The sequence below is a fragment of the Aureimonas mangrovi genome (assembly GCF_014058705.1).
Classification (GTDB): Bacteria; Pseudomonadota; Alphaproteobacteria; order Rhizobiales; family Rhizobiaceae; genus Aureimonas; species Aureimonas mangrovi.
Genome location: NZ_CP059692.1, coordinates 57,672 through 169,989 on the forward strand (window position 1 = coordinate 57,672; position 112,318 = coordinate 169,989).

Here is a 112,318-nt window from a genome sequence, read left to right on the forward strand (position 1 = left end):
ATCGCGACCTTCTCCGGCTCGGTCTTCGTGGAACAGGGCGAAACGAGCATGCGCGCCGAGCGCCTCGTCGTGCACTACACGCAAGGGGCCGACGAGGGTGAGGACGAGGCGGCGCCCGCGCGCTCGAACATGCCGGGCGGCTCCAACGAGATCGAGCGCCTGGAGGCCAGCGGGCAGGTCGAGATCACTTCGGCCGATCAGGTGGCGACCGCCGAACAAGCCGATTTCGACATGGCCACGCAGATCGTTGTGATGAGCGGGGACGTCGTCCTCAGCCAGGGGCCGAACGTCGCCACCGGGTGCCGCCTGACGATCCAGATGGACACCGGCGTCGCGCGCCTGCAGAGCACGGACTGCCAGGGCGCATCCGGCGGCAGCGGCGCGGGGAACCAGAGCGGGCGCGTGCGCATGCTTCTGACGCCCGGCTCCGAAGAGCAGCAGTAAGCGAAGGCCGCAAGGATGTCGCAGACCGAGACGGGCGCGCGCACGAGCGCCCTGCCCCCTTCGCCGATGCCCCCCGCCTCGCGGGAGGGTACGCTCGTCGCCGCGGGGCTGACGAAGACCTATCGCGGCCGGCGCGTGGTGGACGGAGTGGGCGTCGCGGTGCGGCGCGGAGAAGCGGTCGGCCTGCTCGGCCCGAACGGCGCCGGCAAGACCACCTGCTTCTACATGATCACCGGCCTCGTGGCGGTGGATGCGGGGCGCATCGAGCTCGACGGGCACGACATCACACGAATGCCGATGTATCGGCGTGCGCGGCTCGGCATCGGCTATCTGCCGCAGGAGGCCTCGATCTTCCGCGGCCTGACCGTCGAGCAGAACATCCGCGCAGTCCTCGAGATCGTCGAGCCGGACGGCAGGGCGCGCGAGACGCAGCTCGACGAGCTTCTCGAGGAGTTCCGCATCGCGCATCTGCGCAAGCAGCCCGCCACGGCCCTGTCGGGCGGCGAACGCCGGCGCTGCGAGATCGCGCGGGCGCTCGCCTCGCGACCCACTTTCATGCTTCTCGACGAGCCCTTCGCCGGCGTCGACCCGATCGCCGTCTCCGACATCCAGGAACTTGTGCGCCATCTCAAGCGGCGCGGCATCGGCGTGCTCATCACCGACCACAACGTGCGCGAGACGCTGGGCCTGATCGACCGCGCCTACATCATGCACGCCGGCGCCGTCCTCACCCACGGCGCCCCGCACGAGATCGTCGCCAATTCCGATGTCAGGCGCATCTATCTCGGCGAGCAGTTCAGCTACTGACATCGGCCGCCTTACGGGACGCTCGCCGATATTGACAGGCCACTTCCGGACCCGCTTCATTAGGCCATGAAGCTGCCCCGTCTGCGGTAGCGGCGATGGGGAGGGCGACAGAGCGATGACGCTCTCGATCCGGATCGAGGCCCGCCAGCAGCAATCGCTGGTGATGACGCCGCAGCTCCTGCAGTCGATCCGGCTCCTGCAGCTCGGCCATCAGGATCTGCGCGCCCATCTGGAGCGCGAGGCGGACCGCAACCCCTTCATCGAGCTGCACGAACCGCACAGCGGCGGCAAGGGACGCGTGCGCGCTGCCATGCCGGCGTCGCCGAGCGCCAAACCCTCGCTACCGACTTCCACCGGCGCCGCTTCATCCGACGGCACCGAACGCCTTGCCGAGACACGCGCCGAAACGCGCTCGCTGGAGGCGCACGCCAGCGCCGAAATCGCAGAAATCTTCGCCTGCAGGACGGACCGTGCCGTCGCGTTCGCCCTCGTCGGCGCGCTCGACGAGGCCGGCTATTTTCGCGAAGACGTCGATGCGTTCTCTCTTGCGCATGGTCACGAAGCCGAGACCGTCGGCCGCGTCCTGGCGCGGCTGCGCGCGCAGGCAGAGCCGGCGGGCCTTTTTGCGGCCGACCTTGCCCAGTGCCTTGCCCTGCAGCTCGATCGACGCGGCAGGCTCGACCCGGTCGCCGAGACGGTTCTTGCCCATCTTGATCTCGTCGCGCGCGGCGATCTGGCGACCCTGCGCCGGCTGACGGGCGAGGACGAGGCGGGGATCGCGGAGCTCATCGGCGAAATCCGGCGGCTGGAACCTAAGCCCGGCCGCCTTTTCGACACGGCAGATCGCGTCAGCGTCGTGCCGGACGTCGTCGTCACCGGCGCGCCCGCGAAGGGGTGGCGGGTGGAGCTGAACGCGGCGATCCTGCCGCGCGTCCTCGTCGACGAACGCTACGCGGCGCGCGTCGCGGCCGGCCCGCTCTCGCGCGAGGAGCGCGACTTCCTGTCGGACTGCCGCGCGTCGGCGCAATGGCTGACGCGCGCGCTCGACCAGCGCTCGCGCACCATCACGAAGGTCGCGGCGGAGATCGTGCAGCGCCAGTCGGGCTTCTTCGCGCACGGGCCGCAGGGGTTGAAGCCGATGACGCTGGCGAGCGTCGCCGAAGCGACGGGCCTGCATGAATCGACCGTCAGCCGCGTGACGACGGACAAGTTCATGCAGACGCCGCGCGGCACCTTCGAAATGAAGTTCTTCTTCACCACGGCCATCGCCTCCTCGGCCGGCGGGGAGGCTCATTCGGCCGGCGGTGTGAAACACCGCATCCGCCGCCTCGTGGATGCCGAGACGCCGGACGCGGTCCTGTCCGACGATGACATCGCCGCGCGCCTGCAGGGCGAGGGCATCGAGATCGCCCGACGCACTGTCGCGAAATATCGCGAAGCGCTGGGCATCGCCTCCTCGGTGCAGCGGCGCCGGGCGCTGGCCATGCGGCGTATCGCATCCTGACGGCGCGGCCGGCGGTTCGCGATTCTTTTGCGCGGAAAGCTCCGGCGGCCATGTCGAGGGCGTCTTGCCCTCCTAGATTCATGACGTCCCTACGGCATCGTCCGGCGGGATCGCATGCGGAAAAGGGCCCGGCGCCAGCCGGCGGCGCCCGTTTCCGACAGACAGGCCGCCCTCCACGGGCTTTCCTGCGGCGGGCGAGGACAGGGAAGGAACAGGACGCATGTCACTGCGAGTATCAGGCCGCCACATGGATGTCGGCGAAGCGTTCCGCACACGCATCGAAGACAAACTCAGCGATCAGGTGGGCAAGTATTTCGACGGCAACTTCTCCGGAACGGTCGTCGTCTCGAAGGATGCGTCACGCTACACGACCGACTGCACGCTGCATCTGGACAGCGGCGTCATCTTCCAGGCGGCCGGCATGGCGCACGACCCGGAAGCCTCCTTCGCCGAGGCGTCCGAGCGCATCGATAAGCGCTTGCGCCGCTACAAGCGCCGCCTCAAGGACCATAAGGCCAACGGGGCGGCGGTGCGCGAGGTCGCCTACACGGTGATGGAGGCGATCCCCGACGAGGCCGAGGACGTGCCGGAGGATTACGCCCCTGCCATCGTCGCCGAAACGTCCATCGTCGTCGGCACATTCTCCGTCGCGGGCGCGGTCATGGAGCTCGATCGGCGCGACAGCCCGATCGTCGTCTTCAAGAACGCCGGCTCGGGCGCCATCAACATCGTCTATCGCAGAAGTGACGGCAATTTCGGCTGGGTGGACCCTTCCACCTTGCGCGACGAGGCGTGAGCGTTTAACCCGCACGCCCGCCGGGCCTTCGCATCGAACGCGAGATCGCGCCGCCCGGCAGCCCTGCCGGGCGGGCGATCGATACACGCGTCAGTGCAAGGCGAAACCGCAGCATGGAACTGGAAGACCTGATCCGTCAGGACGCGATCCTGCCGCAACTGAAGGCCAGCTCGAAGAAGCAGGTTCTGCAGGAGCTTGCGCAGAAGGCGGCCGAACTGACGGCGCTCGACGAGCGCGAGATCTTCGATACCGTCATGGAGCGCGAGCGCCTCGGCTCCACCGGGGTCGGCAACGGCATCGCGATCCCCCACGGCAAGCTCGCGGCCCTCGACAAGATCACCGGCGTCTTCGGCAGGCTCGCGCGCCCCGTCGGCTTCGACGCGCTGGACGATGAGCCGGTGGACCTCGTCTTCCTCCTGATCGCCCCTGCGGGCTCGGGCGCCGACCATCTGAAGGCCCTGTCGAAGATCGCGCGCCTCCTGCGCAATCCCGAGATGGTCGCCTCGCTGCGTGCCTCGCAGGACGCAGCCGAAATCTACAGCCTCATCAAGTCCCCTCCGCCCGCTCCGGCATGAGAAAGCCGGGGCTCTCGCCCCGGCTCGTCATCACCTGGTCGTGTCCGGCAAAACCCGGCCGCCGAAGCGCGACGGATGCCTCTCAGTGGATGCTGAGCGTCATCAGCTCGTTCTCGCTGGCGCTCGCCAGGATCGAGGATCGGTCGTCGGAGACCGCGAGCGGGGTGCCGTCGGCCGAGAACAGGGCCCACAGCTTGATGCCGGGGCGGATCGACTGGGCGGCTGGGAACTTCGCGCGGATATCGTCGGAGGACATGCGGCGCAGATAGGCCAGATGCCCCTCGCCGAGCGCGGCGAAGTCCGTCTTGGAAAGGTCGTTGTGTGCGTCGAACATCTCTAGGCTCCTTATCGAGCATCGGCGAGCTTCGCGGGTTCAGTCCGAAACCGCGATCTCGATCTTCTTCACCACTCGCTCGGGCCTCGGTCTTGCCAGATCGATCATGAGAAGACCGGTCTTCAGTTCGGCACCGAGGATGCGCATTCCGTCCGCGAAGAGAAAGCTCTTCTGGAACTGACGTGCGGCGATCCCGCGATGCAGGAATTCCCGGTCCTTCGCCTCGCTCTGCGCACCGCGGATGGTCAGCTGGTTCTCCTCGGTCGTGATCTCGAGGTCTTCCGGCCTGAATCCCGCAACGGCCAGCGTGATCCGGATGATCTGCTCCTCCTGCCCGCCATCGGCGTCCCGCATGCGGACACGCTCGATATTGTAGGGAGGATAGCCATCGGCGCCTTTCCCGATCCTTTCGAGCGTGCGTTCCACGCTGTCGAAGCCCAAGAGTAGCGGGCTGGAGAAGGGCGACAACCGGCTCATCGGCGACAAGTCCTTGTTACAAGCGACTTTCAGAAAAGCGACCCGTCTATCGGCATCGCCCTTCCTTGTCGGCTTGATATGGCCCCGTCACGGTTCGCCTTCAATGGCATGCGCCGTCCCCTTCACGAGGGCGTGCGAAGCATCATCCGAGCGTCGCGGCTCCGGGCGTGAATGCCATCGCCACGCCGTTGATGCAGTGCCGCTTGCCGGTCGGCTGCGGTCCATCGTCGAAGATATGGCCGAGATGGCCGCCGCAATTGGCGCAGTGCACCTCCGTGCGCGGATAGACGAGCACGTAGTCCGTCTGGGTGCCGATGCGGCTCTGGTCGATCGCCTCGTAGAAGCTCGGCCAGCCGGTGCGCGAATCGTACTTCGCCTGCGAGGAATAGAGCGGGTTGTCGCATCCGGCGCAGTGGAAGATGCCGGCGCGCTTTTCCTCGTTGAGGGCACTCGTGTAGGGGCGCTCGGTCGATTCCTGCCGCAGGACGGCAAAGGCGTCGGGCGACAGCCTTGCGCGCCACTCATCCTCGCTCATCGAAACGGGGAAGCTGCCCGTCGCCGCCTGCGCCACGGCCGCAGGGCCGAAGCCGAAGCGCCAGCCGATCAGACCGATGGCGGCGAGCGCCACACCGCCCAGAAGAAACTCGCGTCTGCGCATCTCGTCATCCTCCGCTTTCGGCCGACGGCCAGCCTCCAATGTCGATCTCGCACACCGTGCGCGCAAGGCCGCGACGTGCGTCATAAAGGTGTCTGAGCGAAGGATCGCCCCGGCACCGCGCCGTCAGTTCGCGGGCATCCGGGCGGCATCGATCACACGCACGGCGCCGTTGGACTGCATGACGTCGGCTTGCGTGACCGTCGCGACGTTGCCTTGGGTGTCGGTGACGGTCAGGTCGTCGCCGTCCATCGCGAGCGTGAGGGCCTCTCCCGCCCTCGACGGTGATGACTTCGTGGCTGCCGCCGTCGTCCGCGATCATCTGCATGGGGGCCGCTGACGTCGCCTCGGCCGGCACCACGTGATCATCATCGTTTCCTCACCAACGGAAGGCCCGCATCACGGGCGTCCGGGAGGAAATACGGATCGCGATGTCCCAGGATGCGAAATCACCGATTCACGGCCGCGTGATGATGCGCGGGCGAGCTCCGTCAGTCCTCGACGCGGCCGCGCATGCGCTTGATGCCCGAGCGGCCCTTCTTCTCCTTCAGGCGCCGCTCCACCGCTCCGCGCGAGGGCCGCGTCTTCTTTCGCGGCGGCGGGGGCGGCACGAGGGCTCGGCGCACGAGGACCGCGAGGCGCTCGCGCGCATCCTCGCGGTTGCGTTCCTGCGTACGGAAGCGCGAGGCCTCGATCAGCACCTCGCCCTCCTTCGTGGCGCGCGCACCGGCAAGCTTCAGGAGCCGATCGATCGCCTCGGGTGACAACACCGCCGAGCGCGCGGCGAAGAAGCGCAGCTGGACCGCCGTCGAGACCTTGTTGACGTTCTGCCCGCCGGGTCCGGAGGCGCGCACGAAGCTCTCTTCGAGTTCGCCCTCGGGGATCGTGACGCGCGAGGAGACGATCACGCCGTCGAAGGGCTTCGTCGTCACCATCGCCTTTCCTTTCCCGCCAGCCTGCACAGGCCGAGGGATAAAGGGAGGCAGCCGTGCGCGCAACGAAAAGCCCCGCGCCGGGCTGCCGGCGCGGGGCTCTCCAGGAATGCTCGCGATGCCGATGCTACTCGGCGGCGAGCGCGAGCGTCGGCGCGGCCTTCAGGACGTCGCCGTCCACATGCGCCTCGAACTTCTCGAAATTGGCCTGGAACATCGAGACGAGCTTGCGCGCCTGCGCGTCGTAGGCCTCGCCGTCCGCCCAGGTCGAGCGCGGATCGAGGATCGACGGATCGACGCCCTCCACCGCCACCGGCACCTGGAAGCCGAAATGCGGATCGGTGCGGAACTCGGCGTCCTTGAGCGAACCGTCGAGCGCGGCGGCGAGGAGCGCGCGCGTCGCCTTGATCGGCATGCGCTGGCCGACGCCGTAGGCGCCGCCCGTCCAGCCCGTCGAGACCAGCCAGCAATCGACACCGTGGCGCGCGATGAGCTCTTTCAGGAGGTTGCCGTACTCGGAGGGATGGCGCGGCATGAACGGCGCGCCGAAGCAGGTCGAGAAGGTCGCCTCCGGCTCCGTCACGCCCTTTTCCGTGCCCGCGACCTTGGCCGTGTAACCGGAGAGGAAGTGGTACATCGCCTCGGCCGGCGTCAGCTTGGCGATCGGCGGCATCACGCCGAAGGCGTCGGCCGTCAGCATCACGATGTTCTGCGGCTGGCCGGCGCGGCCGGTTTCCGAGGCGTTCGGGATGAAGTGCAGCGGATAGGCGGCGCGGGTGTTCTCGGTCAGCGAGCCGTCGTCGAAATCGGGCACGCGGTCGGCGTCGAGGACGACGTTCTCGAGCACCGTGCCGAAGCGCCGCGTTGTCGCGAAGATTTCCGGCTCGGCTTCGGCCGAGAGGCGGATCGTCTTGGCGTAGCAGCCGCCCTCGAAGTTGAAGATGCCGTCCTCGCCCCAGCCGTGCTCGTCGTCGCCGATCAGCGTGCGCTTCGGATCGGCCGAGAGCGTCGTCTTGCCGGTGCCCGACAGGCCGAAGAACAGCGCGACGTCGCCCGCATCGCCCTCGTTGGCCGAGCAATGCATCGGCATGACGCCGGCTTCCGGCAGACGGTAGTTGAGGACGGTGAAGACGCTCTTCTTCATCTCGCCGGCATAGGAGGTACCGCCGATGAGGATGGTGTTGCCGGTGAAGTCGCAGGCGATCACGGTCTCGGAGCGCGCGCCGTGGCGCTCGGGATCGGCCCGGAAGGACGGTAGGTCGATGATCGTCAGTTCCGGCTCGAAGGTCTCGAGCTCCTCGCGCGTCGGGCGGATGAGGAGGTTGCGGATGAACAGCGAGTGCCAGGCATACTCGGTGACGACGCGCACGCAGATGCGGTTCTGCGGATCGGCGCCGCCGTAGAGATCCTGCACGAAGAGATCGCGGCCGCGTGCCTGGGCACGGAAGTCCTCGAGAAGGCGCGCATAGGCGTCCGGTTCGATCGCCTTGTTGTTGTCCCACCAGATGCGCGGGTCGGTGTTCTCGTCACGCAGGACGAACTTGTCCTTCGGCGAGCGGCCGGTGTGCTGGCCGGTCGTCGCCACGAAGGCGCCGTGAGCCGTCAGACGCCCCTCGCCCCGCCGCACGGCCGTCTCGACGAGATCGGCGCTGCCCAGGTTCCAGCGAACGGAGGAAAGGCCGGAGAGGCCCGTCGTCTCGATGCCGCGAGAAGGATTGCGGCTGCCCATTTCTTCCATGTCGACGACACTCCGTGACTCAAAGTCGTTTTTGACGCGAGGGCCGCGCAGATACGGTGAACCAGCGGGCGCGGCAAGCCAAAATCGAGCAATTTACTTCGCGCGTCCAGTATTCAATCGTTTAAATCTGAAACGCCCGACTTTTAATCGTTTTGCACTGCGTTGCGCTCTTGCCGAGGCATCGCGCCATGCCCACGCGAAGCTTCGGCACCTTTCGCGCGCCCGAGCGTTTGCAGGATCGAAGCGGGCGCACGAGCCCGCCACCGCAATCGCATGGAAGGACGCGACATGACCGACAATTCGCCCGAGGCTTTCTGGGAGCTCGTCGACGGATACGACACGTGCATGGTGACGACGCGCGACGGCAATTCCCTCCGCGCCCGGCCCATGGCGCCCAAGGTCTCGAAGGACCGGCGCGAAATCCTCTTCGTGACGGATCGCTCGTCGCACAAGGTCGATGAGATCGAGGCGAACCCGAGCGTTGCCTGCGCCTTTGCCAAGCACGGCGAATATCTTTCGGTGACGGGGACCGCGAGAGTCTCGACCGACCGAGCGCTTATCGACACGGCCTGGGACGCGGAGGTCGAGGCCTGGATGCCGGACGGCAAGGATGGGCCGAACGTCGCGATCCTCGCCGTCACGCCCGAGGCGGCCGAGATCTGGGACGTGAAGACCAACAAGATCGCGCGGGCCTACGAACTCGCCAAGGCGTATCTCGGCGACAAGGACCGCCCCGACGTCGGCGATCACGCCAAGGTCCGTCTCTGATCGCGCCGCCCGTCGATTCGTTCGGCGGGCTCGCTGGAGCCGTTTTCGCCGCCGGGGGGTGGGCTCCCGGCGGCATTTTTACGTGCAATTTCGGGGGCCTTCGCCCGAAAACTTTGCATTCGTGTGTAAAATGCCACATTTGAGAGGAGAATGCCGGCGCGAAAGATCGGCGGAGCCCTCGGGTTCGCGTCGACGAAGAGCGCCGAGGGGCGGTATCCAACCGCCCGCGGCCAAGCGGAGCACGGAAAACGAATGGCAACGATCGCCTTGGTGGACGACGACCGGAATATCCTGACGTCGGTTTCGATCGCGCTGGAAAACGAGGGATACCGCGTCGAGACCTACACGGATGGCGCGTCGGCCCTCGAAGGCCTGTCCGCCCGGCCTCCGCATCTGGCGATCTTCGACATCAAGATGCCGCGCATGGACGGGATGGAGCTCCTGCGTCGGCTGCGCCAGAAGTCGGACCTGCCGGTGATCTTCCTCACCTCGAAGGACGAGGAGATCGACGAGCTGTTCGGCCTCAAGATGGGCGCCGACGACTACATCCGCAAACCCTTCTCGCAGCGCCTGCTCGTGGAGCGCGTTCGCGCCATCCTTCGACGCGGCGCGGCACGCGAAGCCGGCGTGAAGACGGGGCCTGCCCCGGAATCCTCGCTGGAGCGCGGCCAGCTCGTGATGGATCAGGAGCGCCACACCTGCACCTGGACCGGCATGCCGGTGACGCTGACCGTCACCGAGTTCCTGATCCTGCATGCGCTTGCCCAGCGGCCCGGCGTCGTGAAGAGCCGCGACGCGCTGATGGACGCGGCCTATGACGAACAGGTCTATGTCGACGACCGCACGATCGACAGCCACATCAAGCGGCTTCGCAAGAAGTTCAAGGCGATCGACGACGACTTCGATATGATCGAGACGCTCTACGGGGTAGGATATCGCTTCCGCGAGGTCTGACGCCCCGTATCCGTCCGGCCGGCCTCGGCCGGCATGACGCAGACGAAAGCGCCGATTTGGTTTCGACAACGCACACGCACACCGGCGAGGGGAACCGTCCGAAGCGGACCTTCACCGCGCGCGTGCGAAGGCGCTGGCGGCGCGTGCCGATGCTGCGCCGCCTGGTGCTGCGCGGCCGCTGGCTCCTCGGCCACTCGATCTTCTCTTCGCTGACACGGCGCATTGTCTTCCTTAACCTCGTCGCGCTGATCGTTCTCGTCTCCGGCATCCTCTATCTCAACCAGTTCCGCGCCGGACTGATCGACGCGCGCGTCGAAAGCCTTCTCACGCAGGGCGAGATCATCGCCAGCGCCATCGCCTCCTCGGCGACGGTCGAGACGAACTCGATCTCGCTCGACCCCGAGCGCCTCCTGGAACTCCAGGCCGGGTCGACGCTGCAACCGGGCGCCGAACTCAACGACAATCTCGACTTCCCGATCAACCCGGAACAGGTCGCGCCCCTCTTGCGCCGCCTGATCTCCCCGACACGCACGCGCGCACGGATCTACGACCGCGACGCCAACCTGATCCTCGATTCGCGCCATCTCTACTCACGCGGCCAGATCCTTCGCTACAATCTGCCGCCGCTGGAGGAGGAGCCGCAGAACGTCTTCGAGTGGATGGGAGACGAGGTGGGCAAGCTCTTCCGGAACAACTCGCTGCCGGTCTATCGCGAGACGCCAGGCGGCTCGGGCACGACCTATCCCGAAGTGATGAGCGCGCTGACGGGGGGCCCCTCCACCGTCGTGCGCGCCACCGAAAACGGCGAACTCATCGTCTCGGTCGCCGTGCCGATCCAGCGCTTCCGGGCCGTGCTCGGCGTCCTGATGCTGTCGACGCAGGGCGGCGACATCGACAAGATCGTGCAGGCCGAGCGCATGGCGATCGTGCGCGTCTTCGCGGTCGCCGCTCTCGTCGTCATCGTGCTGTCGACGCTTCTGGCCTCAACCATCGCCAACCCGCTGCGGCGCCTGTCGGCGGCCGCCATCCGCGTGCGACGCTCGGTCAACGCGCGCGAGGAAATCCCGGACTTCGGCGACCGGACCGACGAGGTCGGCAATCTCGCCTCGGCCCTTCGCGGCATGACCAACGCGCTTTACGCGCGCATGGACGCGATCGAGAGCTTCGCGGCCGATGTCAGCCACGAGCTCAAGAACCCGCTGACCTCCCTGCGGTCGGCCGTGGAGACGCTGCCGCTCGCGCGCAACGACGATTCGCGCGAGCGGCTGCTCGCCATCATCCAGCACGACGTGAAGCGGCTGGACCGCCTCATCACCGACATCTCGGACGCCTCGCGCCTCGATGCGGAGCTTTCGCGCGAGGTCACGCATCGTGTCGATCTGGCAGCGCTCGTCTCCTCCGTGATCGACGGCGCGCGCGCCCATGAGCGCGAAGGGCAGACGATCCGCTTCGACTTCGCCACCATTCCGGCGCCCGCCGGCGGGCCGAAGGGCTTTCGCGTGGCCGGACACGACCTGCGCCTCAGCCAGGTCTTCACCAACCTCATCGAGAACGCGCGCTCCTTCGTGCCGCAGGACAACGGGATCATCACCGTGCGCATGCGCCGGCTCGCCAAACGCGTCGCCGTCACCATCGAGGACAACGGCCCGGGCATCCAGGCCGAGAAGATCGAGCGCATCTTCGAGCGCTTCTACACCGACCGTCCGGCCGGGGAGGCCTTCGGCCAGAATTCCGGCCTCGGCCTGTCGATCTCGCGCCAGATCATCGAGGCGCACGGTGGCACGGTCTTCGCCGAGAACGTCTTCGATCCGAAGCAGCCCACGAGAATCCTCGGCGCGCGCTTCACGGTGCATCTGCCGGCTGAGGACTGAGCTTGACCGAGACGGTGCACGCCTCGCTGATCGCCATCGACAGAAAAGGCGTCTTCATCCTCGGCGCATCGGGGAGCGGCAAGTCGTCGCTCGCGCTCTCGCTCCTGCGCGCGGCCCGCCGCGAGGGGATGGAAGCCGCGCTCGTCGCCGACGACCGAGTGGTGGTCGAGAGGCGGGACGGCTTGCTGAGCGGACGCGCGCCGGAGGTCCTTTCCGGCCTCGTCGAAATCCGCGGGATCGGCATCCTGCGCCTGCCCGTCGCGCCGCAGGCGTCCCTCACGCTTGTCGTCGAACTCGTGCCTGTGCCGGAGCGCATGCCCGATTGCGCGGAGATTGCGATTTCAGGTGTGCGCCTGCGCCGCATCCTTCTGCCCGAGCGCCAGGCGCCGTTCGGTGCCGATCTCGTGCTGACGCTGCTTCTGGCCGACGGCCCGGCAGTGCAAAATGACCGAGACGTGAGAAGGCGTCCATAAGATCGCGGCATTCTTGCCGCTTTCTGGAATAATTCCGCATCGCACGCTGGCGGGCCTTGTGGCGCTCAACACAGCAGCGCAGTATCGCGCCGTTTTCACCATTTTCCGGATTGCGGATGGAGTTTGTGCCTTCATGATCGGCCTCGTGCTCGTTACCCACGGTCAACTCGCACGCGAGTTCAAGGCGGCCGTGGAGCATGTCGTCGGACCGCAGGAGGCTTTCGAGACTGTCTCGATCGGGCCCGAAGACGACATGGAGCAGCGCCGCGAGGACATCGTCGCCTCGGTGCGGCGGGCCGATCGCGGCCGCGGCGTCATCATCCTGACGGACATGTTCGGCGGCACGCCCTCCAACCTCGCTATCTCGGTGATGGAAGCGCAGTCGGTGGACGTGCTGGCCGGCGTGAACCTTCCGATGCTCATCAAGCTCGCCAGCGTGCGCGCGGAGCGCCCGATGGAGCAGGCGCTGGTCGAGGCGCAGGAGGCCGGGCGCAAGTACATCACCGTGGCCAGCCGCGTTCTTTCCGGACAATAGAGCGATGAACGATCACGTTCCCTCTTCCGACTGCGCGCGCGACGCCGGCACGGGGGCGGAACCCGGACCGCGCACCCTGACCATCGTCAACCGTCGCGGCCTACACGCTCGGGCCTCCGCCAAGTTCGTCCAGACCGCCGAGGCCTTCGACGCCGAACTGACGATCGGGCGCGACGGGCTGTGCGTCGGCGGTCAGTCGATCATGGGACTGATGATGCTGGCGGCCGCGCAGGGAACCACGATCGAGGTCAGCGCCGCCGGCCCGCAGGCAAAGGAAGCGCTCGACGCGATCGAGGCTCTGGTCCGCGGCGGCTTCGGCGAGGAGTGCTAAGGCGCCCGCGAGTCCGGCTCCGTCGCCAAGGCGGATATAAAGGAATGTTTATATCCGCTTGTCGCATAGCCCCGGCGTTGGTAGACAACGGCTGAATGCCTTTTCTCCCACGATAGCGGATCGCAATTCATGGCCGACGCCACGGACTACATCGTCAAGGACATCGCGCTTGCGGACTGGGGCCGCAAGGAAATCGAAATCGCAGAGACCGAGATGCCGGGCCTGATGGCCTGCCGCGAGGAGTTCGGTACCGAAAAGCCGCTCCAGGGCGCGCGCATCACCGGCTCGCTGCACATGACCATCCAGACGGCGGTGCTCATCGAGACGCTGCAGGCGCTGGGCGCCGAGGTCCGCTGGGCCTCGTGCAACATCTTCTCCACGCAGGACCACGCCGCGGCCGCGATCGCCGCGACGGGCACCCCGGTCTTCGCCGTGAAGGGCGAGAGCCTCGAGGAATACTGGACCTATACCGACCGCATCTTCCAATGGGCCGACGGCCAGCCCTCCAACATGATCCTCGACGATGGCGGCGACGCCACGATGTACATCCTGATCGGCGCGCGGGCGGAAGCAGGCGAGGATGTCCTGTCGAACCCCGAGAGCGAGGAAGAGGAAATCCTCTTCGCGCAGATCAAGAAGCGCATGGGTGAGACGCCGGGATTCTTCGCCCGGCAGCGCGACGCCATCCGGGGCGTGACCGAGGAGACGACGACCGGCGTCAACCGGCTTTATCAGTTGCAGAAGAAGGGCCTCCTGCCTTTCCCCGCGATCAACGTGAACGATTCGGTCACCAAGTCGAAGTTCGACAACAAGTATGGCTGCAAGGAATCGCTCGTCGACGGCATCCGCCGCGGCACCGACGTGATGATGGCGGGCAAGGTCGCGGTCGTGTGCGGCTACGGCGATGTCGGCAAGGGCTCGGCCGCCTCGCTCGCGGGCGCCGGCGCACGCGTCAAGGTGACGGAGGTCGATCCGATCTGCGCCCTGCAGGCGGCGATGGACGGCTTCGAGGTCGTCACGCTCGAGGATGCGGCCCCCACCGCCGACATCGTCATCACCACGACAGGCAACAAGGACGTCGTCACGCTCGACACGATGCGGTCGCTGAAGGACATGGCGATCGTCGGCAATATCGGCCATTTCGACAACGAGATTCAGGTCGCCAGCCTGAAGAACCTCAAATGGACGAACATCAAGCCGCAGGTGGACATGGTCACCTTCGCTGACGGCAAGCGGATGATCCTCCTGTCGGAAGGGCGCCTTCTCAATCTCGGCAACGCCACGGGCCACCCCTCCTTCGTGATGAGCGCCTCCTTCACCAACCAGACGCTGGCGCAGATCGAGCTCTTCACCAAGGGCGAGAAGTACGCCAACGAGGTCTACGTCCTGCCCAAGCACCTCGACGAGAAGGTCGCGCGGCTGCATCTGGCCAAGCTCGGCGCCAAGCTCTCGGTCCTGTCCGACGAGCAGGCCGCCTATATCGGCGTCACGCCGCAGGGGCCGTTCAAGAGCGACCAGTACCGCTACTGATCCGGCGGCCTCTCCCGCGATCGCAAGAGCCTCGGCCGACAATCCGTCGGCCGAGGCTTTTCTTTTTCGCAACACTGTTGCCTTCGGCGCTTTGCCTTATCCGGCCAGACGTTTAGTCTGCGCGCGTCGCGGCCGGAAACGAGGCCGGTCGTGACGTAGGGGCAGTTTTGCAAACATCAGAGCGCCGTGCATCCGTTCGGACGCACAAAGGTCGCTCTAACACTTTGGAGTCTACGCATCTGGCCTTTCGGAAACCCAACTCGGTTTTCGGGCCGATGCTGTAATCGCGGCGGCGGAGAGACGGGGGAATGGGCAAAGACCGGCACCGGGGGGCGTCCGGACGGATTTCGGCGTCGTGCGCTGATCATGGCGCGGCGGCGGGGGCGATGGTCCTCGCCTGCCTCGTGGCAACGCCCGCGCGCGCCCAGCTCATGGACCGCGCGATGGCGCCCGAGACCATCTGGACCCTCGCGCTTCTTGCTCTTCTCCTCGGGGCGGCGATGATCGCGGCCGTCTGGCTCATCCGCGCCCGCACCGCAGCCGACGCGCAGAACGAGCAGTTGCGCGCCGAACTGGCCGACGCGCGAAACGAAGCCGAAACGCGCTCGGCGATCCTGTCGGCAGAGGGCCACCGCGTCGTCGTCTATCGCGGACAGGCCGAGCCGGAGGTCGCGGGCACCTTGCCGCCCGAACTCGGCGCCCCGTCGGACCAGGGGCGGTTCCTGCGCTTTTCGGCCTGGATGCCGGCCGTGGACGCGGCCCGCGTCACGGCCGACATCGAACGCCTGCGCCGCTCCGCCGAGCCGTTCCGCCGCGAGATCGAGATCGAGCCTGGGCGCCCGATGGAGGTCTCCGGGCGCACCGCAGGCGCGCTCGCGCTGGTGCGTTTCTCGCCGCTCGGCGGGCTGCGCGAGGAGATCGCGCATCTGCGCATCGAGAACGAACGCGCCGTCGCGACCATCGAGACGCTCCAGACCCTTTTCGACGCAGCACCCATGCCCCTCTGGCTGCGCGGTACGGATGGCGGGCTCGTCTGGGCGAACGCCGCCTACGCGCGGGCGGTCGAGGCGAGCGACGTCGAGGACGCGATCGAGCGACGGCTGGAGCTCTTTGCCGAGCAGGACCGCGCCGGTATCGACGCCATGCTGCGCGCGCAGGGGATTTTCGAGGGCCAGCTCAATGCCGTGGTCGAGGCCGACAGGCGCAATTTCGCCGTCGTCGATGCGCGCGGCACCTTCGGCTCGGCAGGCCTTGCGGTGGACGTCTCGGCCGTCGAGGCCGTGCGCCTCGAACTGCGCGAGACGATCCGCTCGCATTCGGAGACGCTGGATCATCTGACAACCGCCGTCGCGCGCTTCGACGAGAAGACCCTTCTCGTCTATCACAACGCTGCCTTCGCGCGCCTCTTCGGCCTGCCGGACGTCTATCTGGAGACGGGACCGGACCACATCGCCATCATGGACCGGCTTCGTTCGGGCGGCGTCCTGCCGGACGACCGGCCCCTGCGCGACGTGAAGGCCGAGATCCTCGCCGCCTATCGCGCACCGCAGGCGACGGACGCGATCTGGCATCTGGCAGACGGACGCACCCTGCGGGTCCTCGCAAACCCCGTGCCGCAGGGCGGCGCGACCTGGGTCTTCGAGGATCTGACCGAGAAGTTCGAGCTGGAGAGCCGCCTCAATGCGCTGGTTCGCCTCCAGGGCGAGACGCTGGACAGCCTCAACGAGGCCGTCGCCGTTTTCGGGCAGGACGGACGCCTGCGCCTCTCGAACCCGATCTTCTGCGAGATGTGGGGGCTTTCGGCCGAGTTCGTCGCCGCCAAGCCGCACATCCGCGCCTTCGCCGACACGGTGTCGGTGCAGACGCGCCCGAACGCGGCGGGCACGAGCTGGGCGAGCTTCGCCAGCGCCGTCACCGCCTTCGACGAGGGCCCGCGCGACGTGGAAGGCGGCGAGATCGAGCTGTCGGACGGGCGGGTGCAGACCTTCGCCGTGGTGCCGCTGCCGAACGGCCAGACGATGCTGACCTTCACCGATATCTCCGACGCCAAGGCCGCCGAGCGCATGCTGCGCGAGCGCAACGAGGCGCTGGAAGCGGCGGACCGCGTGAAGTCCGACTTCGTCCAGCACGTGAACTACGAGCTGCGCTCGCCGCTGACGAACATCATCGGCTTCTCCGCACTCCTTCGCGCCGACGAGACCGGCCCGCTCAACGCGCGCCAGGCCGAATATCTCGACTACATCTCCACCTCGACCAACACGCTCCTGACCATCGTCAACGACATTCTCGACCTTGCGACGATTGACGCGGGCATCATGGATCTCGATCTTTCCGAGGTCGACATCGCCAAGGTCGCCGGGCACGCGGCGCAAGCCGTTCAGGAGCGCATGCGCGACAGCGAGGTGCGCCTTCTCGTCGACGTGTCGAACGCGGGCACGAGCTTCATGGCCGACGAGCACCGCGTCACCCAGGTGCTGTTCAACCTTCTCTCGAACGCGGCGAACTTCGCGCCGTCGGGCTCGACCGTCTCCCTGCGCGCCACACGCCTCGGCAACGAGATCGCCTTCACCGTCACCGACGAGGGACCGGGCATCGCGCCGCAGGATGTCGCGAAGGCCTTCCAGCGCTTCGAGAGCAATCCCGCCGGGGGGCGCCAGTCGGGCGCCGGGCTGGGGCTGTCGATCGTCAAGAGCTTCGTCGAACTGCATGAGGGCAGCGTGGAGATCGTCACGCCGCCCAAGGGAGGCACGGTCGTCACCTGCCGCTTCCCCCTCGCACGCCAGGAAATCGATAGGGCTGCCGAATGAGCACCACCCGGCCGGCCGACGTCTTCACCGACGTCTTCGCGCTCGACCTGCCCGACGACGAGGCGAGCCGCGTCTTCGCCGAAGATCTGGCGATCATCCTGCGCGTCGGCGATACGGTGGCGCTCTCCGGCGACCTCGGCGCCGGCAAGACGACGCTTGCGCGTTCGGTCCTGCGCTATCTGGCCGACGACGATGCGCTGGAAGTGCCCTCGCCCACCTACACGCTGGTGCAGACCTACGAAACGCGCCCCAAAGCGACGCATTTCGACCTGTACCGGATCGGCTCGCAGGACGAGCTGGAGGAGCTCGGCTTCGAGGAGGCCGCCGAGACCGGGATCGTCCTCGTCGAGTGGCCCGAGCGCGTGGCGCTGGTGGCCGCCGAGGCGAACATCCATCTGCATCTCGATCTTGCACCCGGAGGCGGGCGCCGTCTCGTCGTGCGCGCCACCGCCGAGAGCATGCGGCGCCTGTCGCGCTCGCTTTCGGCCCGTCGCTTCCTCGAGGCCGCGGGCGCGGGCGCGGCCACCGCGCGTCGCAGGCCGTTTCCGGGCGATGCTTCGGCGCGCCGCTACGAGCACATCCAACGCGACGGGGAGCCGAGCCTCGTGCTGATGGACGCCCCGCGCATGCCAGCCGGGCCGCCCGTTCGCGGCAGTCTCAGCTATGCCGAGATCGCGCACACGGCGCTCGACATCCTGCCCTTCGTGGCCATCGCCGAGACGCTGCACGCCGCCGGCTTCTCCGTCCCGCAGGTCCATGCGAGCGACATCACGCACGGCTTCGTGCTTCTGGAGGATCTTGGCGCCGAAGGCATCGTGGACGCCGAGGGCCGCCCGATCGCCGAGCGCTACGAGGCGGTGGCCGAGTGTCTCGCGGACCTGCACGCCGCCGACATCGCGGCGGAGCTGACCACCACAGCCGGCGAGCATCACAAGGTGCCCTTCTTCGACTTCGAGGCGATGGCGATCGAGGTCGATCTCCTGCCCTCCTGGTTCCTGCCGCGCGCCCGCGGGCGTCGCACGCACCCGCAGGAGGCCGGCGCCTTCGCCGCCGAATGGCGCAAGCTCTTCGAGGCGATCGCGGGGGGTGAGACGCGGCTTCTGCTGCGTGACATCCACTCGCCCAACATCCTGTGGCAGGAGAACCGCAAGGGCTGCCGGCGCATCGGCATCCTCGACTTCCAGGACGCGATGATCGGCCCGACGGCCTACGACCTCGCCTCGCTCGCGCAGGACGCGCGGGTCGACATCCCGGCCGCACTCGAGGCGGATATCGTCGCCGCCTATCACCGCTCGCGCGCGGACGACCCCGATTTCGACGCCGAGGCGTTCTCGCGCGACTATGCGGTCATGGCGGCCCAGCGCGCGAGCAAGATCCTCGGCATCTTCGTGCGGCTGCACGAGCGCGACGGCAAGCCGCAATATCTGCGACACATCCCGCGGATACAGGGCTATCTGAAGCGCACGCTGGAGCATCCCGCGCTCGCCGGCCTGAAGGCCCTCTACGAGGGCTGGGGCGTCTTCGACCCCCTGCCCTGACGCGGCAAGTGAAGAAAGAACGGACACTCCTGACATGACGGGCCCCAAGATCACGGGCGGGGGCTTTTCGCCCCATACGGCGATGGTGCTGGCCGCAGGCCTCGGCAAGCGCATGCGGCCGATCACCTCGACCATCCCCAAGCCGCTGGTCGAAGTCGGCGGACGCGCGCTGATCGACTACGGGCTCGATGCGCTGGAGCGTGCCGGCGTCACCCGCACCGTCGTCAATGTCCACTACATGGCAGACCTGATGCGCGCGCATCTGCGCCGCCGCAAGGGTCGTCTGGAGATCGTCGTCTCCGACGAGAGCGACGCTCTCCTGGAATCGGGCGGGGGTGTGGTGAAGGCGCTGCCCGAGCTTGGAACGGACCCCTTCTTCCTGCTGAACTCCGATACGTTCTGGATCGAAGGTTATCGCGACAACCTTCCGCTGATGGCCGAAATCTGGAATCCGGAACGGATGGACGCGCTGCTATTGATCGCGGACATGAAACGCGCGACCGGCTACGAGGGGCGCGGCGACTTCTCGATGGACGTCACCGGGCGCTTGGCGCGCGTCGCCGAGCGGGACATGAGCCCTTTCATCTATGCAGGCGCGGCGATCCTCTCGCCCAAGCTCTTCGAGGGACTGGCGGAGGAGCGCTTCTCTCTGAACCGCGTCTTTGACCGCGCCATCGAGGCCGATCGCCTCTACGGGGTGCGGCTCGACGGGCTGTGGCTCACTGTCGGCACGCCCGCCGCCATCGCCGAGGCGGAGAGCGTCGTGCAGGCGAGCGCCGCCTGAAGTACCGTCCGACGACCGCGGTCTTCGGACGGCCCGAGGCGGGTTCAGAGTTTCCGGGTGACCTCGAAGCTTCGGCGGACGGTGGCGCGCCGCCCGCCCGACCTGTAGATTCGCGGGGTATGGCGCCGCGAATCCTCACCATCCCGCCTGGCCTTCCGTTTCTGCCGACGCTCGCGCGCGGCATCCTGTCGGGCCGCGTCGTGCCGGGCTTTGCGCTCGGTGACGATCCTTTGGCGCTCGCAGACGTGACGGTCTTCGTGCCGACGCGCCGCGCCGCGCTCTCGCTCACCGCGGCCTTCGCGCATGCCATCGGCGGCGAGGCCGCGATCCTGCCGCGCATCCGCCCCCTGAGCGAGCGCGACGAGGCCGATGCCTTCACCGGCGCGCCGGACGGGGCGGCGGCGCTCACCCGCACCGTCGATCCACTGCGGCGGCGGCTGGAGCTCGCACGGCTCGTGCGGTTCTGGAAGTCTCGGGTCGAGGCGGGCGCGGCCTCGGCGCTGGCCGGTCGCGAGATCGTGCTGCCGGCCTCGGCGGCCGACGCGCTCTGGCTCGCGGGCGACCTCGGCACGCTGCTCGACGAGGCGGGCGACGAGGAGATCGACCTGTCGGCCCTCGCGAAGCTCGACGTCGAGGACAGGCTCGCCGAATGGTGGCAGTTGACCCTCGCCTTCCTGGCCATCCTCACGCAGGAATGGCCGCGCCATCTGGAGGAAACCGGGTTCACGGAAGCGGCAGCCGCCCGCAATCTGTGGGCGCGCGAGGCCGCCGGGCGCTACCGCCGGGAGGGCTCGCGGGGGCCGGTGGTCATCGCCGGATCGACAGCCGCCGCGCCAGCGACGCTGGAACTGATGCGAGCCGTCGCCGATCTCGAGAACGGCGCGCTCGTCCTGCCGGGCCTCGACACCGACCTCGATGCGCCAAGCTTCGCGGCGATCGACCGCGCGGCTTCGGCCGCCGCCGCCGGCCATCCGCAATACGGCCTGCGCCGCGTTCTCGCCGGCCTCGGAGCGACCCGCGAGGATGTGGAGGCCTTCGCCCCGGAGATACCGGCGCTCGCTGCGCGCCAACGCTTCCTGTCGAACGCCCTGCGCCCGGCCGAAACCACAGACCTCTGGGCAAGCGGCGCGGAGCATCCCGCGCAGGCTCTCGACGGCTTGGCATTGGTGGAGGCGGCCGACGAGGGGGAAGAGGCGCGGGCGATCGCGGTCGCCATGCGCGATGCCCTGTCGGACCCGCAGGCGCGGGTCGCGTTGACGACACCCGATCGCAAGCTCGCCCGGCGCGTCGTCGTCGAGCTTTCGCGCTTCGGCATCGCAGCCAACGATTCCGCCGGCCGCCCGCTCCACGCGACGGCGCCTGGCACGCTGGCGCGTCTGGCGCTTGAGGCCGCGCTCTCACCCGGCGATCCCGTCACGCTCGTCTCGCTTCTGAAGCATCCGCTGACGCGGCTCGGCCTCGGCGCGGCCGAGGCGCGGCGCGCGGCCCGCACGGTGGAGATGATCGGCCTGCGCGGCGGCAGCGGGCGTGCGGGCGCCGAGACACTCGCCGTGCTCTATGCGGAGCGTCGGGCAGCGCTCGCCAAGGGCGGACGGGTCGCGCGGCCGGTGCATCTTCTCGGCGAGAAAGATCGCGATCTCGGCGAACGGGCCGCCGCCGCGCTGGCCGAGGCGCTGTCGCCTCTCACCGCTCTACGCCGCGCCCCCGCGCAGGAGATCGCTCCGCTGGCGCTCGCGCTGACGCAGGCGCTCGAGGCCCTGGCGCGCGACGAGACCGGCTCCTTCGCGCCGCTGTATGCCGAAGAAGCCGGAGCCGCCCTCTCCGCGCTCCTTTCGGAGCTGATCGCCGCGCCCGAAGTCGGATTTGCGGTCGAGCCGGCCGAGTGGCCGGACGTCTTCGCCGCGCTCGGCGCCGGGGCCGCGGCAAGGCCGCGCGCGGGCCTTTCGCAACGCGCCTTCGTCTGGGGCGCGCTGGAAGCGCGGCTTCAGAATGTCGACGTGATGATCGTCGGCGGGCTGAACGAGGGCACATGGCCGCAAGGGGCACGGTCGGATGCGTTCCTATCGCGGCTGATGCGCGCCGAGATCCTGCTCGATCCGCCCGAGCGCCGCATCGGCCTTGCCGCTCACGACATCTGGATGGCGCTCGGCAGCCCGCGCGTGGTGATGACGCGGGCCAAGCGCGCGGAAGGCGCGCCGTCGATCCCCTCGCGCTGGCTCCAGCGCATCCTGGCGCTGGCCGGCGAGGACGGTGCGCAGCGCCTGCGGGACGCCGGAGTGCCCTTCCTCGAGGCCGCGCGCTCACTCGATGACGCAGCCGCCGAGCCGCGCGCCAGCCGGCCCGAGCCGCGCCCGCCGCTGGAGCGCCGGCCGCGCCAGTTCTCGGTCACCGAGGTCGAGCGCCTGGTGCGCGACCCCTATGCGGTCCACGCGAAACGCATCCTCCATCTGGAGCCGATGGACCCGCTCATCCGCGCGCCGGGCGTCACCGAGCGCGGCACGCTCTTCCACGACATCCTCGCCGCCTTTACCCGCGAGGTGCCGGACCCGCAGGTGCCGGACGCACATGAGCGCCTGATCGCGATCGCGCGCGAGGCCTTCGCCCGCGAGGCGCTGCCGCCCGAGATCGCCGCCGTCTGGTGGCCGCGCATGGAAGGGCTCGCGACACGCTTCCTCGAATGGGAGCACGCCCGCTCACCGCGCGTCCGGCGCCGCCACGCCGAGAGCAGGGGCCGCCTCGACGTCTCCGATATCGCCGTGACGCTGACCGGCTACGCCGACCGCATCGACGAGATGGGCGATGGGCGGCTGGAGATCTTCGACTACAAGACCGGCACGCAGCCGAGCGCCAAACAGGCTCGCACGCTGCTGGCCCCGCAGCTTCCGCTGGAAGCGGCGATGGCGAGGGAGGGCGGCTTCAAGGGCATTGCAGCCGCGCCGGTCGGGGAACTCTCCTATGTGCGCCTGCGCGAGAACGAGGTGCGCGAGGACCGCCTTTCGCAGAGCGCGACACCGACGCGCGAGGCCGTCAGCGCCGAAGGGCTCGCCGACGAGGCGCTGGCCCGCTTCCGGGCGCTGGCCGCCGCCAGTCTCGATCCGGGGCGCGGGTACCGTTCGCGCGCCCGCCCGGCCCTTTCGGGCGATTTCTCCGGCCCCTACGACCATCTCGCCCGCGCCCGCGAATGGTCGATCGGCGACGACGAGGACGGCGCTTCGGGAGAGGACGCATGAGCGGGCTCCTCATCTCGGCCGGCACCAAGGCCGCGCAGGCGCTCGCCTCCGATCCCTCGCGCTCGGTCTTCGTCGCGGCCAATGCCGGCTCCGGCAAGACGTTCGTGCTCGCGCGCCGGGTCGTGCGGCTGCTCATCGCGGGCACCGCGCCGAGCCGCATCCTGTGCCTCACCTACACCAAGGCCGCCGCCGCCGAGATGCAGGGCCGCATCTTCGCGCTTCTGGCCGAATGGACGCGTCTGTCGGACGAGGCCCTGGCCGGGCGCCTCGCCGAACTCGGCGGCGAGGATACGAGCACCGCCGACCTCGCCCGCGCGCGCCGCCTCTTCGCCACCGCGCTGGAGACGCCGGGCGGCCTGAAGATCCAGACGATCCACGCCTTCTGCGAATCGCTCCTGCACCTCTTCCCGCTGGAAGCGCAGGTTCCGGCCCATTTCACCGTGATGGACGACGCCGAGAGCGCGCTCCTCCTCGCCGAGGCCCGCCGCCGCTTCATCGTGGCGGCCGATGCCGGCGCCGAGGGCGACGAGGCGCTGGCCGAGAGCTTCGCCGAGGCGCTGACGCTCGGCGGCGAGAAGGGCCTCGACGACCTCCTCGCCGAGATCGTCCAGCGGCGGGACGCGATCGGCGCGCATATGGCGTCCGTGGGCGGCGTCGAGGGCGCCGTCTCGGCCCTCGCCCGCGCGCTGGGCCTCGACCCGCGCGCCGACGAGGACGGCGTCGTCGCCGCCGCGATCGACCCGCCGGGCTTCGACGACGATTTCCGCGAGAGGCTGGCCGAGGCGCTTCAGCGCTCCAGCGCCGTGACCGACGGCAAGCTCGCCGCCAAGCTCGCCGCCGTCGAGGCGGCAACGGGCATGCCGGAGCGATTCGACGCGCTGCGCGCGATCTGCCTGAAATCAGATGGCGGGCGCTACAAGTCGACGAGCGTCGCGACCAAGAGCGTCGCCTCGCAGTTCGACGACTTCGCCGAGCGACTGGAGGAACTGGCCGACTTCGTCGAGGAGACGTCCGAACGCCTCGCCACCGTGCGCCTGTTCCGCGCAAGCCGCGCCGCGCTCGTCATCGCCGAGCGGCTGGAGCGCGACTACACCCTCCTCAAGCGCGCGCGCGCCCGGCTCGACTTCGAGGATCTCATCGTGCGCGCGGCCGACCTTCTGACGCGCGCCGAGGCTTCGGCCTGGGTGCACTACAAGCTCGACCAGGGCATCGACCACGTCCTCGTCGACGAGGCGCAGGACACCAGCGCGCGCCAGTGGCAGGTGGTGCGCTCGCTGGTCGAGGAGTTCTTCGAGGGCGAGCCTGAGCGCGTCCGAACCGTCTTCGCCGTCGGCGACGAGAAGCAGTCCATCTATTCCTTCCAGGGCGCTTCGCCCGCGATGTTCGCGGATGAGCGCCGCCGCATGGAGGCGCGCGCGACGGCCGTCGGCGCGCCCTTCTCGCGCGTCGCCCTGCAGCAGTCCTTCCGCTCCTCGGCCGACATCCTGCGCGCCGTCGACGGCGCGTTCGAGACCGAGGACGACCGGCGCGGCCTCTCGGCCGAGGGCGAAAAGCCCGTCCACGAAACGGCGCGCGGTCAGGCGCCGGGCCTCGTCGAGATCTGGCCGCCCTACGAGAAGGAGGCGGTGCCTCAGAGCGACGACTGGCTGACGCCGATCGACGAGGAGCCCCGCTCCTCGCCGCTGGTGCGCCTCGCGACCCGCATCGCCGGGACGATCGAGGACTGGATCGGCACCGCAATCGAACATCGCGGTGAGACGCGTGCGCTCCATGCCGGCGACGTCATCGTTCTGGTGCGCAAGCGCTCAGCCTTCGTCGGCGCCATGAGCGCCGCGCTGCGCGAGCGCGGCATCGCGGTGGCGGGCGCCGACCGCCTCGTCCTGACCGACCACATCGCCGTGCAGGATCTCGTCGCGCTCGGCCGCGTCCTCGCCAATGCCGAGGACGAACTGTCGCTCGCCGCCGTCCTGAAGAGCCCGCTCTTCGGTTTCTCCGACGACGAGCTGATGGCGCTTGCCTTGACGCGCCAGCCGCGCGGAGCCGAGGCGCTGCGCCTTGCCCTGTCGCGCTTTGCCGAACCCGGAGCCGCCGCACGCCTGCCCGCCTCTATGGCCGATCGGGAGAGCCTCGCCGAGCGCCTCGGCGCCGCGCATTCGCGCATCGAGGCGCTGCGGGCGCGCGCCGGCTTTGCGGGCGTCTTCGACCTCTACGCCCGCATCCTCGGCCCGGAGGGCGGACGGGCGCGCCTCACCGCACGGCTCGGCCGTGACGCGGGCGAGGTGATCGACGCCTTCCTCGATCTCGCCCTCGCCTTCGAGGCGGAGGGTGGCGCCGATCTCGATGCCTTCCTCGCGAATCTCGACGCCGCCCCGCCGACAATCAAGCGCGAGACGGGCCGCGCCGGCGGAGAAGTGCGGATCATGACCGCGCACGCGGCCAAGGGCCTCGAAGCGCCCGCCGTCTTTCTCGTCGATCCGGGCTCGGCGCCCTTCGTCCATTCGCACGGCGCCCGGCTCGTCGCCTTCGCCGACATGCCCGGCCTGCCACCGCTGTCACCGCCCGGTTTTCTCTGGTGCCCGACCAAGGCTCTTGCCAATGCCGATGTCGAACGCCTGCGCGAGGCCGAGCAGGCGCGCGCCGAGGAGGAGTATCGCCGGCTTCTCTATGTCGGCATGACGCGCGCCGCCGATCGGCTGGTCGTATGCGGCCATGCGGGCGTGCGCGGGGCGCATGAGAAAAGCTGGCTTTCGCGTGTCCAGGCGAGCCTCGAAGGCCGCTGCGAGCGCATAACGGCACCGGACGGTTCGCTGACGGCCCTGCGCTGGGGGAGCGCCGATTTTGCCCGCGCGCCGTCCGAAGCGCCGAAGGAAGGCGAGCGACCAGTCCGCGCCATCGACCTTTCGAAGCTCGCGCCCGAACCGCTGCCACCGCGCCCGCTCGTGCCGTCCGATCCGACGGGGGCGTTGCGCGTCGCCAAGGAGGAAGAGCAGGCCGCCGGCTCGCCTGTCGCCGCATCGCCTGGCGCGACCGCTGTCCCGTCCGCCGCCATCGCGCGCGGCATCGCCATCCACAAGCTCCTGCAGGTGCTGCCGGACATGGCACCCGACGAGCGCGAGGCAGCCGCCCGGCGCTACCTCGCGCTTTCGGAGATCACCGAGGCGCCCGCGCGCGAGGCGATGCTCGCTTCGGCGCTGGCCGTTCTGGACGATGCACGCTTTGCGCCGCTCTTTGCGCCCGGCAGCCGAGCCGAGGTCGGCGTGCGCGGCACGGTGACGGTCGCCGGACGGCCCTATCCGGTTTCGGGCACGATCGACCGGCTCGCGGTATCGGCGGAGAGTGTGCTCCTCGTCGACTACAAGACCAACCGGCCGCCCGCGAGGAGCGCGGCGGATCTGCCGGCCGCATATGTCCTGCAGCTCGCGCTCTATCGTGCGCTTCTCGCCCCCCTCTATCCGGGCCGCGAGATTCGCGCGGCGCTCCTCTACACGGAGGCTCCCGCGCTGATCGAGCCGGGCGAGGCCGCCCTGGATGCCTCGCTCGAAGGGCTCGCCTTGCGGCGGGCTGGAGACGACGCGCGCGCGTCTTGAAGTCGGTCGCCCGCGCTTCTACCTTCGAGCCAACGGGGCCGGAACAGTCCGGCCCGTGCGCCCCGGCGCGATCGCGAAGAACGCGGCGCTTCCAAGGGGCTTCAACGGAGCCTTCGTCCCATGAGCACCAAGAAGATCGACAAGAGCAATTTCGAATCCGACGTCCTGAACGCGTCGAACCCGGTGGTCGTCGACTTCTGGGCCGAGTGGTGCGGCCCCTGCAAGATGATCGCGCCGAGCCTGGAGGAAATCTCGCAGGAGATGCCGAACGTCGACGTGGTGAAGATCAACATCGACGAAAACCCGGACCTCGCCGCCCAGTTCGGCGTGCGCTCGATCCCGACGCTCATGCTGTTCAAGGACGGCCAGCAGGCCTCCGTGCAGGTCGGCGCGGCGCCGAAGTCCAAGCTCGTCTCGTGGATCAACGAGAACACCGGCGCCTGATCCCGGCAGCCTGAACCCGTGAAAGGCCCGGACGGTGACGTCCGGGCCTTTTCTTATTCAGGGGCGAGATCGCTCTCGGCCAGCACTTCGCCGACGAGGTAGAGCGATCCGCAGATCAGGAAGCGCGGCGCCGGCTCGCTCCGCCAGCCGGTCGACACGAGGCGGATGGCCTCCGCTACCGAATCGCAGGGCTCGGCGTCGAGCCCCGCCTCGATCGCGGCGTCGGCCAGATCGTCCGGCGACATGCCGGCATTCGAGGATGCGATCGGCACAGTGAAGACACGCCGTGCCATGCCCGCGAAGGCCTCGAAGAAGCCGACCGGCTCCTTGGTCGAGAGCATGCCGGAAATCAGGAAGAGCGGCCGCTGGACGCGGTCCTCCATGTCGGCAATCGCCTCGGCGACGACGACGCCCGCGCCGGGATTGTGGCCGCCGTCGATCCAGATCTCGGAGCCGGGCGCGGCGAGCGCGTGCAGCGCGCCGCTCGTCAGCCCCTGCAGACGGCCCGGCCAGCGCGCCGTCTGGAGCCCCGTCTCGACTGCGTCAGGCGAGGGATCGAAGCCGGCCGCGCGCAAGGTCGCGATGGCGAGCGCCGCATTGGCGATCTGGTGTCTTCCGGGCAGCTTGGGCAACGGGAGATCGAGGAGGCCGCGATCGTCCTGATACACGAAGCGCCCGTGCTCCTCGAAGGCGAAGAAGTCCTCGCCGAAGACCGTCGCCGGCGCGCCGACGCGTTGGGCGTTCGTGCGCAGCACATCCAGCGCGACAGCTTCGCTCTGCGCGCCGATGACGGCCGGCGCGCCCCGCTTGAAGATGCCGGCCTTCTCGGCCGCGATCAGTTCCACCCGGTCGCCCAGATAGGATTGATGGTCGAGCGAGATAGCGCTCACGGCGGTGGCGACCGGTGCCTCCACGACGTTCGTCGCATCGAAGCGCCCGCCGAGTCCGACCTCGAGCAGCACCGCTTCGGCCGGGTTCTCCGAAAACAGGAGGAAGGCAACCGCCGTGAGAATCTCGAAGACCGTGATCGGCTCCTCGCCGGCCGCGCGCGCCGCGCGCTCCACGGCTTCGACCAGCATCGCGTCCTCGACGAGCCGCCCGCCGCCCGTATGGGCCAGCCGGTAGCGCTCGTGCCAGCGCACGAGATGCGGGGAGGTGTGGACGTGGACGCCCGTTCCCGCAGCTTCGAGGATCGCGCGAGAGAAGGCGACGACCGAGCCCTTGCCGTTCGTGCCCGCAACATGGACCAGCGGCGGCAGGCGCTTCTGCGGCTCGCCGAGCGCCGTCAGAACGCGCCGGATCCGGTCGAGCGCGAGGTCGAAGCCCTTCGGATGGCGTGCCATCAGGGCCTCGATGGCGGCGTCGGCCGAACCGGCGACGCTCACCGGACGCGGCGTTCCGGGAAAGGGCGCGCCGGCCAAGGGCTCAGGCCGCCTCGCCGGCGGGCTCCGGCTCGGCCGGCGCGGTGTCGTTGGCGGGGGCGCGCGTCAGCACCTTGAGGAGCCGCGCGATGGTGCCCTTCAGCTCGTGGCGGTGGACGACCATGTCGACCATGCCGTGATCCATCAGATATTCCGAGCGCTGGAAGCCTTCCGGCAGCTTCTCGCGGATCGTCTGCTCGATGACGCGCGCGCCTGCAAAGCCGATCAACGCGCCGGGCTCTGCGATGTGGACATCGCCCAGCATGGCATAGGACGCCGTCACGCCGCCCGTCGTCGGGTTGGTGAGGACGACGATGTAGGGAAGGCCCGCATCCTTCACCTCCTCAACCGCGACGGTGGTGCGCGGAAGCTGCATGAGCGACAGGATGCCCTCCTGCATGCGCGCACCGCCCGAGCCCGCGAAGAGGACGAGCGGGCGGTGGAGCTCGACCGCCTTCTCTGCGGCCGTGACGATCGCCTCGCCCGCGGCCATGCCGAGCGACCCGCCCATGAAGGCGAAGTCCTGCACGGCGGCGACGATGGGCAGCGCCTCGATCTCGCCAGTCGCCACCAGCACCGAGTCCTCCATCGAGGTCTTGGAGCGGTACTCCTTCAGGCGGTCGACATAGCGCTTGGAATCGCGGAACTTCAGCGGATCGATGGGCACCTTCGGCAGGTCCACCAGCGCGTACTGCCCGCCGTCGAAGAAGGTCGCGAGACGATCGCGCGCGCCGATCTTCATGTGGACGCCGGACGAGGGCACCACCCACTGGTTGGCCTCGAGGTCCTTGTGGAAGACCATCTCGCCGGTCTCGGGATCCTTGATCCAGAGGTTTTCCGGCACTTCGCGCGGGCCGAGAAGGCTCGTGAGCTTGGGCCGCACGTAATTGGTGATCCAGTTCACGAAGCCTGGCTCCTCGATGGTTCGATGTTGGTGCGCACGTCGTGCATCCCCGTCACATGGACCGGCTATCAGGCATCCGCAAGGCGGCTTGCGCGAACGCCGGCCGCAAGATCGCGCACGACGGACAGGATCGCGTTCGGCGTGCCGGGCGCGGCGCGCCCGTCGACGAGCGAGTCCTCGATGGCGCCGACGAGCGCGGACCCGACGACGACGCCCTCGGCATGGCGGCCGAGCGCGCGCGCCTGCTCGGCCGTGCGAACGCCGAACCCGATGCATACGGGGAGGTCTGTCTTGTCCTTGATGCGAGCGACGGCGGCGCTGACCTTGCCCGCATCCGGCGCGGCGGTGCCCGTGATGCCGGTGATGGAGACGTAGTAGACGAAGCCCGACGTGTTCCTAAGGACGGCAGGCAGCCGCTTCTCGTCCGTGGTGGGCGTCGCGAGGCGGATGAAGTTCAGCCCGGCCTCAACGGCCGGCAGGCAGAGCTCGTCATCCATCTCGGGTGGCAGGTCGACGACGATCAGCCCGTCCACGCCGTTCTCGCGCGCGTCCGCGACGAAGCGATCGACGCCGTAGATGTAGATCGGGTTGAAATAGCCCATCAGGATGACGGGCGTCTTCGCGTCGCCCTCGCGGAAGCGCTTCACGGTGGCAAGGGTCTTCGTCAGCGTCTCGCCAGCCTGCAGGGCGCGACGTCCGGCCTTCTGGACGGCGGGGCCGTCGGCCATCGGGTCGGAGAAGGGCATGCCGAGTTCGATCAGGTCCGCGCCCGCTTCCGGCAGTGCCTTCATGATCTCGAAGGCCGTCTCGCCGTCCGGGTCGCCCGCCATCAGGAAGGTGACGAGCGCGGGCCGTCCCTCGGCCTTCAAGCTCGCGAAGCGATCTTCGATGCGGGTGGTCATGTCGGTCGTGCCTTCCGGGTGTCGTGCGGGGCGGATGCCCTCATGGCCATGCGCGGGGCCGGGCGTGCGCGAAAGCCATCGGCGAGCGATACAGGCCCGCGCCGCCGGCCTCAAGTCACGCGCGCCGCTCAATCTTCGCGCAGCGCCCTTTCGTCGATCACGCGCATGATTTCGATGCGATCCTCGCGCAGTCTACAGAGGATCGCGAAAGGTGTCCGCGGGATCGAGAACTCGCGGACGTCGCCGAAGGGCGTCGGGTGGCCGATGTGCGGCATCGTCTCGAGGGCCTGAAGCGCCTTCCTGTAGTGGTCGCCTGCGCGGCGCGCGCCGTCGCGGAATATCTCCTCGTAGTAGCGCCTGAACCAGCAAAGATCGCGGACGGCACCGGGAAGAAAGACGACCTTCAACTGGCCGTCTTGAATATGTCCGGCGCCGGTTCGGGAAGCTCGCCGGGCGTTCCCCAGGACGTGACCCAGCGATCGACCGCCTCCTTGGAGACGAAACGGCCTTCCTCCGCCTCGGCTGTCGCCTCCTCGATCGCACGGCGCTTGGCGGTGCGGAGCCGGAGATAGGCCTCGATCGCCGCCTGCGCGACGGAAGACGCCGTCGAACCGCTGAGGGAAGCCTCGCGCTCGAGGTCGCCCTTCACGTCGTCGTCGATCAGGATCGGTGCCTTGCCCATGCGAAGCCTCCTGCGCTCGGACCGAGCTTAGCCGAAACGCGTGTCCGCCTAAAGCTCCACGCCCAGATGCTTGGCCGCCGTGAAGACGTCCTTGTCGCCGCGGCCGCAGAGGTTCATCACGATGATCTGGTCGCGGTCCATCTTCGGCGCGCGCTTGATCACCTCGGCCAGCGCGTGCGCCGGCTCCAGTGCCGGGATGATGCCCTCCACGCGCGTCAGCATCTGGAAGGCGTCCAGCGCCTCGCGGTCCATGATCGGTACGTATTCGACGCGGCCCTGGTCCTTCAGCCAGGAATGCTCCGGCCCGATGCCGGGATAGTCGAGGCCGGCCGAGATCGAATGGCCTTCCTTGATCTGCCCGTCGCCGTCCTGAAGGAGGTAGGTGCGGTTGCCGTGCAGGACGCCCGGCGACCCGGCGGTCAGCGAGGCGCAATGCTCCTCGCCGTCGAGCCCCCTGCCGCCCGCCTCGACGCCGACGATCTTCACGTCACGGTCGTCGAGGAAGGGGTGGAACAGGCCGATGGCGTTGGAGCCGCCGCCGACGGCGGCGACCAGCATGTCCGGCAGGCGCCCTTCGGCGGCCATGATCTGCTCGCGCACCTCCTTGCCGATCACCGACTGGAACTCGCGCACGAGCTCCGGATAGGGGTGCGGGCCGGCCGCGGTGCCGATCAGGTAGTAGGTGCTGTCGACATTGGTCACCCAGTCGCGCAGCGCCTCGTTCATCGCGTCCTTGAGCGTGCCGTGGCCGGCCGTCACCGGGACGACCTCAGCGCCGAGAAGCTTCATGCGGAAGACGTTCGGCGCCTGCCGCTCGACGTCCGTCGCGCCCATGTAGACGACGCAGGGAAGACCGAAGCGCGCGCAGACCGTCGCGGTCGCGACGCCGTGCTGGCCGGCGCCCGTCTCTGCGATGATGCGCGTCTTGCCCATGCGCTTGGCCAAAAGGATCTGGCCGAGGCAGTTGTTGATCTTGTGCGAGCCGGTGTGATTCAGCTCGTCGCGTTTGAAGTAGACCTTGGCGCCGCCGAGTTCCTCGGTCAGCCGCTCGGCGAAATAGAGCGGCGAAGGCCGGCCGGTGTAATGCGTGTTGAGGTTCTCGAGCTCGGCCTTGAAGACCGCATCCGAGCGCGCCTGCGTCCACGCGTCCTGCAGGTCGAGGATCAGCGGCATCAGCGTCTCGGCGACGAAGCGGCCGCCGAACAGGCCGAAACGTCCCTCCTCGTCGGGGCCGGAACGGAAGGAGTTAGGGTTCGGGTTCTCGGTCATGGGGCTCGCCGTTCGCTAGCTGGATCAAGGGACGCGGCATCGAGCGCGTCGAAGAACTGGTGGATGCGGCCGGCATCCTTCACGCCGGGCGCGCTTTCGACGCCGGAGGAGACGTCGAGGCCCCACGGGCGCAACCGCCGCACGGCTTCGCCGACATTCTCCGCCGACAGGCCGCCGGACAGCATGTAGTCGAGCCCGGCCGGGAGCGCGGAGAGCAGCGACCAGTCGAAGGAGACGCCGTTGCCGCCGGGCAGCGCCGCGCCCTTCGGCGCTTTGGCGTCGAGGAGAATGCGGTGCGCGACCGGCACGTAGCGCGCGATCTTCTCCAAATCGGCGGCGTCCGCCACCGAAAACGCCTTCGTGGTCTTCAGGCCGGTGCGCACGGCGATCTCTTCGACACGCTCCGGCGTCTCGGCGCCGTGGAGCTGAATGATGTGGGGACGCACCCTTTCGACAATCTGGCCGATCAGCCTGTCGTCCGCGTCCACGGTCACGACCGAGACGAGCGCGCGCTCACCGACATGGGCCGTCAGGCGTGCCATTTCCTCGAGGGAAAGATGTCTCGGGCTCCTGGCGAAATGAATGAACCCGACATCGCTCGCCCCGCGCGAGAGGGCGACGTCGATCATCGCCTCGTCGCTGAGACCGCAGATCTTCACATGCGGGCCTCTTTGCGCCGCCGCGCGATAGGCCGTCTGGTCGGTCATGTCGTTCATCGCTCGCTTATCGCGCCGGGGCAGGTCTTCTGTAAAGCGAGCGCGTCAGCCGAAATCGACGGCATGCAGCGCCGTGCCGTTGGCCTTGAGCCAGGCGCGCGCTTCGTCCGAGCGCGGGTACAGGCTCTCGCAAAGCGCCCAGAAACGCGGCCCGTGGTTCATTTCCTTCAGATGCGCCACCTCGTGCGCGGCGAGATAGTCGAGCACGAAAGGCGGCGCCATCACCAGCCGAAAGGAGAAGGACAGGCGCCGCGCCGAGGAGCAGGAGCCCCAGCGGCTCGTCGTGTCCTTCACAGAAAGCCCGGCCGGCTTCACGTTTGCCGCCCGCGCATGGCGCTCGACCGCCTCTTCGAGGTCGCGACGCGCCTCGCGCACGAGCATGTCGCGCACGCGGCGCCTGAGATGCGTCGGCTCGCCGCCGAGAAGGAGAACGGCCGGACCTTCCGGTGTCGCCGGCAGGAGACGCGCCTGCCGGCGCCCGGGCTCATGGCGCAATTCCAGTTCACCGCCGCGAAAGGGAAGGCGGCGGCCGTCGGCGACCTCGATGCGGCCAGGCACCGCCGCCATCCGCGCCTCGACCCAGCCGCTGTAGCGCTCGATAAACTCGGCCACGCGCCGCGCGGAGGTGCGCTTGGGCACCGTCAGGCGCACGATGCCGCCGCAGGGGGAAAGGCGCATGACGATGCGCCGGGCGGTGGCATGCTCACGCACCGCAAGCGCCATCGTACGCCCCCCGATCTCGACGCTTTCGGGAAAGGCCGGGCGGCGCCCGACGATTCTCAAAAGAGCGGAAACCGGTCCCGTCATTGCATGCCCAAAAACGATTCGTCGCGGCGCAGGATGCGCGCCGCGACGGCTTTCACGCAAGAAGAGCGACGCTTCAGTTCGGGTCGACGACGCTGGTGCGGCGCGAACGCTCGGCCATGAAGCGGTCGAACTCTTCCTTGTCCTTGGCGCGGCGCAGTTCACGCGCATAGGCTGCGAACTCGGCGCTCGCCTCGGCGAGCCGGCGGCGTTCCTCATCGAGGCGCGCCAACTCGGCGTCACGCCAGTCGTCGAAGGCCACGTTGCCGGTGCGCTCCGCACCGAAGGGCATGTTGGCCCCCGAGCGCCGCAGACCGCTCATGACACGGTCCGTCGAGCGCGAGACGTCGCGGCGGAATGTCTCCAACCGGTCGCCCCAGAGAATGTAAGCGAGAACGGCGAGGCCGAGCGGCCAGTAGACGATGAAGCCGAGCACCATCAGGGCGATGGTACCGGGGGTCCAGGCCGGGCGGATCAGAGCCTGCGATGTCATGGGCATCCCTTTCGTGCCAGAGAGGTCGCCCGCCGCGGAATGCGCGGGCCATCAACCCCGATGTGGGATGGGTCGGGTGGCCCTTCAATAAGCCTTTGGCACGATTGCGAAACAGCGCCGAACCCGGTCAGGCGCCACGCGGCTTTCGCAGTCGCCGTGCGGCACCGACCTTGGCGGCGACGGCGACAGCGATCGGCCCGGCGACCGCGTCCGATTCCACCGCCACGGGCGCGTCGTCTGTCAGCGTGTCGGATCGTCTGCCCTTCGGCGCGGGCGCCGCTTTTGCCGCCTGCGCCTTGTTCGCATCACGACCATGCGTCAACGCGAAATCGATAATGCGCGGGGCGATCTCGGATCGAAAGCGAGAGCCGTTGAAGACACCGTAATGGCCGACGCCCTTCTGGAGGTAGTGCACGCGCTTGTCGTCGGACAGCGAGGAGCAGAGACGATGGGCGGCCTCGGTCTGGCCGACACCGGAGATGTCGTCGTTCTCGCCCTCGACCGTCAGAAGCGCGGTGCGCGTGATCTTCGAGCAGTCGACCGGGCGGCCACGATGCATCATCGTGCCTTTCGGCAGCGCGTGCTCGATGAAGACCTGCTCCACCGTCTGCAGGTAGAATTCGGCGGTGAGGTCCATCACCGCGTTGTACTCGTCGTAGAAGGCGCGGTGCTTGTCGGCGCTGTCGCCGTCGCCCTTCACGAGATGCCAGAAGAAGTCCTTATGGGCGATGAGGTGGCGATCGAGATTCATCGACATGAACCCCGAAAGCTGCAGGAAGCCCGGATAGACCGGCCGCATGAAGCCCGGCTGCGGATAGGGCACATGCATGATGACATTGTCGCGGAACCACTCGATGCCGTGGTCCTCGGCCAGTTTGTTGACGGCCGTGGGGTTGATGCGCGTGTCGATCGGCCCGCCCATCAGCGTCATGGAGGAGGGCGCGCAGTCCTCGCCGTCCTCCTCCATCCGTGCGACCGCCATCAGGACGGGCACCGCCGGCTGGCAGACGGCCACGACATGCGTGTCCGGCCCGAGGAACCGCAGCATCTCGATGACGTGGTCGGTGTAGTCCTCGAGATCGAACCGCCCATCCGAGAGCGGAACCTTGCGGGCGTCCGTCCAGTCGGTGATGTAGACCTCTGCGTAGGGCAGCAGCGCTTCGACCGTGCCGCGAAGGAGCGTGGCGTAATGGCCCGACATCGGCGCCACGATCAGGATTCGCGGATCGGGCTGGCGGCCTTTCGGCAGCGCGCGCTCGAAATGCAGAAGCCGGCAAAACGGCCGCTCCCACACCGGCTTGTCGGCGACGGGCACGCGCTGGCCACCGAGGCTCGTCTCGTCGAGCCCGAATTCAGGCTTGGCGTACATGCGCGTCGTGCGCTCGAACAGTTCGGCCATCGCCGCGACGGAGCGGCCGAACTCGGTCTGCGACACCGGGTTCAGCGGGCTGGAATAGAGGGAGCGGGTGGCTTCCGCGACCGCGCGCAGCGGCGCCATCGCGGCGTGGTTCCATTCGAAGAACTGGTACAACATCTGCTCCCATTCTCTCCGGGGCGGCCTGCGCCATGACGCGCCGCAGCATCAGAAACGTCGGTGCGGCCCGACCGGTTTCACGGCGCGCCGCGTTCCCCCGTGGTGCAACCTGCGCCTCGCGCAATGCGCGAGGCTGGCGGGACGCCTGTCGTCAGACGCCCTCGACGATCACGATGTCGCCCTCGGCCACCTCCTCACGGATCTGCTTGGCGGCCTGATACTGCGGGCTCTGATGGCAGGCGAGCGCCTTCTCCATCGTCTCGAACTCGATGACGACGTTGCGGGTGCGGGCGACGCCCTCCATCTCGCGGAACGGGCCGCCGCGCACGATGAACTTGGCCCCGAACTCCTCGAAGGCGGGCGCCGCCGTCGCGACATAATCCTTGTAGCGCTCGGGGTCGTGAACGTCGACGCGCGCGATCCAGTAGGCCTTGGCCATTTCTCGTCTCCCTCTCAGGCGGCCCGTCGCGAGCCGCTCATCTCTTCCAGAATCGCGAGCGCCGCCGCCTTCGGTTCGCTCGCGGCGACGATCGGGCGCGCGACCACCAGATGCGAGGCGCCTGCGGCAAGTGCGTCGCCGGGGGTCATCACGCGTTTCTGGTCGCCCGCCTCGCCACCGGCCGGGCGGATGCCGGGCGTGACGATGGCCGGGTCCGGCCCGACGATCGCGCGGATCGCGCGCGCCTCGGCGGCGGAGGCGACGAGGCCGGTGCCGATCTCGCGCGCCTGTTCGGCGCGGCGGCGCACCAGCGCCTCGACGCTCATCTCGTAGCCCGCTTCCGCCAGCCCCGCCTCGTCGAGCGAGGTGAGGACGGTGACGGCGAGCACCGTCAGGTCGCTGCCCCTGGCCGCGCGCATCGCGGCGCGCATCGCATGCGGATAGGCGTGGACCGTCAGCATCGAGGCGCCGAGGCGCATGACGCTCTCGACCCCCTTCTCTACCGTGTTGTCGATGTCGAGGAGCTTCAGGTCGAGGAAGACACGCTTGCCGCTCGCCGCAAGGTCGGACACGAGTTCGAGCCCGCCCTTCGAATAGGCGAGCTGGTAGCCGATCTTGTAGAAGGTGACGGCATCGCCGAGCCGCTCCACCATTGCTTCGGCGGCCTCGCGGCCGGGCACGTCGAGCCCGACGATCAGGCGCTCGCGCATGTCGTCATCCGCCATCAGTGAGCCTCTTCCCAGTTCTTCGCCGCCCGCGCTTCCACTTCGAGCGGCACTTTCAGATCGACCACCGGGTCGGCGGCCGTCTCCATCACGGTGCGAATGACCGGGATGGCGGCCTCCACCTCTTCCTCGGGAACCTCGAAGACGAGTTCGTCGTGCACCTGCAGAAGCATGCGGGCGTTGAGCCCCTCGGAGCGCAGCGCGTCCTCCATGCGGATCATCGCGCGGCGGATGACGTCCGCCGCCGTGCCCTGGATCGGCGCGTTGATCGCCGCGCGCTCCACTGCCGCGCGAACGCTCGGATTGGAATGGCGGATGTCCGGGTAATGCGCGCGGCGCCCGAACAGCGTCTCGACATAGCCGGTCTCGCGGCAGGTGGCCTTGGTGCGGTCCATGTAGTCTCGGATGCCGGGGAAGCGCTCGAAGTAGCGCTTGATGTAGGCGCCGGCCTCCTCGCGCGGGATGGAGAGCTGGGCCGCGAGGCCGAAGGCCGAGATGCCGTAGACGATGCCGAAATTGATCGCCTTGGCGCGGCGGCGCACGTCCGACGGCATGCCCTCGATCGGCACGCCGAACATCTCGGAGGCGGTCGTCGCGTGGATGTCCTGGCCTGCGCGAAACGCCTCCACGAGCTGCGGAATCTCAGCCATGTGGGCCAGGATGCGCAGCTCGATCTGGCTGTAGTCGGCCGAGACGAGCTGGAAGCCCGACGGCGCGACGAAGGCGGAGCGGATGGCGCGGCCTTCCTCGGTGCGGATCGGAATGTTCTGCAGGTTCGGCTCGGTTGAGGAGAGCCGCCCCGTCGTCGTCGAGGCCATCGAGAACGAGGTGTGGATGCGGTCCTGCCCGTCCATGTGGAGCGGCAGCGCGTCGGTATAGGTGCCCTTCAGCTTGGTGAGCTGGCGCCAGTCGACAATGCGGCGCGGCAGATCGTGGCCGTCCACGGCCAGTTCCTCCAGCGTGCGCGCGTCGGTCGACCACTGGCCGGTCTTGGTCTTCTTGCCGCCCGGCAGGCCGAGCTTGCCGAACAGGATTTCGCCGAGCTGCTTGGGGCTGCCGGGGTTGAAGGGCTCGCCCGCCATGGCGTGAATGTCGAATTCGAGACTCGCCGCCTTCTGCGCGAAGCGGCCCGACAGGCGCGACAGGATCTGCCGGTCGGCCTTGATGCCGGCGAATTCCATACGCGCGAGCACCGGCACCAGCGGGCGCTCCAGCCGTTCGTAGACATGGGCGAGGCCTTCGGCGGCGAGGCGCGGCTTCATCGCCAGCCACAGGCGCAGCGTCACGTCCGCGTCCTCGGCGGCGTATTCCGTCACCTTCTCCACGGTGCAGGCGGCGATGGCCTTGGCGCCCTTGCCCGAGCCGCACAGCTCCTTGAACGAGATCGGCTTGTGGCCGAGCAGGCGCTCGGACAGCTCGTCCATGCCGTGCCCCTCCAGCGAGGACGAGGCGTCCAACGCGTAGGAGATCAGCATCGTGTCGTCGAAGGGCTCCACCGCCACGTCGTGGCGCAGGAGCACGAGATAGTCGTACTTGAAGTTCTGGCCGACCTTGAGAAGCGAGAAATCCTCCAGCGCGGGCTTGAGAATGGCAAGCGCGTCTGCGAGCGCGATCTGCTCGCCCGGGCCCTCCCCTTCGCCGCCGCCCAGAAGATCGCCCGCGCCCTCGGCCACATGGCCGATCGGCACGTAAGCCGCCTCGTTCGGCGCCACGCACAGCGCGATGCCGACGATTTCGGCATTCATCGCGTCGAGCGCCGTGGTCTCTATATCGACGGACAGGACGCCGGTCTCGTAGGCGCGCGCGATCCAGCGAGACAGCGTCTGGCCGTCGCGGATCGTGGCATAGGCCGCGCGGTCGAAGACCGAGGCCGCCATCTCGCCGGCGCGCTTGGTCGCGAGCGCGCGGGGCGTGAAGGGAAGCGCGGCGCCCGGCTCGGCAACCGCCGGCGCAGGGGAAGCGGCGGGGTCGAGATCGGGCCCGCGCGCCGGCACGGTGACGTCGATCGCGGCCGCCTCGACATCGGCCGCCTCGGTGCCGAGCGCCGCAGAGACGCGCCGCGTCAGCGTCGTGAACTCCATGGCCTTCAGATAGGAGACCAGCTTCTGCCCGTCCGGCTCGTGCAGCACGAGTTCGTCCAGCTCGACGTCCAGCGGGGTGTTCTGATCGAGCGTCACCAGTCTGTGCGAGAGCCGCGCCTGTTCGGCGAACTGCACGATGTTCTCGCGGCGCTTGGCCTGCTTTATTTCGCCGGCGCGCGCGAGCAGCGTCTCGAGATCTCCGAAGGTCGCCAGAAGCTCGGCCGCCGTCTTCGGGCCGATGCCGGGAATGCCCGGCACGTTGTCGGAACTGTCGCCGACGAGCGCCTGAAGGTCGATCATCTTCTCTGGGTAGACGCCGAACTTGTCGAACACCTCCTGCGGCCCGAGGCGCTTGTCCTTCATCTGATCGTAGAGCGTCACGCAAGGGCCGACGAGCTGCATCAGGTCCTTGTCGGAGGAGACGATCGTCACGTCGCCGCCCGCCTCCAGCGCCAGGCGCGTGTAGGTGGCGATCAGGTCGTCCGCCTCGAAACCCTGCTTTTCGATGCAGGGCAGGTCGAACGCGCGCACCGCTTCGCGGATCAGCGAGAACTGGGGCACGAGGTCTTCCGGCGGGGCCTGCCGGTTGGCCTTGTACTGGTCGTAGAGCGCATTGCGGAAGGTCGTCGAGGAATGATCGAAGATCACCGCGAAATGCGTCGGCACGACGCCGACCGAAGTGTCGCGCGCTTCCTGGATCAGCTTCCAGAGCATGTTGCAGAAGCCGGAAACGGCGCCGACCGGCAGTCCGTCCGACTTGCGTGTCAGCGGCGGCAGCGCGTGGTAGGCCCGGAAGATGTAGGCCGAGCCGTCGACGAGGAAGAGGTGATCGCCCTTTTGCATGGGCTAGGTCGTATCCGCAGCCGCACGCTTAGTCCATCCGCAACGCGTGCCGCTGGCTGCGGCACGGCTGCCCCGGCGCCGCCACAGTTGAACCTTGCGGGAAGACGAAAAAATCAAGCTGAAGCATTAAAATCTGCACGCGTCATCTTGACGCGATGACGCTGATTTCACAGGGCTTTCGGGAAGATAACAAAGAGTTAAGGTGCGTTCTCACGCAAGCGTGAGCCGAAGGGCTTGAACCCATTCGGCGTCGAGCGCATTTATGGTTCAACGACGCGACGATATTGCGTCGTGTTCGGCGCAAAGCTCGTCCCCCGCTTTCGACGCCGAATTGAGAAGCGGACAGTCCCATCCCCCCTCTCGGGACCTCCGCTTTACCAGAAAGGGCCGTCGCGACAATCCCCCTCCAGTCCGCGGCGGCCTTTTTCTGTTTTTAAGCTTCACTCGATTTGCATCTGTTGCAGCGCTGCCATACCAGCGGCTGTCGAGCCGGCCTTTCGCGAACGCCCGTCCGGCTGACGGTGGCGCGTTGTCTTGGCCGCTTTCGATGCTGTAGACCGAGCGGCGACCCGACCGTTTCAAGGGAACCGCCCATGCCCGGCCTCGACAGCGTCCTTTCCTGCCTCGATCTCAATCTCGATCGCTCCGTCGAGCGCCTGCAGGAGCTCCTGCGGATCCCGTCGATCTCGACCGATCCGGCCTATGCCCCGGACGTGCGTCGCGCGGCCGAGTGGCTGAAGGGCGATCTGGAGGCGATCGGCTTCTCGGCGCGCGTCGCCGAGACGGTCGGGCACCCGATGGTGGTCGCCCATCATGGCGGGGCCGGCGAGGGCAAGCCGCAGGTCCTCTTCTACGGCCATTACGACGTGCAGCCCGTCGATCCGATCGAGCTGTGGGACGCCGATCCCTTCGATCCAAAGGTCATCGCCATGCCGGACGGCACGAAGCGCATCACCGGGCGCGGCTCGGCTGATGACAAGGGCCAGCTCATGACTTTCGTGGAGGCCTGCCGCGCCTTTATCGCCGAGACGGGCAGCCTGCCCTGCCGCGTCACCATCTTCCTCGAGGGCGAGGAGGAATCCGGCTCGCCCTCGCTCCTGCCGTTCCTGAAGGAGAACGCCGAGGAGTTGAAGGCCGACGTCGCGCTCGTCTGCGACACCAACATGTGGGACCGCGAGACGCCGGCGATCTCGACGGGCCTGCGTGGCCTCGTCGGCGAGGAGATCACGCTGACCGCCGCATCGATGGACCTGCATTCGGGCTATTTCGGCGGGGCGGCGGCCAATCCGATCACGATCCTCGCCCGCATCCTCGGCGCGATGCACGACGCGGACGGCCGCGTGACGATCCCCGGCTTCTACGACGGCGTGCCGGAGCTGCCCGCCGACGTGCGGAAAGTCTGGGACGGGCTCGGTTTCGACGATGCCGCCTTCCTCGGCGCCGTCGATCTCTCGGTTCCCTTCGGCGAAAAGGGCCGCTCGGTTCTCGAACAGACCTGGGCGCGCCCGACCGCCGAGGTAAACGGCATCGAGGGCGGCTACACCGGCCAGGGCTTCAAGACGGTGATCGCCTCCAAGGCGCACGCCAAGGTCTCGTTCCGTCTCGTTTTCGACCAGGATCCGGACGCGATCCGCGAAAACTTCCGCCAGTTCGTGCGCGAGCGCCTGCCGGCGGACGTCTCCGTGGAGTTCCACGCACATGGCGGCTCGGCGGCGATCCAGCTTCCTTTCGATTCGCCGGTCCTGGAGACGGCCCGGCAGGCTCTATCCGACGAGTGGCCAAAACCCGCCGTGATGATCGGCATGGGCGGCTCGATCCCGGTCGTCGGTCAGTTCAAGGACACGCTCGGCATGCCTTCGCTTCTCATCGGCTTCGGCCACGGCGACGACCGCATCCACTCGCCCAACGAGAAGTACGAGATGACCTCCTTCGCCAAGGGCCAGCGTTCCTGGGCGCGGGTGCTGGAGGCACTCGGCGAGAAGGGTGCGGCGTAGCGACCGATGTCCGGCCGCCCCGTGCTTCGTGCGCGGCGGCCGCTATCGACCCCTTTCAGACCTTTGCTCATAAGAAAGCTGGCCCTCTAAGCAGACATTCATCAACCGTCGGTCGGGGTCCCAAGGTTTCTGATTGCCCGGGAAAACAGTCCCAGCAAACAGATGACGCCACTAAGCAAGCCCATTCCCACAAAGAGCCATCTGACACCGATGAGTTCCCCAAGCGGGGTGACTATGGCGAGCCCGATCGGCGCCGACAGCGCGATCACGGTGCTCAGGAGTGAGAGGGCGCGCCCCTGCAGATGATTTGGCACGATGGTCTGCATCAACGTCATCAATGGCGCGTTGCCCATGATGAAGGCGATGCTGCTGACGCCCCACCAGGCAATGCCGAGCCAAAACTGATCAGCCGGTGCCAGCGCGACAAAAGCAAGCGTCAGAGAAGATACGCCGAATCCTAGAATGACCCAAAGGATCAGCCGCTTGGGAGCGAGCACCGTAATCAGAACGCCGCCGGCGATCATTGCCATGCCACCAATAGCTTCCAACAGGGCCACCTGCGGTGCACCACCGCTGAAATGCTCCCGCACCAGCAATGGCACCAGGGTGAAGCTAGGCATGATGACGAGTACGGTAGCCGTCACGAGGGCGTAAAGGCGCCGTAGTCCACCATTGTCCCACACAAGCGCTAGGCCTTCGCGGAACTCACGCCAGAGACCAACCCGATCTTGCTTGGCGACAAACAGTTGGGGGATGCTGAAGAGCAGCAACGGCACCACACCCAGCAGCGCCGTGAAGACGTCGATGCTCAGCGCCCATCCGATGGGCATGAGCGAGATCGCAAGTGCGCCAAGCGGGGCTGCTGCCACCGTCATAATGCCGATCATAGTCTGGTTAAGACCTGCCGCGCGCGGGAGGAAGCTGCGGGGCACCAGCATGGCAATGCTCGCCGACGCGGCGGGCCCCTGGAACGCTTGCATGGAGCTGCGTATCGCCATCATGGTGTAGAGGTGCCAAAGCTCGATCGCGTTGGTCAGGAAGAGCCAGATCAACACTGACATGCACAGCGCGCTGATCACGTCAGCGACGATCATGATCAATCGGCGGCTGTAGCGATCAGCCAGCGTACCGCCCAACGGGCCCAGCAGCGCTTGTGGCAGCAGTGCGAACATGCCGGCCGTCGCAAGGGCCGAAATGCTTCCGGTAGCGTCGGTGATCCACCAAAGCAGGACGAACTGGGTCATCGCGGAGCCGATCATCGACAAGGCCTGCCCGCTAAAGATTAGGCCATAACGCCACTGCCAACCGGGACCAGGGTCAACATGGCTTTGAGGGATCGACGATAGATCATCCTGCGACGGCAAATTTGGTACGGACACAAGAAATCCCTTTCTTACAAACCAACCGTCCGGTATCTTTTGTTGAAGAAGGAGTCTAGTCGCCGTGGATGCCATTGGCTTGAAGAGGAAGAAGCAGCCTGATGCTGTTCGTCGAGCTCTACTCGAGGCCGCCCTGCAGCTCGGTTATGAGCAGGGCCTGGCTGCGGTCACGGTCCAAGCGGTCGCGCAACGTGCCGGTGTCACCAAGGGGGGGCTTTTTCACCACTTCCCGAGCAAAGAGGCATTATTCGAAGGTCTCTTTGTGGACATCATCGAACAGCTGGACAGCGAGATCGACAAGATAATTGCCGAGGATCCAGAGCCTTACGGCTCTTTCACCCGCGCCTATATCGCGGTCATGCTCCGGAACGGCGAATTTGCTGGTGACCACCAATGGGCAGGACTGTCGGCCGCCTTCATGGCCGATCCTTTGATCAACCAACATTGGATGGTGTGGCTAGAGGGAAGGCTCACCCGACACGCCGACACGGACGCTCACTCCACACTGGAAATCGTGCGCTACGCCGTCGACGGCGCCTGGTACGCGTTTGCCGCACGCGTCCCGGATAGTGGGAAGATTGAGGGTCTCACAACTCGACTTGTTGCTTTGACGCGAACGAGTGGCCTCTGAACCGAGTCAGAAGATCAAAGCTTGTGCAGCTACCTCAACCGACGTCCGTCCAGGCGGGCGGTCCAACAAAACTCGCCGGTCCGCTTCCCACCCTTCTACGATGCTCGACACCTCAGCCGAGGGCTGTCTCAAACACGTCGGGCTTGAAGCCGACGAGGATGTCCGCGCTCGTCTCCACGACCGGTCGCTTGATCATCGAGGGCTGCGCCAGCATCAGCGCGATGGCCCTCTCGGCATCCAGTCCCGCCTTGTCCTCGTCTGACAGCTTGCGGAAGGTGGTGCCGGCGCGGTTGAGCAACGTCTCCCAACCCTTCGCGGAGCACCAGCGCTCCAGGTGCTCCCGGTCGATCCCCTCGGCCTTGTAGTCGTGGAAGCGATAGGCGACGACGTGCTCGTCGAGCCAGGCCCGCGCCTTCTTCATCGTGTCGCAGTTCCGGATGCCGTAGATCGTGACGCTCATGCCCGTCCCATGAAAAAGGGCGAGGCCTTCGCGCCCCGCCCCTCCTCTCTATCCGCGTGAAACGGCGTCAGTCCATGCGTGCGCCGGCCTGCTCCACCACCGGGCGCCAGCGCTCGACCTCCGAGCGCACATGCTCGCCGAGCACGTCCGCTCCCTCGCCGACGACGATGGCGCCGACCTCCTCGAGACGCTGGGCGACGGCCGGGTCCGCCACCGCGGCGAGCGCGGCTTCCGAGAGCCTCGCGACCACTTCCGGCGGAGTGCCGGCCGGTGCGAAGAGCGCGTTCCACGAATTCGTCTCGTAGCCCGGCACGCCCGCTTCCTGCATGGTCGGCAGATCCGGGAAGACCGGCGAGCGCTCGGCCGTCGTCACCGCCAGCGCGCGGAGCTGGCCGCTCCGGATGGGCTCGGTGGACGAGGGGAGATTGTCGAAGATGATCGGCACCTGGCCGCCGATGACGTCGACCAGCGCCGGACCGGAGCCCTGATAGGGCACGTGCACCATCTCGACTTCCGCCAGCGCCTTGAAGAGCTCGCCCGAAAGATGCAGCGGCGAGCCGTTGCCGGAGGAGGCGTAGGAGTATTCGTCCGGATTTTCCTTCAGGAGCGCGATCAGCTCCTCGACGGTCTGCGCCGGGAAATTCGGATTCACCGACATCACGTTCGGCACTGTCACGAGCCAGGCGATCGGCTCGAAATCCTCCACCGCGTCGAAGGGCGGGTTGGCGTAGAGCGAGGCGGACAAGGCGTGCGTGGCGATCGTGCCCATCAGGATCGTGTAGCCGTCGGGCGCGGCCTGGGCGACGACCTGCGCGCCGAGATTGCCGCCCGCACCGCCGCGATTGTCGACCAGCACCTGTTGGCCCAGCTCCTGGCTCATGCGCTGCGCGACGACGCGCGCGACGAGATCGGTCGAGCCGCCCGCCGCGAAGGGCACGATCAGCGTGATCGGCTGGGTGGGAAAGTCGGTCTGGGCAACGACCGGCGCTGCGGTCAGCGCGGCGACACCCATGACGGCGGCTGCGAACACACTCTTCATCGTCAATTCCTCCCAAGCGGCCTCCTGCCGCACCGGAAAGGACGGTAGCGACCGGACCGCGGCGCCGCAAGCTCTGCCGCCCGCCGGCTCCCGCGTGTCCTGCGGGCAACGAACGGACGCCAAACCGACCCCTTCTCCTGCCTTGCGATTGAAGCCGCGCGGGCATTGCGGCAAACGATAGGCCACGAAGGTCGGGCGCGCCCCGGCCGCGCCAGAGGAGCCTCGTATCGTGTCCGTTCTTCTTCGCCCGCTCGCCGCCCTCGCCTTTCTCACGCCCCTCGCGGCCCATGCGGCCGATACCTACGACGCCGGCGCGTACACGCCCGACACCAGCGAGGTCGCGATCGCCAACAACGCCGATCTCGTGATCGAGCTCGGCATCGGCGGCACGGTCCAGCCGCGCTATCTCGGCTCGGACGACTACATCCTTTCGCCCTCGCCCATCGTCGCGGTGTCCTATCTTCGCCTCCCGGGTCTCCTGGAAGTCGGCGGCGGCCCGGAGACGGCCTTCTCCATCGGCCCGTCCTTCCGCTTCATCGGCGAGCGCGACCCGGACGACGATTCCGACCTCGAGGGGCTGCGCTCGCTCGACCGCACCTACGAGGCGGGCCTTCGCGCCGGCTACGAGGTCGATTTCGACCAGATGTGGGGAGGCGAGATCTACGGCGAGGCGCGCTATGCCTTCGGGGAGGCGGAAGGCTTCGTCGGCGGCTTCGGGGTCAACGCCATCGTCCGTCCGAACGAGGTCGTCGAGCTGAGGTTCGGCCCGCGTGCCGAGCTCGCCTCCTCGGAATACATGCAGACCTACTTCTCGATCTCGCCCGACGAGAGCATCGCATCGGGCGGGCGGCTCTCTGCCTTCGAGGCCGATGGCGGCTTCTATTCCGTCGGTGTCGAGGCCGAAGCCCGCTACGAATTCCGGAGCAACTGGTTCCTGACGGCCGAGGCCGGCTACCAGCGCCTCGTCGGCGACGCGAAGGATTCGCCCATCGTGTCCGAGGCCGGCAGCGCCGACCAGTTCACCGCCGGGCTCGGGATTTCCCGCCGCTTCTCGCTGGACCTCTTCTGAGGACGTGCCCCCGGGCGGGGGCTTTCTCATCGACCTCCCTTACTGACGCTCGCCGCGCCGCTATCTGACATTTTCGTCATGCGCCGCATTCCCGCGACGATCAGGGGACCGCCGATGAGCGATATCACGCGAAGCGAGGCCGCGGGCAGCGGCGCCAGTGGCCAGGCCGAGCTCGAGCCGAGCCTGCACCGGGTCATGGGGCCGGGGCTCCTCCTCCTCTTCATCGTCGGCGATGTGCTGGGCACCGGCATCTACGCGCTGACGGGCCAGGTCGCCAACGAGGTCGGCGGCATCGTCTGGCTGCCCTTCCTCGTCGCCTTCGCCGTCGCCATGCTCACGGCCTTCTCCTACCTCGAGCTCGTGACGAAATATCCCCGCGCCGCCGGTGCCGCCCTCTACACGCACAAGGCCTTCGGCATCCACTTCATCACCTTCATCGTCGCGTTCGCGGTGATGTGCTCCGGCATCACGTCTGCCTCGACGGCGAGCCGGGCCTTCGCCGCCAACTTCTCGGAAGGTTTCGGGCTCGGCATCGAGGGCTTCGGGATCACGGCGATCGGCCTTGCCTTCATGGCGCTGGTGGCCGTCGTCAATTTCCGGGGCGTCGGCGAGAGCGTGAAGGCCAACGTCGTCCTCACCTGCGTGGAACTGACGGGGCTTCTCATCATCATCTTCATCGGCTTCTGGGCGATCTTCGGCGGCCAGGGCGATGTCTCGCGCGCCTTCACCTTCACGCCCTCCGACGAGCGCGGCATGTTCTTCTCGGTCGTTGCGGCCACGACGCTCGCCTTCTTCGCGATGGTCGGCTTCGAGGATTCCGTGAACATGGCCGAGGAGACGAAGGACCCGACGAAAATCTTTCCGAAGGTGCTTCTGCTCGGTCTGTCGATCACGGGGGTGATCTACGTCCTCGTCTCGATCTCGGCGATCACGCTCGTACCGGCCGAGCGGCTCGGCGAAGGCGACACGCCGCTCCTGCAGGTGGTGGAAGCGGGCGCGCCGAACTTCCCGCTCGGCGTCTTCGGCGTCATCACCATGTTCGCGGTGGCCAACTCGGCGCTCATCAACATGCTGATGGCTTCGCGCCTCGTCTACGGCATGAGCCGCGAGGGCGTCCTGCCGCGCGTGCTCGGTCGCGTCCACGCCGCGCGGCGGACGCCCTGGATCGCCATCGTGTTCACCTCGCTCCTCGCCTTCGGGCTGATCTCCTTCGTCGGCGCGGTGCCGGCGCTCGGCGGCACGACGGCCCTGCTCCTCCTCGGCGTCTTCACCGTGGTCAACGTCGCCGTCCTCGTCCTGCGCAAGGACAAGGTCGAGCACGCCCACTTCCGCACGCCCACCATTCTGCCGATCCTCGGCGCCCTCACATCCGCCTTCCTCGTCGGCCCCTGGACGGGGCGCGACCCGGTCCAGTACTCGATCGCCGGAATTCTCCTGGCCATCGGTGTCGTCCTGTGGGCGGTCACTCATGTGTTCATGCGCCGCGACGGACAGGACGGCGGCACGTCCGACGACCCGCACCGTACGGTCCGCGATCGGCACACCGGCGCGGTGAACTGATCCGCACGCGTTTGCCCTACCGCATGGCTGCCATGCAGGTGGGCCGATTGCTGCATCTGCGAAGAACACCTAGTTTCTCCTTGTAACTCAAGGAGAATTGAAGATGGGCATTGTCGGCGGACTGCGCCGCATCCTGCGCGCGCGTACACAGAGCGAAATCGAGCTGGATTATCTGAACCAGTCGGTCTCCCACACCGATCTCGAGCGTCGCCAGCGCGAGATCGATCGCGGCTACCTGCGCCAGCGCCGCATCAACTACTAGGACCGATCCCACAACTCCTCAAATCGCCGCATTCGCGCGTCAACTCCGTGTTCGTGGGGACGCTCGCCGGAATACCTCCCGCTATTCAGTATCGATTCAGGCTGAACCGATAGGATTGACGGCGATGGCCGGCTGTCTGGACGCGACGACGCGGGACCGGGCACCCGACGGCAGACGATATGAGGGGATTGCCGATGGCGCTCCAGCGCAGGCAGACGACGCGGATCGAACCGAGCTTCGGCGGCGAGCGCGCCACCGACGAGGACGATTTCAGCGTCTCGGCCGACGACAGGGCGGCCCCCGCGACGGCACAGGCCGTGCGCGGCAACCGGCGTTCGCGTGACGAAGGCGACCGTGGACAGGCGCGACGCCGCGCCGATCTGAGGGATTCCGGCGGCGGCTCGGGCGGTCGGGGCAACGGCGGTGGCGGCGGAGGCTTCTTCGGCCGACGCCCGAAACGACGCCGCTCCTTCTTTGGCCATCTCGTGCGGCTCGGCGTTATCATGGCCTTCTGGGGCTTCATCGCCGTGGCGGTCGTCGTCGGCTATTTCGCCATGACGCTGCCGCAGGAAGCCTGGGTCGTGCCGGACCGGCCGCCCAACGTGAAGATCGTTTCCTTCGACGGCGAACTTCTGGCCGATCGCGGCCTCACCGGCGGCCAGGCCGTTTCCCTCGACCAGATGAGCCCCTACATCCCGCAGGCTGTGATCGCCATCGAGGATAGGCGCTTCTACGATCATTTCGGCGTCGATCCGATCGGCATCGCCCGTGCCTTCTTCGAGAACGTCTCCGCCGGCGACACGGTGCAGGGCGGCTCCACGCTCACACAGCAGCTCGCCAAGAACGTCTTCCTGACGCCCGACCAGACCATCCAGCGCAAGATCCAGGAAGCGATCCTCTCGCTCTGGCTGGAACAGCGCTTCTCGAAGGACCAGATCCTCGAGATGTATCTGAACCGGGTCTATTTCGGCTCGGGCGCGACCGGCATCCAGGCCGCCGCGCGGCGCTATTTCGACAAGAACGCCGAGGACATCACGCTGAACGAGGCGGCGACGCTCGCCGGCCTTCTCGTCGCGCCCTCCCGCCTTTCGCCGGTGCGCAATCCCGAGGGCGCTCAGGCGCGCGCCCAGATCGTCCTGCAGGCCATGCGCGCCGAGGGCTTCATCACCGATCAGGAACTGACGGCCGCGCGCGCCGCCGAGACCACGACCGCCCGCGCCTACTGGACGGGCGGCGAACATTACGCCGCCGACATGGTGATGCGCGACCTGCGCAACCTCGTGCCCGACATCGCGCAGGACGTCGTGGTGGAAACCACGATCGACCTGAACCTCGAGAAGGAGGCCGAAACGGTCATCCGCGAGACGATCGACGGCGCGACGCAGAACGTCACGCAGGGCGCGCTAGTCGCCCTCGACGGCACCGGCGCGATCCGCGCCATCGTCGGCGGGCGCGACTACAACGAAAGCCAGTTCAACCGCGCCGTCGACGCCAAGCGCCAGCCCGGCTCGGCGTTCAAGCCCTTCGTCTACGAGACGGCGATGGAATACGGCTGGCGGCCGGAGAACGTCGTCAACGACGCCCCGACGCGCATCGGCAACTGGTCTCCGTCCAATTACGACAACAAGTTCCGCGGCCCCGTGACGATCGCCGACGCCGTCGCCTCCTCGCTGAACACCATCGCCGCGCAGCTCACCGCCGAGGTCGGCCCCGCTGCCGTCATCGACACGGCCAAGCGCATGGGCATCACCTCGCCGCTCGCCGACAACGCATCGATCGCGCTCGGCACGTCGGAGGTCTCGCTCCTGGAGCTGACGGGCGCCTTCGCCCCCTTCGCCAATGGCGGCTACCAGGCGACTCCGCATCTGGTGAACCGCGTCACGACCGCGTCCGGCGAAGTGCTCTACGAGCGCGGCGCCGAGGTTCCGCCCGTGATCCTCACAGCCGACATCGCCGGCATGATGAACGCCATGCTGACACGCGTCGTCACATCGGGCACCGGCCGGCGCGCGGCCCTGCCGGACTGGCAGGCGGCGGGCAAGACCGGCACGACGCAGGACTTCAAGGACGCCTGGTTCGTCGGCTACACGGCCAATCTCACCACCGGCGTCTGGTTCGGCAACGACAACGGCGCCCCGATGCGCCAGGTGACGGGCGGCGGACTGCCGGCGCAGGCCTGGCAGACCTTCATGGTCGCCGCGCACGAGGATCTGCCTCCGGTCCCGCTGCCGGGCGACTACCAGATCGGCGGCGGCGAGCAGCAGGCGCCGCAGGAGCCCGTGCAGGTCTATGTCGATCAGTGGGGCAACTACGTCGATCAATACGGCAACCCGCTCGACCAGTACGGCCGCCCGCTCGACGGCGGCGGCATGGTCTCGAACCAGCCGCAGAACCAGCAGCAGCTGCCGACCATGCGCGGCGGGCAGGACGAGGGCTACGCGGCGCTGCCGCAGGAGCAGCAGCAGCCCTACGAGCCCGTTCCGCAGAACGGCGGCTATGCCGGTGCGCCGAACGACCCTTATGGCGACGGCAACTATGGCGGGCCTCCGCCGGAGTACGGCGTCCAGCCCGGCTACGAGCCGCCGGCCCGCGTCGTGCGCCAGGACCAGCTCCCGCCGGACGCCGTGCTGGAGGGGCCGGCCAATGGCGGCCGCTCGATCGACCGTTCGCTTTTCCGCGGCCTGTTCGGCGGCTGAAAAACGCTGTTGGAGAAGGGCTGCGAGACGGCCCAAATCGCCTTGCGTGCCCGCAGACCCGTTCATATATAGCCGCAGAGCTTAGAGCCGACGGTTTGCGCCGGCGCGGCATCACATTATCTGAATGCTTTGAAGGGCTCGCCTTCCGGAACGCCTCGTCGCGGGGGTCCTGGCGGGTCGCTAACATCGAAGGAGATTTCGCATATGGCCAAAGTTATCGGCATTGATCTCGGCACCACCAATTCCTGCGTCGCCGTCATGGACGGCAAGAACGCCAAGGTTATCGAGAACGCCGAAGGCGCCCGTACGACGCCGTCCATCGTCGCCTTCACGGGCGATGGCGAGCGTCTGGTCGGCCAGCCCGCCAAGCGCCAGGCCGTGACCAACCCCGAGGATACGATCTTTGCCGTCAAGCGGCTGATCGGGCGCACATTCGACGACCCCACCACCCAGAAGGACAAGGGCATGGTGCCCTACTCCATCGTGCGCGCCGACAATGGCGACGCCTGGGTGCAGGCCGGTGGCGACAAGTTCTCCCCCTCGCAGATCTCGGCGATGATCCTTCAGAAGATGAAGGAGACCGCCGAAAGCTATCTCGGCGAGAAGGTCGAGAAGGCCGTCATCACGGTTCCCGCCTACTTCAACGACGCCCAGCGTCAGGCCACCAAGGACGCCGGCAAGATCGCCGGTCTGGACGTTCTGCGCATCATCAACGAGCCGACGGCGGCCGCGCTCGCCTACGGGCTCGACAAGAACGACGGCAAGACCATCGCGGTCTACGATCTGGGCGGCGGCACGTTCGACGTCTCGATCCTCGAGATCGGCGACGGCGTGTTCGAGGTGAAGTCGACCAACGGCGATACCTTCCTCGGCGGCGAGGACTTCGACCTGCGCCTCGTCGACTACCTCGCGACCGAGTTCAAGAAGGACCAGGGCATCGACCTGAAGAACGACAAGCTCGCGCTTCAGCGCCTCAAGGAGGCGGCCGAGAAGGCCAAGATCGAGCTTTCGTCCGCTTCGCAGACCGAGATCAACCTGCCCTTCATCACCGCCGATGCTTCGGGCCCCAAGCACCTGACGCTGAAGCTGACGCGCTCCAAGTTCGAGAGCCTCGTGGACGATTTCGTCCAGCGCACCGTCGGCCCGTGCAAGGCCGCGCTGAAGGATGCCGGCCTTTCGGCTTCGGACATCGACGAGGTGGTTCTCGTCGGCGGCATGACGCGCATGCCGAAGATCCAGGAGACGGTGAAGAACTTCTTCGGCAAGGAGCCGCACAAGGGCGTCAACCCGGATGAGGTCGTGGCCATGGGCGCCGCGATTCAGGCCGGCGTCCTGCAGGGTGACGTCAAGGACGTCCTCCTTCTCGACGTCACGCCGCTCTCGCTCGGCATCGAAACGCTCGGCGGCGTGTTCACGCGCCTCATCGATCGCAACACCACGATCCCGACCAAGAAGAGCCAGGTGTTCTCCACGGCCGAGGATTCGCAGAACGCCGTGACGATCCAGGTCTTCCAGGGCGAGCGCGAGATGGCGGCCGACAATAAGATGCTCGGGCGCTTCAACCTTGAGGGCATCCCGCCGGCACCGCGCGGCGTGCCGCAGATCGAGGTGACGTTCGACATCGACGCCAACGGCATCGTCAACGTCTCGGCCAAGGACAAGGGCACCAACAAGGAGCAGCGGATCACGATCCAGGCTTCGGGCGGCCTTTCCGACGCCGACATCGAGCAGATGGTCAAGGACGCGGAAGCGAATGCCGACGCGGACAAGAAGCGCCGCGCCGGCGTCGAGGCCAAGAACCAGGCCGAGAGCCTCGTTCATTCCGCCGAGAAGTCGCTGTCGGATTACGGCGACAAGGTCTCCGAGGCCGACCGTGGCGCGATCCGCGCGGCGATCGACGACCTGAAGGGCGAGCTCGAGAAGGACGAGACCGACGCCGAGGCGATCAAGGCCAAGAGCGAGACGCTCGCCGAGGCCTCGATGAAACTCGGCCAGGCGATGTACGAGGCGAGCCAGGCGGAAGCCGCCGCGGGCGAGACCGGCGCCGCCAACGACGCGCGCGCCACGAACCGCGACGACGATGTCGTCGACGCCGACTTCGAGGAAGTGCAGGACGACGACCGCAAGAAGTCGGCCTGACCCCTTCTACAGACCGCCGATGACGAAGGCCGGGCTCATGCCCGGCCTTTTTCGTTGGGCATGAAGCGTTAACCGGCTTCGCGAAAAGTGCCGTTTCCGGTAGGGATTGGGTCGTCGATCGCGGTCATGATGCCGGGTGCCTGATGACAGCATCGGTCTGAAAGCCCTGTCCGGTTCTCGGAAAACCGTGATGTGTAGAATAAAGTGTTAGAGCGACCCGTTGTGCGTCCAGTAGGATGCACGGCGCTCCAGGACGTGTCGGCGATGGCTGCGGGGGCAGGCATGCATTACCGAATTTTCGAGCTCTGGCGCTTTTCCGCTGCCCTCCTCGTGATGGGCTACCACTATCTGCACGCCGCTCCGGCCGACCTCTGGCACGCACTCGCTCCGGCGATCGAGCGTGGCTACGCGCTGCTCGACCTGTTCTTCATGATCTCCGGCTTTCTCGTCCTGTCACGCTACCGCGACCGCATGGGCAGCGTGGCGGACTATTTGCACTTCCTGCGCCGGCGGGTGGCGGTGCTCTATCCGCTGCACCTCTTCACGCTCGCCTTCTTCGTCGCCGTGGCGCTCGCGGCGGCGGCCGGGCTCTTCCAGCCTGCCGCTCCCGAGCGCTGGGATCTCGGCGACCTGCCCGCCCATCTCCTTCTCGTCCATGCCTGGGGTGCGAGCGACAAGCTCACCTTCAACATCGTTTCCTGGTCGATCAGCGCGGAATTCTTCGCATATGCGCTGTTCCCGCTGGTGCTTCTTGTCGCAAGGCGCGGCCTGCCGGCGCTTCTCCTCGCGCTCTGCGCCTATGTGGCACTTCTGGAGATGCTCTTTGCCGCCGGGCATCTCGGGCCGGTCCACTGGACGAAGGCCGACGTTTTCGGCGCCTGGCGAGCGCTCGCGAGCTTCACCATCGGCGCGGCGGCCTTCATGGCGAGCGAGCGGTTCGCGGTCGCACCGCGCAGCCTGTGGCCCGCCTTCCTGCTCCTGACGCTCGCCATCGCCGCGATGCTCGCCGGCGCCAGTCCCTATCTCCCGCTCGCCGCCTTCGCCCTCGCGATCATCCTCGGCGCCGCAGCCGAGCGCGCCCATCCGCAGATCACCGCGCGGCTCGCGCCGCTGATGCCGCTCCTTCGCCTCTCCTTCGGCATCTATCTGTGGCACATGGTCTTCGATCTTCTGTTCAACTCGATCCTTTGGCGCCGCGTCCTCGACGGTGACGATCCGCTCCTGTTCCTGGCCTTCCAGTTCCTTCCGGTGGTCGCCACGATCGCCGCGGCGGCGCTTTCGCGCCCCTTCGAGAAGCGACTTGCGGACCGACTGTGCGCGCGCCCGGCGCCCGGCGCGCCCGTTCCCGCCTGAAAGCGACGCGGTCCGCGCGCTTGTGAGCGCGGCAAGGCCTATGGTAACGGCGCGGACAGCTTCCCATATCGTGCGACAGGCGGGGCGCGCACCGGCGCTCGCCCGGCTCGTCCGCCCCAACGCTCCGCCCGCTCGAACGCCGACGACAAGACGAAGAGAGATCCGTGTCCGTTAAGGCTGACTATTACGAGATGCTCGGCGTCGCCCGAGGCTGCGACGAGAAGACCCTGAAGGCGTCCTTCCGCAAGCTGGCGATGCAGTACCACCCGGACCGCAATCCCGGAGACGAGGCCGCCGAAATCCGCTTCAAGGAGATCGGCGAGGCCTACGAGGTTCTGAAGGACCCGCAGAAGCGCGCCGCCTACGACCGTTTCGGGCACGCCGCCTTCCAGAATGGCGGTGCCGGCGGCGCAGGCTTTCGCGGCGACTTCTCCTCCTCGATGGCCGACATCTTCGACGACATCTTCGGCGAGATGATGGGCCAGCGACGCGGGAGGGCTGCCGGCGGCGCTTCGGGCCGCGAGCGCGGCTCCGACCTCCGCTACAACATGGAGATCAGCCTCGAGGAGGCGTTCAACGGCAAGACCGCCGAGATCGGGGTGCCGACGACGATCCAGTGCGATGCCTGCACGGGCACCGGCGCGAAGGCCGGCACCGCGCCGCGCGCCTGCCCGACCTGCGGCGGCGCCGGCCGCGTGCGCGCCGCGCAAGGGTTCTTCTCTGTCGAGCGCACCTGCCCCACCTGCCACGGGCGCGGCCAGATGATCGCCGACCCGTGCGACAAGTGCGGCGGCGACGGGCGCCTGCCCGAGGAGCGCGACCTTTCGGTGAACATTCCGGCCGGCATCGAAGACGGCACGCGCATCCGACTTGCCGGCGAGGGCGAGGCTGGGCTTCGCGGCGGGCCGGCGGGCGATCTCTACATCTTTCTTTCCGTGCGACCGCACGAGTTTTTCCAGCGCGACGGTGCGGACCTTTACTGCAAGGTGCCCGTCTCGATGACGACGGCGGCGCTCGGCGGAGCCTTCGAGGTGACGACGCTCGACGGCGCCTCAACGCGCGTGAAGGTTCCCGAAGGCACGCAGAGCGGCAAGCAGTTCCGCGTGCGCGGCAAGGGCATGCCGGTGCTGCGCTCCAACCAGACGGGCGACCTCTTCATCCAGGTGGCCATCGAGACCCCGCAGAGCCTCTCGCGGCGCCAACGCGAGCTTCTCGAGGAATTCGAGGAGATTTCCTCGTCTGAAAATTCGCCGCAATGTTCCGGGTTCTTCTCGCGTATGCGAGAATTCTTCGAGGGCTTCGGCGAAAGCCGTACCTGAGGGGTACGAAGGTCCTTTGCACGGCCGATCAGTTGAAGGGAGGCGACTGCCGATGCCGTTGGGGACCCGCCTGAAACGCCGCGCCTGTGGCGAGCCCTCGTCGCAAGCGCGTTTCGTCCGCAACTGGCTGCGCAACCCCTTGACCACCGGCGCCGTGTTTCCGTCCTCGCGCGCGCTCGGCTCCACGATGGCCCGGCAGGTGCCGCTGGGCGATGAGGGCGTCGTCGTCGAGCTCGGCCCCGGCACCGGCGTCGTCACGCAGTGCCTGCTCGATCACGGCGTGCCCGCTTCCCGGCTCCTGCTTCTCGAATATTCGCAGGAATTCTGCGCGATGCTGGCAAGCCGTTTTCCCGGTGTCGCCGTCCTGCGCGGAGACGCCTACCAGCCAGGGGAGGCGTTCCGCCAGGCACTCGGCGGGCGCCCGATCGCGGCCGTCGTCTCCAGCCTCCCGCTGATGGCGCGCGGCGAGGCGGACCGCGAGGCGGCGCTCTCGCACCACCTCTCCGCCATGCCCGCTGGCGCCCCCTTCATCCAGTTCACCTATTCGCCGACCCTGCCGGTGCGCCCCGAGCGTATCTCGGCCGATGTGGAGACGCTGCCCTGGGTGCTCCTCAACCTGCCGCCCGCCCGCGTCCTCGTGTATCGGCGCGCTGCCACTGAAGTGCGCGAATAGTCTTCCAACCGTCGCAGTCGCGCCCTAGACTCCTGTAAACGCGAGGCAATTCGAGGGGACGGCGATGACGGGCGGGCAGGCGGATATTCAGGCACGGAGCGGCGAGCGCGGCGACTGGCTGCGGTTCTTCGCGACCTGGGTGCGCAGCCCGCTGAAGGTCGGCGCGATCGCTGCCTCCTCGCCGGCCTATTGCGCCGCGATGGTCGAGCATTCGACGGTCCATCTGCCGGGCCGTGTCCTGGAACTGGGCGCCGGCACCGGCGTCGTCACCCGCGCGCTTCTCGAGGCCGGCGTCCCGCCCGAGCGTATCACCTCGGTGGAATACGACCCCGCCTTCGCCAAGGCGCTCGTGCGCCGCTTTCCGGGCGTCGATGTGATCTGCGGCGACGGGCTGGACCTGACCGACACGCTCGCCGGGCGCGAAGACGAGAAGTTCGCGAGCGTCCTCCTTGCGATCCCCATCGTCCGTTATCCGCAGGAAGAGCGGCGACGTCTGCTTTCGGCGTATTTCGACCGCGTGGTCGAGGGCGGCAACGTCACCCAGCTCTCCTACTCTCTGGTGCCGCCCATCAAGCCTGACCCCGCCCTTTTCACCGTGCGCTCCTCGGCGGTCGTGTGGGCCAACATTCCGCCCGCGCGTATCTGGATCTACGAGCGCGCCTGAACGCGAGCCCAGGCGGAGGTGAGACGGGAACCTGTCGGGCTCCAACCGGTTCATCGGGGATAGAACCCCTGGAGCGCCGCGTCCTCGCGCGAAGGTCGTTCTATTACCGTGAATCCACGCGTCGCGCGTTTCGGAAACCCAGCACGGTTTTTCGCGCCTGCGCTGTAGGGGGACCGCATCGATGACGACGAGTGCCGAACAGGACTGGAACGCGGCCGCGAACGAAGCGCGACGCGAATTGCGCGAGCGCTGGAAATCCTTCGCCTTTCAAGGCGCGCTGATGCTTGTGATCGGCTTCCTCGCCATCGTGATGCCCTTCGCGGCGACCTTCGCAACCGTTCTCTTCTTCGGCTGGCTCCTGCTCATCGGCGGTATCTTCGCCGTCATCGGCGCCTTCTCCATGCGTCGGCGCCGCGGCTTCGGCTCGCAGCTCGCCATCGCAGTCGCCTCGATCCTGCTCGGCCTCGTCATGCTGTTCGATCCGTTCGCCGGTGCCGTCGCGCTCACCTGGCTGCTGGCGCTGTTCTTCCTCATCTCGGCCTATTCGAGCTGGGCGCTTTCGCGCGAGATGAAGGCGCACGGTCTCAGCAGCTGGCCGCTGATTCTCTCGGCGGCGGTGAACGTGATCCTCGCTCTCTACATCGTCATCGGCCTGCCGCAGACCGCCGTCATCGCGGTCGGTCTGTTCATCGGCATTTCCTTCGCGATGTCGGGCGCGACACTGCTGATCGCCGCGCTGGAAGCGCGGCGTTAGAACCTCGCCCCCGAAACCGTCTCGGTTTCCAGGACACGCAATCCGTCGATCTCGTCAAGGCACCTTCGCGCGCTGCGGAAGCCCGCGCGAAGTTGGCGCTATCGTCCGTCAGACGTGCTGGCCGCCATTGATGTGGATTTCGGCGCCGGTCACGTAGGAGGACTGGCCCGAGCACAGGAAGTAGATGATGTCGGCGACCTCGGAGGTCAGGCCGAGCCGGCGAAGCGGGATCGTCTCGACGATCTTCTCGGTCCCGGGTGACAGGATCGCCGTGTCGATCTCGCCTGGCGCGATGGCGTTCACGCGAATGCCGTGCGGTCCGAAATCGGCCGCCATCTCCCGCGTCAGCGAGGCCAGTGCGGCTTTCGACGTCGCATAGGCCGTACCCGCGAAAGGATGGACGCGGCTGCCCACGATCGACGTGACGTTGACGATCGAGCCCTGGGCCTTCGCCAACTCCTCGTGGAGACCGCGCGCCAGCATGATCGGCGCGAAGAAGTTCACCTGGAAGACGTCGCGCCAGACATGCATCGGCGTGCGGATCGAATCCATCCGCCCGCCCTTCTCCGCCTTGGGCGAGATGGCCGCATTGTTGACGAGGGCGTGGAGGCGCGAGCCGTTCGCCTCAAGCCGCCGCCCGATCTCCGAAACGGCGTAGCCGACATCCTCGGGGTCCGAGAGATCGACCTTGATGTGATCTTCCGGTCCCGCCGGCCAGGGGCAGTCCTGCGCGAATTCCTGCCGCGAACAGGTGATGACGCGCCATCCCTCGCGCGAGAAGCGCTTCACCGTGGCATGGCCGATGCCGCGCGAGGCGCCCGTGAGGACGATCGTCCTGCGCTCGTCCTGCGTTTCCATGTCCGCCATCGTCCGTTTCCCGCTGTGCCGCCGCCTCTCTTAGCGCACCACATGCGAAGCGCGAAGGGCCGGGATGAACGCAGGCAGCGATTGACGCCGCGCCGCTCATCATCCTAACCCGACGCGAGATAGATGACGAGCGCTCCCGACCTTCCCGACCTGCCGATCCGAGAGGTGCTGGAGCCGCTGGCAGCCGCGCTCGGGGAAACGCGCCAGGCAGTGCTCGTCGCGCCGCCCGGCGCAGGCAAGACGACGGTCGTGCCTCTCGACCTGCTCACCCGACCCTTTCTCGACGGCAAGCGCATCATCCTCGTCGAACCGCGCCGTCTTGCCGCGCGCGCCGCCGCAAGCCGGATGGCCGATCTCCTGCGCGAAAAGGTCGGCGAGACGGTCGGCTGGCGCATGCGCCTCGATACGCGCGTCGGCCCGCGCACCCGCATCGAGGTCGTGACCGAAGGCGTCTTCACGCGCCTGATCCTCGCCGACCCGGAGCTTTCGGGCATCGGCGCCGTCCTCTTCGACGAATTTCACGAGCGCTCGCTGGACGGCGATTTCGGGCTCGCGCTGGCGCTCGACGTGAAGGGCGCGCTGCGTGCCGATCTCGCCATCCTCGTCATGTCGGCGACGCTCGACGGGGCGCGCGTCGCCGCGCTCCTCGACGGCGCGCCCGTCATCGAAAGCGCCGGCCGCGCCTTTCCGGTCGACATTCGTTATCGCGACAAGCCCGGCACCGAGCGCATTGAGGATGCGGTTGCCGCCGCCGTCCTCGACACGCTTAGAGAGGAGCCCGGATCCGTCCTGTGCTTCCTGCCGGGCCAGCGCGAGATCGAGCGCACGGCCGAACGCCTCACGGGACGCCTGCCGGCGAACACGGTGCTGGCACCGCTTTTCGGCGCGATGGAGGCGGGCGCGCAGGATCTCGCCGTTCGCCCCGCCCCGCCCGGCATCCGCAAGGTGGTGCTGGCCACCGCCATCGCCGAGACCTCTCTGACGATCGACGGCGTGCGCGTCGTCATCGACGCCGGGCTCTCGCGCCGTCCGGTGTTCGAGCCGGCCACCGGGCTCTCGCGTCTGGAGACGGTGCGCGCCTCGCGGGCGGCCGCAGACCAGCGCGCGGGCCGCGCGGGGCGCACCGCGCCGGGTGTCGCGATCCGGCTCTGGCGCCGCGAGGGTGAGGCGGCGATGGCCGCCTTCGATCCGCCCGAAATTCTCTCGGCCGACCTTTCCGGCCTCCTCCTCGACTGCGCGGCCTGGGGCGTCGCCGACCCCGCGAGCCTGCGCTTTCTCGACCAGCCGCCGGCGCCGGCGCTCGCGGAGGCCCGCAATCTCCTGGCAGACCTCGGCGCGCTCGACGAAGGCGGCCGCCTGACGGCCGCCGGCGAGGCGATGCGTGTCCTGCCGCTGCCGCCGCGCCTCGCCCGCATGGTGACGGGTGCCGCGAACGGCGCTCCGCGAGGGACGGCGGCGCGGATCGCCGTCCTCCTCACCGAGCGTGGTCTCGGCGGAACGGATATCGACCTCGAAGAACGCCTGCGGCGCTGGCGCAGCGAAAACGGCGCGCGAGCGGCCGGCGCCGACGCGCTGGCCAGGCGCCTGTCGAAGAGCGCCGGCACAGCGGGCGACACCGACAGTGCCGAGCCCGGCGCGCTGCTCGCCCTCGCCTTCCCGGACCGCATCGCGGTCGCGCGTGGCGCGCGCGGCGCCTTCGTTCTGGCGAACGGCCGAGGCGGAGTGGTGGACGAGGCGAGCCGGCTCGCCGACGCACCGATGATCGTCGTCGCCGAACTGCAGGGGCAGGCGCGCGCCGGGCGCATTCTCTCGGCCGCCGCCCTGTCGCGCGAAGGGCTGGATCTCGTCGCCGGCGACCGCATCGTCGAGGAGGAGAGCGTCGCCTTCGATGCAACGAGCCGCTCCGTGCGAGGCCGGCATGTCAGGCGCATCGGCCGCGCCATCCTCTCCCAAGCGCCCCTTGCCGAGCCCTCGCCCGAGGCGGTCGCTTCCGCGCTCGCCGACGGCATCCGCGCGCTCGGCCTCGCTGCGCTGCCCTTCGGCAAGGAGGGAGAGGCATTCCGCGCACGACTTGCCTTCCTCCATCGCACGCTTGGCGAGCCATGGCCGGCGCAGGACAACGAGGCGCTGCTGACGGAGCTCGAGGACTGGCTGATGCCCTTCCTGCCGGGCGTCCGGCGGCTCGACGACATCGCGCCGAACACCCTGCGCGAAGCGCTCGCCGCGCGGCTTCCAGCGGGGCTCGCCGGCAGCGTGGAGGCTGCTGCGCCCTCGCACTTCACCGCGCCCACCGGCTCGCGACTGCCGATCCGCTACGAGCGCGAGGAAGCGATCCTGCCCGTGCGCGTGCAGGAACTCTTCGGCCTGACGCGCCATCCGAGCGTTGCGGGCGGGCGCCTGCCGCTGACGCTGGAGCTTCTGTCGCCGGCGCACCGGCCAATCCAGATCACCCGCGATCTGCCGGGTTTCTGGGCCGGCTCCTGGAAGGACGTGCGCGCCGATCTGCGCGGGCGCTATCCGCGCCATTCCTGGCCGGAGGACCCCGCCGCCGCCGCGCCCACCAGCCGCGCCAAACCCCGCGGCACCTGAAAGGTCTCTGCGGGAATGCGCCGCACTGTCCGTCACGCGCTGCGCATCTATCTGATGCATCATGACCGACATGCCGGACAACCAGGGATCGCGCGTCGCGCTGCCCCTCTTCGCCTCGGCGCTGCGCGAGAGCCAGCGGCTGCGCCTTGCGACGCTGACGAAGCTGCGCTGGCTTTCGGTCGCCGGTCAGGCCGCCGCCTGCATCTTCGTCGCCTGGGGCCTGTGGTTTCCCTTTCCGGTCTGGGCGTGTTTCGGCCTCATCGCGCTGTCGGTGGTGCTGAACCTGTTCTTGAGCTTCAACTACCCGCAGAGCCACCGCCTTTCCTCGCGCGCGGCGGGGCTCATCCTCACCTTCGACATCCTGCAGCCTTCGGGCCTGATGTTCCTCACCGGCGGCGTGCAGAACCCGTTCTCGATCTTCCTGATCGTGCCGGCGATGATCGCGGCGGCCACGCAGCCCGCGCGCACGGTGGTCGGTCTCGGGCTTCTCGCGATCGCCTCGGCGACCGCCCTCGTCTTCTTCCACATGCCGCTGCCGTGGTCGGGCGCCGAGCCGCTGCTGCTGCCAGGCGCGTATCTCGGCGGCATGTGGTTCGCGCTCGCGACGACCATCGTCTTCTCCACCTTCTACATCTACCGCGTCGCAGCCGAGGCGCGGGCGCTGTCCGACGCGCTCGGCGCGACGGAGCTCGTCCTTCAGCGCGAACAGCATCTGTCGGCGCTCGACGGGCTGGCCGCCGCCGCCGCGCACGAACTCGGCACGCCGCTCGCCACCATTGCTCTGGTCGCCAAGGAGATGGGCCGCACGGTGCCGGCGGGCGATCCGCAGCGCGAGGATGTCGACCTCCTGATCGCGCAGTCCCAGCGCTGTCGCGACATACTGCGCCAGCTGACCAGCCTGTCGTCCTCCTCCGAGGTTCATCTGGCGCGCCTGCCCGTGACTTCGCTTCTCGACGAAGTGGTGGCGCCGCATCGCGGCTTCGGCGTGGCGATCCGCGTGAACGCCCACGGCGGCGAGGAGGCCGAGCCGGTGATGCGCCGCAATGCCGGCGTCCTGTACGGCCTCGGCAACATCGTGGAGAACGCGGTGGACTTCGCCCAGAGCGAAGTGACGATCGAATGTCGCTGGAGCGCCGAGGACGTACGCCTCACCGTGATGGATGATGGCAGCGGCTTCGCGCCGGAGACGCTCTCGCGCATCGGCGATCCCTACATGGCCCAGCGTGACGGCGGCGCGCGTGAATCCGGCGGCGGCCTCGGCCTCGGCCTCTTCATCGCCAAGACCCTGCTGGAACGCTCGGGTGCGAACATCCGTTTCGCTAATCGCCCGGAGGCGGAGCGCCCGGGCGCGGTGGTCGAAGTGGTCTGGCCGCGAGAGGCCTTCAACATCGACAGAAGCAGACCTAGCTTGACGGAAGCCGAGGCAGCCCCGCCGGCGATCGCCGACGACAGGCTGCCCGCATGAGACGAGAGGATGAGCGATGATGAGCGAGACCGCGACGCAGACGCCGCACGGCGCGGGCGCGCCCGTCCACGACCTTTCCGGCCTGGAACTGACGATGCTGCTTGTCGACGACGACCGGCCGTTCCTCAACCGGCTGGCACGCGCCTTCGAGCAACGCGGCTTCACGATCACCTCGGCCGAGAACGTCGGTGAGGGATTGGCGGCCGTTGCCTCCGCGCCGCCGGCCTTTGCCGTCGTCGACATGCGGCTGGGCACCGGCAACGGGCTGGAGATCATCGAGGCGCTGCGCCGTCGCCGCCCGGATGCGCGCATCGTGATCCTCACCGGCTACGGCAACATCGCGACGGCCGTGACCGCCGTGAAACTCGGCGCCGTGGACTATCTGGCAAAGCCCGCCGATGCCGACGAGATCATCGGCGCGCTCCTGCGCAAGGGCGATGCGCCGGCGGAACCGCCGGCCAACCCGATGTCGGCCGACCGCGTGCGATGGGAGCACATCCAGCGTGTCTACGAGATGTGCGAGCGCAACGTCTCGGAGACGGCGCGGCGGCTCTCGATGCACCGGCGGACCCTCCAGCGGATCCTCGCCAAGCGCGCCCCCCGCTGAAGGGCGGTTGGGGCGTCGGCTGCTGCGCGTCAGTCCAGCCCGGCGTCGGCGGAGGGCATAGCGAAGGGGTTGGCCGCCCACTCCGCCTGCATCAGTCGGTCCGCAGCGATGCGCGCGAAGCGCAACGTCAAGGCTTTTCGGGTGGCAGACGCCAGGCGGTGCTCAGGCGCCTCGCGCAGAAGCTCCGCGCCATAGCCGTCCGAGAGGATCAGCCCGCACTCCTCCGGGAAAATCTCGACCGGCACGCCCGGATGGGTGGCAAAATAGAGCCGGTCGCAGTGCAGCCGATATTGCGGCCATTTGCGATCGACCCGAAAGTCCTCGATCGAGGTCTTGATCTCCACGATCGAGAATTCGCCCTTCTCGCTCAGGCACAGGAGATCGGCGCGCCGGCCCGAAACCAGCGGGATCTCCGGGAGCACCGAGACGCGCGCTGCCATCATCAGGCGTTGCACGCCGCGCCGGACCATCATCGCGCGTCCGGACTGGCGCCCGTCGACGAGCGGTTCGTCGCGGAAGGGTGAGACGATCGGCATGGCCAACCGCTAGCCGCATTCGGCGGCGCCGATCAAGCAAAAAGAAAACAAAACGGAAACAAGACGCGGCGTGCGCCGTCAGATCCGGCTGGGCTGGCGCGCCACCACCGCGCCCTCGCCTGCAATCTCGTCGAGGATCGGGCAGTCCGGCCCCTCGTCTCCGGCGCATTGATCGGTCAGGGCTTCCAAGGCGCGCTTGAGGGAGTTCAGCTCCTCGATCTTGCGATCGATCTCGACCATCCGGCGCGTGGCGAGGCGGCGCACATCCTCGGAATGGCGGTGCTCGTCACCGTACAGAGACAGAAGTTTCCGTGCCTCCTCGATCGAGAAGCCGAGCGAGCGCGAGCGCTGGAGAAAGCGCAGAAGATGCACGTCGCGCTCGCCATAGTCGCGATAGCCGTTGCGGGCGCGCGACGGGCTGACGAGCCCGACCTCCTCATAGTAGCGAATCGTCTTCGGCGGCAGGCCAGAGCGCCGCGACGCCTCTCCGATGTTCATTCGATTTCCCCAATGCTGCCCTTCGCGCATCGAAGCGTGGGAACGAGATGTCGCGGGCGCGGCGAAGGTCAACTGTGCCCGTGCGGACACAAAGGATTTGTTAACCATAAGGGCGCCTAATGATGACGTTGCCACCACGGGCGCACCGGCTCTAAGACGCGATGGAGAGGAACGTCTCGCACCGCAACCGGCGCACCGTCCTCACGTCACACTCGCCGCGCGGAAGCCCGATGACCATCGCCTCCATCCGATCGCCTCTTCTTGCAGTGCTCCTGGCGGGCGCGGCTCTCGCGGGTTGCACCACCTCTGGCGAGCGCGCCGCGATCGTCGGCCCCGGCGGCACGGCGACGGCGTTTGCAGCCAACCCGCTCGGCTTCCGCTCCGGCGGCCCGCTCGGCCCCGTCGAGCTGACGGCCTATGCCGCGGTGGAGGACGGTGGCTTCTCGCTGCCGGCCATCCCGGTCCAGCGCATCGACCCGCAGTTCCTGCGCCAGCGCGTCGTCTATGACGGCCAGGGCTTCGAGCCCGGTACCGTCGTCGTCGATACGGGCAGCCACTTCCTCTACGTCGTCGAGCCGTCGGGCACGGCGATGCGCTACGGCATCGGCATCGGCAAGGCGGGCTTCGACTGGTCGGGCGAGGCGTATGTGCGCGACAAGCAGCACTGGCCGCGCTGGTTCCCGCCGAAGGAGATGATCGAGCGCCGCCCCGAACTCGCGCCTTACGGCAACGAGGTCGGCATGGATTCGGGTCTGATGAACCCGCTGGGCGCGCGCGCCCTCTACCTCTGGCAGGGCAACAAGGACACGCTCTACCGCCTGCACGGAACGCCGGAATGGTGGTCGATCGGCAAGTCGGTCTCGTCGGGCTGCATCCGCCTGATGAACCAGGACGTGATGGATCTCTACGAGCGCGTGCCGCTGAACGCCCGCGTCATCGTCCTCAACCCGGGCGAGACGCTGGCCTCCAAGGCGCGCGTTTCCTGAACACGCAGGCGCGTGTGACGAGTTAAAGGGCGGGGGACCGCCGGCCGGACGCTTCGGGGGAAGCGTCCGGCCTTTTTTTGTCGAGGGTTGGCGGACGCTTCGGGGACCGCCGGCTTTTCGTCGAGAGTTGCGGGCGCTTCGGAGGAAGCGCGCCGCCTTTCGCTCAGGGCCTCAGGCGGCCTTGTCGGCGGCGATCGTCTGGATCGGCTCGAAACCCTCGAATTCGGGATGGCCGAGATAGAGCGGCTTGGAGGTCGGTGCGCCGCGATGGGAGGCGCGGAAGCTTTCCGAACGCGTCCAGGCCTCGAAGTCGGCCTTGGAGCGCCACACGGTGTGGGAGGCGTAGAGCTGGTGATCCGCGCGCTCCGGCCCTTTCAGCATGTGGAACTCGACGAAGCCCTCCATGCCGGCCAGATGCGACTGGCGATTGAGCCAGACGGCCTCGAACTCCTCCTGAGAGCCGAGCGCCACCTTGAAGCGGTTCATGGCGATGAACATCGAGCCTGTCTCCTTCTGTCGGCCGAGCCTTTCTGCCTCGCTTTTCGCATGGCGCGAAAGACTTGCGAAGGGTAGCGATGGCGAAAGCGATGCCGCAAGCGTGATGACGAGGCGTCTCGCGCGCTCCGCACTGTCTTCCGCGCGCACTACGCAAACCTTTTGGTACGGATTAGGCGGCAAGATGCGCGCCGAAGGGCGGCGCCGAAGTCTTGCAGCCGCAGCGTCGTTCCCCGGAACGGCCGACAACCGTTCGAGGAGACGTGGAATGAGCATGTTCGCAAGTGGCGTTTTCGCAAGACTGGGACGCAGCGCGCTCGTCGCCGGCGCACTTCTGGCCGGCGCCGTGCCGGCGCTGGCCCAGAGCTGCGGCGACAGCGCGCAGGGCTTCGCGCCCTGGCTGGAGAGCTTCAAGCAGACCGCGCGGCAGGCCGGGATCGGCCAGAACACCATCGACACCGCGCTCGGCGGCGTGACCTACAATTCCGAGGTCATCCGCCTCGACCGCAACCAGCGCTCCTTCCGCCTGTCGCTCGACGAGTTCATGGAACGCCGCGCGCCGGCCTCCTTCGTCCAGCGCGGCAAGCGCATCATGGCCGAGAACGCCGCGCTGCTCGACCGCGTCGAGCGGCAGTACGGCGTGCCGCGCGAGATCCTTGTCGCCATCTGGGGCATGGAGACCGGCTTCGGCGCCAATTCCGGCAACATGAACATCTTTCGCTCGCTGGCGACGCTCGCCTACGACTGCCGTCGCGCCGACTTTTTCACCAACGAGCTCTTCGCCGCGCTGCAGATCGTCGATCGCGGCGACAAGCGCGCGCAGGACATGGTCGGCGCCTGGGCGGGCGAGATCGGCCAGACGCAGTTCCTCGCCTCCAACTACCTGCGCTACGCGGTAGACGGCGATGGCGACGGGCGCCGCGACCTCATCCGCTCGCGGGCCGACGTGCTGGCTTCCACGGCCAACTTCCTGCGCCAGCACGGCTGGCAGCCGGGCGCCGGCTACATGGAAGGCCAGCCGAACTTCGCGCGCCTGCGCGACTGGAACCGGGCCGGCGTCTACCAGCAGGCGCTGGCGCTCTTCGCCTCGCGCCTCGCCAACTGACGTTCGAGCCACTTGAGTTCAAAAGGCCCCGGCGTTGCCGGGGCCTTTTTTCATTCCGCGTCCAGTTCGGGATAGTGGCGAAAGATGCCGTTCTCGTTGAAAGGCTGGCGGCGTTCGCTTTTGAGATAGGCCGAAACCCTGTCATGAGCGCGCACCGTCTCGACGAGCGCGATGACCTTCGGATGCTCGCCCTCGATCGCCTTCATCCGGCGCGGAAAGGCGTAGCGCAGCCCCTCGACGAGCTGGAACAGGCCGAGATCGGCATAGGTCAGGCGGCCACCAATGAGGTATCCCGAGCCGTTGGCGGCGACGAGTTCCTCGTACCAGCCGACGAATTTCGGCATGCGCTCGGCCCGGAATTCCTGCGCTCTGCGAAGCGCCTCCGTCTTCTGATCCTCGTAGTAGAGCCCGGCGCCGACCGGATGGTGGACGTCGTGCGCCTCGGCGACGACATCGGCCGTCGTCATCGCGATCGAGCGCGCGAAATGGCGATCGGCTTCGCCGTCGGGCGCCAGCCCCAGCTTCTCGCCGAGATAGGCCGCGATCACGCCGGCCTGAGAGATGATCACGTCGCCATCGACGAGAAAGGGCGGCGCGAAAGGGATTCTGCGGCCGCGCTCGCCGTCGAGGAAGGCCTGCATCGCCGCCATCCCGCCGCCCTGGCTTTCGGGCAACTGCGCCATCTCGCGATAGGGCGCCCCGGCGGCTTCCAGAACGAGGCGCGGAAATTCTCCGCGGCCGGGGATGCCCGGCCAGTACCAGAGGTCGAAGCTCATGCCGCGCGCTCCTCGGCTTTGGGAGCGTCAATCTCCGCCGCGCTCGCCGGCTCGTGCATCGGACACCCGTTGAAGCGTCGTCGCTCGGTGGACGACATCTCGTAGGCCGGCTTGCGCACGCGCATCACCGAGCCGAGCGGACGGTGCGCGGCGAGCCCATGCCACGGCGCGAAGGCCAGTTCCTCGTCGAGCCGTTCGGTGCGCTTCTCGCCCCAGGACGTCTGGCGACCGACGACGATCCGCGCCACCGGCACATAGGGGCTCTTGTCCTCCGGCCAGACGACCGAGGCGTCCTCGATGGGCATCGTCTCCGGGTCGGTCAGGAGCTGGACGGAGAGTTCCCACTCCCCGCCGCCTTCGGAGAAGATCTTCGCCACCTCCTCGCGCAGCGCATCCGGCCGGCCCGCCACCTGGACGGGCTGGTCCTTCAGCGCCTTCAGACGCTCGGTGACGGGCGCGATGCGGATCTTCCCCATATAGGGGCCGAAGAGCAGCGGAGCCTGCGAGAAGAAGGTCTCGCCGAGGATGTGGGTGGCGGGATGGCCGCCGAGCGCCTTGAGCGGAGTGGCATCGCCGCCCGCCGCTTCCACCGCAGCGCCGACGCCGCGCAGCACCGCCGACAGGCCCTTCTTCAGCGCCTGCGGCGTGTCGGTCGTGCGCGAGAGAAGCTTCAGGCTCTGCAGAAAGGCCGCTGCCGTGGGCGCCACGAAGGCCGGCCCGTTGGCGGTGACGAAATCCTGCGTCACGTCGCCTTCGGAGCCGGGCAGGCGCTCACCCTCGACGCCGACGATCTTCATGGCGAGGCCGCGCGGCACCGAAACCGCATCGTCGAGGATGTCGCCGGGATTGGTGGAGAAGCGCAGCACGGCCGGGTAGGATTTCGGTTCCGCGAACGCGCCTTGCGCCAGTTCCTTCGGAAGACCCGGCAAAACGTCGAGCCGCCCCGTCAGAATGCCGTGCGCCTTGGCGTGGACGGTGCGCACGCCGCGCCCGTAATCCTTCTCGGTGATCTCGATGATCCGCCGCATCTCGGCGACGATGCCCTCGGCGGTCTCCTTCTCGTTCTCCTCCTCGATCTCGAAGGCGGGATCGTAGGGAACCGGGCGGATCGAGAGCTTTTCGTAGATCGACGGCATGATGCGCTCCGCTTTCCTGGAATCGTTTCGGGCAACGCGGCCGACGGGATGCGCGTTCCTCGCATGGAGCGAACGATCAGGAGCGGGCTCATGGAGAGTGGCGGACCCGGCGTCGCGCGCATCTGGCGCGGGCGCGTGAGATCGGAGCGGGCCGACGAGTACGAGGCCTACAATTACGAGGTCGGCATCAAACCGCTGATCGAGAAGGCGATGGGCGTGCAGACCCTGCGCGAGGACCGCGAGGGCGAGACGGAGTTCATGACCATCTCCTACTGGGCGGATGTCGAGGCGATGGCCGCCTTCACCGGCAAGGACCCGGCGGCGATCCATCATCTGCCGCGCGACGAGGAGTTCCTGATCGAGTTGCCCAAAGCCGTGCAGGTGCTGCGGCTGCGGCGCAGCCACGGCGTGACGGGCTGATGAGGCGCACTTAAAGCCCGCCCCCGACGCCTCAATCCACCTCGTTGATGCGGCCGTCGAGATAGGGCTCGTAGGCGCCGCCCTGCGCGGCGAGATAGTCGGCGACCACGGTGTCGATCGTCGGCCCGAAATCATAGACGTTCTGCGCGTCCACGAAGCTCTCGTAGCCGTCGCCGCCGTTGCGCATGAAGTTGTTCGAGGCGACGAGATAGGTGGCCTGCGGATCGATCGGCACCCAGTCGTCCCCCTGCATCACCCGCACCGCCCGGATGCGACTGCCGGGCTCGGCCGTGCGCGACCAGTCGTATTCGAGGCCGGCGACCTGCGGGAAGCGCCCCGCGCCCTCCTCGACCGCACCGACGCCGTTCTCCAGCGCGGCCAGGATCGCCTGGCCGGACACCTCGAAGGTCGACAGCGTGTTGAGGAAGGGCAGCACCGTCAGCACCTCGCCCTGCGTGATCTCCCCCTCGTCGATCGAGGCGCGCAGGCCGCCGCCGTTGATGATGACGAGTTGCGTGCCCTGCCCGGCCGTGTGCTCGAGCATGGCGTCGGCGACGAAATTGCCCATCTCGCATTCGCCCGAGCGGCAGGATTCGCGCGTTCCGTCGATCGGCCCGGACGTTTGCCCGATCACCTTGTTGCGGATCTCCTCGAGCCCGCCGGACAGTTCGGCCACGCGCGCCTTGACCGTCTCGTCCTCGGGCAGCGTCGATTCGAGGAGGATCGGGTCGCCGCTTGCCGCCGTCACGACGCCGTTCTCGTCGAACGTCACCGTCAACTCGCCGAGATATTGCGTGTAGGCCGCCGCCTGCACGATCGGCACGTCGGTGCCGCCGGGCCCGGTTACCATCGTCGGATACGGGCCCACTGCGCCCTCGACGTCGTTGGCGAGCAGCGTGTGCGAATGGCCGCCGACGATCACGTCGATGCCGTCCACGGCTTCGGCGAGTCGCTGGTCGGCGACGTAGCCGATATGCGAGAGGACGACGATCTTGTCGATGCCCTCGCCGCTCAGCCGCTCCACCTCGCGTCGCACCGCCTCGATCGGCGCCTCGAAGGCGACCTCTCCGGTCATCGCGAGTTCGGGCGTGTCCTCGGCGACGACGCCCACGACGCCGATGCGCTCGCCGCCGACCTCGACGACCGTCGAAGGCAGGATGAGGCCGTCCTCGAGCGCCGGCTCGGCGGAGACGTCGATGTTGGAGGAGAGGAGCGGCACGTCCAGGCCGTTGACGAAGGCGTCCAACTCGGCCGGGCCCTTGTCGAACTCGTGGTTGCCGACCGCCACGGCGTCGTAGCCGATCGTGTTGATCATTTCGGCGGCGACCTCGCCGCCATACTGGACGAAGAAAAGCGTGCCCTGGAACCAGTCCCCCGCGTCGAGGACGAGCGGGTTTTCCGACGCCGCACGCCGCTCCGCGATGGCCGAGGCCAAGCGCGCGATGCCGCCGAAGCATTCGCCGGGTTCGGCGAGCTGCTCGGCAGAGCACGTCGAGCCGGACGAAGTGATCGGCTCGAAACGGTCATGGACGTCGTTGGTGTGGATGATGGTCAGCTCGAAAGCGCTCGCCGGCAGGGCGAGCGAGGCCAGAAGGACCGAAGCGAGGGCGAGCGGGGTGCGGCGGGTCATCGGCGATCCTGATCTTGCGCGGCATGGCATCTTCGCACCCATTTGCGATGAGCGAGCGACACGAAGTCAAGGCGCCGCGTGGCCATCGTGCGATTTGACAGGAGGCCCGCCATGCCCGATTGGCGATGAGGAAACTGGCACGGAAAGGGAGCCCGCATGCCCGAGCATATCGAGATCCACGGCCTGAAGGTCGCCGAAGAGCTGAAGGACTTCGCCGAAGGCGAGGCGCTGCCGGGCACCGGCGTGGAAGCCGACGCCTTCTGGCGCGCCCTGTCGGAGATCCTCCATGACCTCGCCCCGAAGAACCGCGAGCTCCTGAAGATCCGGGACGACTTCCAGGCCAAGATCGATGCCTGGAGCGCCGAGAGGAAGGGCGGCGCGGTGAGCGGCGAGGAGGTCGAGGCCTTCCTGCGCGAGATCGGCTATATCGTGCCGGAAGGCGCGCCCTTTTCGGTCGAGACCGCGAATGTCGACCCCGAGATCGCCAGCGTCGCCGGCCCGCAGCTCGTCGTGCCCGTCACCAACGCGCGTTATGCGCTGAACGCGGCCAATGCGCGCTGGGGCTCGCTCTACGACGCGCTCTACGGCACGGACGCGATCTCCGAGGAGGGCGGCGCCGAGAAGGGCAAGGGCTACAACCCGGCCCGCGGCGAAAAGGTTATCGCCTGGGCACGCGAATTCCTCGACGCCTCCGCGCCGCTTTCGGGCGCCGCCTGGGCGGACGTCGAACGCCTCGTCGTCGAGAACGGCCGGCTCGATGTGGTGGCCGGCGGGCGCCACGTTCCGCTGTCCGATCCCGGACAGTTCGCCGGATACAAGGGCGAGGCGTCCGCGCCGACGGCGGTTCTGCTGGCCACCAACGGCCTGCATGCCGAGATCGTCGTCGATCCGTCCTCGCCGATCGGCATCTCGGACAAGGCCGGCATCTCCGACGTGATCCTGGAATCGGCGCTGACGACCATCCAGGACTGCGAGGATTCGGTCGCGGCGGTGGATGCCGAGGACAAGGTCCTCGTCTACCGCAACTGGCTCGGCCTGATGAAGGGCGACCTGGCCGATACGTTCGAGAAGGGCGGCGAGCGCGTCACGCGGCGCCTCAACCCGGACCGTGAATACACCGCGCCCGACGGCTCCAGGCTCACGCTGCCCGGCCGCTCTCTGATGCTTGTGCGCAATGTCGGGCACCTGATGACCAACCCCGCCGTCCTTCTGCGCGACGGGTCCGAGGCGCCCGAGGGCCTTCTCGATGCGATGTTCACCTCGCTCATCGCCATGCACGATCTGAACAAGGCCGAGGGCGAGAAGAACTCGCGCGCAGGCTCGGTCTACATCGTCAAGCCGAAGATGCACGGGCCCGACGAGGTGGCGTTCGCCGACGAGATCTTCAGCCGCGTCGAGGCCGCGCTCGGCATCGCGCCCAATACGCTGAAGATGGGCATCATGGACGAGGAGCGCCGCACCACGGTGAACCTTGCCGAGTGCATCCGCCGGGCGAAGAACCGCGTCGTGTTCATCAACACAGGCTTCCTCGACCGCACCGGCGACGAGATGCACACCTCGATGGAACTCGGCCCGATGATCCGCAAAGGGGACATGAAGGCGTCGACCTGGATCAAGGCGTACGAGGACCGCAACGTCGACACCGGTCTTGCCTGCGGCCTCAAGGGCCACGCGCAGATCGGCAAGGGCATGTGGGCGATGCCCGATCTGATGGCCGCGATGCTGGAGCAGAAGATCGGTCACCCGCAGGCCGGCGCCAACACGGCCTGGGTGCCCTCGCCGACGGCCGCGACGCTGCACGCGACGCATTATCACCGCGTCTCCGTGGCCGAGAGACAGGCCGCGCTCGAAGGCGGCACGCGCACAAAGCTCGCCGACATCCTCACCATCCCCGTCGCGGTGCGGCCGAACTGGACGCCCGAGGACGTTCAGGCCGAACTCGACAACAACGCGCAGGGCATCCTCGGTTACGTGGTGCGCTGGATCGATGCGGGCGTCGGCTGCTCGAAGGTGCCGGACATCAACGATGTCGGCTTGATGGAGGACCGCGCCACCTGCCGCATCTCCTCGCAGCACATCGCCAACTGGATGCGCCACGGCGTGGTCAGCCAGGATCAGGTCATTGAAACGATGAAGCGCATGGCCAAGGTGGTGGACGAGCAGAACGCATCCGACCCGACCTACGAGCCTATGGCGCCGGACTACGACCGCTCGATCGCCTTCCAGGCCGCTGTCGAACTTGTGATCGAGGGCCGCGCGCAGCCGAACGGCTACACCGAGCCCGTGCTGCATCGCCGCCGCTTGGAGAAGAAGGCGCAGCGCGCCGCCTGATATCGCGCGGGGCCCGGTGGCGCACCGGGTCCCGCCCGTCATCGAACCGTCGCACACCTGTCATGTGCGCGTATAGATTGCGTGTCTAAACCCCCCGGTCGCTTTCCTCGAAACGAAGCTCCGAAGGGTGTCCCCGCATGACCGCTCTCTCCTCCGTCCTGATCCGCGGCGCGGCGCTCGCCGCGCTGCTCGTCGCCTCCACGGCCCAGGCCGAATTCCGCCTCGACCCGCGCTTCACCGACGCCGACGGCGACATGGTGGCAGACATCCCGACGGACGAGAGCCAGCTCGTCGATCCCGACACGCTGATCTTCGCCTACACGCCCGTCGAGGATCCCGCGATCTACGCCGACGTGTGGGACGGCTTCATCGAGCATCTGTCCGAGGCCACCGGCAAGCCGGTGCAGTTCTTCCCCGTCCAGTCGAACGCGGCGCAGCTCGAGGCCATGCGCGCCGGACGCCTGCACATCGCCGGCGTCAACACGGGCGGCAACCCGATCGCGGTCGCCTGCGCCGGCTTCCGGCCCTTCGCCATGATGGCGGCGATGGACGGCTCCTACGGCTACGAGATGGAGATCATCACCCATCCCGACTCCGGCATCACCGAGGTCGCGGACCTTGCGGGCAAGAACGTTGCCTTCACCTCCGAGACGTCCAATTCCGGCTTCAAGGCGCCGTCCGCGTTGCTGGCCAGCGAGTTCGACCTGACGGCGGGCGAGGATTTCCAGACCGCCTTCTCCGGCGCGCATGACAACTCGATCCTCGGCGTTGCCAACAAGGATTACGACGCCGCCGCCATCGCCAACTCGGTCATGGGCCGCATGATGGAGCGCGGCGTCGTCAGCCAGGATCAGATCGTCTCCGTCTACAAGTCGGGCACCTTCCCCACCACCGGCTACGGCGTCGTCTACAACCTGACGCCTGAGCTCCAGCAGCAGATCCAGGACGCCTTCTTCTCCTTCGACTGGGAAGGCTCGGGTCTCGCCGAGGAGTTCGGCTCGCAGGGCGAGGAGCAGTTCATCCCGATTTCGTTCCAGGAGCACTGGGCCGTCATCCGCGACATCGACGCCGCGATGAACGTCTCCTACGACTGCCAGTAAGCGGCTCGCCATCACGGGGCGGGCGGTCTGAACAGACCGCCCGCCCTTTTGCATTCGAAAAAAGGGGCGGGTCATGCTGCGGATCGAGGGCCTGGAGAAGCGCTATCGCACGGGTGATCGCGCGCTGAAGAACGTCTCGCTGACGGTCGGCTCGGGCGAGGTCGTCGGTCTTATCGGGCCGTCGGGTGCGGGCAAATCCTCGCTGATCCGCTGCGTCAACCGGCTGGTGGAGCCGAGCGCAGGCCAGATCCTCCTCGGCGACACGCCGATCACCGGCATGGGCCGCGGGGCGCTGCGCCGCGCGCGGCGGCGCATCGGCATGATCTTCCAGGAATACGCCCTCGTCGAGCGATTGACGGTGATGGAGAACGTCCTGTCGGGCCGGCTCGGCTACGTGCCCTTCTGGCGCTCCTTCCTGCGCCGCTATCCGCAGGCCGATATCGAGATGGCCTTCGCCCTTCTCGATCGCGTCGGCCTCTCGGACCATGTCGACAAGCGGGCCGACGCGCTTTCGGGCGGCCAGCGCCAGCGCGTGGGCATCGCGCGCGCCCTCGCGCAGGGCCCCGAACTCCTCCTCGTCGACGAGCCGACCGCCTCGCTCGACCCCAAGACCTCGCGCCAGATCATGCGGCTGATCCGCGAGGTCTGCGCCGAGCGCGCCCTGCCGGCGATCATCAACATCCACGACGTCATGCTGGCGCAGGCCTTCGTGGACCGCATCGTCGGCCTGCGCGCCGGCGAAATCGTCTTCGACGGGCGCCCGTCCGAGCTGACCGACGATGTCCTCACCCGCATCTACGGCGAAGAGGACTGGCAGGCACTGCGCAAGGCCCCGGCCGAGGACAGCGAGGCCGCGCCGACCGAGAACGAGCCGAGCGCAGCACGCCCGCTGGAAGCCCTCGCATGACGGACGCCACGACCGCGCCCCGCCACTGGCGAAGGCCACCGCTCTTCATCAGGAGTCGCACGACGCGGATCGTCGTCTATGGCGGCGCGCTCCTCTATCTGGTCCTGGCGCTCGCCTCGATCGAGGTCAACTGGGCGCGCGTCGCCGAGGGCATGGACCGCGGCTCGCGCTTCGTGGAAGGCTTCCTCGTTCCCGACTTCACCTCGCGCTGGCGCGACATCCAGCTCGGCCTCGTCGAGAGCCTGACAATGACGCTGTGCGCGACGGTTGTCGGCATCGCGATCTCGGTGCCGATCGGCATCGGCGCGGCGCGCAACGTCGCCCCCCTGCCCGTCTACTGGCTGTGTCGCGCCATCATCACCGTCAGCCGCGCCTTCCAGGAGATCGTGATCGCGATCCTGTTCGTCGCGATGGTCGGCTTCGGGCCGCTGGCGGGCTTCCTGACGCTCTCCTTCGCCACGATCGGCTTCATCGCCAAGCTCCTGGCCGAGGACATCGAGGACATCGACGAGGCGCAGGCCGAGGCGGTGCGCGCGACCGGCGCCTCGTGGTGGCAGCAGATCAATTACGGCATCCAGCCGCAGGTCATGCCCCGTCTCATCGGCCTGTCGCTCTATCGCCTCGACATCAATTTCCGCGAATCGGCCGTCATCGGCATCGTCGGCGCGGGCGGCATCGGCGGCACCCTCAACACCGCCATGCAGCGCTACGACTACGACACGGCGGGTGCGATCATCATCCTGATCATCGCCGTCGTGATGGCGACCGAATACGCCTCCTCCTTCGTGCGAAAGTGGGTGCAGTGATGCCGGCCGCGACCAAAGACGGCGCGCCCTTCTGGCGCAAGCGCACGAGCGCGGCGGAGTGGGCCGGCTGGCTCGCCTGGTTCGCCCTCGCGGTGCTTTTCGTCCTCTGCTTCCATGTGATGACGCAGAACACGATCTGGGCCTTCGCGTGGGACGCGCCACAGCAGGGCGCGGACCTGATCGCCCGCGCCTTTCCCCCGCGCTGGAGCTATGTGGAGCACCTGTGGGGACCGCTCTGGGACACGATCAACATCGCGACCCTCGGCACGCTTCTGGGCACTCTCATCGCCGTGCCGGTCGCGTTCCTCGCCGCGCGCAACACGACGCCGAGCGCGCTCATCCTGCGGCCGCTGGCCCTTCTGATCATCGTCGCCTCGCGCTCGATCAACTCGCTGATCTGGGCGCTGGTGCTGGTGGTGATCTTCGGGCCGGGGCTCCTGGCCGGCATTCTCGCCATCGCGCTGCGCTCGATCGGCTTCGTCGGCAAGCTGCTCTACGAGGCGATCGAGGAGATCGACGAAAGCCAGGTGGAGGCGGTGCGCGCAACGGGCGCCGGCGGCGCCCAGGTTCTGGACTACGCGATCGTGCCGCAGATCCTGCCGGCTTTCGCGGGCATCACGGTGTTCCGCTGGGACATCAACATCCGCGAATCGACTATCCTCGGGCTCGTGGGCGCCGGCGGCATCGGGTTGCAGCTTCAATCTTCGCTGAACACGCTCGCCTGGAGCCAGGTGTCGGTGATCTTCGCGCTGATCCTCGTGACGGTCGTCGTCTCCGAGTGGGTGTCCTCCAAGGTCCGCCACGCGATCATCTAAACGCGCTTCACGCAAAAGCGGCGCCGGTTTCCCGGCGCCGCCCTCGTTCATTCTGCGGCGAGCGGCGGCTGGACCGGCTCGGGGCGCACCCAGCGCGAGGAGCAGACGATGCGGCCGGTGTCGATGCGGTCCGCGTAGCGGCCGGCAACGTTCACGACCTCGTCGAGAAGCCCCTGCGACAGCTTCGTCGGGTCGAGGCCAAGCTTCAGGAGCGAATCGTTGGCGACGACCAACTCGTTCTCCGGCGCCTCCTTGCGCGGGTTCTCCATCAGTTCGACGGGCACGCCGGTCTTGTCGGAGATCATCTGCGCCAGATCGCGGACGCGATGCGTCTCTGTCATCTGGTTCATGATCTTCACCCGCTCGCCGCGCGCCGGGCCGGAACCGATCGCCAGCTCGATGCAGCGCACCGTATCGCGGATGTGGATGAAGGCACGGGTCTGACCGCCCGTACCGTGGACGGTCAGCGGATGGCCGATCGCGGCCTGCGCCAGGAAGCGGTTCAGCACCGTGCCGTAGTCGCCGTCATAGTCGAAGCGGTTGACGAGCCGCTCGTCGAGCTCCGTCTCGGGCGTCGAGGTGCCCCAGACGATGCCCTGATGGAGATCGGTGACGCGCAGGCCGTCGTTCTTGGCGTAGTAGAGGAACAGGAGCTGATCGAGCGTCTTGGTCATGTGGTAGATCGAGCCCGGATCCACCGGGTACAGAATCTCCACATTCGCCTCCGCCCCGCCCGAGCGCAGCGTCGCGTCGATGTAGCCTTCGGGGATCATCATCCCCTTGGTCTTGCCGTAGCCGTAGACGCCCATCGTGCCCAGATGCACGAGATGGGCGTCCGGACAGGCCTCGACCATCGCGCAGAGAACCGCGCTCGTGGCGTTGACGTTGTTGTCCACCGTGTAGCGCTTGTGCCAGGGCGACTTCATCGAATAGGGCGCGGCGCGCTGTTCGGCGAAGTGGACGATGGCGTCCGGACCGATGCGCCGGAACAGCGCCTCCAGCGCGTCGTAATCCTTCGCGACGTCCATCTCTTCGAAGGCGATCGGCCTGTTGCCGGTCTCGCGCCAGGCCTCCAGGCGCTCGGTCAGCTCGCGGATAGGCGTCAGGCTCTGCACACCGAGTTCCTCGTCGGCGCGGCGACGCACGAGATTGTCGACGATGGTGACGTCATGACCGCGAGCGGCCAGATGCAGGGACGTTGCCCAGCCGCAGAAGCCGTCTCCGCCGAGGATGATGATTTTCATGACGCTACGCGTTCCATTGTTACACTGATGCGGACGTTCTAAGCACGGATCACAAAACTGCGACGGCTTTTTTAAGAGCGAACGTGACATGAGTACAAACTTGTCGTCTTTCCAGAACCGCCGGATGAAGATTCTCATCGCGAGCGATGCATGGATGCCGCAGATCAACGGCGTGGTGCGCGTCTTCGAAACCACCGCGAAGCTTCTCGAAGCGATGGGCCACACGGTGGAGGTCGTCGGGCCGGATCGTTTCCGCACCATGCCCGCGCCCGGCTACCCGGAAGTTCGGCTGGCGATCGCGCCCGGCCGCGTGCTGGCCGAAATCATCGAAAGTTTCCGCCCGGACGCGATTCATGTGCCGGTGGAAGGGCCGATCGGTCTTTCGGCCCGCCACTACTGCCGCAAGCACGGCATTCCCTTCACCACCTCGTTCCACACGCGCTTCGGCGAATATTTCGAGAAGCGCGTGGGGATCGGCGGCACCGCCGCGCTCGGCGTGCAGCGCTGGTTCCACTCGGCCGGCGCGGCGATCATGGTGCAGACGAAGACCCTGGAAACCCAGCTCGCCGAGGCGGGATTTGCCAATATCCGCAGTTGGGGCCGCGCCGTGGATACGCGCTTCTTCCGCCCGATGCGCGAGGAAGCCGGATTCGACAAGGATTTCCTCGGCCTGCCCGGCCCGATCTTCCTGTATCTCGGCCGCGTCTCGAAGGAGAAGAACCTCGAGGCCTTCCTCGATCTCGATCTGCCGGGCTCGAAGGTGATCGTGGGCGACGGCCCGGCAGCGCCGGCGCTCCAGAAGGCGTATCCGCAGGCGCATTTCCTCGGCTACCGCACGGGCGAGGATCTCGCCCGGCATCTCTCGGCGGCCGACGTCTTCGTCTTCCCTTCGCGCTTCGAGACCTTCGGCCTCGTCGTCCTGGAGGCGCTCGCCTGCGGAACGCCCGTCGCCGCCTTTCCGGTGCCCGGGCCGCTCGACATTCTCGGCGACAGCCCCGTCGGCGTTCTCGGAGAGGACCTCAGGGCCGGTGCCCTCGCAGCGCTCCGGATCGACCGCGCGGCCTGCCGGCGCTTTGCCGAGGGCTTCTCCTGGGAGGCCTGCACGCGCGAGTTCGAAGGAAATCTCGTGCCGATCCCGCAGGCCGTCTGGGCGCTCGACGCACCGGACGCCGCTTGAACGCTTGCTCCGGCCGCAATTGCGACTTGGATTCGTTCCACGTTTTGCCCAAAGATGACGATCGGGCAACGAACCGGAGGCGGCGCGATGAATGTGAAGCTTCCCGAGCCGCGTCCCGGCTCCGCCAGCGTGCCGCAACTGCGCGTCGGCTTCGTGCTCGCGCACCAGTTCACGCTGTCGGCGCTGTCGCTCTTCACCGACACGCTCCGCCTTGCCGCCGACGAGGGTGACCGCTCGCGTCCGATCCATTGCTCCTGGGCGGTGATGTCGGCGCGCTCGGAGCCGATGCGCTCATCCTGCGGCATCTCGGTCTCCCGCACTTCGCCCTTCGTCGATCCGCGCATGTTCGACTACGTCGTCGCCGTCGGCGGCCTGCTGCACGGCGGCCAGCAGATGGACACGGCCGGCGTCGACTATCTGCGCTCGGCGGCGGCGGCCGGCGTGCCGCTGATCGGCGTGTGCACCGGCTCGTTCATCCTCTCGCGCGCGGGCCTCATGAAGGGCCGGCGCACCTGCGTCTCCTGGTATCACTTCGCCGATTTCGAGGCCGAGTTCCCCGACCAGACGCCCGACGCCGACCGGCTGTTCATCACCGATCGCGATCGCATCACATGCGCTGGCGGCTCGGGCGTCGCGGATCTCGCGGCCCATCTCATCGCAACGCATGTCAGCGCGGCCGCCGCGCAGAAGTCGCTGCACGTTCTACAACTCCAGAACGCGCGTGCCGGCACCGATCCGCAGCCCCATGCCAACGTCGTGCCGGCCGACGACGAGCGCGTTCGCCGTGCCGTGCTCGTGATGGAGCAGCACGTCGCCGAGCCGCTGCCGATCGAGGCGATCGCCAACAAGCTGCGCCTGTCCACGCGCCAGCTCGAGCGCCTGTTCAACGACACGCTCGCGATCAGCCCGGCGATGGCCTACCGCCAGCTTCGCCTGCGCTACGCGCGCCGGCTTCTGGAGACGACGCGCAAGAGCGTGACGCAGATCGCGGTGGAAGCGGGGTTCTGCGACGGCGCGCATTTCGCGCGCCAGTTCAGGGGCTATTTCGGGGTCGCGCCGCGCGATGCCCGCGCCCATGCACGCCCCCTCGGCGCCCGGCCCGCGGTTGACGCGCCGGCACTCACGCTGTAGCCAAAGCCCCTCATCGGGCGGCGCGGTTGGCTCGCAGCCCTCTTTTCTGTCGGGATTCTACCCAGCAGTGTCCGTTCTGGCATCGTCAGCGGACAGGGTTCCCGTCACGATCCCGAACAGAGCCTCACAGGCGAGCATGCCTCGTTATTGAGCGCCCATGACGGAGTATCGATGGAACGCATTCGCGTCACGGATATCGTCAAGCTCTTCGGCGACGAAGAGGCGGCCGCCCTCGCCCTCCTGAAGGAAGGCGTCGGCAAGGCCGAGATTCTCGAACGCACGGGGGCCGTTCTCGGTCTCGACCGTGCGTCTTTTACCGTCGAAGAAGGCGAAATTCTGGTGGTGATGGGACTTTCGGGTTCCGGAAAGTCCACCATGCTTCGCTGCCTCAACCGCCTCGTCGAACCCTCGGACGGTTCGATCGTCGTGGACGGCACCGAGGTCACGACCCTTTCGCAGAAGCAATTGCTGGAGTTTCGCCGCGCCAAATACGGCATGGTCTTCCAGCATTTCGCGCTGTTTCCCAACCGCACCATCGCGGAGAACGTGGAATACGGTCTCGAAGTGCAGGGTATGAACAAGTCCCGCCGCCGCGAGCGCGCCCTGGAGGCGATCGAACTTGTCGGCCTCAAGGGCTGGGACGCGAAATACCCGAACCAGCTTTCGGGCGGCATGCAGCAGCGCGCGGGCCTTGCGCGCGCCCTTGCCGTCGACGCCGACATCCTCCTGATGGACGAGGCCTTCTCAGCGCTCGACCCGCTCATCCGCCGCGACATGCAGGACGAGCTGAGCGCGCTCCAGACCAAGATGAAGAAGACCATCGTCTTCGTCTCCCACGATCTCGACGAGGCCATCCACCTCGGCGGGCGCATCGTCCTGATGAAGGATGGCGCCATCGTGCAGACCGGCTATCCGGAAGAGATCCTGTTGCGGCCGAACGGCGAATATGTCCGCCGCTTCGTCGAGCATATCGACGTCTCGTCGGTGCTCACCCTCGCACGCCTCGCCGACCGCTCGGCCCCCGCGCTGCGCCGCGATGCCGGGGCCGAGGCCGCCCGCGCGCTCTTCGCCGCCCACGCCGGCGAGCACGCCGTCGTCACCTGCGAGGAGGGCCGCCCCGTCGGGCGCCTGTCGCGCACGGCGCTGGGCTCCGCCAACGGCTCGGCGGAGATCACCGCGCTGATGCAGCCCACGATGCCGACCGCCGATGGCGGCACGGTCCTCAAATCCGCCCTGCCCGCCATCGCGCGCGACCCCGAGGGCGTCGTCGTGGTGGACAAGGACGGGCGCTATCTCGGCGTTATCGACCAGAGCGGGGCGCTCACCGCCCTGTCCGGCGGCGACCAGAACGAGGAGGGCGCCCGATGAACTGGTTTCTCGACGACAACGGCGAAATCCGCCGCTTCCCGCTGGACGATATCTCCGACTCCGCGCTGCGATGGATGACGTCGAACTTCTCCGACGTCACACGCGAGACGAGCCGGCTCGTGCGCGCCTGGATCAACTGGGCGACCGACGGGCTGAACGCCCTCCCGGCCTGGGTCATCATCCTCGCCATCGCCGGGCTGGCGCTGTGGCTTGCAGGCCGCAAGGTCGCGATCCTCGCGCTTCTCGGGCTCGCCTTCCTGTGGAACCTGCGTCTTTGGCCGGCGACGGTGGAGACGCTGGTGCTGGTGACGCTCGCCACGCTCGCCGCGCTCGCCATCGGCATCCCGATCGGCATCCTGTGCGCGCTGTCGCGCAGGGTCTGGCGCGGCGTCGGGCCGTTCCTCGACATGATGCAGACCATGCCGAGCTTCGTGTACCTGATCCCGGCGATCCCCTTCTTCGGCCTCGGCGCCGTCTCGGCGGTGTTCGCCACGATCATCTTCTCGATGCCGCCCGTGATCCGCCTGACGGCGCTGGGCATCATGAACGTGCCGCGCGAGCTGATCGAGGCGTCCGACGCCTTCGGCACCACGACGACGCAGAAGCTCTTCAAGGTACAGCTTCCGCTCGCGCTGCCCACGATCATGGCGGGCATCAACCAAACGATCATGCTCTCGCTCTCGATGGTGGTCATCGCCTCGATGATCGGCGCCGGCGGCCTTGGCCGCGAGGTCTGGAGTTCGATCCAGCGCCTGGACGCCGGGCGCGGCTTCCAGGCCGGCATCGCGATCGTGATCGTCGCGGTGATCCTCGACCGGATCACCCAGGCCATGGCGCAGCGCGCCCGGCCGAACTGACAAGCCAACACCCGAACGACAACAAAGGAAGGAAACCGATGAAAAAGACGCTCGCAGCCATCCTCCTCGCCTCCGCCGCCATGACCGGCAGCGCCGCCGCGCAGGAAGGGACGGTGAACCTTGCCTATGTCGAGTGGTCGGATGCGATCGTGGCCACCAACATCCTCGCCGCCGTGCTCGAGGACGAAGGCTATACCGTCAACATGACGCCGCTGCCGGCCGCCGCCATGTGGCAGGCCGTCGCCACCGGCGAGGCCGACGCGATGGTCGCGGCCTGGCTGCCGGTGACGCACGCCGCCTATTACGAGGAGCTGCAGGATCAGATCGAGGTGCTCGGCCCCAATATCGAGGGCGCCAAGCTCGGCTGGGCCGTTCCCGAATACATGGACATCTCTTCGATCGAGGATATCAAGGCCGACCCGAGCGTCGTGAACGGCCAGGTCATCGGCATCGATCCGGGCGCGGGCCTGATGCAGGCTTCGGAGAAGGCGATCTCCGACTACGAGCTCGACGTCACGCTGGTCGACGGCTCGGACGCCACGATGACCGCCGCGCTCCAGGACGCGATCTCGCGCGAGGAGCCGATCGTCGTCACCGCCTGGACGCCGCACTGGATGTTCTCGCGCTTCGACCTGAAATATCTCGACGACCCGATGGGCTCGCTCGGCGGCGAGGAGACCGTCAACAACGTTGTGCGCACCGGCCTGCAGGAAGACATGCCCGCGGTCTACGACATCCTTTCCAACTACAAGCTGACGCTCGCCGACGAGGAGGCGATCATGCTGGAGAACGAGGAGGGTGCGGACCCGGAGGAGACGGCGCGCGCCTGGGTCGATGCGAACCCCGACAAGGTCGCGGAGTGGACCGCGCAGTAAGCGCGAGACAAATGAGCCTGAACGGGAGGGCCGGCCTTCAAGCCGGCCTTTTCCGCGCAAGAAGGCCTGCGAGGACATCGCATGCGCGCAGATCCCCGCCGCGGCGATGACAAACCCGGCCAGATGCCCTATATCCTCCTCAGCCCATCCATCGTCCGCCCGTGACGCACCGCCGGCTTCTGCCGGTCGGGCGCGTTGCCGGCCCGTTCGAAAGCCGCAGCCATGACAGAGACGTCCGCGAACGCCAGCGAACAGGCCAAGGTCTTCCGAGGCCCCGACCGTGCGGAAAAGGGCTCGGCGCTCGGCATGATCGCGGCGGAGGCCAAGGCCATGCACGACAAGACGGCGCGTCTTCGGGCGCAGCGTCTGGCGCGCGAAGAAACCGAAGCGGCCGAGGCCGCCGCACTGGAGGCGGCCAAGCCCGCCAAGAAGACCCCGGCGCGTCGCGTCCGCAAGACGGAAGCGGCCTGAGGGAAAAGACCCGCGCCGCAGGCTCGCCCGCGGCAACAACGTGACCGCATCGAAGGATTTCGAGCGTTCAGTCAGGAGATGAATTGCAAGTTCTCGTTCGTGATAACAATGTCGACCAGGCGCTGCGCGCGCTGAAGAAGAAGCTCCAGCGCGAAGGCGTCTTCCGCGAGATGAAGGCGCGCCGCGCCTACGAGAAGCCTTCGGAAGAGCGCGCCCGCAAGAAGCAGGAAGCCGTGCGCCGCGCCAAGAAGGTCGCGCGCAAGAACGCCCAGCGTGAAGGTCTTCTGCCTGGCCCGAAGAAGAAGGCGCCCCGCGCTCCGCGCGCCGCAGCCTGATTCGCGCTGCCGGTGTCTCGCCGGTCGACTCGAAAGCCGACGCTCTCCCGAGCGCCGGCTTTTTTGTTTTTTTTTGGAATTATTTTTTACGCCGCTTCTCGCTGGTCGCGCGTTAAAGCTTCCCTTTCGTCATCTTCGGAGCGCCCCGCTCGCGGCGCATCACGGGGACGTTACGGAATGCTCACATCGGAGCGCGCCTGCCACGAAATTCGAGCGGGGCGCGCGAGCGCGATGCAGTGGCGGCGAAGGCGCTTTTGACGAGCGCCAGGCGTGTGGCCGTCGATGGTGCGGTGCAAAACCGCGTTCAAAACCAACGAAACCTTATGGTATGGGCTCATGCACCGGCCGGAAAGCCATGTTTGGCGCTCGGCCGACCTGAATGCGTGGATCCATAGTCGTGTCTCCGGACTGCCTGGCATCGAGTTCCGAATGAAATACAGGGCCGCGCGGAAGAGCAGCAATGACCTCGCGTGATGTCGCGAACGGCCCGCTACAAGCCGATCTGTGCATCGTCGGCGCCGGCCCCGTCGGTATCGCTCTCGCCTTGCGCTCGGCCGCGAACGGTCTTCGGGTCCTCTTGGTCGAGGCCGGGGCGGCGCGCGTTGCGGGCGGCTCCGACATAGGCTCCCAAGGGGGACTCGGAGAGATCGAGGCGACCGGCCGCCACCACGCGGGCATGGCCGCGATCAGCCGCAGCGGGCTCGGCGGGACCTCCGTCCTGTGGGGCGGGCGCTGCGTCGCCTTCGACGATCTCGATTTCGAGAAACGCGCCCATGTCGGCTTTTCAGGCTGGCCCATCGCTCACGACGAGGTCAGCCGGCACTACCCCGCCGCGCTGCAGTTCCTGAACTGCGCGCCGGCAGCTTCGGACGACACGCTCGAAACGGGCCAACCGGTCACCGCCCGCGCGCTGGAGCGGTGGAGCGCAAACCCCGACCTCGGCCGGACCCACGAGAAAAGCATCGCCGCCTCGCCGAACATCCAGGTCGTGACGCGGGCGATGGTCGTCGGGATCGATCTCGATGACGGCGGCCAGCGCGTTCGCCGCCTCCGCGTGCATCTGGACGGCGCCGAGCGCGAACTGCGCGCCACGCGATACGTGCTCGCCGGCGGCGGGCTCGGCAATGTCCGGCTGATGCTCCAATGCCAGCGAGAATGGCCACTGAAGTTCGGCGGGACCGACGGGCCGCTGGGGCGCTTCTACCAGGGCCACCTGACAGGCCACGTCGCCTTCGTCGAATTCACGGACCGCAAGGCTGAGGCCGTGACGGCGTTCCGGCGCGACGGGCGGGGCGGGTATCTGCGCAACCGTTTCCAGATCACCGGCGAAACCCAACGGCGCAACGGGCTCCTGAACTCGGTCTTCTGGCCCGAGGCTTTCTCCGTCGCCGATCCCGCCCATGCGTCGGGCGCCCTTTCGGCGCTCTATCTCGCCACGAGCGGGGCCGGGCTCTACGGGCGCTTCGCCAACGGCCGCGCCCTGCGCTCGCGCTTTGCCGAGGGCGACCTTTGGGCCCGACATCTGGGCAACATGCGCGCGGACCCGCATCTCCTGCGCGATCTCGCGCGCTCGGCGTGGAACTTCGGGAGCCTGCGCACGAGGCGGCTCGGCATCCTGCCCAATCCGGCCCGCCGCTATCTCTTCCGCTATCACGCCGAACAGGCTCCCGACCCGGAAAGCCGCGTGAGGCTCGGCTCCGCACAGGACGGCGCTCTCTTACCGAACCTGTCGATCGACTACCGCATCGGCGCGCGCGACGCGGCCTCGGTCGTGCGCTCTCACGTCATCGTCGGCCGCTGGCTGGCGGACACCGGCATCGGGCGGCTCGAATATCTTTTCGATGAGGAGGCGCTGGAGAACGCCGTGCTCGATCAGGCGCTCGACGGCTATCACCAGATCGGGATCACGCGGATGTCGCAGGGCCCGCACGAGGGCGTGGTGAACACGGACTGCCGGGTCCACGATCTCGACAATCTCTACGTCGCGGGCAGCAGTGTGTTCCCGACCGGCGGGCAGGCCAACCCCACGCTACCGGCCGTGGCGCTCGCCCTGCGCCTCGCCGACCATCTTAGCCGGAGCGCCTGAAGCCGAGGAAAAAGGCGCCCGGAACGGATTCCGGACGCCTTTCTGAATTGACGCATCGGGCTTTTCTGAAAACCAGCTCCGGTTTTCGGGCCGATGCTTCAGCCTTACCAAGCCGTGATGACGGAGCCCTGGAAGGTCTCGTCGACGAAGGCCTTCACCTCGTCCGAGTGGTAGGCGGCGATCAGCGGCTGCACCCATGCGGCCTCGGCGTCCTCGCCGCGCACCGCGATGACGTTGACATAGGGGCTCTGCGCCTCCTCGCGGGCGATCGCGTCGCCCTGCGGGTCGAGGCCGGCCTCCAGCGCGTAGTTCGTATTGATCGTCGCAGCGTCGACGTCGGCGAGCGAACGAGGAAGCTGGGCCGCGTCGAGTTCGACGATGCGGATGTTCTTCTCGTTGTCGGTGATGTCGAGAGGCGTCGCCCGTAGGCCCACCTCGTCGTCGATGCCGATCACGCCGAGCGCCTCGAGGAGAAGCAGGCCCCGCGCGCCGTTCGTCGGATCGTTCGGCACGGCGATCGAGGCGCCGTCCTGGAGTTCGTCGATCGAGGCGATCTTTTCTGAGTAGACGCCCATCGGATAGTTCACCGTCTGGGCGACGGAGACGAGGTCGTAGCCGCGATCGGCGACCTGGTTGTCGAGATAGGGCTGGTGCTGGAAGGAGTTCGCGTCGAGGTCGCCGTCCGCGAGCGCCTGGTTCGGCACGACGTAATCGGAGAACTCGACGATATCGAGGTCGATCTCGCCGCCCTCGTCGAGGATTTCCTTGACCTTCTCCATGATCTGCGCGTGCGGGCCGGGCGTGACGCCGATGCGGATCGTCGTCTGGGCGTTCGCGGGCAGCGCGGCGGCGCCGGCAATCGCGGTCGCGAGAAGGAGGCTACGCAGGGACATGTTCGGCTCTTTCCTGTTGGATTGTTCTTAAGGGTCAGTTCTTGCGGGCGCGCTTGTCGAAACGGCGCGCCAGAAGGTCGCCGCTCGTCTGGACGATCTGGACGAGCAGGATGAGGACGACGACGACGGCCAGCATCATCTCCGGCATGAAGCGCTGGTAGCCGTAGCGGATGCCGAGGTCTCCGAGACCTCCGCCGCCGACCGCGCCCACCATCGCCGAATAGCCGATCAGCGAGACGATCGTCAGCGTGATGCCGAGCGTGATGGAGGGCCGCGCCTCCGGCACCAGCACCTTCCAGACGATCTGCGCGGGGCTCGCGCCCATGGCGCGCGCCGCCTCGACGAGGCCGGGGTCGACCTCGCGCACCGCCGATTCCACTAGCCGGGCGACGAAGGGGATCGTCGCCACCGTCAGCGGCACGATCGCGGCCGTCGTGCCGATGGACGTGCCGGTGACGAGGCGCGTGAACGGTATGATCGCGACGACGAGGATGATGAAGGGCGTCGAGCGCGTCGCGTTGACGACAAGGCCGAGGGCGGTGTTCAGCGCCGGGGCGGCGAACAGTTCGCCTTTGCGCGAATTGGCGAGGAAGATGCCGAGCGGGGCGCCGAGCGCGATGCCGATGGCGGCCGAGACGGCCACCATGAAGAGCGTGTCGAGCGTCGCGCCCCAGATCAGCCACAGCATGTTAGCGGACATGGCCGAGCACCTCCGTCTTCAGGCCGCGCGCTTCGATGAAGCGCTGCGCCTCGGCAAGGCGCGCGGCGTCGAGCGTGACGACCAGCGTGCCGTAGGGCCGCTCGTCGATCTCCTCGACCGCACCCGCCATGATGTTGACCTTCAGGTCCAGCTCGCGTCCGAGCTCGAAGAGGATCGGGTCCGTCGCGGTGGGCCCGGTGAAGACGATCTTCAGAACCGCCTCGCGCGCGCCGCTCGCATCGTCCGTCATGTGCTCGGTGAGGAAGGCCGGCAGGCGCACGCCCGTCACGCCCTCGAGGAAAAGGCGCGTCGTCGGATGCTGGGGCGCCGAGAACACCGAATAGGTGTCGCCTTCCTCCACGATGCGGCCGGCCTCGATCACCGCGACATGACCGGCGATCTCGCGCACCACCTGCATCTCGTGGGTGATGAGGATGATGGTGAGGCCGAGTTCGCGGTTGATAGTCTTGAGGAGCGCGAGCACCTGGCGCGTTGTCTCGGGATCGAGCGCGGATGTCGCCTCGTCCGAGAGCAGCACCTTGGGCCTGGTGGCGAGCGCGCGGGCGATGCCGACGCGCTGCTTCTGGCCGCCCGAAAGCTCGGCCGGATAGTTGCCCGCCTTGTCGGCGAGGCCGACGAGTTCGAGAAGCGGGGTCACGCGCTCGGCGATCTCGCGGCGAGGGACGCCCGCGATCTCGAGCGGCAGCGCGACGTTGTCGAAAGCGGTGCGCGAGGAAAGAAGGTTGAAGTGCTGGAAGATCATCCCGACGCGCCGACGCACGTCGCGCAGCTGCCGCTCGCCCAGCGAGGATATGTCGACGCCGTCGACCACGACACGGCCAGCCGTCGGCCTCTCCAGGCCGTTGACGAGGCGCACCAGCGTCGACTTGCCGGCGCCCGAGCGCCCGATGATGCCGGTGATCGAGCCGGCCGGGATCGCGAGGTCGACGCCCTTCAGCGCGGCGAACTCCTCGCCGCCCTTGGGCGCGCGGAAACGCTTCTCCACCTTCTCGAAGCGGATGAGCGGGTCTGCCGGGTGGGAATGCGAGGGCTGCGCGCCGGGCAAGGCGACGTCGTCTGGGTCTGTCAAAACGGGCGTCCTGTCGAAGTCCGCCCGGATTTGGAGGGTTTCGCGCCGAAACACAAGAATGTCCGTCAGGTCAGTTGAGGCCGAGACCGACATCATGGGCCGGGCCGGGAACGCCTGGCACCGCGCTCCACCAGCGCCAGGCGCGGGCGCGGCCCGGCCGGTCGCCGCGCAGGCCGTCCGCGAGCACCGGCCCGTCCGGCCAGGGACCGTAACCGCTCTGCGTGTTGACGTGACCGGCATGGCCGAGATCGACGAGCGCCGAGCCCCAGCCGGCCGCGTGGGCCTCCGCTTCCGGCCAGGTGAGATAGGGGTCGTTGCGCGAGGCGGCCAGGATGGAAGGGAACGGCAGGCGCTTCAGCTCCATCAGGCGGAAATCGGCGAGATCGGGCCGCGCCTCTGCAAGGCGCAGCGTCTGGGCGGGTGCGACCAAGAGAGCGCCCGCCACATGCGCCGCGGCCGGGCGGTCGGCGAGATGGGCCACGAGCGCGCAGCCGAGCGAATGGGCGACGAGCACCGCGCCCGGCGCCTCGACGATGCGGGCCTCCAGCGTATGAAGCCAGCCGGCGAGGTCCGGGCGCGCCCAGTCCTCCTGCTCGACGATATCGGCCGTCTCGTCGTTCAATGCCCATTCGCGCTGCCAGTGGTCGGGTCCCGAGCCGTCGAGACCGGGAACGATCAGGGTCTTCAGCATGGTCGCACCTCGCTGCACGGGCGCTCATGCGCCGTTTCGAGAGACCCGAGGCTAGCGCGCCCGACGCGCCGCGCGACAATCATAAAATACCAATTTAATAGATCATTGGAGAATGGCCGCCTCCCCGCTCACCGCGACACCCCCTTGCCATTCGCGGCCGAAGGGCCGATGCCGTCGCGAGACTTGAGACGGGGTGACACGATGGCGCTGGGCGAACGCTTCCAGACGGTGCGCGAGGGCTGGATCGCGGCAGTGGTGACGGTTCTGGAAATGCGAGAGGCGGCTTCGCCACGCCCGGAACGCGCGGACGGTGGGTGGCGTCTGGAGCGCCTCGGGGCGCCGGACCCGCAGGCCTACCGCGACCTCTACAGCCGCGTCGGCGCGCCGCATCTTTGGTATTCGCGGCTCATTATGGACGAGGCGACGCTCGCCGGAACGCTCGCCGACCCGAAGGTGCATGTCCACGCGCTGATGATCGACGGCGCTGCCGAGGGCCTTCTCGAGCTGGACTTTCGCCAGCAAGGCGCCTGCGAGATCGTCTATTTCGGCGTGACGCCCGGCCTCGTCGGCTCGGGCGCGGCGCGGGTCATGATGAACCACGCGATCGCGGCGGCCTTCGCGCAGGGCGTCTCCCGGCTCTGGCTGCACACCAACACGCTCGACCACCCGCGCGCGCTGGACTTCTACATCCGCTCCGGCTTCCGGCCGGTGGAGCGGCGGATCGAGCTCGCGCCTGACCCGCGCCTGTCTGGCCTTCTGCCGCGCGAGAGCGCGCCGCACGTCCCCATTCTGTAGGGCGTCAGCTCCGGTTGACGGAATGCGAGAAGATGTCCTCCTCGTCCCAGCCGAGGAGGTCGAGGCGCGCGCGCGTCGGCAGAAAGGCGAAGCTCTCGCGGGCAAGGTTCAGCCGATCCTCGCGCTCGAGGCGCTTCAAGAGCACGCCCATCAGGTCGTGCAGATAGAGGACATCCGAGGCGGCATAGTCGAGCTGGGCCTGCGACAGCGTCTCGGCCGCCCAGTCCGAGGACTGCTGCTGCTTGGAGAGATCGACGCCGATCAGCTCCTTGGTCAAATCCTTCAGGCCGTGACGGTCCGTGTAGGTGCGGGTCAGGCGCGAGGCGATCTTGGTGCAGAACACCGGCCGGGTCATCACGCCGAAGGCGTGGTAGAGCGCGGCGATGTCGAAGCGGGCGTAGTGGAAGATCTTGGTCTTCGTCTCGTCGGCCAGAAGGGCCGTCAGGTTCGGCGCCTCGCGCTGGCCCCTGGATATCTGCACGATGTCGGCCGTGCCGTCGCCCGGCGACAGCTGCACCACGCACAGGCGGTCGCGCCGCGTGTCGAGGCCGAGCGTCTCGGTATCGATGGCCACCGAGCCGGTGTAGCGGGAAAGGTCGGGCAGATCGTTCTTATGGACGCGGATGGTCATGGGCCGTCATTCGTCTCGCGAGAAGGTTCGGCCCGGCTTACAGGTTTTACGGCGAATGTGAAGCGCCGGAGTCTCAGACCACCTTGCCCCGCGCGGCCACGGGCCAACTCTCGACGCGGCCGTCCTCCTGCAGGACGTGCACCGTGTCCACCATGTTCGTCACCACGCAGGCGTGGTTCGGCACGATGCGCACCCGGTCGCCGACCTTCAGCCCGATCGGCCCCGCCGACACGATGCGGCCATGCTCCTCGGAGAGCTGGTCGACGGAAAGGTCCGGCCTCCCGATCACCGCGCCGTGCCCTTCGAGGCCGAGAAGATCGGAGGTCAGCACCTTGGTGCCGGCATCGATGATCGCACGATGTTCGGTCGGCACCGAAACGACGGTGGCGAGCACGCTCAGCGCACATTCGTCGAGGCTCGCGACGCCCCGCGCCACCAGCGAGCGGTCGTTGTAGACATAGGTGCCTGGCCGGTATTCGGTCACGATCCCGTCGGTGCGCGAGCGCCAGATGTCGGGCGTGCCGCCCGAGGTGACGCGTGGAACGGCGATCCCCTCGGCCTCGATCAGGGCCTTGGCCCGCGTCAGGAAGGCCGCCGCCGCCTCGGCGCCGCCCGCGGCCGGATAGGTCATCAACCCCTCGAAGGCGAGGTCCGGCGCCGCCTCAATCACCTTAGCCAGATCGCGCGCGGCCTCGGGGGACGGGACGCCGCAGCGCTGGCCGCCGGTGTCGCACTCGACGAGCACGCGCAGGGGCTGCGCGGCGCCAGCAAAGCCCGCCGACAGGCCGGCGACCACCGTCTCGTTGTCGGCGACGACCGCCAGCGCAACGCGCTCGGCCAGCGCACGAAGCCGCTTCACCTTCTCCGCTCCGAAGATGTTGTAGGTGATCAGCACGTCGCGGATCGCCGGGTCGCCCGCCACCATCGCCTCCGCCTCGCTCACCTTCTGGCAGGTGATGCCGACGGCCCCCGCCTCGATCTGTAGGCGGGCGATCTGCGGCAGCTTGTGCGTCTTGATGTGCGGCCGCCCCTTCAGCCCCTGCGCGTCCGCATGGGCCTGAAAGCGCGCGATGTTGGCCTTCACGATCGTCAGATCGACGAGGACGGCGGGCGTCTCGACGGTTTCAAGCGCGCTGGCGGCCATCGGGAAATCCCTTCTTAAAAATCCGATTGACAAGAAATGCAGCAGGCCTCCTTATACGTCAATCCGAAATTTCAGACACGTGTCCGCTATATTGGACATATTGCAGGACTTGACATGACCCTGACCCGTTACGGCGCCGGCGAGAGCGGTGCCGGCAAACAGCCCCTCCCCTTCGCCCGTGCCGTGGAGGCCGATGGCTGGCTCTACGTCTCCGGCCAGGTGGCGATGGAGAACGGCGAGATCGTCGGCGGGGGCATCGTCGCGCAGACCCGCAAGACGATGGAGAACCTGATCGCGATCCTGAAGGAGGCCGGCTACGGGCTCGAGGACGTGGTGCGCGTCGGCGTCTGGCTCGACGATCCGCGCGACTTCTGGAGCTTCAACGGCGTCTATGCCGAGTATTTCACCGAAAATCCGCCGGCCCGCGCCTGCGTCCAGTCCTCGATGATGGTCGATTGCAAGGTCGAGATCGACTGCGTCGCCTATCGCAAGAAGTAAGGGCGAGGCGATGGACGGCGGGCTGAACAGGGCAGAGGACGGCAGGGCGAAGGGCGCACGGGCGCGCGGCCTCGACCGCGCCCTCGACATGCTCGACGCGCTGGCGAGCGCGCGCCGCCCCTTGCGCGCCAACGAGCTGGCGACGCTCCTCGGCGCCCCGCGCTCCTCCATCTACGAGCTGACGGGCCTTCTCCTGCAACGCGGCATTCTCGAGGATTGCGGCGACGGGCGCCTCTTCCTTGGCGACAGGCTTTATCTCCTCGGCGCCGCCTATGCCTCGGTCTCGGGACGGCAGGCGGCCGTGAACACGGCCTTGTCGCGCATCGTCGAGGACACGAGCGAGACCGCGCAGCTCTGCCGCCTCGACGGCAACCGCTACTATGTCGCCGCCATGAAGGAAGGCTCGCGCCCCTTCCGCATCTCCACGGATATCGGCGAGCGCGTTCCCTTCACCTGGACAGCCTCCGGCCGGCTCCTCGTCGATCACCTGTCGCGCGAGGAGATCGTCGCCTTCACCGAGCCGGGCGACTTCGAGCTTCCGGGCGGCCTCGCAATCGACCGCGAGCGCTTTCTGGACGAGGTGGAGGGCGCGCGCGCGGCCGGCCATTTCACCTTCGACAGCGCGCTCGACAGCTACACCCACTGCTTCGCCGTGCCCGTGCGCCGCGAGGACGGCAAATCCGTCGCCACGCTGTGCATCGTCGCCCCGCGCGACGACGCGCGGCGCAACCATGCGGCCTATCTCGACAGTCTGAAGCGCGCCGCCGAAGCGCTGGCGCCGCATCTGGCGGATGCGAGGTAGGGCGATGCGCATCTTCACCGCCTCTCTGGCCACCGAGACCAACACCTTCTCGCCGGTGCCGACCGACCTCGCCTCCTTCAAGGCCGCCTTCTACGCCGGGCCGGGGGAGCATCCCGATACGCCGACGCTGTGCTCGTCGGTCGTGCCGATCCTGCGCCGGCGCGCCCGAGCCGAGGGCTTCACCGCGATCGAGGGCACGTCCTGCTGGGCCGAGCCGGCCGGCCTGATCCAGCGCCGGACCTACGAGCATCTGCGCGACACGATCCTCGCCGAGCTTCAGGCCGCGATGCCGGTCGACGGCGTTGTCCTCGGCCTTCACGGCGCGATGGTCGCGCAGGGCTACGACGATCCGGAAGGCGATTTTCTCCAGCGCGTGCGCGCGATCGTCGGACCCGAGATCCTCGTCGCGGCCGAGTTCGACCCGCATTCGCACCTGACGCCGCTGCGCGTGAGCCAGCTCAACCTGATGGCGGCCTTCGTCGAATTTCCGCACACCGATTTCGAGGAGCGGGGCGAGCATGTCGTCGATCTCGCCCTGCGCACGCTGCGCGGCGAGATCCGCCCGGTAATCTCCACCTTCGACTGCCGGATGATCACAATCTACCCGACGAGCCGCGAGCCGATGCGCTCCTTCGTCGACCGGCTGAAGGCGATGGAAGGGCGGAACGGCGTCCTCTCCGTCTCCGTCATCCACGGCTTCATGGCGGGCGACGTGCCGGAGATGGGGACGCGCATCGTCGTCGTGACCGATGGCGCGAAGGCGGCGGGCGATGAACTGGCCGAGACGCTCGGCCACGAGCTCTACGCGCTGCGGCGCGAGACGGCGATGCCGATGCTGGACACCGAGGCGGCGCTCTCCCGCGCCCTCGAGGTTCGCGTCGCCGATACATCGAAGCCCGTCGTCGTCGCCGACGTCTGGGACAATCCGGGGGGCGGCGTGGCGGGCGACGCGACCTTCATCCTACGCCGGATGATCGAACGCGGCATGACACGCGTCGCGGTGGCGACGATCTGGGACCCGGTGGCGGTCTCCTTCTGCCATGCCGCCGGCGAGGGCGCCGAGATCGAGCTGCGCTTCGGCGGCAAGTCCTCCCATCACGGCGGCGAGCCGATCGACGCGCGCGTCACCGTGATGCGCGTCGAGGAGGCCGGCTGGCAGAGCTTCCGCAACAGCCGGGTCACGCTCGGCCGCGCCGCCGTCGTGCGCCTCGCGGGCACCGAGATTGACGTGGTGCTGATCACCAGCCGCACGCAGACCTACGAGCCGACGATCTTCTCCAATCTCGGCGTCGACTTCGCGCACAAGGACATCCTGTTGGTGAAATCCACCAACCACTTCCATGCGGGCTTTGCGCCCGTGGCGTCGGAGATCCTCTACGTCGTCGCGCCGACGAGCTACCCGAACGATCCGGCCACCACCCCCTACCGCAAGGCGAGCCACGAGCTCTGGCCGCGCGTGCCCGACCCCCTCGGCCTCGAAGGCTGAGGAACCGCCCAACCCAAGAGAAACAGGAACCGTTGCCATGAAGAGAATGCTTCTTGCAGCCGGCGTTGCCGCCCTGATGGCCGGGACGAGCGGCGTCGCCCTCGCGCAGTCCGCCGGCGGTGTCCTGACGGTCGCCACGATCGGCGAGCCGCCGACGCTCGACGCCATGCAGACGCCGACCGACATCGTGCTGACGATCACCCAGCATATGTTCGAGACGCTCTACACCTATGACGCGGAATGGCAGCCGAGCCCGCTGCTGGCCGCCGACATGCCGGAGATTTCCGAGGACGGCCTGACCTACCGCATCCCGCTGCGCCAGGGCGTGACCTTCCACGACGGCTCGGCGCTCGACACGGCCGATGTCGTCGCTTCCCTCGAGCGATGGATGGAGACCAACTCCAAGGGCCGCCAGGTCGCCGAGGTCGTCTCCTCCGTTGAGGCCGACGGCGAGGACACGGTCGTCATCACGCTGAGCACCCGCTATTCGCCGCTGCTCGCGACGCTGAGCCAGGGTTGGGCGCCGATCCTGCCCTCCGAGACCCTGACCGACGGCGAGCTGACCCAGTTCGTCGGCACCGGCCCCTACCGGCTGCAGGAGCGCCGGCCCGACCAGTACACCCAGCTCGTGCGCTTCGAGGAGTATGTCTCGCCCGAGGGCGAGCCCTCCAACTATGCCGGCCGCCGCGAGGCGATCGCCGACGAGGTGCGCTTCGTTCCGGTGCCGGACGCCAACACCCGCGTCGAGGGCCTGCTCGCCGGCCAGTACGACTATGCCGACGCCCTGCCCGTGAGCGCCTTCGAGCGTGTCGATGGCGCCTCCAACGTCACGCCGGTGATCTTCGAGAACGCCGGCTGGACCTCGCTGAACATGAACATGGCCGAGGGCCCGCTGACCAACAAGGCGCTTCGCCAGGCGGTGCAGGCGGCGCTCAATCCGAACGACCTGATGCTCGCCGCCTTCAACGACGAGCGTTTCTTCGGCGTCGACGGCGCGCTCTATCCGGAGGGCTTCTTCTGGCACACCGAGGCCGGCGTCGAGCGCTACGGCGAGCCCGACCCCGCAGCCGTCACCGCGCTTCTGGAGGAGGCCGGCTACGACGGCACGCCGATCCGCATCCTGACCAGCCGCCAGTACGGCTTCCACTACTCCACCGGCGAGGTCGCGCAGGCCTATCTGGAGGCCGCCGGCTTCGACGTGGACCTGCAGGTGGTGGACTGGGCGACGCTAACGACGCGGCGCGCGGACCCGGCGCAGTGGGACATCTTCATCACCCACTCCAACTTCCCCGGCGATCCGACGACGCTGAACACCATCACCGACACCTATCCCGGCTGGTACACCTCCGACCAGAAGGCGGAGGCCGTGTCGGCCTTCCTCAACGCTGTCGGCGACGAGGACCGCTTCGCGGCCTGGGAGCGAATCCAGACCGTCATCTACGACGACGCGCCGCTGGTGAAGGTCGGCAACTTCAACGCGCTGGGCGGCCTTGCCGACGGCGTCTCCGGCTTCGAGCCGGCCTACTGGCCGCGCTTCTGGAACGTCACGCCGCGTAGCTGAGGCGGCGTCCATCAAGGAGAAGAGGCGATGTCCCGGTTGCTCGTCGCGTTCCTCAAGCGCGTCGCCGGCATGGCGGTTGTGCTGGCGCTCGTCGTCACAGTCGTGTTCGTGATCGTGCGCGTGACGCCGGGCGACCCGGCCGCCGTCATGCTCGGCTCGGACGCCACCCCCGCGGACATCGCCGCCCTTCGCGCGCGGCTCGGCCTCGACGCGCCGATCCTCGTCCAATACGGCCGCTTCGTCGCGGACGTCCTGCAGGGCGATCTCGGCCAGTCGATCTTCCTCGGCCAGCCGGTGACGACCGCCCTTGCGGCGCGCGCCGAGCCGACCTTCTTCCTCACGCTCTTCTCGATCATCATCGCGGTGTCGATCGCCCTGCCCGTCGGCATCCTGTCGGCGGTCAGGCGCGGCTCGCTGTTCGACCAGATCGTCGTCGGCATCACCATGATCGCGGCCTCGATCCCGAGCTTCTGGCTCGGCCTCGTCCTGATTCAGACCTTCGCCGTCTCGCTCGGCTGGTTTCCCGCCTCCGGCTACGGCGGGCCGGGCACGCCGTTCCTCGAGCGGCTGCAGCACCTCGTGCTGCCGGCCGTCGCGCTCGGCATCGTCAATTCGGCGCTGATCACACGCTTCACGCGCGCCGCCATGCTCGACGTCCTCGGCGAGGACTATGTGCGCACGGCCCGCGCCAAGGGCGCCAGCCCCGCGCGCGTGGTCCTCAAGCACGCCCTGAAGAACGCCCTCATCCCGATCATCACGGTGATCGGTCTTTCGATCGCGCTCCTGGTGGCCGGCGCCGTCGTCACCGAGACCGTCTTCGGCCTGCCGGGCGTCGGCAATCTCGTGGTGCAGGCCGTCCTGCGGCGCGACTATCCCGTGATCCAGGGGGCGCTTCTCGTCGTCGCCGCGATCTACGTCGTCATCAATTTCGCGGTGGACATGCTCTATCTCGCGGTCGACCCGAGGGTGCGCTCGTGACCCTGCTTTCGCTTTCCTCGCCCTTCGCGAACGGGCTGCGGCGCTTCCTCGGCAACCGCGCGATCCTGTTCGGCGCGATCATCCTGACGGTGGTCGTCCTCGCCGCCCTGCTGGCGCCCCTCGTCGCGCCCTACGCGCCGAACCAGCTCTCGATCGTCAACCGGCTGAAGCCGCCGTCGGCCGAGCATTTCTTCGGCACCGACGAGTTCGGCCGCGACATCTTCTCGCGCGCCATCCACGCGGGCCGCGTGTCGCTGTCGGTGAGCCTCGGCGTCGTCGCCATCGCCACCGTCCTCGGCGTCTTCCTCGGCCTGATCGCCGGCTATTTCCGCCGCCTCGACGCGCCGATCTCGCGCCTTCTCGACGCGATGATGTCGTTTCCCGACATCCTCCTCGCCATCGCGCTGGTCGCGGCGCTCGGCCCCTCGCTCGTCAATGTCGTGATCGCGCTCGGCATCACCTACGCGCCGCGCCTCGCCCGCATCGTGCGCGGCTCGACGCTCGTCCTGCGCGAGCTTCCCTATATCGAGGCCGCCGTCGCGCTCGGCCTGCCGACATGGCAGATCCTCCTGCGTCACGTCCTTCTGAACCTCGCCTCGCCGATCCTGGTGCAGGCGACCTTCATCTTCGCCACCGCCATGCTGGCCGAGGCCAGCCTGTCCTTCCTTGGCGTCGGCGCCTCCTCCGACACGCCGACCTGGGGCACGATGCTGGCCTCGGGCCGCGAATACATGAACAACGCGCCCTGGCTAATGCTCTTCCCCGGTCTTGCGATCGTCTTCGCCGTCCTGTCGCTGCAACTCGTCGGCGACGGCCTGCGCGATCTCGTCGATCCGCGCCTCGCAAGGGAGGTCTGATCCGATGGCCGAGCCGATCCTCTCCGTCGAGACGCTGACGACCGCCTTCCGCTCCGGGCGGACGTGGAACCCGGTGATCCGGGACATCTCCTTCTCGGTCGCCGCCGGCGAGACGCTGGCGATCGTCGGCGAATCGGGCTCGGGCAAGAGCGTGACCGCGCTCTCGGCCATGCGGCTTCTGCCAGCGGGAAAGTCCCGCACGCAGGGACGCGTGATGCTCGAGGGGCAGGACCTTCTCGCCCTTCCCGAGAAAGAGATGCGCAAGGTGCGCGGCGGGCGGATCGGCATGATCTTCCAGGAGCCGATGACCTCGCTGAACCCGGTCTTCACGATCGGCAACCAGCTCGCCGAGGCGCTGATCCTGCATCGCGCGCTTTCCCGGAGTGAAGCCGAGGCCGAGGCGCTGCGCCTGATGGAGCGCGTGCGCATTCCCGCCGCCCGGCAGCGCCTGCACGAATATCCGCACAAGTTCTCCGGCGGCATGCGCCAGCGCGTGATGATCGCGATGGCGCTCGCCTGCCGCCCGCGCCTTCTCATCGCCGACGAGCCGACCACCGCGCTGGACGTCACGATCCAGGCCGAGATCCTGCATCTGATCCGCGAGTTGCAGCGCGAGGAGAACATGGCCGTTCTCTTCATCACGCACGACATGGGCGTCGTCGCCGAGGTCGCCGACCGCACGCTCGTCATGCTGCGCGGCGACATGGTCGAGACCGGCGACACCGCCGCCATCTTCGCCGCGCCGAAGGAGCCCTACACCAAGGCGCTCCTCGCCTCGATCCCGCGCCTCGGCTCGATGGGCGAGACGCATCTGCCGCGCCGCTTCCCGCGCGTCGATGCCGTCTCAGGCGTCTTCGAGGAGGGCCGCGAGACGCGCGCGCCGGCCGCCGAGGCCGCCCCCATCCTCGAGGTCGAGAACCTCGCCAAGCGCTTTGAGGTGCCGGGCGGGCGCGTCCACGCGGTCGAGGACGTCTCCTTCGTCGTCCATCCGGGCGAGACGCTCTCGCTCGTCGGCGAATCGGGCTGCGGCAAGTCCACCACCGGCCGCTCGATCCTGCGGCTTCTGGAGCCGAGCGCGGGACGCGTTCGCATCGAGGGGCAGGATGTCGGCTCGGCCGGCGCCAGGGGGCTGCGCCAGATGCGGCGCGCCGCGCAGATGATCTTCCAGGACCCCTTCGCCTCCCTCAATCCGCGCATCACGGTGGGAGCGGCGATCGCCGAGCCCATCATTTCGCACGGGCTGATGGGCCGGAGCGCGGCGCGCGAACGGGCGCGCGAGCTGATCGAACAGGTGGGCCTGCCGGCCTCGGTCGCCGAGCGCTATCCGCACGAATTCTCCGGCGGCCAGCGCCAGCGGATCTCGATCGCGCGCGCGCTCGGCCTCGAGCCGAAGCTCATCGTCGCCGACGAGGCGGTTTCGGCCCTCGACGTCTCGGTGAAGGCGCAGGTCGCCAACCTCCTCCTCGACCTGCAGGAGAAGATGGGCCTCGCCTATCTCTTCATCTCGCACGACATGGCCGTGGTGGAGCGCATCAGCCACCGCGTGGCGGTGATGTATCTCGGCGAGATCGTCGAGATCGGCCCTCGCCGCGCCGTCTTCGACAATCCGGCGCACGCCTACACGCGCCGCCTGATCGACGCGGTGCCGCTGCCCGATCCCGGCCGACGCGGCAGCCTGCCGCCCGCACAGGCCGGCGAGCTGAAGAGCCCCGTGCGCCCGCTCGACTACGTGGCGCCCGAACGGCGCTACGAGGCCGTCGGCGAGGGCCATTTCGTGCTGCGCACGGCCGCCTGAGGCGCCGGGGCCGTCGCGTTCTTCACGGGGAACGTCGCCCGCCCGCTTTGCCGGAGGCGATCGCCGGTCCTATGATGGCCGGTGCGCGGACATCGGCGCGCCGAAGAATGCGTGCCCGGCCCTCCCGCGAGTTGCCATGTTTCTCTCCGTCTTCGACCTCTACAAGATCGGCATCGGGCCTTCGAGCTCGCACACGATGGGGCCGATGACGGCCGCAGCGCGGTTCCTGGAGGAAATCCTCACCGGGTCGTGGCCCCGCCCAGCCGGAGCGGAGCTGGACGCCGGGCTCGACGCGATCTGGGGCGCGATGAAGGGGTGCGTCGAGCGCGGGCTGACGCAGGAGGGCGTGATGCCCGGCGGGCTCAAGGTGCGCCGCCGCGCCCGCCAGCTTCATCTCAAGCTGCAGGAGGAGCGCGGCCGCAACACGCCGAACCCGCTGGGCGCCACGGACTGGCTGTCGCTCTACGCGATGGCCGTCAACGAGCAGAATGCCGGCGGCGGACGCGTCGTCACTGCGCCCACCAACGGAGCGGCGGGCGTCGTGCCGGCCGTCCTCAGCTACTGGCTGCAGTTCTACCCGAAGGCCGGCATGGAGGACGTGCGCGATTTCCTCCTCACCTCGGCGGCGATCGGCGGGATCATCAAGCATAACGCCTCGATCTCGGGCGCCGAAGTCGGCTGCCAGGGCGAGGTCGGCTCGGCTTCGGCGATGGCCGCCGCCGGCCTCTGCGCGCTGATGGGCGGAACGCCGGAGCAGGTCGAGAACGCGGCCGAGATCGCGCTCGAGCATCATCTCGGCATGACCTGCGATCCCGTCGGCGGCCTCGTGCAGATCCCCTGCATCGAGCGCAACGCCTTCGGCGCGGTGAAGGCCGTCACCGCCGCCTCGCTCGCCATGCGCGGCGACGGCACGCATTTCGTCGCCCTCGACGTCGCCATCGAGACGATGCGCCAGACGGGCCTCGACATGAACGAGCGCTATAAGGAGACGAGCCTCGGCGGGCTCGCCGTCAATGTCGTGGAGTGCTGACGCGGCCCTAGGCCAGTTCGAAGCGGATGTCCTGCGCGCCCTTGTAGAGCGTCATCGGGCCGAGCTCGGTGAGCTTGTCGAGGTTCGAGGTGATCGTGATGAAGTGGTTGCCGGCGAGCTGCCCCATCTTCGAGGCGAAGTGAACCCCGCCATAGGCGAGCAGGATCTCGGTCTCGCTGATGCCGCCCGGGTAGAGAATGATCTGTCCCGGTGCCGGATAGCTGGTGTGGTTCTCGTAGCCGACGCCGAAATCGCGATCGCCGAGCGGGATCCAGAGGCCTTCGCCGCTCCAGCGCACATGCACGATCTGCCCGGCGAACGGCATCGCCTTCAGGAAGGCCTCGCAGGTCTGCGGCGCCCGCTCCGTCTCGAGCACGGCATCGAAGGTGAAGGGGCCGGCGGTGATCCGGAGCTGGGTCATGGGCTGTCGTGTCCCTGAAGGCGCGGGCCTGAAGGCGGCCTTGGTTCTCTCAAGGCCCGATGCTCGGTTTTAAGATCCGGGAGCGTCTTCGTGCGAGACGATGCGACGCTTTCGCGGGGAATTATGCGTTATCGCGCCTGCAATGACCCGACGCGGCCGATCCGCGCAAGGTCGTATCGAGGCGCCGCGTGCTCGGCATCGGCTAGCGGGAGGAGAAGGTGCACGAGAGGGCCAGCACCGGACGCTTCGCGACACGCGCGGCGACGACCAGTGCGATGCAGTAGGGCTGCGTCACCATGCCGATCACCGGGTCAAAGATGCTGACCAGGCCTCAATCGACTGTCACGGCTTAACTATCGGGCTTCCCTGAACAATCAGGGGAATTGGTGCCCAGGAAAGGACCGTGGCCGGATCGACAAAAACGCCTGCGAAATAGGGGTTTACGTACTTGCGTCGGAAGGTTTGTAGCACACACGTGTGGCCTTGATAACCCTGCCTAAGTTGTGGTGAGCGATGCTATGGTAGCGCCATCGAGTCGGCGGGACCCCTTATGCTTCGACGTGAAATGACATTTGAGCAGGCCGAAGGCATCGACGCTCTGCCGTCCCAGCTTGAGCGTGGACACATTACGTCAGTCATCCGCGCCCGCTTGTGGCACGCACTCTACCAGAGCCTACAATCGTCATCCACCTTCCAGAGTGGATACCGCCGCGTCTCACCACGATGGCAAGTGGCACTGCTGGACATGTATGTCCGTAAGTTCGGCGTCTTCTCCGACACTGTCACAGACAGGTTGGATAGACATGCCGACCGCCTTAAGCCGGTCTACGAGAATGGAAAGCCGCACATCGTCCTTGGTGTAACCGAATGGTTGCTCCGATCTTACAATGCTCGCGGGTTCACGTCGGCCGTGGCGTCCATTCTGGTCGAAGAGCGCTCCGCATATCGTTTAGTAGACGATCACGATATTGTGCCGCTGGCATCTGACGAGGAGGGGCAGGCTCTCCTAGGAGCTCTCACTGCATTGGACAGCGCCAATCTGCAAGGCGCACGCACCCACCTCAAGGCCGCTGCTCACGCCGCAGCACTCGGCAGTTTCGCGGACAGCGTGCGGGAGAGCATGCAAGCTATTGAGTCGGCCGCGCGATCCCTTACGGGCTCCTCGAAGTTTTCCGATGCGTTGGCCACGGTCGAGCAGGAGCGGCGGCTTCACACTGCATTCAAGCGCGGCCTAACATCCCTTTATGGGTACTCCAGTGACGAGGAGGGCATCCGGCATCCGCTGCTTGAAAACGGCGATGCAGCGGTAAGCGAGGCGGATGCTATATTGATGCTTGGCATTTGCGCATCCGCAGTCACCTACTTGCTTAGCCACAGGTAGGCTCGTCCGGTTCTCGACTTCACCACGGGTCCCGTATGCGACACACCGTATCACGAGGGAGCGGAGGCGAGTTTCCCCCCGGTACCCCACCCCGCCCGCGCACCCACGGAAAAGCTCGGGGGTATGCCCCGGCGAGCGCAGTGGAGTGACTTGGCGCCAGCCGTAGAGCTAGGTCCCACCCGGTCGATCCCCTCGCCGCCGTGAAGGAAGATGCCATCGGGCCGCAGCGCAAGGGGCAGGCATGGACGAACGATTGGTGGCGGCTCTGGACCAGATGGACAGGCGGATCCAGAACGTCTTTTCGTTCCTTCAAAGCGTGGACCCCGAGCGGCCCGCAGACCCGGAGGCTTTGCACGAGGCTATCCACGATGCCGCCAACGTGGCAGCGAGCGTGAGGGCGCTGCGCCGGTTGATGCGAAAGGTGATGCCAAGTCGATAATGGCGGGTAGAGCGCTCATGGTAGGCGATAGCTGAAGTTCGTGATCGCATCCGTCGAGGGCAACAGGCGCGCCAAGATGCATAGTGTCCGCTAGGGCATACCGTAGCGGACAGCGCGAAGGCGTCGTGCTCGGCGTCCGTTAGGGTTGACATCGCCCATTCGGACATGCATTTATTCGGACAATGCTCTTTCGGACACTCACGGAAGGACCGTCCGCCATGGCCACCATCCTCTACGCTCGCGTCTCCACCTCGGAACAGACCCTCTCTCATCAACAGACCCAAGCGGAAGCCGCGGGGTTTACCTTCGACCACGTGCTTGCGGACCATGGCGTCTCCGGGGTGGCGGTGAAGATGAAGGATCGCCCCGAAGGCCGGCGCCTCTTCGACATGCTGCGGCCCGGAGACACCCTTGTGGTGCGCTGGGTGGATCGCCTCGGGCGAAACTACGAGGACGTGACGGACACTATCCGCGAGTTCATGCGACGAGGTGTCACCATCCGCACCATCATCAACGGGATGGTCTTCGACGGACAGGCCAAGGACCCCATGTCGGCGGCCGTACGGGACGCGCTGGTGGGTTTCATGGCCGCCATGGCGCAGGCCCAGGCGGAGGCCACGAAGGAAGCGCAGAAGGCCGGCATTGCGGCTGCCAAGGCGAAGGGCGGTGAGGAAGGCGGGGTCTATCGAGGCCGCAAGCCCAGCTTCACGGCGGACCAAGTGGCGGCCGTTCGGGACCTTCTCGGCAAGGGCTTGGGCGTGGCGGAGGTTTCGCGGTCCACCGGCCTCTCCCGCCAGACCATCTACCGCATCAAGGACGACCCGGCCGGAGCCAGTAAGGCGCTTGAGGTTTGGGCTTGAAGGGACGCTGACGGCGCACCCCGGGGAGTTTCCAGATGACCGCGAGTGAGTTTCGCCGCATTCCCCTCCTCCGCCGCATTCCCATCGTGGAGCGCGGGACGGGAGAGCTCTACGTGATCGAAGTTCGCCGTGACCCCACAACGGGCCTAACGCTCAAGGCGAAGTTTCCCGTCGAGGCGTGAGGCCATAGTGCACCGATCAGTGCAGTATGCTGCCGGCGCCGTGCCGTTAAGCTGTCGGCACTCCTTCCGGGCCGCCTCCGCCTGCACATCGATGTACGCCGCAAGGTCCTGAAGGTAGACCCCCTTCGCCGCCTTCGCGCTCCCCTCAATCCTGGTCAACGGTAGGGCGATCTCTCCCGCCCCAATCTTGCGGAGGAGCTTTTGCGTGCCGAGGTGCGGGAAGAAGTCAGCCGCCACGGTGGCGATGGGGATCACCGGCAAGGCGTCGTAGCGGGCCATGAGGAGGAAGAGGGTCTTCATAACGCGCCAGCCTCCATCGCCGCCCTCAAGTCCTCGTGGGTCACATGCGCGTAGCGGCTGGTCGTCTCCACGTTGGTGTGCCCGAGGAGGCGTTGAGCCAGCCGCAAGTTCCCCGTGCGCCTCACCAGACGGGTGGCCGCAGTGTGCCGCATGTCATGAAACCGGAAGTCTTCCACGAAGGGCCGGACGTGCCGGTTCCAAGCGGTCTGCAATCCGTTGACCGTGATGGGATACCGCTTGCCCTTGGTGCGGCCCTCACGGGTGCGCTGGGCCTCGAAGGTGAAGACCGCTGTCTTGTGGTGATCCTTGAGGGACCACAGGAGGGCGTGGATTTCATCCGTCATGGGGATGGTGCGGGAGAGGTCGCCCTTACCCGTCACCCGGAACTCACGCTGGAAGAAGTTCACCGCGTGCCAGCGCAAGCCGACGATCTCGGCGCGGCGGCACCCCGTCAGGATCGCAAAGCGGATCACCGGACGGTAGTCGTCAGGGATGCGGGCCAGAAGGTCGGCCTCCTCCACCACGCTGGCCTCGCGGACGCGCTCCTGGGGCTCCTTCATGCGGTGGGTCTTCCAGGCGATCTTCGCGACTGGCACTTCCCACACCTCTTCGGCACGCCGCAGGAGGTTGCGCAGAGGTTCCACTAGGCTGCGGTTGACCGTGGCGGGCTTCACGCCTTCCCCACGGCGCTTGGCCACGAGGCGGGCAACCTCCGCGTTGGTGATGGCGGTGAGGAGGGTAGACCACCCAAGCTCGTTGAGCATCCAGGCGAAGTAGCGCTCTGTCCCGCTGGCATCGGCGTGAAACCTGCCCACCTCCGAGAGGAACCGCACAACGGCCGCATCAAAAGCCAAGGGGCGGCCGCGAGCTTTCATCACCGCATCTTTGACTTCCCGCTTGAGCCCGGCCTCAACCCGCTCCGCATCTTTGCGACACGTGCATCCAGTCGAGCCCGTATAGCGCTGTCCTCTAAACTGAAAGTCGAAATAGTACGGCTTGCGATCTGACCTCTTAAAGACTGACATTTGCGCTTCCCTATGAAGGCGTCGATGTCTGCCGGATCGTAGCGCCGAACTTCCCGACCGCCGCACCCAAGATCGACGTACGGCAAAGCCCCGTCACGGGTTAGCTCGCGCAGCTTGCGAGGTGAAACAGCGAGTAGCTGAGCGGCCGCAGCCGGTCGCAGCAAGGGAGGCCTCATGCGCGGCTGCGTGCCGCTGAACGGCGTTGATAGAGAGTGCGGCGGCGGACGAGCACCGGCATCGGCAAACATCTGACACACGGCACCAAGCGAGCGCCTGTTACGCAGCGCACGTGGTGCCTTGGTTGATCGGTCTGCCTTGGTAGGGTGGAGTTGTCTTGTGCGCCGAATGTGACCGTTCCGAGACCCGCTCTTTCAACGGCCCCGGCGAGACCCCACCCTCAGCGCCGCTCAATCCAATGGAGTTCGGCCGCCTTTCAGCCGGACACCCGGTCCGTCCCCATCGGCCTCGATGAAAACGGCGCCCGCTCGCTCCAATGCTGCCCGGATGCTGGCTACCGTGCTGGCCTTAAGTTCCTCTCCCCGCTCCAGCCTCGCCACCGTATCCGGCGAGACACCCGCACGTGCAGCCAATTCACGGACACCGAGGCCAAGTGCTGCGCGAGCCATCTTAGATTGAACAGGCAGCATTCAGAACCTCGTTACGATTTTGATTGACGTGAAGCAAGCGGCCACGTAATCGTATCACCGTTACGAAACCCTTGCGCTCACGGAGCATAAACGATGCTGGACACACTTGTGTCGGCAAACGCCCTCGGCTTGCCATTCGACACCGACAACATCACCGCCAACGCGGCCTTCTCTCCGGTCGGGCGGCACCATTCCGTCCTTCCCATCGTCCGCATCGTCCTGTTCCGGCAGGACCCCACGGACCCCGAGCGGATCATCGCAGTCTTTCCCTGTGAGCCCGCCCCCAACGGGCAGATGGTTGGCTTCACGACAGCCGAAGGCAACATCGCCTGTTCTCGCGCATGGTTCGACCGCACGACCCAAGCCCGCGAAAGGCAGTTCGGTCCACTTCGGTCTCTGCTCCGCGCGAAGGGCGACCACTTAGACGTTCGCCACCGGATCACCCCGGCAATGGACCGGACGCGGCGCTGGTGGCGGCTGGAGAATGAGTACATCGCGCATCAAGGCCAGCGCAGCAACGACACCCGCATGCTGGCAATCGACGCGCTGAACATGGTGGAGGATTTCTCCGGCGTCCCAGCCGATACCTTCCTGACCAATAATTGCGATGACCTGCATGTCTTGCGAGCCCGGTGGGCGGCCATAGTGGTGGCACGCAGACACTTCAACATTCCCCGCATTGTCCTAGCGGCCGTCTTCGGCTCCACAGTGAACGGCATCGGCGGGATGGGGGCAAGGGCGATGCAGCGCCGCCCCACGGACCATGCATTCGATCACCTCCTGTCCCGGCTTGAGGCAACCCTCGGAACCACCTTTTCGAGGCGTGGACCGGGCCGACCTTCGCGCAAGTTGATAGCGGCCTAGCAAGCCCGAACGCCTCCCTACCCGGGCCACACACCCGACACCGCCCCTACCAAGGCGCCGCCCTACCAAGGCATCCCTCGGCGCAACCATCACGGCGGACATCATGACCGACCTATCGTCCGGGCAGAGCACCCGGCAATTCACCACCATCTTCATCGACGCATACCGCATCCGGGGTGGCGACACGCCCGGCTCCGGGGCCTACGTGGTTGCCTTCGAGGACCGCCTCGCGTGGGGCCTCGGGGAAGCCGATGACCTCGAAGCCTTCTTCGCGCATGGCCTTGAGCACGCCCTCACGCTCCTCGGGGAGGACCACGGGCCGATCCGCCTGCGCTTCTTCGCGTGGCGCAGTTCGTTCACCCGACGTATTCGCCGCTCGGCACCCATGTGGATTGCGCGGGGTGGGCTCAAGGCGAACGGCGAGCCGGTCCCGCACTTCGCGATGTGGTCTAAGCTGCACGGGATGCTTGAGGCTGGGGACCTGAAGCTGGCGTACGGCGGCAGGCGTGAGGCCGGTGCGCTCGGGAAGGCCGCGACGGCGAAGCTTGAGGATTGCCTTGCGCGGGTCCGGGCGCTGGGTCTTCACGCCGAAGATGGGATTGTGGAGCGTGGCATCGAACAGAGCGGCTGAACATCTGTTCTCACTATGAGAGAGCTTAATTCCCTTAGCTATGGGGGGCCAGCCAGCGAACGCCGCCCGCACCCGGAGGCGGCTTGCCGTCGCGTACTCGTGGCGCTCCTCGTGGAGACCAGGGGAATGGACGCTCTCGACGCCGTGGAGCGGGCCGAGGAGTTGCTTCCGAAGCCGCTGGAGCAAGGGCTTCTCGACCTCGGCGCCGTTTTGCAGAGCGACTACTTCTTCGCCGGATGGGCGCCGAAAAATAATTGGCTTCAATATGAGGAGCGGGTCAGCGGCGTCTAGTCTACGGGCGAGAAAACGCAGAGAGAAGCGACACTTCAACGTGCTGATTTTAAACCGCAATTAATTCCCTGCACTATGAGGAGATACAAACGGCCCCTCAAGCGCATCCGCTGGCCACATCTCCCTCCACACATGAGAGGGCGCCAAAGCGCTTTCGCGGCCAAAGCTAACTGGTAGAACTATGAGAGACGGCGGCCCCTTCGCCGGACTGATACCCTCCATCGCTTGCTATTCGATCACATACCTACCAAGCGTAGCTTAACGGCGCCGTAGCGTCTTCCTCCTCCGCCACTCCCTGCCTAGCCCAACGCTCCCATCGGGGCGAACGGCGAAGCCATGTCCTCACGCAACCTCGGAGCAAATCCCGATGCCCTGCCTGTCCCTCGACTTCCTGCCGCCCGACGCACTATCGCGGCGCCTCCAGTATCTCTTGGCCATCGAACCGCACGCCGATGCGGATCGCCCGCAAGCCGCCCTCGCGGTTGCCGAAACGTTCCTCCCTGCCCTGATGCTCGACGCCGAGCGGGGCAACGTGTCCGCCGCAGAGGTGACAGAGCGCGACGGCCGCAAGGTGGTGGCGGTGTCGATCCAGGAGCGCACCCCGCGCCTGTTGATGCCGCTCGACTACGTGGGGCTCGACTTGGCCACGGCGTTCGGGCTTCGCCTGACGATCCAGCGCACAGCGGCCGACCCGAAGAAGCGCATGGACTACCCGCGCATCTCATCGCCAGGGCCGAACGGCTACGTCTTCCAGGTGCTCCGCATCCTCACCGACGCCCAGCCGGGACAGGTCGCAATGCAGCGGCCGGGAGTGGACCACCACGACCTCCGAAGGGGCGGGCTCCTCCTGTCCTGCGAGGATGCCGTGACGGCGGCGGGGAAGTCTCTGCGGTCTACGGTGCGCGGCCGTACGGACCTCATCGCCTGCGCCAAGGATCGCTTCGAGGCCAACCGCACGCGACTGGACGTTCCCACGGACTTCGACGCGGAACAGTACGCCCGGCTTCTCGCGCTCGCGTTCGGGCTTGCAGACTGGCTCCACGGTGAGCGGCCCGCTGCGCCTGCGGAAGGCGACACCCTTTCGGCGGCATAGAGCCGCCCACGAGTTCCTCCCTTCGCGGGGAGGTTACGGCCGGGCCGGAGGGGAGGTCTTTTCGGGATGAGCGCCTCCCCTCCGGCCCACGGCTAACCAAAAGCCTACCCCCTCAAGTCTCATCCCCTCCCCAGCACCATCCCACTTAGCCAAGGTTCATCCCCATGCACCCTACCCATCTGTCACGGGGCCTCACGCCTCGATAATGGCACGCGCCCCTATGCGCTCGGCGGGCACTCCCGAGCTTCTACGGCCCACGGCCTCCCCGGTGGACAGCTACGTCCGCCCTGCCCCGTCCGGTCTCAACCAGCTTGCGGGTGCCCTCGCCCAGCTAGACCCCGCACTCCGGGCCTTCACCGACCAGCGAGCCCAGCGCTTCCGAGACGAGGAAGCCAAGCGGGCCGAGGCGGACCACTTCAGGAACAACGAAGAGGGTTACGCTGAGGCTGTCCGCACCGGCCAAATCCCCGCCCATCACTCCCGCACCTACATGCGGACCTACAAGGCAGCCGAAGGGGCAACCATCGGCCGCAACCTCCAGCATCGCTACCGTGCCGCTTGGGATGCGTGGGAGGGTAAGAACGCCGAGGACCCGGACGGCTCGCTCCACGCCGGCTTCCTTCAGGAGTTCATCCGGTCGAACGTCGGCACCAACGACCCGGACGTGTTGGCGGGCGTCCTGCCAGCGGTGCGCAGCCTTCAGGAAAGCGCCACATCGGCCGACATCAAGTACCGTGGCGACCGTGCCTATCTCGGCTCCATCACCGCCCACACCGCCCGGATCAACCAGCATATCGATGATGGCGACGATGCCGGCCTCCTGTCCCCCGAGGGCACCAACTATCCGGGGGTCTTCGCGGCGGCCTTTGCGGAGCGCGAGAGGATCGTCGCCAGCGGTGCCCGACCGGAGGATTTCGACAAGGCGATGATGGAAGCCTTCGCGGCCAAGGCCGTGGAGAAGGGAGACGCCGGCCTCCTCGCTTGGTTTGACCAGACGGTGCCCGGACAGGACTACACCTACGGCGACACCGCAGACGGCCAAGCGCTCCGCCTCCAGACCCTGGAGAGACTGGAGACCGTCGAGCGCCAGTACGCCAGCGATGCGCACACCCGGCAGACCCGCGAGGACGCAGCCGCGAAGGATGCCGCCACGCGCACAGCGATTGACCTCTTGGCGGCCGGGGAGCCCGTCCCTGAAGAGTTGCTTGCAGCCGGGCAGCGCGTGGACCCGACGTTCCGCACCCGCATAGGCGAGTGGCGGAAGAACTTGGCGGAGCGCTCTTCGGACCCCGACGTTCTCATGTCGGTCTACGATGCTGTGTTGCGCGGGGGCGGCGTGAAGGCGGTGGTCGATGCGTTCGATGCGGGGGCGATCAGCAATCCTGAAGACCTCACCAAGCTCCACACCTTCGCCAAGGGCTTCGAGGAGAACGAGGACCGCATTGAGGATGCGCTCGGCTCTGCCGCGGCGCGACGGCTCCTTGATACCATCGACGTACAGACCAAGGGTTCCACCGACTTTGGCGATCCGGTAGGCGGCACCTCGCGCGAAGGGTTAGAGGCGCAGTACGACTTTCGCCGGATGGTTATGGAGTGGGCCATCGCGAACCCGGATGCCTCGGCCTACGAACGCGAAGAGGCGCTGGGGCGCTTCGGCAAGATCATCCTAGACCGCATCCAGCCGAGCACGAACCCGCTGGATAAGGCGGCGGCCGGGACATACGAGCGCGGAGAAGAGCGCTTTCCCAACCCGTACACAGAAGGCCCGGTGGCGGGCCCCGAGACGGCGCCAACAACCATCCCGCCTGCGCCAGCACCGCCAGACGCATCAGGGTTGCTAAGCCCGAGCGTTAAGCCAGCGGATGGCGAAGCCCAGCTTCCGAACTCGGGGTGGTTCGACGGCCTGCCCGATTGGCAGAAAGGCATCATCCGGTCGTATGCTGACCGGAGCGGCATGTCTCTGGAGGACGCCACGCGGGCCATCCGTGAGCGCTCCGATCCGAGCTACAAGCCGATGTCGGCCCACGGCGACGGCGGGGCTGCCTACCAGCCTGCGGTCTACGATCCCTCCTCCCCGGACATGGGCGATGGGGACAGCCGTTCGCTTGGCCTCACGCCCGAGCAAGCCTCCGCGTTCCTCGACGAGGCCCTTGCGGCCAACACTGTGGACACCGCACCGGGCTCCGCCTTCGTGGCGAACGACCCGAGTGCATCGCGCCTCCTCAACCTCATCGGGCAACACGAGGCGGCCGGGAACTACAACGCGGTCTACGGAAGGGCCGGCTCGAAGCGGGACCTCTCGGCCCTCACCTTGGATCAAGTCCTCGGGGAACAACAGGCCGCCCGCAAGCGAGGCGCGGCGTCCACTGCAATCGGCCGCTACCAGTTCATCTTCAAGACCCTCCGGGGCCTGAAGTCGGAGCTTGGTCTGTCCGGCAAGGAACGCTTCACGCCGGAGCTTCAGGACCGCCTTGCCATGCAACTCTTGGAGCGCCGGGGCTACTCCGCGTTCCGGGCCGGCAGGATCAGCCAGCGGCAGTTCGCCCTTCGCCTCTCACAGGAGTGGGCGTCGTTAGCAAACCCGAGCACGGGCCGAAGCTTCTACGCCGGGGATGGGCTCAATGCCTCCTCCGCGTCCGCCTCCGATGTCTACCGGGCCTTGGGTCTTATCAGAACGTAACGAGCGGGGGGCGATGCCCCC

Annotated in this window: 104 protein-coding genes and 3 pseudogenes (1 of these 107 running past the window's edge); 66 read left to right on the plus strand and 41 right to left on the minus strand. The window is 67.7% G+C overall.

Annotated elements, in window-relative coordinates:
- The 5 genes from H1343_RS00290 to ptsN all read left to right on the plus strand — a co-directional run.
- Nucleotides 1–444, plus strand: the 3' portion of a protein-coding gene (locus H1343_RS00290) for an LptA/OstA family protein (protein WP_246333181.1). Its footprint begins 165 nt before the window's first position; the window shows 444 of its 609 coding nt (coding positions 166–609); its start codon lies beyond the left edge, outside the window; it ends in the stop codon at nt 442–444.
- Nucleotides 445–510: 66 nt separating this feature from the next.
- Nucleotides 511–1,251 (plus strand): LPS export ABC transporter ATP-binding protein, encoded by a 741-nt coding sequence (lptB, locus tag H1343_RS00295; RefSeq protein WP_246333643.1) that lies wholly within the window; start codon nt 511–513, stop codon nt 1,249–1,251.
- Nucleotides 1,252–1,366: 115 nt separating this feature from the next.
- A complete protein-coding gene (gene rpoN / locus H1343_RS00300) occupies nt 1,367–2,755 on the plus strand; it encodes an RNA polymerase factor sigma-54 (protein WP_185984020.1) in 1,389 nt (462 codons plus the stop codon).
- A gap of 220 nt (nt 2,756–2,975) precedes the next feature.
- Entirely contained in the window at nt 2,976–3,551 is a 576-nt protein-coding gene (gene hpf / locus H1343_RS00305; protein ID WP_185984021.1) for a ribosome hibernation-promoting factor, HPF/YfiA family, read from the plus strand.
- Between the two features lie 113 nt (nt 3,552–3,664).
- Nucleotides 3,665–4,126 (plus strand): PTS IIA-like nitrogen regulatory protein PtsN, encoded by a 462-nt coding sequence (gene ptsN, locus H1343_RS00310; protein WP_185984022.1) that lies wholly within the window; start codon nt 3,665–3,667, stop codon nt 4,124–4,126.
- Nucleotides 4,127–4,208: 82 nt separating this feature from the next.
- Here the strand turns inward: ptsN and H1343_RS00315 are convergent, their stop codons facing one another.
- The 6 genes from H1343_RS00315 to H1343_RS00335 all read right to left on the minus strand — a co-directional run bounded on the left by H1343_RS00315 (nt 4,209) and on the right by H1343_RS00335 (nt 8,262).
- Complete coding sequence (locus H1343_RS00315) at nt 4,209–4,460, minus strand: BQ00720 family protein (protein ID WP_185984023.1); 252 nt, start codon at nt 4,458–4,460, stop codon at nt 4,209–4,211.
- A 39-nt stretch (nt 4,461–4,499) separates the two neighbouring features.
- Nucleotides 4,500–4,937 carry an Hsp20 family protein gene (locus tag H1343_RS00320; protein ID WP_185984024.1) on the minus strand — a complete coding sequence of 146 codons (438 nt, stop codon included), beginning with the start codon at nt 4,935–4,937 and terminating at the stop codon, nt 4,500–4,502.
- Nucleotides 4,938–5,079: 142 nt separating this feature from the next.
- A complete protein-coding gene (msrB, locus tag H1343_RS00325) occupies nt 5,080–5,595 on the minus strand; it encodes a peptide-methionine (R)-S-oxide reductase MsrB (protein ID WP_185984025.1) in 516 nt (171 codons plus the stop codon).
- Nucleotides 5,596–5,718: 123 nt separating this feature from the next.
- The gene (locus H1343_RS16920; protein WP_218624079.1) at nt 5,719–5,844 is read right to left on the minus strand and encodes a fasciclin domain-containing protein; all 126 of its coding nucleotides are present in this window, start codon (nt 5,842–5,844) and stop codon (nt 5,719–5,721) included.
- A 239-nt stretch (nt 5,845–6,083) separates the two neighbouring features.
- Nucleotides 6,084–6,527, minus strand: coding sequence for an alternative ribosome rescue aminoacyl-tRNA hydrolase ArfB (arfB, locus tag H1343_RS00330; RefSeq protein WP_185984026.1), 444 nt, complete (start codon nt 6,525–6,527; stop codon nt 6,084–6,086).
- 124 nt (nt 6,528–6,651) lie between these two features.
- The gene (locus H1343_RS00335) at nt 6,652–8,262 is read right to left on the minus strand and encodes a phosphoenolpyruvate carboxykinase (protein ID WP_185984027.1); all 1,611 of its coding nucleotides are present in this window, start codon (nt 8,260–8,262) and stop codon (nt 6,652–6,654) included.
- 288 nt (nt 8,263–8,550) lie between these two features.
- Here H1343_RS00335 and H1343_RS00340 point away from each other — a divergent pair, with 288 nt between their 5' ends.
- The 13 genes from H1343_RS00340 (at nt 8,551) to trxA (ending at nt 27,114) form a co-directional block, all read left to right on the plus strand.
- Nucleotides 8,551–9,030 (plus strand): pyridoxamine 5'-phosphate oxidase family protein, encoded by a 480-nt coding sequence (locus tag H1343_RS00340; RefSeq protein WP_185984028.1) that lies wholly within the window; start codon nt 8,551–8,553, stop codon nt 9,028–9,030.
- 252 nt (nt 9,031–9,282) lie between these two features.
- Nucleotides 9,283–9,984, plus strand: coding sequence for a response regulator transcription factor (locus H1343_RS00345; RefSeq protein WP_185984029.1), 702 nt, complete (start codon nt 9,283–9,285; stop codon nt 9,982–9,984).
- Nucleotides 9,985–10,133: 149 nt separating this feature from the next.
- Complete coding sequence (locus H1343_RS00350; RefSeq protein WP_185984030.1) at nt 10,134–11,855, plus strand: sensor histidine kinase; 1,722 nt, start codon at nt 10,134–10,136, stop codon at nt 11,853–11,855.
- A gap of 2 nt (nt 11,856–11,857) precedes the next feature.
- Entirely contained in the window at nt 11,858–12,328 is a 471-nt protein-coding gene (locus tag H1343_RS00355) for an HPr kinase/phosphorylase (RefSeq protein WP_185984031.1), read from the plus strand.
- 133 nt (nt 12,329–12,461) lie between these two features.
- Complete coding sequence (locus H1343_RS00360) at nt 12,462–12,863, plus strand: PTS sugar transporter subunit IIA (protein ID WP_185984032.1); 402 nt, start codon at nt 12,462–12,464, stop codon at nt 12,861–12,863.
- A gap of 4 nt (nt 12,864–12,867) precedes the next feature.
- Entirely contained in the window at nt 12,868–13,194 is a 327-nt protein-coding gene (locus tag H1343_RS00365; protein WP_185984033.1) for an HPr family phosphocarrier protein, read from the plus strand.
- 129 nt (nt 13,195–13,323) lie between these two features.
- Nucleotides 13,324–14,724: an adenosylhomocysteinase gene (gene ahcY / locus H1343_RS00370; protein WP_185984034.1), complete on the plus strand. Its 1,401-nt coding sequence runs from the start codon at nt 13,324–13,326 to the stop codon at nt 14,722–14,724.
- A gap of 386 nt (nt 14,725–15,110) precedes the next feature.
- On the plus strand, nt 15,111–17,531 hold the full coding sequence (locus tag H1343_RS00375; RefSeq protein ID WP_185984035.1) for a PAS domain-containing sensor histidine kinase: 2,421 nt from the start codon (nt 15,111–15,113) through the stop codon (nt 17,529–17,531).
- Entirely contained in the window at nt 17,528–19,069 is a 1,542-nt protein-coding gene (gene tsaE, locus H1343_RS00380; RefSeq protein ID WP_185984036.1) for a tRNA (adenosine(37)-N6)-threonylcarbamoyltransferase complex ATPase subunit type 1 TsaE, read from the plus strand. The genes H1343_RS00375 and tsaE overlap by 4 nt, the downstream gene beginning before the upstream one ends.
- Before the next feature lie 34 nt (nt 19,070–19,103).
- Nucleotides 19,104–19,853: a nucleotidyltransferase family protein gene (locus tag H1343_RS00385; protein WP_210270053.1), complete on the plus strand. Its 750-nt coding sequence runs from the start codon at nt 19,104–19,106 to the stop codon at nt 19,851–19,853.
- A 119-nt stretch (nt 19,854–19,972) separates the two neighbouring features.
- A complete protein-coding gene (addB, locus tag H1343_RS00390) occupies nt 19,973–23,083 on the plus strand; it encodes a double-strand break repair protein AddB (RefSeq protein ID WP_185984037.1) in 3,111 nt (1,036 codons plus the stop codon).
- Nucleotides 23,080–26,670, plus strand: coding sequence for a double-strand break repair helicase AddA (gene addA / locus H1343_RS00395; protein WP_185984038.1), 3,591 nt, complete (start codon nt 23,080–23,082; stop codon nt 26,668–26,670). The genes addB and addA overlap by 4 nt, the downstream gene beginning before the upstream one ends.
- Nucleotides 26,671–26,790: 120 nt before the next feature.
- Entirely contained in the window at nt 26,791–27,114 is a 324-nt protein-coding gene (trxA, locus tag H1343_RS00400) for a thioredoxin (RefSeq protein WP_185984039.1), read from the plus strand.
- 53 nt (nt 27,115–27,167) lie between these two features.
- Here trxA and H1343_RS00405 read toward each other — a convergent pair whose 3' ends face one another.
- The 13 genes from H1343_RS00405 to polA form a co-directional block, all read right to left on the minus strand.
- Nucleotides 27,168–28,457: a bifunctional folylpolyglutamate synthase/dihydrofolate synthase gene (locus H1343_RS00405; RefSeq protein ID WP_185985391.1), complete on the minus strand. Its 1,290-nt coding sequence runs from the start codon at nt 28,455–28,457 to the stop codon at nt 27,168–27,170.
- A gap of 82 nt (nt 28,458–28,539) precedes the next feature.
- Complete coding sequence (gene accD, locus H1343_RS00410; RefSeq protein WP_185984040.1) at nt 28,540–29,439, minus strand: acetyl-CoA carboxylase, carboxyltransferase subunit beta; 900 nt, start codon at nt 29,437–29,439, stop codon at nt 28,540–28,542.
- Between the two features lie 68 nt (nt 29,440–29,507).
- Nucleotides 29,508–30,341: a tryptophan synthase subunit alpha gene (gene trpA / locus H1343_RS00415; RefSeq protein ID WP_185984041.1), complete on the minus strand. Its 834-nt coding sequence runs from the start codon at nt 30,339–30,341 to the stop codon at nt 29,508–29,510.
- Nucleotides 30,342–30,469: 128 nt separating this feature from the next.
- Complete coding sequence (locus H1343_RS00420; RefSeq protein WP_185984042.1) at nt 30,470–30,748, minus strand: type II toxin-antitoxin system RelE/ParE family toxin; 279 nt, start codon at nt 30,746–30,748, stop codon at nt 30,470–30,472.
- On the minus strand, nt 30,745–31,023 hold the full coding sequence (locus H1343_RS00425; protein WP_185984043.1) for a hypothetical protein: 279 nt from the start codon (nt 31,021–31,023) through the stop codon (nt 30,745–30,747). Before H1343_RS00425 ends, H1343_RS00420 begins: the two co-directional genes overlap by 4 nt.
- Nucleotides 31,024–31,071: 48 nt before the next feature.
- A complete protein-coding gene (trpB, locus tag H1343_RS00430; RefSeq protein ID WP_185984044.1) occupies nt 31,072–32,292 on the minus strand; it encodes a tryptophan synthase subunit beta in 1,221 nt (406 codons plus the stop codon).
- Entirely contained in the window at nt 32,289–32,999 is a 711-nt protein-coding gene (locus H1343_RS00435) for a phosphoribosylanthranilate isomerase (protein WP_185984045.1), read from the minus strand. The genes trpB and H1343_RS00435 overlap by 4 nt, the downstream gene beginning before the upstream one ends.
- Before the next feature lie 54 nt (nt 33,000–33,053).
- Nucleotides 33,054–33,815, minus strand: a complete 762-nt coding sequence (locus tag H1343_RS00440; RefSeq protein WP_185984046.1) for a M48 family metallopeptidase — start codon at nt 33,813–33,815, stop codon at nt 33,054–33,056.
- 73 nt (nt 33,816–33,888) lie between these two features.
- Nucleotides 33,889–34,305: a DUF2852 domain-containing protein gene (locus H1343_RS00445; RefSeq protein WP_185984047.1), complete on the minus strand. Its 417-nt coding sequence runs from the start codon at nt 34,303–34,305 to the stop codon at nt 33,889–33,891.
- A gap of 127 nt (nt 34,306–34,432) precedes the next feature.
- Nucleotides 34,433–35,839 (minus strand): polyhydroxyalkanoate depolymerase, encoded by a 1,407-nt coding sequence (locus tag H1343_RS00450; RefSeq protein ID WP_185984048.1) that lies wholly within the window; start codon nt 35,837–35,839, stop codon nt 34,433–34,435.
- A 151-nt stretch (nt 35,840–35,990) separates the two neighbouring features.
- Entirely contained in the window at nt 35,991–36,278 is a 288-nt protein-coding gene (locus tag H1343_RS00455) for a DUF1330 domain-containing protein (RefSeq protein ID WP_185984049.1), read from the minus strand.
- Nucleotides 36,279–36,292: 14 nt separating this feature from the next.
- Nucleotides 36,293–37,003: an orotidine-5'-phosphate decarboxylase gene (gene pyrF, locus H1343_RS00460; RefSeq protein ID WP_185984050.1), complete on the minus strand. Its 711-nt coding sequence runs from the start codon at nt 37,001–37,003 to the stop codon at nt 36,293–36,295.
- Nucleotides 37,003–39,927 (minus strand): DNA polymerase I, encoded by a 2,925-nt coding sequence (polA, locus tag H1343_RS00465; protein ID WP_185984051.1) that lies wholly within the window; start codon nt 39,925–39,927, stop codon nt 37,003–37,005. The genes pyrF and polA overlap by 1 nt, the downstream gene beginning before the upstream one ends.
- Before the next feature lie 593 nt (nt 39,928–40,520).
- On the opposite strand from polA, the gene H1343_RS00470 reads away from it, so the two are divergent.
- A complete protein-coding gene (locus tag H1343_RS00470; protein WP_185984052.1) occupies nt 40,521–41,921 on the plus strand; it encodes a dipeptidase in 1,401 nt (466 codons plus the stop codon).
- Nucleotides 41,922–42,022: 101 nt separating this feature from the next.
- On the opposite strand, the gene H1343_RS00475 is transcribed toward H1343_RS00470, so the two are convergent.
- The gene (locus H1343_RS00475) at nt 42,023–43,180 is read right to left on the minus strand and encodes an MFS transporter (RefSeq protein ID WP_210270054.1); all 1,158 of its coding nucleotides are present in this window, start codon (nt 43,178–43,180) and stop codon (nt 42,023–42,025) included.
- Between the two features lie 184 nt (nt 43,181–43,364).
- Between H1343_RS00475 and H1343_RS00480 the strand changes: the two genes are divergently transcribed.
- Nucleotides 43,365–43,931, plus strand: a complete 567-nt coding sequence (locus H1343_RS00480) for a TetR/AcrR family transcriptional regulator (RefSeq protein ID WP_185984054.1) — start codon at nt 43,365–43,367, stop codon at nt 43,929–43,931.
- Between the two features lie 112 nt (nt 43,932–44,043).
- On the opposite strand, the gene H1343_RS00485 is transcribed toward H1343_RS00480, so the two are convergent.
- Together H1343_RS00485 and H1343_RS00490 are read right to left on the minus strand one after the other, a co-directional pair.
- Nucleotides 44,044–44,391: an ArsC family reductase gene (locus H1343_RS00485; protein ID WP_185984055.1), complete on the minus strand. Its 348-nt coding sequence runs from the start codon at nt 44,389–44,391 to the stop codon at nt 44,044–44,046.
- Nucleotides 44,392–44,458: 67 nt separating this feature from the next.
- Entirely contained in the window at nt 44,459–45,430 is a 972-nt protein-coding gene (locus tag H1343_RS00490) for a Bug family tripartite tricarboxylate transporter substrate binding protein (protein ID WP_185984056.1), read from the minus strand.
- 229 nt (nt 45,431–45,659) lie between these two features.
- On the opposite strand from H1343_RS00490, the gene H1343_RS00495 reads away from it, so the two are divergent.
- The 10 genes from H1343_RS00495 (at nt 45,660) to H1343_RS00540 (ending at nt 57,919) form a co-directional block, all read left to right on the plus strand.
- On the plus strand, nt 45,660–46,499 hold the full coding sequence (locus tag H1343_RS00495) for a MipA/OmpV family protein (protein ID WP_246333182.1): 840 nt from the start codon (nt 45,660–45,662) through the stop codon (nt 46,497–46,499).
- Nucleotides 46,500–46,613: 114 nt separating this feature from the next.
- Nucleotides 46,614–48,059, plus strand: coding sequence for an APC family permease (locus H1343_RS00500; RefSeq protein WP_185984057.1), 1,446 nt, complete (start codon nt 46,614–46,616; stop codon nt 48,057–48,059).
- Between the two features lie 103 nt (nt 48,060–48,162).
- Nucleotides 48,163–48,321, plus strand: coding sequence for a DUF3563 domain-containing protein (locus tag H1343_RS00505; protein ID WP_425484608.1), 159 nt, complete (start codon nt 48,163–48,165; stop codon nt 48,319–48,321).
- Between the two features lie 194 nt (nt 48,322–48,515).
- Nucleotides 48,516–51,017 (plus strand): transglycosylase domain-containing protein, encoded by a 2,502-nt coding sequence (locus H1343_RS00510; RefSeq protein WP_185984058.1) that lies wholly within the window; start codon nt 48,516–48,518, stop codon nt 51,015–51,017.
- 204 nt (nt 51,018–51,221) lie between these two features.
- Nucleotides 51,222–53,156 (plus strand): molecular chaperone DnaK, encoded by a 1,935-nt coding sequence (dnaK, locus tag H1343_RS00515; RefSeq protein WP_185984059.1) that lies wholly within the window; start codon nt 51,222–51,224, stop codon nt 53,154–53,156.
- Nucleotides 53,157–53,420: 264 nt separating this feature from the next.
- On the plus strand, nt 53,421–54,509 hold the full coding sequence (locus H1343_RS00520) for an acyltransferase family protein (RefSeq protein WP_185984060.1): 1,089 nt from the start codon (nt 53,421–53,423) through the stop codon (nt 54,507–54,509).
- A gap of 164 nt (nt 54,510–54,673) precedes the next feature.
- On the plus strand, nt 54,674–55,828 hold the full coding sequence (gene dnaJ / locus H1343_RS00525) for a molecular chaperone DnaJ (RefSeq protein WP_185984061.1): 1,155 nt from the start codon (nt 54,674–54,676) through the stop codon (nt 55,826–55,828).
- Between the two features lie 52 nt (nt 55,829–55,880).
- On the plus strand, nt 55,881–56,501 hold the full coding sequence (locus H1343_RS00530) for a class I SAM-dependent methyltransferase (RefSeq protein WP_246333183.1): 621 nt from the start codon (nt 55,881–55,883) through the stop codon (nt 56,499–56,501).
- Nucleotides 56,502–56,565: 64 nt separating this feature from the next.
- On the plus strand, nt 56,566–57,165 hold the full coding sequence (locus H1343_RS00535) for a class I SAM-dependent methyltransferase (protein WP_185984062.1): 600 nt from the start codon (nt 56,566–56,568) through the stop codon (nt 57,163–57,165).
- Between the two features lie 181 nt (nt 57,166–57,346).
- A complete protein-coding gene (locus H1343_RS00540) occupies nt 57,347–57,919 on the plus strand; it encodes an HdeD family acid-resistance protein (protein WP_185984063.1) in 573 nt (190 codons plus the stop codon).
- Nucleotides 57,920–58,027: 108 nt separating this feature from the next.
- Here H1343_RS00540 and H1343_RS00545 read toward each other — a convergent pair whose 3' ends face one another.
- Entirely contained in the window at nt 58,028–58,777 is a 750-nt protein-coding gene (locus H1343_RS00545; RefSeq protein ID WP_425484669.1) for an SDR family NAD(P)-dependent oxidoreductase, read from the minus strand.
- Between the two features lie 132 nt (nt 58,778–58,909).
- Between H1343_RS00545 and hrpB the strand changes: the two genes are divergently transcribed.
- The 3 genes from hrpB (at nt 58,910) to H1343_RS00560 (ending at nt 63,447) form a co-directional block, all read left to right on the plus strand.
- A complete protein-coding gene (gene hrpB / locus H1343_RS00550; RefSeq protein ID WP_185984065.1) occupies nt 58,910–61,375 on the plus strand; it encodes an ATP-dependent helicase HrpB in 2,466 nt (821 codons plus the stop codon).
- Between the two features lie 70 nt (nt 61,376–61,445).
- Nucleotides 61,446–62,840: an ActS/PrrB/RegB family redox-sensitive histidine kinase gene (locus H1343_RS00555; protein ID WP_246333646.1), complete on the plus strand. Its 1,395-nt coding sequence runs from the start codon at nt 61,446–61,448 to the stop codon at nt 62,838–62,840.
- Nucleotides 62,841–62,859: 19 nt separating this feature from the next.
- The gene (locus H1343_RS00560; RefSeq protein WP_185984067.1) at nt 62,860–63,447 is read left to right on the plus strand and encodes an ActR/PrrA/RegA family redox response regulator transcription factor; all 588 of its coding nucleotides are present in this window, start codon (nt 62,860–62,862) and stop codon (nt 63,445–63,447) included.
- A gap of 29 nt (nt 63,448–63,476) precedes the next feature.
- Here H1343_RS00560 and H1343_RS00565 read toward each other — a convergent pair whose 3' ends face one another.
- A complete protein-coding gene (locus H1343_RS00565) occupies nt 63,477–63,983 on the minus strand; it encodes an MmcB family DNA repair protein (RefSeq protein ID WP_185984068.1) in 507 nt (168 codons plus the stop codon).
- Between the two features lie 78 nt (nt 63,984–64,061).
- A complete protein-coding gene (gene cueR, locus H1343_RS00570) occupies nt 64,062–64,481 on the minus strand; it encodes a Cu(I)-responsive transcriptional regulator (protein ID WP_185984069.1) in 420 nt (139 codons plus the stop codon).
- Nucleotides 64,482–64,711: 230 nt separating this feature from the next.
- Between cueR and H1343_RS00575 the strand changes: the two genes are divergently transcribed.
- On the plus strand, nt 64,712–65,467 hold the full coding sequence (locus H1343_RS00575) for a L,D-transpeptidase (protein WP_185984070.1): 756 nt from the start codon (nt 64,712–64,714) through the stop codon (nt 65,465–65,467).
- Nucleotides 65,468–65,638: 171 nt separating this feature from the next.
- Here H1343_RS00575 and hmuQ read toward each other — a convergent pair whose 3' ends face one another.
- Nucleotides 65,639–65,965 (minus strand): heme-degrading protein HmuQ, encoded by a 327-nt coding sequence (gene hmuQ / locus H1343_RS00580; protein ID WP_185984071.1) that lies wholly within the window; start codon nt 65,963–65,965, stop codon nt 65,639–65,641.
- Between the two features lie 271 nt (nt 65,966–66,236).
- Between hmuQ and H1343_RS00585 the strand changes: the two genes are divergently transcribed.
- The gene (locus H1343_RS00585; RefSeq protein WP_425484670.1) at nt 66,237–67,067 is read left to right on the plus strand and encodes a lytic murein transglycosylase; all 831 of its coding nucleotides are present in this window, start codon (nt 66,237–66,239) and stop codon (nt 67,065–67,067) included.
- Nucleotides 67,068–67,117: 50 nt separating this feature from the next.
- Here H1343_RS00585 and H1343_RS00590 read toward each other — a convergent pair whose 3' ends face one another.
- Both H1343_RS00590 and H1343_RS00595 read right to left on the minus strand, forming a co-directional pair.
- A complete protein-coding gene (locus H1343_RS00590; protein WP_185984073.1) occupies nt 67,118–67,843 on the minus strand; it encodes a glutathione S-transferase in 726 nt (241 codons plus the stop codon).
- Entirely contained in the window at nt 67,840–68,979 is a 1,140-nt protein-coding gene (locus H1343_RS00595; protein ID WP_185984074.1) for a catalase family protein, read from the minus strand. Before H1343_RS00595 ends, H1343_RS00590 begins: the two co-directional genes overlap by 4 nt.
- A 90-nt stretch (nt 68,980–69,069) precedes the next feature.
- Between H1343_RS00595 and H1343_RS00600 the strand changes: the two genes are divergently transcribed.
- Nucleotides 69,070–69,399, plus strand: a complete 330-nt coding sequence (locus H1343_RS00600) for an antibiotic biosynthesis monooxygenase family protein (RefSeq protein WP_185984075.1) — start codon at nt 69,070–69,072, stop codon at nt 69,397–69,399.
- A 31-nt stretch (nt 69,400–69,430) separates the two neighbouring features.
- Here the strand turns inward: H1343_RS00600 and H1343_RS00605 are convergent, their stop codons facing one another.
- A complete protein-coding gene (locus tag H1343_RS00605; RefSeq protein WP_185984076.1) occupies nt 69,431–71,029 on the minus strand; it encodes a bifunctional metallophosphatase/5'-nucleotidase in 1,599 nt (532 codons plus the stop codon).
- Nucleotides 71,030–71,185: 156 nt separating this feature from the next.
- On the opposite strand from H1343_RS00605, the gene H1343_RS00610 reads away from it, so the two are divergent.
- From H1343_RS00610 to phnE (H1343_RS00630), 5 genes are all read left to right on the plus strand, one after another.
- A complete protein-coding gene (locus H1343_RS00610; RefSeq protein WP_185984077.1) occupies nt 71,186–73,360 on the plus strand; it encodes a malate synthase G in 2,175 nt (724 codons plus the stop codon).
- A 137-nt stretch (nt 73,361–73,497) separates the two neighbouring features.
- Nucleotides 73,498–74,460, plus strand: coding sequence for a phosphate/phosphite/phosphonate ABC transporter substrate-binding protein (phnD, locus tag H1343_RS00615; RefSeq protein ID WP_185984078.1), 963 nt, complete (start codon nt 73,498–73,500; stop codon nt 74,458–74,460).
- A 73-nt stretch (nt 74,461–74,533) separates the two neighbouring features.
- Complete coding sequence (phnC, locus tag H1343_RS00620; protein WP_185984079.1) at nt 74,534–75,367, plus strand: phosphonate ABC transporter ATP-binding protein; 834 nt, start codon at nt 74,534–74,536, stop codon at nt 75,365–75,367.
- Complete coding sequence (gene phnE, locus H1343_RS00625) at nt 75,364–76,173, plus strand: phosphonate ABC transporter, permease protein PhnE (protein ID WP_185984080.1); 810 nt, start codon at nt 75,364–75,366, stop codon at nt 76,171–76,173. Before phnC ends, phnE (H1343_RS00625) begins: the two co-directional genes overlap by 4 nt.
- Nucleotides 76,173–76,988, plus strand: coding sequence for a phosphonate ABC transporter, permease protein PhnE (gene phnE, locus H1343_RS00630; protein ID WP_185984081.1), 816 nt, complete (start codon nt 76,173–76,175; stop codon nt 76,986–76,988). Before phnE (H1343_RS00625) ends, phnE (H1343_RS00630) begins: the two co-directional genes overlap by 1 nt.
- 47 nt (nt 76,989–77,035) lie before the next feature.
- Here the strand turns inward: phnE (H1343_RS00630) and H1343_RS00635 are convergent, their stop codons facing one another.
- On the minus strand, nt 77,036–78,232 hold the full coding sequence (locus H1343_RS00635; RefSeq protein ID WP_185984082.1) for an NAD-dependent epimerase/dehydratase family protein: 1,197 nt from the start codon (nt 78,230–78,232) through the stop codon (nt 77,036–77,038).
- Nucleotides 78,233–78,356: 124 nt separating this feature from the next.
- On the opposite strand from H1343_RS00635, the gene H1343_RS00640 reads away from it, so the two are divergent.
- The 8 genes from H1343_RS00640 (at nt 78,357) to H1343_RS00675 (ending at nt 86,532) form a co-directional block, all read left to right on the plus strand.
- The gene (locus H1343_RS00640) at nt 78,357–79,409 is read left to right on the plus strand and encodes a glycosyltransferase family 4 protein (protein ID WP_185984083.1); all 1,053 of its coding nucleotides are present in this window, start codon (nt 78,357–78,359) and stop codon (nt 79,407–79,409) included.
- 87 nt (nt 79,410–79,496) lie between these two features.
- Nucleotides 79,497–80,540 (plus strand): GlxA family transcriptional regulator, encoded by a 1,044-nt coding sequence (locus H1343_RS00645; RefSeq protein ID WP_185984084.1) that lies wholly within the window; start codon nt 79,497–79,499, stop codon nt 80,538–80,540.
- 171 nt (nt 80,541–80,711) lie between these two features.
- Entirely contained in the window at nt 80,712–81,908 is a 1,197-nt protein-coding gene (locus H1343_RS00650; RefSeq protein WP_185984085.1) for a quaternary amine ABC transporter ATP-binding protein, read from the plus strand.
- Nucleotides 81,905–82,765, plus strand: coding sequence for an ABC transporter permease (locus H1343_RS00655; protein WP_185984086.1), 861 nt, complete (start codon nt 81,905–81,907; stop codon nt 82,763–82,765). Before H1343_RS00650 ends, H1343_RS00655 begins: the two co-directional genes overlap by 4 nt.
- A 38-nt stretch (nt 82,766–82,803) precedes the next feature.
- Nucleotides 82,804–83,640: a glycine betaine ABC transporter substrate-binding protein gene (locus tag H1343_RS00660; protein WP_185984087.1), complete on the plus strand. Its 837-nt coding sequence runs from the start codon at nt 82,804–82,806 to the stop codon at nt 83,638–83,640.
- A 222-nt stretch (nt 83,641–83,862) separates the two neighbouring features.
- Nucleotides 83,863–84,111, plus strand: coding sequence for a hypothetical protein (locus tag H1343_RS00665; protein ID WP_185984088.1), 249 nt, complete (start codon nt 83,863–83,865; stop codon nt 84,109–84,111).
- Between the two features lie 83 nt (nt 84,112–84,194).
- Complete coding sequence (rpsU, locus tag H1343_RS00670) at nt 84,195–84,446, plus strand: 30S ribosomal protein S21 (protein WP_185984089.1); 252 nt, start codon at nt 84,195–84,197, stop codon at nt 84,444–84,446.
- 460 nt (nt 84,447–84,906) lie between these two features.
- Entirely contained in the window at nt 84,907–86,532 is a 1,626-nt protein-coding gene (locus H1343_RS00675; RefSeq protein WP_185984090.1) for a GMC oxidoreductase, read from the plus strand.
- 104 nt (nt 86,533–86,636) lie between these two features.
- Here H1343_RS00675 and H1343_RS00680 read toward each other — a convergent pair whose 3' ends face one another.
- The 4 genes from H1343_RS00680 to H1343_RS00695 all read right to left on the minus strand — a co-directional run bounded on the left by H1343_RS00680 (nt 86,637) and on the right by H1343_RS00695 (nt 89,906).
- Nucleotides 86,637–87,419: a MetQ/NlpA family ABC transporter substrate-binding protein gene (locus tag H1343_RS00680; protein ID WP_185985395.1), complete on the minus strand. Its 783-nt coding sequence runs from the start codon at nt 87,417–87,419 to the stop codon at nt 86,637–86,639.
- Between the two features lie 40 nt (nt 87,420–87,459).
- Nucleotides 87,460–88,125: a methionine ABC transporter permease gene (locus H1343_RS00685; protein ID WP_185984091.1), complete on the minus strand. Its 666-nt coding sequence runs from the start codon at nt 88,123–88,125 to the stop codon at nt 87,460–87,462.
- Entirely contained in the window at nt 88,115–89,191 is a 1,077-nt protein-coding gene (locus tag H1343_RS00690; RefSeq protein WP_425484671.1) for a methionine ABC transporter ATP-binding protein, read from the minus strand. The genes H1343_RS00685 and H1343_RS00690 overlap by 11 nt, the downstream gene beginning before the upstream one ends.
- Nucleotides 89,192–89,285: 94 nt before the next feature.
- On the minus strand, nt 89,286–89,906 hold the full coding sequence (locus H1343_RS00695) for an RBBP9/YdeN family alpha/beta hydrolase (protein ID WP_185984092.1): 621 nt from the start codon (nt 89,904–89,906) through the stop codon (nt 89,286–89,288).
- Between the two features lie 201 nt (nt 89,907–90,107).
- On the opposite strand from H1343_RS00695, the gene H1343_RS00700 reads away from it, so the two are divergent.
- On the plus strand, nt 90,108–90,701 hold the full coding sequence (locus H1343_RS00700; protein ID WP_185984093.1) for a GNAT family N-acetyltransferase: 594 nt from the start codon (nt 90,108–90,110) through the stop codon (nt 90,699–90,701).
- 4 nt (nt 90,702–90,705) lie between these two features.
- On the opposite strand, the gene H1343_RS00705 is transcribed toward H1343_RS00700, so the two are convergent.
- Complete coding sequence (locus H1343_RS00705; protein WP_185984094.1) at nt 90,706–91,332, minus strand: ribonuclease D; 627 nt, start codon at nt 91,330–91,332, stop codon at nt 90,706–90,708.
- A 73-nt stretch (nt 91,333–91,405) separates the two neighbouring features.
- On the minus strand, nt 91,406–92,476 hold the full coding sequence (locus H1343_RS00710) for an alanine racemase (RefSeq protein ID WP_185984095.1): 1,071 nt from the start codon (nt 92,474–92,476) through the stop codon (nt 91,406–91,408).
- A 114-nt stretch (nt 92,477–92,590) separates the two neighbouring features.
- On the opposite strand from H1343_RS00710, the gene H1343_RS00715 reads away from it, so the two are divergent.
- The 9 genes and pseudogenes from H1343_RS00715 to H1343_RS00750 form a co-directional block, all read left to right on the plus strand.
- Nucleotides 92,591–92,974: a RidA family protein gene (locus H1343_RS00715; RefSeq protein ID WP_185984096.1), complete on the plus strand. Its 384-nt coding sequence runs from the start codon at nt 92,591–92,593 to the stop codon at nt 92,972–92,974.
- A gap of 10 nt (nt 92,975–92,984) precedes the next feature.
- A complete protein-coding gene (locus H1343_RS00720) occupies nt 92,985–93,776 on the plus strand; it encodes an IclR family transcriptional regulator (protein WP_425484609.1) in 792 nt (263 codons plus the stop codon).
- 4 nt (nt 93,777–93,780) lie between these two features.
- Nucleotides 93,781–95,262 carry a M81 family metallopeptidase gene (locus H1343_RS00725; protein WP_185984097.1) on the plus strand — a complete coding sequence of 494 codons (1,482 nt, stop codon included), beginning with the start codon at nt 93,781–93,783 and terminating at the stop codon, nt 95,260–95,262.
- Between the two features lie 37 nt (nt 95,263–95,299).
- Nucleotides 95,300–96,823: an ABC transporter substrate-binding protein gene (locus H1343_RS00730; RefSeq protein ID WP_185984098.1), complete on the plus strand. Its 1,524-nt coding sequence runs from the start codon at nt 95,300–95,302 to the stop codon at nt 96,821–96,823.
- A 27-nt stretch (nt 96,824–96,850) separates the two neighbouring features.
- Nucleotides 96,851–97,801, plus strand: a complete 951-nt coding sequence (locus tag H1343_RS00735; RefSeq protein ID WP_425484610.1) for an ABC transporter permease — start codon at nt 96,851–96,853, stop codon at nt 97,799–97,801.
- Nucleotides 97,798–98,658 (plus strand): ABC transporter permease, encoded by an 861-nt coding sequence (locus H1343_RS00740; protein WP_185984099.1) that lies wholly within the window; start codon nt 97,798–97,800, stop codon nt 98,656–98,658. The genes H1343_RS00735 and H1343_RS00740 overlap by 4 nt, the downstream gene beginning before the upstream one ends.
- Nucleotides 98,659–98,662: 4 nt before the next feature.
- Nucleotides 98,663–100,453: an ABC transporter ATP-binding protein gene (locus H1343_RS00745; protein ID WP_185984100.1), complete on the plus strand. Its 1,791-nt coding sequence runs from the start codon at nt 98,663–98,665 to the stop codon at nt 100,451–100,453.
- Nucleotides 100,454–100,589: 136 nt separating this feature from the next.
- Nucleotides 100,590–100,649, plus strand: a pseudogene (locus H1343_RS17160) (serine dehydratase beta chain); the annotation flags it as partial.
- Between the two features lie 75 nt (nt 100,650–100,724).
- Nucleotides 100,725–101,483: pseudogene (locus H1343_RS00750) on the plus strand (L-serine ammonia-lyase); the annotation flags it as partial.
- 7 nt (nt 101,484–101,490) lie between these two features.
- Here H1343_RS00750 and H1343_RS00755 read toward each other — a convergent pair.
- Nucleotides 101,491–101,904, minus strand: a complete 414-nt coding sequence (locus H1343_RS00755) for a DUF3830 family protein (protein ID WP_185984102.1) — start codon at nt 101,902–101,904, stop codon at nt 101,491–101,493.
- Nucleotides 101,905–102,454: 550 nt separating this feature from the next.
- Here H1343_RS00755 and H1343_RS00760 point away from each other — a divergent pair.
- The gene (locus H1343_RS00760) at nt 102,455–103,285 is read left to right on the plus strand and encodes a hypothetical protein (protein ID WP_185984103.1); all 831 of its coding nucleotides are present in this window, start codon (nt 102,455–102,457) and stop codon (nt 103,283–103,285) included.
- A 657-nt stretch (nt 103,286–103,942) separates the two neighbouring features.
- Nucleotides 103,943–104,584 carry a recombinase family protein gene (locus H1343_RS00770; protein ID WP_185984105.1) on the plus strand — a complete coding sequence of 214 codons (642 nt, stop codon included), beginning with the start codon at nt 103,943–103,945 and terminating at the stop codon, nt 104,582–104,584.
- Nucleotides 104,585–104,730: 146 nt separating this feature from the next.
- On the opposite strand, the gene H1343_RS00775 is transcribed toward H1343_RS00770, so the two are convergent.
- The 4 genes and pseudogenes from H1343_RS00775 to H1343_RS00790 all read right to left on the minus strand — a co-directional run bounded on the left by H1343_RS00775 (nt 104,731) and on the right by H1343_RS00790 (nt 106,738).
- The gene (locus tag H1343_RS00775; RefSeq protein WP_185984106.1) at nt 104,731–105,066 is read right to left on the minus strand and encodes a pyocin activator PrtN family protein; all 336 of its coding nucleotides are present in this window, start codon (nt 105,064–105,066) and stop codon (nt 104,731–104,733) included.
- The gene (locus H1343_RS00780; protein ID WP_246333184.1) at nt 105,063–106,091 is read right to left on the minus strand and encodes a tyrosine-type recombinase/integrase; all 1,029 of its coding nucleotides are present in this window, start codon (nt 106,089–106,091) and stop codon (nt 105,063–105,065) included. Before H1343_RS00780 ends, H1343_RS00775 begins: the two co-directional genes overlap by 4 nt.
- Before the next feature lie 62 nt (nt 106,092–106,153).
- A pseudogene (locus H1343_RS17165) lies at nt 106,154–106,339 on the minus strand (helix-turn-helix domain-containing protein); the annotation flags it as partial.
- A gap of 159 nt (nt 106,340–106,498) precedes the next feature.
- Nucleotides 106,499–106,738 carry a helix-turn-helix domain-containing protein gene (locus tag H1343_RS00790; protein WP_210270057.1) on the minus strand — a complete coding sequence of 80 codons (240 nt, stop codon included), beginning with the start codon at nt 106,736–106,738 and terminating at the stop codon, nt 106,499–106,501.
- A 93-nt stretch (nt 106,739–106,831) separates the two neighbouring features.
- Here H1343_RS00790 and H1343_RS00795 point away from each other — a divergent pair, with 93 nt between their 5' ends.
- The 5 genes from H1343_RS00795 to H1343_RS00815 all read left to right on the plus strand — a co-directional run bounded on the left by H1343_RS00795 (nt 106,832) and on the right by H1343_RS00815 (nt 112,297).
- Nucleotides 106,832–107,602, plus strand: a complete 771-nt coding sequence (locus tag H1343_RS00795; RefSeq protein WP_185984109.1) for a hypothetical protein — start codon at nt 106,832–106,834, stop codon at nt 107,600–107,602.
- 103 nt (nt 107,603–107,705) lie between these two features.
- A complete protein-coding gene (locus H1343_RS00800) occupies nt 107,706–108,233 on the plus strand; it encodes a hypothetical protein (RefSeq protein ID WP_185984110.1) in 528 nt (175 codons plus the stop codon).
- A gap of 126 nt (nt 108,234–108,359) precedes the next feature.
- Nucleotides 108,360–108,524 (plus strand): hypothetical protein, encoded by a 165-nt coding sequence (locus H1343_RS00805; protein ID WP_185984111.1) that lies wholly within the window; start codon nt 108,360–108,362, stop codon nt 108,522–108,524.
- A 367-nt stretch (nt 108,525–108,891) separates the two neighbouring features.
- Complete coding sequence (locus H1343_RS00810) at nt 108,892–109,617, plus strand: hypothetical protein (protein ID WP_185984112.1); 726 nt, start codon at nt 108,892–108,894, stop codon at nt 109,615–109,617.
- Nucleotides 109,618–109,837: 220 nt separating this feature from the next.
- Complete coding sequence (locus H1343_RS00815) at nt 109,838–112,297, plus strand: lysozyme family protein (protein WP_185984113.1); 2,460 nt, start codon at nt 109,838–109,840, stop codon at nt 112,295–112,297.
- Nucleotides 112,298–112,318 lie beyond the last annotated feature (21 nt).

Excerpts from the sequence above, each read along its gene's own strand:
- lptB (WP_246333643.1), top strand. The coding sequence starts at position 511 with ATGCCCCCCGCCTCGCGGGAGGGTACGCTCGTCGCCGCGGGGCTGACG.
- rpoN (WP_185984020.1), top strand. The coding sequence starts at position 1,367 with ATGACGCTCTCGATCCGGATCGAGGCCCGCCAGCAGCAATCGCTGGTG.
- hpf (WP_185984021.1), top strand. The coding sequence starts at position 2,976 with ATGTCACTGCGAGTATCAGGCCGCCACATGGATGTCGGCGAAGCGTTC.
- ptsN (WP_185984022.1), top strand. The coding sequence starts at position 3,665 with ATGGAACTGGAAGACCTGATCCGTCAGGACGCGATCCTGCCGCAACTG.
- H1343_RS00315 (WP_185984023.1), bottom strand. The coding sequence starts at position 4,460 with ATGTTCGACGCACACAACGACCTTTCCAAGACGGACTTCGCCGCGCTC.
- H1343_RS00320 (WP_185984024.1), bottom strand. The coding sequence starts at position 4,937 with ATGAGCCGGTTGTCGCCCTTCTCCAGCCCGCTACTCTTGGGCTTCGAC.
- msrB (WP_185984025.1), bottom strand. The coding sequence starts at position 5,595 with ATGCGCAGACGCGAGTTTCTTCTGGGCGGTGTGGCGCTCGCCGCCATC.
- H1343_RS16920 (WP_218624079.1), bottom strand. The coding sequence starts at position 5,844 with ATGGACGGCGACGACCTGACCGTCACCGACACCCAAGGCAACGTCGCG.
- arfB (WP_185984026.1), bottom strand. The coding sequence starts at position 6,527 with ATGGTGACGACGAAGCCCTTCGACGGCGTGATCGTCTCCTCGCGCGTC.
- H1343_RS00335 (WP_185984027.1), bottom strand. The coding sequence starts at position 8,262 with ATGGAAGAAATGGGCAGCCGCAATCCTTCTCGCGGCATCGAGACGACG.
- H1343_RS00340 (WP_185984028.1), top strand. The coding sequence starts at position 8,551 with ATGACCGACAATTCGCCCGAGGCTTTCTGGGAGCTCGTCGACGGATAC.
- H1343_RS00345 (WP_185984029.1), top strand. The coding sequence starts at position 9,283 with ATGGCAACGATCGCCTTGGTGGACGACGACCGGAATATCCTGACGTCG.
- H1343_RS00350 (WP_185984030.1), top strand. The coding sequence starts at position 10,134 with ATGCTGCGCCGCCTGGTGCTGCGCGGCCGCTGGCTCCTCGGCCACTCG.
- H1343_RS00360 (WP_185984032.1), top strand. The coding sequence starts at position 12,462 with ATGATCGGCCTCGTGCTCGTTACCCACGGTCAACTCGCACGCGAGTTC.
- H1343_RS00365 (WP_185984033.1), top strand. The coding sequence starts at position 12,868 with ATGAACGATCACGTTCCCTCTTCCGACTGCGCGCGCGACGCCGGCACG.
- ahcY (WP_185984034.1), top strand. The coding sequence starts at position 13,324 with ATGGCCGACGCCACGGACTACATCGTCAAGGACATCGCGCTTGCGGAC.
- H1343_RS00375 (WP_185984035.1), top strand. The coding sequence starts at position 15,111 with ATGGTCCTCGCCTGCCTCGTGGCAACGCCCGCGCGCGCCCAGCTCATG.
- tsaE (WP_185984036.1), top strand. The coding sequence starts at position 17,528 with ATGAGCACCACCCGGCCGGCCGACGTCTTCACCGACGTCTTCGCGCTC.
- H1343_RS00385 (WP_210270053.1), top strand. The coding sequence starts at position 19,104 with ATGACGGGCCCCAAGATCACGGGCGGGGGCTTTTCGCCCCATACGGCG.
- addB (WP_185984037.1), top strand. The coding sequence starts at position 19,973 with ATGGCGCCGCGAATCCTCACCATCCCGCCTGGCCTTCCGTTTCTGCCG.
- addA (WP_185984038.1), top strand. The coding sequence starts at position 23,080 with ATGAGCGGGCTCCTCATCTCGGCCGGCACCAAGGCCGCGCAGGCGCTC.
- trxA (WP_185984039.1), top strand. The coding sequence starts at position 26,791 with ATGAGCACCAAGAAGATCGACAAGAGCAATTTCGAATCCGACGTCCTG.
- H1343_RS00405 (WP_185985391.1), bottom strand. The coding sequence starts at position 28,457 with ATGGCACGCCATCCGAAGGGCTTCGACCTCGCGCTCGACCGGATCCGG.
- trpA (WP_185984041.1), bottom strand. The coding sequence starts at position 30,341 with ATGACCACCCGCATCGAAGATCGCTTCGCGAGCTTGAAGGCCGAGGGA.
- H1343_RS00425 (WP_185984043.1), bottom strand. The coding sequence starts at position 31,023 with ATGGGCAAGGCACCGATCCTGATCGACGACGACGTGAAGGGCGACCTC.
- trpB (WP_185984044.1), bottom strand. The coding sequence starts at position 32,292 with ATGACCGAGAACCCGAACCCTAACTCCTTCCGTTCCGGCCCCGACGAG.
- H1343_RS00435 (WP_185984045.1), bottom strand. The coding sequence starts at position 32,999 with ATGACCGACCAGACGGCCTATCGCGCGGCGGCGCAAAGAGGCCCGCAT.
- H1343_RS00440 (WP_185984046.1), bottom strand. The coding sequence starts at position 33,815 with ATGACGGGACCGGTTTCCGCTCTTTTGAGAATCGTCGGGCGCCGCCCG.
- H1343_RS00445 (WP_185984047.1), bottom strand. The coding sequence starts at position 34,305 with ATGACATCGCAGGCTCTGATCCGCCCGGCCTGGACCCCCGGTACCATC.
- H1343_RS00450 (WP_185984048.1), bottom strand. The coding sequence starts at position 35,839 with ATGTTGTACCAGTTCTTCGAATGGAACCACGCCGCGATGGCGCCGCTG.
- H1343_RS00455 (WP_185984049.1), bottom strand. The coding sequence starts at position 36,278 with ATGGCCAAGGCCTACTGGATCGCGCGCGTCGACGTTCACGACCCCGAG.
- pyrF (WP_185984050.1), bottom strand. The coding sequence starts at position 37,003 with ATGGCGGATGACGACATGCGCGAGCGCCTGATCGTCGGGCTCGACGTG.
- polA (WP_185984051.1), bottom strand. The coding sequence starts at position 39,927 with ATGCAAAAGGGCGATCACCTCTTCCTCGTCGACGGCTCGGCCTACATC.
- H1343_RS00470 (WP_185984052.1), top strand. The coding sequence starts at position 40,521 with ATGCCCGGCCTCGACAGCGTCCTTTCCTGCCTCGATCTCAATCTCGAT.
- H1343_RS00475 (WP_210270054.1), bottom strand. The coding sequence starts at position 43,180 with ATGATCGGCTCCGCGATGACCCAGTTCGTCCTGCTTTGGTGGATCACC.
- H1343_RS00485 (WP_185984055.1), bottom strand. The coding sequence starts at position 44,391 with ATGAGCGTCACGATCTACGGCATCCGGAACTGCGACACGATGAAGAAG.
- H1343_RS00490 (WP_185984056.1), bottom strand. The coding sequence starts at position 45,430 with ATGAAGAGTGTGTTCGCAGCCGCCGTCATGGGTGTCGCCGCGCTGACC.
- H1343_RS00500 (WP_185984057.1), top strand. The coding sequence starts at position 46,614 with ATGAGCGATATCACGCGAAGCGAGGCCGCGGGCAGCGGCGCCAGTGGC.
- H1343_RS00505 (WP_425484608.1), top strand. The coding sequence starts at position 48,163 with ATGGGCATTGTCGGCGGACTGCGCCGCATCCTGCGCGCGCGTACACAG.
- H1343_RS00510 (WP_185984058.1), top strand. The coding sequence starts at position 48,516 with ATGGCGCTCCAGCGCAGGCAGACGACGCGGATCGAACCGAGCTTCGGC.
- dnaK (WP_185984059.1), top strand. The coding sequence starts at position 51,222 with ATGGCCAAAGTTATCGGCATTGATCTCGGCACCACCAATTCCTGCGTC.
- H1343_RS00520 (WP_185984060.1), top strand. The coding sequence starts at position 53,421 with ATGGCTGCGGGGGCAGGCATGCATTACCGAATTTTCGAGCTCTGGCGC.
- H1343_RS00530 (WP_246333183.1), top strand. The coding sequence starts at position 55,881 with ATGCCGTTGGGGACCCGCCTGAAACGCCGCGCCTGTGGCGAGCCCTCG.
- H1343_RS00535 (WP_185984062.1), top strand. The coding sequence starts at position 56,566 with ATGACGGGCGGGCAGGCGGATATTCAGGCACGGAGCGGCGAGCGCGGC.
- H1343_RS00540 (WP_185984063.1), top strand. The coding sequence starts at position 57,347 with ATGACGACGAGTGCCGAACAGGACTGGAACGCGGCCGCGAACGAAGCG.
- H1343_RS00545 (WP_425484669.1), bottom strand. The coding sequence starts at position 58,777 with ATGGAAACGCAGGACGAGCGCAGGACGATCGTCCTCACGGGCGCCTCG.
- hrpB (WP_185984065.1), top strand. The coding sequence starts at position 58,910 with ATGACGAGCGCTCCCGACCTTCCCGACCTGCCGATCCGAGAGGTGCTG.
- H1343_RS00555 (WP_246333646.1), top strand. The coding sequence starts at position 61,446 with ATGCCGGACAACCAGGGATCGCGCGTCGCGCTGCCCCTCTTCGCCTCG.
- H1343_RS00560 (WP_185984067.1), top strand. The coding sequence starts at position 62,860 with ATGAGCGAGACCGCGACGCAGACGCCGCACGGCGCGGGCGCGCCCGTC.
- H1343_RS00565 (WP_185984068.1), bottom strand. The coding sequence starts at position 63,983 with ATGCCGATCGTCTCACCCTTCCGCGACGAACCGCTCGTCGACGGGCGC.
- cueR (WP_185984069.1), bottom strand. The coding sequence starts at position 64,481 with ATGAACATCGGAGAGGCGTCGCGGCGCTCTGGCCTGCCGCCGAAGACG.
- H1343_RS00575 (WP_185984070.1), top strand. The coding sequence starts at position 64,712 with ATGACCATCGCCTCCATCCGATCGCCTCTTCTTGCAGTGCTCCTGGCG.
- hmuQ (WP_185984071.1), bottom strand. The coding sequence starts at position 65,965 with ATGTTCATCGCCATGAACCGCTTCAAGGTGGCGCTCGGCTCTCAGGAG.
- H1343_RS00585 (WP_425484670.1), top strand. The coding sequence starts at position 66,237 with ATGTTCGCAAGTGGCGTTTTCGCAAGACTGGGACGCAGCGCGCTCGTC.
- H1343_RS00590 (WP_185984073.1), bottom strand. The coding sequence starts at position 67,843 with ATGAGCTTCGACCTCTGGTACTGGCCGGGCATCCCCGGCCGCGGAGAA.
- H1343_RS00595 (WP_185984074.1), bottom strand. The coding sequence starts at position 68,979 with ATGCCGTCGATCTACGAAAAGCTCTCGATCCGCCCGGTTCCCTACGAT.
- H1343_RS00600 (WP_185984075.1), top strand. The coding sequence starts at position 69,070 with ATGGAGAGTGGCGGACCCGGCGTCGCGCGCATCTGGCGCGGGCGCGTG.
- H1343_RS00605 (WP_185984076.1), bottom strand. The coding sequence starts at position 71,029 with ATGACCCGCCGCACCCCGCTCGCCCTCGCTTCGGTCCTTCTGGCCTCG.
- H1343_RS00610 (WP_185984077.1), top strand. The coding sequence starts at position 71,186 with ATGCCCGAGCATATCGAGATCCACGGCCTGAAGGTCGCCGAAGAGCTG.
- phnD (WP_185984078.1), top strand. The coding sequence starts at position 73,498 with ATGACCGCTCTCTCCTCCGTCCTGATCCGCGGCGCGGCGCTCGCCGCG.
- phnC (WP_185984079.1), top strand. The coding sequence starts at position 74,534 with ATGCTGCGGATCGAGGGCCTGGAGAAGCGCTATCGCACGGGTGATCGC.
- phnE (WP_185984080.1), top strand. The coding sequence starts at position 75,364 with ATGACGGACGCCACGACCGCGCCCCGCCACTGGCGAAGGCCACCGCTC.
- phnE (WP_185984081.1), top strand. The coding sequence starts at position 76,173 with ATGCCGGCCGCGACCAAAGACGGCGCGCCCTTCTGGCGCAAGCGCACG.
- H1343_RS00635 (WP_185984082.1), bottom strand. The coding sequence starts at position 78,232 with ATGAAAATCATCATCCTCGGCGGAGACGGCTTCTGCGGCTGGGCAACG.
- H1343_RS00640 (WP_185984083.1), top strand. The coding sequence starts at position 78,357 with ATGAAGATTCTCATCGCGAGCGATGCATGGATGCCGCAGATCAACGGC.
- H1343_RS00645 (WP_185984084.1), top strand. The coding sequence starts at position 79,497 with ATGAATGTGAAGCTTCCCGAGCCGCGTCCCGGCTCCGCCAGCGTGCCG.
- H1343_RS00650 (WP_185984085.1), top strand. The coding sequence starts at position 80,712 with ATGGAACGCATTCGCGTCACGGATATCGTCAAGCTCTTCGGCGACGAA.
- H1343_RS00655 (WP_185984086.1), top strand. The coding sequence starts at position 81,905 with ATGAACTGGTTTCTCGACGACAACGGCGAAATCCGCCGCTTCCCGCTG.
- H1343_RS00660 (WP_185984087.1), top strand. The coding sequence starts at position 82,804 with ATGAAAAAGACGCTCGCAGCCATCCTCCTCGCCTCCGCCGCCATGACC.
- H1343_RS00665 (WP_185984088.1), top strand. The coding sequence starts at position 83,863 with ATGACAGAGACGTCCGCGAACGCCAGCGAACAGGCCAAGGTCTTCCGA.
- H1343_RS00675 (WP_185984090.1), top strand. The coding sequence starts at position 84,907 with ATGACCTCGCGTGATGTCGCGAACGGCCCGCTACAAGCCGATCTGTGC.
- H1343_RS00685 (WP_185984091.1), bottom strand. The coding sequence starts at position 88,125 with ATGTCCGCTAACATGCTGTGGCTGATCTGGGGCGCGACGCTCGACACG.
- H1343_RS00695 (WP_185984092.1), bottom strand. The coding sequence starts at position 89,906 with ATGCTGAAGACCCTGATCGTTCCCGGTCTCGACGGCTCGGGACCCGAC.
- H1343_RS00700 (WP_185984093.1), top strand. The coding sequence starts at position 90,108 with ATGGCGCTGGGCGAACGCTTCCAGACGGTGCGCGAGGGCTGGATCGCG.
- H1343_RS00705 (WP_185984094.1), bottom strand. The coding sequence starts at position 91,332 with ATGACCATCCGCGTCCATAAGAACGATCTGCCCGACCTTTCCCGCTAC.
- H1343_RS00710 (WP_185984095.1), bottom strand. The coding sequence starts at position 92,476 with ATGGCCGCCAGCGCGCTTGAAACCGTCGAGACGCCCGCCGTCCTCGTC.
- H1343_RS00715 (WP_185984096.1), top strand. The coding sequence starts at position 92,591 with ATGACCCTGACCCGTTACGGCGCCGGCGAGAGCGGTGCCGGCAAACAG.
- H1343_RS00720 (WP_425484609.1), top strand. The coding sequence starts at position 92,985 with ATGGACGGCGGGCTGAACAGGGCAGAGGACGGCAGGGCGAAGGGCGCA.
- H1343_RS00725 (WP_185984097.1), top strand. The coding sequence starts at position 93,781 with ATGCGCATCTTCACCGCCTCTCTGGCCACCGAGACCAACACCTTCTCG.
- H1343_RS00730 (WP_185984098.1), top strand. The coding sequence starts at position 95,300 with ATGAAGAGAATGCTTCTTGCAGCCGGCGTTGCCGCCCTGATGGCCGGG.
- H1343_RS00735 (WP_425484610.1), top strand. The coding sequence starts at position 96,851 with ATGTCCCGGTTGCTCGTCGCGTTCCTCAAGCGCGTCGCCGGCATGGCG.
- H1343_RS00745 (WP_185984100.1), top strand. The coding sequence starts at position 98,663 with ATGGCCGAGCCGATCCTCTCCGTCGAGACGCTGACGACCGCCTTCCGC.
- H1343_RS00755 (WP_185984102.1), bottom strand. The coding sequence starts at position 101,904 with ATGACCCAGCTCCGGATCACCGCCGGCCCCTTCACCTTCGATGCCGTG.
- H1343_RS00760 (WP_185984103.1), top strand. The coding sequence starts at position 102,455 with ATGCTTCGACGTGAAATGACATTTGAGCAGGCCGAAGGCATCGACGCT.
- H1343_RS00770 (WP_185984105.1), top strand. The coding sequence starts at position 103,943 with ATGGCCACCATCCTCTACGCTCGCGTCTCCACCTCGGAACAGACCCTC.
- H1343_RS00775 (WP_185984106.1), bottom strand. The coding sequence starts at position 105,066 with ATGAAGACCCTCTTCCTCCTCATGGCCCGCTACGACGCCTTGCCGGTG.
- H1343_RS00780 (WP_246333184.1), bottom strand. The coding sequence starts at position 106,091 with ATGTCAGTCTTTAAGAGGTCAGATCGCAAGCCGTACTATTTCGACTTT.
- H1343_RS00790 (WP_210270057.1), bottom strand. The coding sequence starts at position 106,738 with ATGCTGCCTGTTCAATCTAAGATGGCTCGCGCAGCACTTGGCCTCGGT.
- H1343_RS00795 (WP_185984109.1), top strand. The coding sequence starts at position 106,832 with ATGCTGGACACACTTGTGTCGGCAAACGCCCTCGGCTTGCCATTCGAC.
- H1343_RS00800 (WP_185984110.1), top strand. The coding sequence starts at position 107,706 with ATGACCGACCTATCGTCCGGGCAGAGCACCCGGCAATTCACCACCATC.
- H1343_RS00805 (WP_185984111.1), top strand. The coding sequence starts at position 108,360 with ATGGACGCTCTCGACGCCGTGGAGCGGGCCGAGGAGTTGCTTCCGAAG.
- H1343_RS00810 (WP_185984112.1), top strand. The coding sequence starts at position 108,892 with ATGCCCTGCCTGTCCCTCGACTTCCTGCCGCCCGACGCACTATCGCGG.
- H1343_RS00815 (WP_185984113.1), top strand. The coding sequence starts at position 109,838 with ATGCGCTCGGCGGGCACTCCCGAGCTTCTACGGCCCACGGCCTCCCCG.